Origin of the sequence: Arthrobacter sp. B3I9 (assembly GCF_030816935.1) — a bacterium.
GTDB lineage: Bacteria > Actinomycetota > Actinomycetes > Actinomycetales > Micrococcaceae > Arthrobacter.
On the sequence record NZ_JAUSYO010000001.1, the window covers coordinates 221,548 to 336,464 of the forward strand.

At 64.9% G+C, this 114,917-nt stretch carries 106 protein-coding genes, 3 tRNA genes and 2 pseudogenes (1 of these 111 running past the window's edge); 59 read left to right on the forward strand and 52 right to left on the reverse strand.

Annotated features, from left to right (window positions below):
• Positions 1-62: 62 nt before the first annotated feature.
• The 7 genes from QFZ65_RS01140 (at position 63) to QFZ65_RS19075 (ending at position 4,193) form a co-directional block, all read left to right on the forward strand.
• A complete protein-coding gene (locus QFZ65_RS01140) occupies positions 63-557 on the forward strand; it encodes a flagellar protein FlgN (protein WP_306907596.1) in 495 nt (164 codons plus the stop codon).
• Positions 558-569: 12 nt separating this feature from the next.
• On the forward strand, positions 570-1,994 hold the full coding sequence (flgK, locus tag QFZ65_RS01145; RefSeq protein WP_306907599.1) for a flagellar hook-associated protein FlgK: 1,425 nt from the start codon (positions 570-572) through the stop codon (positions 1,992-1,994).
• 2 nt (positions 1,995-1,996) lie between these two features.
• Entirely contained in the window at positions 1,997-2,881 is an 885-nt protein-coding gene (gene flgL, locus QFZ65_RS01150; RefSeq protein ID WP_306907600.1) for a flagellar hook-associated protein FlgL, read from the forward strand.
• Entirely contained in the window at positions 2,878-3,252 is a 375-nt protein-coding gene (locus tag QFZ65_RS01155) for a flagellar assembly protein FliW (RefSeq protein WP_306907602.1), read from the forward strand. The genes flgL and QFZ65_RS01155 overlap by 4 nt, the downstream gene beginning before the upstream one ends.
• Before the next feature lie 64 nt (positions 3,253-3,316).
• The gene (locus QFZ65_RS01160) at positions 3,317-3,748 is read left to right on the forward strand and encodes a hypothetical protein (protein WP_306907603.1); all 432 of its coding nucleotides are present in this window, start codon (positions 3,317-3,319) and stop codon (positions 3,746-3,748) included.
• Positions 3,745-3,999, forward strand: a complete 255-nt coding sequence (locus QFZ65_RS01165) for a hypothetical protein (RefSeq protein ID WP_306907604.1) — start codon at positions 3,745-3,747, stop codon at positions 3,997-3,999. Before QFZ65_RS01160 ends, QFZ65_RS01165 begins: the two co-directional genes overlap by 4 nt.
• On the forward strand, positions 3,951-4,193 hold the full coding sequence (locus QFZ65_RS19075; RefSeq protein WP_373427549.1) for a Clp protease N-terminal domain-containing protein: 243 nt from the start codon (positions 3,951-3,953) through the stop codon (positions 4,191-4,193). The genes QFZ65_RS01165 and QFZ65_RS19075 overlap by 49 nt, the downstream gene beginning before the upstream one ends.
• Positions 4,194-4,199: 6 nt before the next feature.
• Here the strand turns inward: QFZ65_RS19075 and QFZ65_RS01170 are convergent, their stop codons facing one another.
• A complete protein-coding gene (locus QFZ65_RS01170; protein WP_306907605.1) occupies positions 4,200-5,042 on the reverse strand; it encodes an EAL domain-containing protein in 843 nt (280 codons plus the stop codon).
• 409 nt (positions 5,043-5,451) lie between these two features.
• Here QFZ65_RS01170 and QFZ65_RS01175 point away from each other — a divergent pair, with 409 nt between their 5' ends.
• Positions 5,452-5,784 (forward strand): hypothetical protein, encoded by a 333-nt coding sequence (locus QFZ65_RS01175; RefSeq protein WP_306907606.1) that lies wholly within the window; start codon positions 5,452-5,454, stop codon positions 5,782-5,784.
• 12 nt (positions 5,785-5,796) lie between these two features.
• Here the strand turns inward: QFZ65_RS01175 and QFZ65_RS01180 are convergent, their stop codons facing one another.
• Positions 5,797-6,414, reverse strand: coding sequence for a TetR/AcrR family transcriptional regulator (locus QFZ65_RS01180; protein ID WP_306907607.1), 618 nt, complete (start codon positions 6,412-6,414; stop codon positions 5,797-5,799).
• A 474-nt stretch (positions 6,415-6,888) separates the two neighbouring features.
• On the opposite strand from QFZ65_RS01180, the gene QFZ65_RS01185 reads away from it, so the two are divergent.
• From QFZ65_RS01185 to QFZ65_RS01210, 6 genes are all read left to right on the forward strand, one after another.
• A complete protein-coding gene (locus QFZ65_RS01185; protein ID WP_306907609.1) occupies positions 6,889-7,257 on the forward strand; it encodes a helix-turn-helix transcriptional regulator in 369 nt (122 codons plus the stop codon).
• A gap of 130 nt (positions 7,258-7,387) precedes the next feature.
• Positions 7,388-7,609 carry a hypothetical protein gene (locus tag QFZ65_RS01190; RefSeq protein ID WP_306907611.1) on the forward strand — a complete coding sequence of 74 codons (222 nt, stop codon included), beginning with the start codon at positions 7,388-7,390 and terminating at the stop codon, positions 7,607-7,609.
• Between the two features lie 337 nt (positions 7,610-7,946).
• Positions 7,947-8,681 (forward strand): hypothetical protein, encoded by a 735-nt coding sequence (locus QFZ65_RS01195; protein ID WP_306907612.1) that lies wholly within the window; start codon positions 7,947-7,949, stop codon positions 8,679-8,681.
• A gap of 253 nt (positions 8,682-8,934) precedes the next feature.
• On the forward strand, positions 8,935-9,117 hold the full coding sequence (locus QFZ65_RS01200; protein WP_306907614.1) for a hypothetical protein: 183 nt from the start codon (positions 8,935-8,937) through the stop codon (positions 9,115-9,117).
• 73 nt (positions 9,118-9,190) lie between these two features.
• The gene (locus QFZ65_RS01205) at positions 9,191-9,796 is read left to right on the forward strand and encodes a hypothetical protein (RefSeq protein WP_306907616.1); all 606 of its coding nucleotides are present in this window, start codon (positions 9,191-9,193) and stop codon (positions 9,794-9,796) included.
• A gap of 108 nt (positions 9,797-9,904) precedes the next feature.
• Positions 9,905-10,630, forward strand: a complete 726-nt coding sequence (locus QFZ65_RS01210) for a YcnI family protein (protein WP_306907617.1) — start codon at positions 9,905-9,907, stop codon at positions 10,628-10,630.
• Positions 10,631-10,660: 30 nt separating this feature from the next.
• On the opposite strand, the gene QFZ65_RS01215 is transcribed toward QFZ65_RS01210, so the two are convergent.
• The 3 genes from QFZ65_RS01215 to QFZ65_RS01225 form a co-directional block, all read right to left on the reverse strand.
• Entirely contained in the window at positions 10,661-12,286 is a 1,626-nt protein-coding gene (locus tag QFZ65_RS01215) for a 5-oxoprolinase/urea amidolyase family protein (protein ID WP_306912464.1), read from the reverse strand.
• Positions 12,287-12,412: 126 nt separating this feature from the next.
• Positions 12,413-13,750: an MFS transporter gene (locus QFZ65_RS01220; RefSeq protein ID WP_306907619.1), complete on the reverse strand. Its 1,338-nt coding sequence runs from the start codon at positions 13,748-13,750 to the stop codon at positions 12,413-12,415.
• Between the two features lie 58 nt (positions 13,751-13,808).
• Complete coding sequence (locus QFZ65_RS01225; RefSeq protein ID WP_306907621.1) at positions 13,809-14,567, reverse strand: LamB/YcsF family protein; 759 nt, start codon at positions 14,565-14,567, stop codon at positions 13,809-13,811.
• 275 nt (positions 14,568-14,842) lie between these two features.
• Here QFZ65_RS01225 and QFZ65_RS01230 point away from each other — a divergent pair, with 275 nt between their 5' ends.
• The 5 genes from QFZ65_RS01230 (at position 14,843) to QFZ65_RS01250 (ending at position 18,804) form a co-directional block, all read left to right on the forward strand.
• A complete protein-coding gene (locus tag QFZ65_RS01230) occupies positions 14,843-15,868 on the forward strand; it encodes a LacI family DNA-binding transcriptional regulator (protein WP_306907624.1) in 1,026 nt (341 codons plus the stop codon).
• A gap of 79 nt (positions 15,869-15,947) precedes the next feature.
• Complete coding sequence (locus tag QFZ65_RS01235) at positions 15,948-16,883, forward strand: ribokinase (protein WP_306907626.1); 936 nt, start codon at positions 15,948-15,950, stop codon at positions 16,881-16,883.
• Between the two features lie 8 nt (positions 16,884-16,891).
• A complete protein-coding gene (locus tag QFZ65_RS01240; protein ID WP_306907629.1) occupies positions 16,892-17,362 on the forward strand; it encodes an RpiB/LacA/LacB family sugar-phosphate isomerase in 471 nt (156 codons plus the stop codon).
• Positions 17,363-17,441: 79 nt separating this feature from the next.
• On the forward strand, positions 17,442-18,095 hold the full coding sequence (locus tag QFZ65_RS01245; protein ID WP_306907631.1) for an MFS transporter: 654 nt from the start codon (positions 17,442-17,444) through the stop codon (positions 18,093-18,095).
• Positions 18,022-18,804, forward strand: coding sequence for an MFS transporter (locus tag QFZ65_RS01250; protein ID WP_306907632.1), 783 nt, complete (start codon positions 18,022-18,024; stop codon positions 18,802-18,804). The genes QFZ65_RS01245 and QFZ65_RS01250 overlap by 74 nt, the downstream gene beginning before the upstream one ends.
• Before the next feature lie 119 nt (positions 18,805-18,923).
• Here the strand turns inward: QFZ65_RS01250 and mmsB are convergent, their stop codons facing one another.
• The 7 genes from mmsB to araB form a co-directional block, all read right to left on the reverse strand.
• Positions 18,924-20,213, reverse strand: a complete 1,290-nt coding sequence (mmsB, locus tag QFZ65_RS01255) for a multiple monosaccharide ABC transporter permease (RefSeq protein ID WP_306907634.1) — start codon at positions 20,211-20,213, stop codon at positions 18,924-18,926.
• A gap of 5 nt (positions 20,214-20,218) precedes the next feature.
• Complete coding sequence (mmsA, locus tag QFZ65_RS01260; RefSeq protein WP_306907636.1) at positions 20,219-21,748, reverse strand: multiple monosaccharide ABC transporter ATP-binding protein; 1,530 nt, start codon at positions 21,746-21,748, stop codon at positions 20,219-20,221.
• A 107-nt stretch (positions 21,749-21,855) separates the two neighbouring features.
• Entirely contained in the window at positions 21,856-22,980 is a 1,125-nt protein-coding gene (gene chvE / locus QFZ65_RS01265) for a multiple monosaccharide ABC transporter substrate-binding protein (RefSeq protein ID WP_306907638.1), read from the reverse strand.
• 266 nt (positions 22,981-23,246) lie between these two features.
• Entirely contained in the window at positions 23,247-24,146 is a 900-nt protein-coding gene (locus QFZ65_RS01270; protein WP_306907639.1) for an aldose 1-epimerase family protein, read from the reverse strand.
• Positions 24,143-25,663 carry an L-arabinose isomerase gene (gene araA / locus QFZ65_RS01275; protein ID WP_306907641.1) on the reverse strand — a complete coding sequence of 507 codons (1,521 nt, stop codon included), beginning with the start codon at positions 25,661-25,663 and terminating at the stop codon, positions 24,143-24,145. Before araA ends, QFZ65_RS01270 begins: the two co-directional genes overlap by 4 nt.
• Positions 25,664-25,707: 44 nt before the next feature.
• Positions 25,708-26,418: an L-ribulose-5-phosphate 4-epimerase gene (locus QFZ65_RS01280; RefSeq protein ID WP_306907642.1), complete on the reverse strand. Its 711-nt coding sequence runs from the start codon at positions 26,416-26,418 to the stop codon at positions 25,708-25,710.
• Positions 26,415-28,130 carry a ribulokinase gene (araB, locus tag QFZ65_RS01285; protein ID WP_306907644.1) on the reverse strand — a complete coding sequence of 572 codons (1,716 nt, stop codon included), beginning with the start codon at positions 28,128-28,130 and terminating at the stop codon, positions 26,415-26,417. The genes QFZ65_RS01280 and araB overlap by 4 nt, the downstream gene beginning before the upstream one ends.
• 164 nt (positions 28,131-28,294) lie before the next feature.
• Here araB and QFZ65_RS01290 point away from each other — a divergent pair, with 164 nt between their 5' ends.
• Both QFZ65_RS01290 and QFZ65_RS01295 read left to right on the forward strand, forming a co-directional pair.
• Positions 28,295-28,735, forward strand: coding sequence for a helix-turn-helix transcriptional regulator (locus QFZ65_RS01290; RefSeq protein WP_306912465.1), 441 nt, complete (start codon positions 28,295-28,297; stop codon positions 28,733-28,735).
• Positions 28,736-28,745: 10 nt separating this feature from the next.
• Complete coding sequence (locus tag QFZ65_RS01295) at positions 28,746-29,156, forward strand: VOC family protein (protein WP_306907646.1); 411 nt, start codon at positions 28,746-28,748, stop codon at positions 29,154-29,156.
• A gap of 53 nt (positions 29,157-29,209) precedes the next feature.
• Here the strand turns inward: QFZ65_RS01295 and QFZ65_RS01300 are convergent, their stop codons facing one another.
• From QFZ65_RS01300 to QFZ65_RS01335, 8 genes are all read right to left on the reverse strand, one after another.
• The gene (locus QFZ65_RS01300) at positions 29,210-30,232 is read right to left on the reverse strand and encodes a LacI family DNA-binding transcriptional regulator (protein ID WP_306907648.1); all 1,023 of its coding nucleotides are present in this window, start codon (positions 30,230-30,232) and stop codon (positions 29,210-29,212) included.
• Positions 30,233-30,384: 152 nt separating this feature from the next.
• Positions 30,385-30,618, reverse strand: a complete 234-nt coding sequence (locus QFZ65_RS01305; protein ID WP_306907650.1) for a zinc-ribbon domain-containing protein — start codon at positions 30,616-30,618, stop codon at positions 30,385-30,387.
• A gap of 99 nt (positions 30,619-30,717) precedes the next feature.
• Entirely contained in the window at positions 30,718-31,065 is a 348-nt protein-coding gene (locus QFZ65_RS01310; protein WP_306907652.1) for a hypothetical protein, read from the reverse strand.
• A 40-nt stretch (positions 31,066-31,105) separates the two neighbouring features.
• Complete coding sequence (locus QFZ65_RS01315; protein ID WP_306907653.1) at positions 31,106-31,828, reverse strand: SDR family NAD(P)-dependent oxidoreductase; 723 nt, start codon at positions 31,826-31,828, stop codon at positions 31,106-31,108.
• Positions 31,829-31,844: 16 nt separating this feature from the next.
• Positions 31,845-32,612, reverse strand: coding sequence for an SDR family NAD(P)-dependent oxidoreductase (locus tag QFZ65_RS01320; RefSeq protein WP_306907656.1), 768 nt, complete (start codon positions 32,610-32,612; stop codon positions 31,845-31,847).
• Entirely contained in the window at positions 32,599-33,990 is a 1,392-nt protein-coding gene (locus QFZ65_RS01325) for an MFS transporter (RefSeq protein WP_306907658.1), read from the reverse strand. The genes QFZ65_RS01320 and QFZ65_RS01325 overlap by 14 nt, the downstream gene beginning before the upstream one ends.
• Positions 33,990-34,877 (reverse strand): polysaccharide deacetylase, encoded by an 888-nt coding sequence (locus QFZ65_RS01330; RefSeq protein WP_306907660.1) that lies wholly within the window; start codon positions 34,875-34,877, stop codon positions 33,990-33,992. Before QFZ65_RS01330 ends, QFZ65_RS01325 begins: the two co-directional genes overlap by 1 nt.
• A gap of 48 nt (positions 34,878-34,925) precedes the next feature.
• Positions 34,926-35,942, reverse strand: coding sequence for an asparaginase (locus QFZ65_RS01335; protein ID WP_306907662.1), 1,017 nt, complete (start codon positions 35,940-35,942; stop codon positions 34,926-34,928).
• A 281-nt stretch (positions 35,943-36,223) separates the two neighbouring features.
• Here QFZ65_RS01335 and QFZ65_RS01340 point away from each other — a divergent pair, with 281 nt between their 5' ends.
• Positions 36,224-37,267 (forward strand): LacI family DNA-binding transcriptional regulator, encoded by a 1,044-nt coding sequence (locus QFZ65_RS01340; protein WP_306907664.1) that lies wholly within the window; start codon positions 36,224-36,226, stop codon positions 37,265-37,267.
• Between the two features lie 83 nt (positions 37,268-37,350).
• Here the strand turns inward: QFZ65_RS01340 and QFZ65_RS01345 are convergent, their stop codons facing one another.
• Complete coding sequence (locus QFZ65_RS01345) at positions 37,351-38,796, reverse strand: PucR family transcriptional regulator (RefSeq protein ID WP_306907665.1); 1,446 nt, start codon at positions 38,794-38,796, stop codon at positions 37,351-37,353.
• A 164-nt stretch (positions 38,797-38,960) separates the two neighbouring features.
• Between QFZ65_RS01345 and pxpA the strand changes: the two genes are divergently transcribed.
• The 7 genes from pxpA to QFZ65_RS01380 all read left to right on the forward strand — a co-directional run bounded on the left by pxpA (position 38,961) and on the right by QFZ65_RS01380 (position 44,892).
• Positions 38,961-39,680: a 5-oxoprolinase subunit PxpA gene (gene pxpA, locus QFZ65_RS01350; RefSeq protein WP_306907667.1), complete on the forward strand. Its 720-nt coding sequence runs from the start codon at positions 38,961-38,963 to the stop codon at positions 39,678-39,680.
• Positions 39,681-39,720: 40 nt separating this feature from the next.
• On the forward strand, positions 39,721-39,960 hold the full coding sequence (locus QFZ65_RS01355; protein ID WP_306907669.1) for an acetyl-CoA carboxylase: 240 nt from the start codon (positions 39,721-39,723) through the stop codon (positions 39,958-39,960).
• Between the two features lie 2 nt (positions 39,961-39,962).
• The gene (locus tag QFZ65_RS01360) at positions 39,963-41,315 is read left to right on the forward strand and encodes an acetyl/propionyl/methylcrotonyl-CoA carboxylase subunit alpha (protein WP_306907671.1); all 1,353 of its coding nucleotides are present in this window, start codon (positions 39,963-39,965) and stop codon (positions 41,313-41,315) included.
• On the forward strand, positions 41,312-42,217 hold the full coding sequence (locus QFZ65_RS01365; RefSeq protein WP_306907673.1) for an allophanate hydrolase subunit 1: 906 nt from the start codon (positions 41,312-41,314) through the stop codon (positions 42,215-42,217). Before QFZ65_RS01360 ends, QFZ65_RS01365 begins: the two co-directional genes overlap by 4 nt.
• Complete coding sequence (locus QFZ65_RS01370; protein ID WP_306907675.1) at positions 42,207-43,193, forward strand: biotin-dependent carboxyltransferase family protein; 987 nt, start codon at positions 42,207-42,209, stop codon at positions 43,191-43,193. The genes QFZ65_RS01365 and QFZ65_RS01370 overlap by 11 nt, the downstream gene beginning before the upstream one ends.
• Before the next feature lie 147 nt (positions 43,194-43,340).
• Entirely contained in the window at positions 43,341-44,444 is a 1,104-nt protein-coding gene (locus QFZ65_RS01375; protein ID WP_306907676.1) for an NADH:flavin oxidoreductase, read from the forward strand.
• Between the two features lie 112 nt (positions 44,445-44,556).
• Positions 44,557-44,892, forward strand: coding sequence for a hypothetical protein (locus tag QFZ65_RS01380; protein ID WP_306907678.1), 336 nt, complete (start codon positions 44,557-44,559; stop codon positions 44,890-44,892).
• 28 nt (positions 44,893-44,920) lie between these two features.
• Here QFZ65_RS01380 and QFZ65_RS01385 read toward each other — a convergent pair whose 3' ends face one another.
• A complete protein-coding gene (locus QFZ65_RS01385; protein ID WP_373427550.1) occupies positions 44,921-45,691 on the reverse strand; it encodes a LysR substrate-binding domain-containing protein in 771 nt (256 codons plus the stop codon).
• 80 nt (positions 45,692-45,771) lie between these two features.
• Here QFZ65_RS01385 and QFZ65_RS01390 point away from each other — a divergent pair.
• Positions 45,772-46,178, forward strand: a pseudogene (locus tag QFZ65_RS01390) (DUF5997 family protein).
• Between the two features lie 37 nt (positions 46,179-46,215).
• On the opposite strand, the gene QFZ65_RS01395 reads toward QFZ65_RS01390, so the two are convergent.
• On the reverse strand, positions 46,216-46,599 hold the full coding sequence (locus QFZ65_RS01395) for a VOC family protein (RefSeq protein WP_306907680.1): 384 nt from the start codon (positions 46,597-46,599) through the stop codon (positions 46,216-46,218).
• Positions 46,600-46,745: 146 nt separating this feature from the next.
• Between QFZ65_RS01395 and QFZ65_RS01400 the strand changes: the two genes are divergently transcribed.
• Positions 46,746-47,381, forward strand: coding sequence for a hypothetical protein (locus QFZ65_RS01400; protein ID WP_306907682.1), 636 nt, complete (start codon positions 46,746-46,748; stop codon positions 47,379-47,381).
• Positions 47,378-48,019, forward strand: a complete 642-nt coding sequence (locus tag QFZ65_RS01405; RefSeq protein WP_306907684.1) for an NADPH-dependent F420 reductase — start codon at positions 47,378-47,380, stop codon at positions 48,017-48,019. Before QFZ65_RS01400 ends, QFZ65_RS01405 begins: the two co-directional genes overlap by 4 nt.
• Before the next feature lie 24 nt (positions 48,020-48,043).
• On the opposite strand, the gene QFZ65_RS01410 is transcribed toward QFZ65_RS01405, so the two are convergent.
• The 3 genes from QFZ65_RS01410 to QFZ65_RS01420 all read right to left on the reverse strand — a co-directional run bounded on the left by QFZ65_RS01410 (position 48,044) and on the right by QFZ65_RS01420 (position 51,815).
• Positions 48,044-48,526, reverse strand: coding sequence for a pyridoxamine 5'-phosphate oxidase family protein (locus QFZ65_RS01410; RefSeq protein WP_306907686.1), 483 nt, complete (start codon positions 48,524-48,526; stop codon positions 48,044-48,046).
• Between the two features lie 151 nt (positions 48,527-48,677).
• Positions 48,678-50,204, reverse strand: coding sequence for an APC family permease (locus QFZ65_RS01415; protein ID WP_306907687.1), 1,527 nt, complete (start codon positions 50,202-50,204; stop codon positions 48,678-48,680).
• A gap of 120 nt (positions 50,205-50,324) precedes the next feature.
• Positions 50,325-51,815 carry an NAD(P)/FAD-dependent oxidoreductase gene (locus QFZ65_RS01420; RefSeq protein ID WP_306907689.1) on the reverse strand — a complete coding sequence of 497 codons (1,491 nt, stop codon included), beginning with the start codon at positions 51,813-51,815 and terminating at the stop codon, positions 50,325-50,327.
• Positions 51,816-52,002: 187 nt separating this feature from the next.
• On the opposite strand from QFZ65_RS01420, the gene QFZ65_RS01425 reads away from it, so the two are divergent.
• Positions 52,003-52,692 carry a TetR/AcrR family transcriptional regulator gene (locus QFZ65_RS01425; protein WP_306907691.1) on the forward strand — a complete coding sequence of 230 codons (690 nt, stop codon included), beginning with the start codon at positions 52,003-52,005 and terminating at the stop codon, positions 52,690-52,692.
• A gap of 7 nt (positions 52,693-52,699) precedes the next feature.
• On the opposite strand, the gene QFZ65_RS01430 is transcribed toward QFZ65_RS01425, so the two are convergent.
• The 3 genes from QFZ65_RS01430 to QFZ65_RS01440 form a co-directional block, all read right to left on the reverse strand.
• Positions 52,700-53,476, reverse strand: a complete 777-nt coding sequence (locus QFZ65_RS01430; RefSeq protein WP_306907693.1) for an SDR family NAD(P)-dependent oxidoreductase — start codon at positions 53,474-53,476, stop codon at positions 52,700-52,702.
• Between the two features lie 27 nt (positions 53,477-53,503).
• Complete coding sequence (locus tag QFZ65_RS01435) at positions 53,504-54,883, reverse strand: MFS transporter (protein WP_306907694.1); 1,380 nt, start codon at positions 54,881-54,883, stop codon at positions 53,504-53,506.
• A gap of 135 nt (positions 54,884-55,018) precedes the next feature.
• Positions 55,019-55,486, reverse strand: coding sequence for a ribose-5-phosphate isomerase (locus QFZ65_RS01440; RefSeq protein WP_306907695.1), 468 nt, complete (start codon positions 55,484-55,486; stop codon positions 55,019-55,021).
• Positions 55,487-55,782: 296 nt separating this feature from the next.
• On the opposite strand from QFZ65_RS01440, the gene QFZ65_RS01445 reads away from it, so the two are divergent.
• Positions 55,783-57,288 carry a CoA-acylating methylmalonate-semialdehyde dehydrogenase gene (locus QFZ65_RS01445; RefSeq protein ID WP_306907696.1) on the forward strand — a complete coding sequence of 502 codons (1,506 nt, stop codon included), beginning with the start codon at positions 55,783-55,785 and terminating at the stop codon, positions 57,286-57,288.
• A 51-nt stretch (positions 57,289-57,339) separates the two neighbouring features.
• Here QFZ65_RS01445 and QFZ65_RS01450 read toward each other — a convergent pair whose 3' ends face one another.
• The gene (locus QFZ65_RS01450) at positions 57,340-58,920 is read right to left on the reverse strand and encodes a PucR family transcriptional regulator (protein ID WP_306907698.1); all 1,581 of its coding nucleotides are present in this window, start codon (positions 58,918-58,920) and stop codon (positions 57,340-57,342) included.
• 127 nt (positions 58,921-59,047) lie between these two features.
• On the opposite strand from QFZ65_RS01450, the gene QFZ65_RS01455 reads away from it, so the two are divergent.
• Positions 59,048-60,421 carry an aspartate aminotransferase family protein gene (locus QFZ65_RS01455; RefSeq protein WP_306907700.1) on the forward strand — a complete coding sequence of 458 codons (1,374 nt, stop codon included), beginning with the start codon at positions 59,048-59,050 and terminating at the stop codon, positions 60,419-60,421.
• Between the two features lie 221 nt (positions 60,422-60,642).
• Here the strand turns inward: QFZ65_RS01455 and QFZ65_RS01460 are convergent.
• A tRNA-Leu gene (locus tag QFZ65_RS01460) sits at positions 60,643-60,725 on the reverse strand.
• Positions 60,726-61,146: 421 nt separating this feature from the next.
• Between QFZ65_RS01460 and QFZ65_RS01465 the strand changes: the two genes are divergently transcribed.
• The 7 genes from QFZ65_RS01465 to pknB are packed head-to-tail and all read left to right on the forward strand — an operon-like array spanning position 61,147 to position 70,838.
• The gene (locus tag QFZ65_RS01465; RefSeq protein ID WP_306907701.1) at positions 61,147-61,902 is read left to right on the forward strand and encodes a DUF3662 and FHA domain-containing protein; all 756 of its coding nucleotides are present in this window, start codon (positions 61,147-61,149) and stop codon (positions 61,900-61,902) included.
• Entirely contained in the window at positions 61,899-62,381 is a 483-nt protein-coding gene (locus QFZ65_RS01470) for an FHA domain-containing protein (RefSeq protein ID WP_306907703.1), read from the forward strand. Before QFZ65_RS01465 ends, QFZ65_RS01470 begins: the two co-directional genes overlap by 4 nt.
• Before the next feature lie 2 nt (positions 62,382-62,383).
• On the forward strand, positions 62,384-64,129 hold the full coding sequence (locus QFZ65_RS01475) for a PP2C family serine/threonine-protein phosphatase (protein WP_306907704.1): 1,746 nt from the start codon (positions 62,384-62,386) through the stop codon (positions 64,127-64,129).
• Positions 64,126-65,574, forward strand: coding sequence for an FtsW/RodA/SpoVE family cell cycle protein (locus QFZ65_RS01480; RefSeq protein ID WP_306907707.1), 1,449 nt, complete (start codon positions 64,126-64,128; stop codon positions 65,572-65,574). The genes QFZ65_RS01475 and QFZ65_RS01480 overlap by 4 nt, the downstream gene beginning before the upstream one ends.
• Positions 65,571-67,025 carry a penicillin-binding transpeptidase domain-containing protein gene (locus QFZ65_RS01485; protein WP_306907709.1) on the forward strand — a complete coding sequence of 485 codons (1,455 nt, stop codon included), beginning with the start codon at positions 65,571-65,573 and terminating at the stop codon, positions 67,023-67,025. Before QFZ65_RS01480 ends, QFZ65_RS01485 begins: the two co-directional genes overlap by 4 nt.
• A complete protein-coding gene (locus QFZ65_RS01490; protein ID WP_306907711.1) occupies positions 67,022-68,875 on the forward strand; it encodes a protein kinase in 1,854 nt (617 codons plus the stop codon). Before QFZ65_RS01485 ends, QFZ65_RS01490 begins: the two co-directional genes overlap by 4 nt.
• A 7-nt stretch (positions 68,876-68,882) precedes the next feature.
• Complete coding sequence (gene pknB, locus QFZ65_RS01495; protein ID WP_306907712.1) at positions 68,883-70,838, forward strand: Stk1 family PASTA domain-containing Ser/Thr kinase; 1,956 nt, start codon at positions 68,883-68,885, stop codon at positions 70,836-70,838.
• 81 nt (positions 70,839-70,919) lie between these two features.
• Here the strand turns inward: pknB and QFZ65_RS01500 are convergent, their stop codons facing one another.
• Complete coding sequence (locus QFZ65_RS01500) at positions 70,920-71,561, reverse strand: aminodeoxychorismate/anthranilate synthase component II (RefSeq protein ID WP_306907714.1); 642 nt, start codon at positions 71,559-71,561, stop codon at positions 70,920-70,922.
• Positions 71,562-71,731: 170 nt separating this feature from the next.
• Positions 71,732-72,520 (reverse strand): class E sortase, encoded by a 789-nt coding sequence (locus QFZ65_RS01505; protein ID WP_373427623.1) that lies wholly within the window; start codon positions 72,518-72,520, stop codon positions 71,732-71,734.
• Between the two features lie 206 nt (positions 72,521-72,726).
• Between QFZ65_RS01505 and QFZ65_RS01510 the strand changes: the two genes are divergently transcribed.
• Both QFZ65_RS01510 and QFZ65_RS01515 read left to right on the forward strand, forming a co-directional pair.
• Positions 72,727-72,981, forward strand: coding sequence for a cell division protein CrgA (locus QFZ65_RS01510; protein WP_306907716.1), 255 nt, complete (start codon positions 72,727-72,729; stop codon positions 72,979-72,981).
• 163 nt (positions 72,982-73,144) lie between these two features.
• A complete protein-coding gene (locus QFZ65_RS01515) occupies positions 73,145-73,750 on the forward strand; it encodes a DNA-3-methyladenine glycosylase I (RefSeq protein ID WP_306907719.1) in 606 nt (201 codons plus the stop codon).
• A 939-nt stretch (positions 73,751-74,689) separates the two neighbouring features.
• Here QFZ65_RS01515 and QFZ65_RS01520 read toward each other — a convergent pair.
• Positions 74,690-75,571 carry a rhomboid family intramembrane serine protease gene (locus QFZ65_RS01520; protein ID WP_306907721.1) on the reverse strand — a complete coding sequence of 294 codons (882 nt, stop codon included), beginning with the start codon at positions 75,569-75,571 and terminating at the stop codon, positions 74,690-74,692.
• Positions 75,572-75,580: 9 nt separating this feature from the next.
• Positions 75,581-76,126, reverse strand: coding sequence for a peptidylprolyl isomerase (locus QFZ65_RS01525; RefSeq protein WP_306907724.1), 546 nt, complete (start codon positions 76,124-76,126; stop codon positions 75,581-75,583).
• 154 nt (positions 76,127-76,280) lie between these two features.
• On the opposite strand from QFZ65_RS01525, the gene QFZ65_RS01530 reads away from it, so the two are divergent.
• Together QFZ65_RS01530 and QFZ65_RS01535 are read left to right on the forward strand one after the other, a co-directional pair.
• A complete protein-coding gene (locus tag QFZ65_RS01530; protein WP_306907725.1) occupies positions 76,281-77,249 on the forward strand; it encodes a hypothetical protein in 969 nt (322 codons plus the stop codon).
• 183 nt (positions 77,250-77,432) lie between these two features.
• Positions 77,433-78,308, forward strand: coding sequence for a glycosyltransferase family 2 protein (locus tag QFZ65_RS01535; RefSeq protein ID WP_306907727.1), 876 nt, complete (start codon positions 77,433-77,435; stop codon positions 78,306-78,308).
• A gap of 18 nt (positions 78,309-78,326) precedes the next feature.
• On the opposite strand, the gene QFZ65_RS01540 is transcribed toward QFZ65_RS01535, so the two are convergent.
• Positions 78,327-79,241, reverse strand: a complete 915-nt coding sequence (locus QFZ65_RS01540) for a DMT family transporter (protein WP_306907729.1) — start codon at positions 79,239-79,241, stop codon at positions 78,327-78,329.
• A gap of 117 nt (positions 79,242-79,358) precedes the next feature.
• Between QFZ65_RS01540 and QFZ65_RS01545 the strand changes: the two genes are divergently transcribed.
• Positions 79,359-79,727, forward strand: coding sequence for a cupin domain-containing protein (locus QFZ65_RS01545; protein WP_306907732.1), 369 nt, complete (start codon positions 79,359-79,361; stop codon positions 79,725-79,727).
• Between the two features lie 76 nt (positions 79,728-79,803).
• Here QFZ65_RS01545 and QFZ65_RS01550 read toward each other — a convergent pair.
• From QFZ65_RS01550 to dnaA, 11 genes and pseudogenes are all read right to left on the reverse strand, one after another.
• Positions 79,804-79,879 (reverse strand) — tRNA-Ala (locus QFZ65_RS01550).
• A 72-nt stretch (positions 79,880-79,951) separates the two neighbouring features.
• Entirely contained in the window at positions 79,952-80,074 is a 123-nt protein-coding gene (locus QFZ65_RS01555; RefSeq protein WP_306907734.1) for a DLW-39 family protein, read from the reverse strand.
• Positions 80,075-80,139: 65 nt separating this feature from the next.
• Positions 80,140-80,213 (reverse strand) — tRNA-Ile (locus tag QFZ65_RS01560).
• 98 nt (positions 80,214-80,311) lie between these two features.
• The gene (locus QFZ65_RS01565; protein WP_306907736.1) at positions 80,312-80,896 is read right to left on the reverse strand and encodes a DUF3566 domain-containing protein; all 585 of its coding nucleotides are present in this window, start codon (positions 80,894-80,896) and stop codon (positions 80,312-80,314) included.
• A pseudogene (gyrA, locus tag QFZ65_RS01585) lies at positions 80,889-83,584 on the reverse strand (DNA gyrase subunit A). Before gyrA ends, QFZ65_RS01565 begins: the two are co-directional and overlap by 8 nt.
• Positions 83,585-83,643: 59 nt before the next feature.
• Positions 83,644-85,728, reverse strand: a complete 2,085-nt coding sequence (gyrB, locus tag QFZ65_RS01590; protein WP_373427551.1) for a DNA topoisomerase (ATP-hydrolyzing) subunit B — start codon at positions 85,726-85,728, stop codon at positions 83,644-83,646.
• A gap of 411 nt (positions 85,729-86,139) precedes the next feature.
• Positions 86,140-86,703 carry a DUF721 domain-containing protein gene (locus QFZ65_RS01595; RefSeq protein WP_306907738.1) on the reverse strand — a complete coding sequence of 188 codons (564 nt, stop codon included), beginning with the start codon at positions 86,701-86,703 and terminating at the stop codon, positions 86,140-86,142.
• Entirely contained in the window at positions 86,700-87,902 is a 1,203-nt protein-coding gene (recF, locus tag QFZ65_RS01600) for a DNA replication/repair protein RecF (protein ID WP_306907740.1), read from the reverse strand. The genes QFZ65_RS01595 and recF overlap by 4 nt, the downstream gene beginning before the upstream one ends.
• Before the next feature lie 26 nt (positions 87,903-87,928).
• Positions 87,929-88,861: a phosphogluconate dehydrogenase (NAD(+)-dependent, decarboxylating) gene (gene gnd / locus QFZ65_RS01605; RefSeq protein ID WP_306912471.1), complete on the reverse strand. Its 933-nt coding sequence runs from the start codon at positions 88,859-88,861 to the stop codon at positions 87,929-87,931.
• A gap of 56 nt (positions 88,862-88,917) precedes the next feature.
• Positions 88,918-90,042, reverse strand: coding sequence for a DNA polymerase III subunit beta (gene dnaN, locus QFZ65_RS01610; protein WP_306907741.1), 1,125 nt, complete (start codon positions 90,040-90,042; stop codon positions 88,918-88,920).
• Between the two features lie 580 nt (positions 90,043-90,622).
• A complete protein-coding gene (gene dnaA / locus QFZ65_RS01615; protein WP_306907742.1) occupies positions 90,623-92,044 on the reverse strand; it encodes a chromosomal replication initiator protein DnaA in 1,422 nt (473 codons plus the stop codon).
• A gap of 464 nt (positions 92,045-92,508) precedes the next feature.
• On the opposite strand from dnaA, the gene rpmH reads away from it, so the two are divergent.
• The 8 genes from rpmH (at position 92,509) to QFZ65_RS01655 (ending at position 98,239) form a co-directional block, all read left to right on the forward strand.
• Positions 92,509-92,646: a 50S ribosomal protein L34 gene (gene rpmH, locus QFZ65_RS01620; RefSeq protein WP_003800212.1), complete on the forward strand. Its 138-nt coding sequence runs from the start codon at positions 92,509-92,511 to the stop codon at positions 92,644-92,646.
• A gap of 41 nt (positions 92,647-92,687) precedes the next feature.
• Positions 92,688-93,098, forward strand: coding sequence for a ribonuclease P protein component (gene rnpA / locus QFZ65_RS01625; protein WP_306907743.1), 411 nt, complete (start codon positions 92,688-92,690; stop codon positions 93,096-93,098).
• Positions 93,091-93,498 carry a membrane protein insertion efficiency factor YidD gene (gene yidD / locus QFZ65_RS01630; protein WP_306907744.1) on the forward strand — a complete coding sequence of 136 codons (408 nt, stop codon included), beginning with the start codon at positions 93,091-93,093 and terminating at the stop codon, positions 93,496-93,498. The genes rnpA and yidD overlap by 8 nt, the downstream gene beginning before the upstream one ends.
• Positions 93,499-93,514: 16 nt before the next feature.
• A complete protein-coding gene (yidC, locus tag QFZ65_RS01635; RefSeq protein WP_306907747.1) occupies positions 93,515-94,498 on the forward strand; it encodes a membrane protein insertase YidC in 984 nt (327 codons plus the stop codon).
• Positions 94,498-95,073, forward strand: a complete 576-nt coding sequence (locus QFZ65_RS01640) for a R3H domain-containing nucleic acid-binding protein (RefSeq protein ID WP_306907749.1) — start codon at positions 94,498-94,500, stop codon at positions 95,071-95,073. The genes yidC and QFZ65_RS01640 overlap by 1 nt, the downstream gene beginning before the upstream one ends.
• Positions 95,074-95,089: 16 nt before the next feature.
• Positions 95,090-95,740 carry a 16S rRNA (guanine(527)-N(7))-methyltransferase RsmG gene (gene rsmG, locus QFZ65_RS01645; protein ID WP_306907751.1) on the forward strand — a complete coding sequence of 217 codons (651 nt, stop codon included), beginning with the start codon at positions 95,090-95,092 and terminating at the stop codon, positions 95,738-95,740.
• A gap of 86 nt (positions 95,741-95,826) precedes the next feature.
• On the forward strand, positions 95,827-96,897 hold the full coding sequence (locus tag QFZ65_RS01650) for a ParA family protein (protein ID WP_306907753.1): 1,071 nt from the start codon (positions 95,827-95,829) through the stop codon (positions 96,895-96,897).
• A gap of 70 nt (positions 96,898-96,967) precedes the next feature.
• Positions 96,968-98,239, forward strand: a complete 1,272-nt coding sequence (locus QFZ65_RS01655) for a ParB/RepB/Spo0J family partition protein (protein WP_306907756.1) — start codon at positions 96,968-96,970, stop codon at positions 98,237-98,239.
• Between the two features lie 5,569 nt (positions 98,240-103,808).
• Here QFZ65_RS01655 and trxA read toward each other — a convergent pair.
• The 5 genes from trxA to QFZ65_RS01680 form a co-directional block, all read right to left on the reverse strand.
• Entirely contained in the window at positions 103,809-104,135 is a 327-nt protein-coding gene (trxA, locus tag QFZ65_RS01660) for a thioredoxin (RefSeq protein ID WP_306907758.1), read from the reverse strand.
• Between the two features lie 36 nt (positions 104,136-104,171).
• Positions 104,172-105,128, reverse strand: a complete 957-nt coding sequence (gene trxB / locus QFZ65_RS01665; protein ID WP_306907760.1) for a thioredoxin-disulfide reductase — start codon at positions 105,126-105,128, stop codon at positions 104,172-104,174.
• A 179-nt stretch (positions 105,129-105,307) separates the two neighbouring features.
• Positions 105,308-106,921, reverse strand: coding sequence for an ABC transporter substrate-binding protein (locus tag QFZ65_RS01670; protein WP_306907762.1), 1,614 nt, complete (start codon positions 106,919-106,921; stop codon positions 105,308-105,310).
• A gap of 171 nt (positions 106,922-107,092) precedes the next feature.
• Positions 107,093-109,231 carry a murein biosynthesis integral membrane protein MurJ gene (gene murJ, locus QFZ65_RS01675; RefSeq protein WP_373427552.1) on the reverse strand — a complete coding sequence of 713 codons (2,139 nt, stop codon included), beginning with the start codon at positions 109,229-109,231 and terminating at the stop codon, positions 107,093-107,095.
• Between the two features lie 60 nt (positions 109,232-109,291).
• Complete coding sequence (locus QFZ65_RS01680) at positions 109,292-109,840, reverse strand: NUDIX hydrolase (RefSeq protein ID WP_373427553.1); 549 nt, start codon at positions 109,838-109,840, stop codon at positions 109,292-109,294.
• Positions 109,841-110,019: 179 nt separating this feature from the next.
• Between QFZ65_RS01680 and QFZ65_RS01685 the strand changes: the two genes are divergently transcribed.
• The 4 genes from QFZ65_RS01685 to QFZ65_RS01700 all read left to right on the forward strand — a co-directional run.
• Positions 110,020-111,528: a CCA tRNA nucleotidyltransferase gene (locus tag QFZ65_RS01685; protein WP_306907766.1), complete on the forward strand. Its 1,509-nt coding sequence runs from the start codon at positions 110,020-110,022 to the stop codon at positions 111,526-111,528.
• An 8-nt stretch (positions 111,529-111,536) separates the two neighbouring features.
• Positions 111,537-112,109, forward strand: coding sequence for a histidine phosphatase family protein (locus QFZ65_RS01690; protein WP_306907767.1), 573 nt, complete (start codon positions 111,537-111,539; stop codon positions 112,107-112,109).
• A 94-nt stretch (positions 112,110-112,203) separates the two neighbouring features.
• A complete protein-coding gene (locus QFZ65_RS01695) occupies positions 112,204-113,673 on the forward strand; it encodes a glycosyltransferase family 87 protein (RefSeq protein WP_306907769.1) in 1,470 nt (489 codons plus the stop codon).
• Positions 113,666-114,917, forward strand: partial view of an NAD(P)/FAD-dependent oxidoreductase gene (locus QFZ65_RS01700; protein WP_306907772.1) — the 5' portion only. It continues 188 nt past the right edge of the window; 1,252 of the gene's 1,440 nt are visible here — the first part of the coding sequence; it begins with the start codon at positions 113,666-113,668; its stop codon lies off the right edge, out of view. The genes QFZ65_RS01695 and QFZ65_RS01700 overlap by 8 nt, the downstream gene beginning before the upstream one ends.

The window sequence follows — 114,917 nt, forward strand, 5'->3', positions numbered from 1 at the left end:
GCTTGCGGTCCCGCCGCATCACGCCATTCGCACGCGTGGAACAAATTAGAGGGACGTGAACCATGAGGGCCAACGAGCTGTCAGCCCTGCTCTGGCAGGAGCGTGAACTTCTGGACCTGCTGATCTTCAAGCTGACGGAGGAACAACTGCTGCTGACCGCGGGGCGGACGCGCTGGCTCCAGCACGCCACCAGCGAAGTGGAGCGGGTCGTCGAGCGGCTTCGCTCTGCAGGCCTGGCGCGAGCCATTGAAGTGGACTCGCTGGCCGAGGAATGGAACGTCAAGGCGGATCTGCCCACCCTCAACGACATTGCCGATGCTGCCCCTCCGGGGCCGTGGAGTGACATTTTCCGTGCCCATCTGGAGGCCATGACAGCCCAGACGGCGCAGATCAAGGAACTCCGGGACCTCAACGAATCCTTCCTGCGGTCCGCGGCGCGCTCCACCCAGGAGACCGCCGCCACCCTGCTGCCCCGCACCGGCACCTACGACGCCCACGGCTCCACGCACCACGCCGGCACGGCCGGTGCCGGCAACCTCTTTGACACGAGACTCTAGAGGACCAGCGACATGAGCACTTTCGGATCCCTGAACACCGCCTTCACCGGGCTAAGTGCCGCCCGCGCGGCCATGGACACTGCAGGACAGAACATTGCCAATGCCAGCACCGAGGGCTACACCCGGCAGCGGGTCACCAGTAGTTCCGTCGGAGCGCCCGCCAACGTAGGCCTCGCCGCGTCACCGCGGCCGGCGGCCGGGCAGGGTGTGAACATCGATGCCATTGCCCGCCTCGGTGACACATTCCTCGACTCGCGGGTCCGGTCCGCCGCCTCACAGGGGGGATACGCCAGCACCCGCGCCGAAGCCCTCGCGGCCATCGAAGGGAACCTCCACGAACCCGGTCCCGACGGCATTTCCGCTCAATTGAACACCTTCTGGGCAAACTGGGGTGATGTCGCCAACCAGCCGGAAAGCCCGGCCACCGGTGCGGTGCTGCTGCAGAACGCCGCGGTGCTGACATCCAAGATTTCCGCAGGCTACACAGCTTTGGACGAGCAGTGGAAATCGGCCCGTGGCACGGTGGACGCGATGGCCTTTGACCTGAACACTTCTGCCGCCCAGGTGGCGGCCCTCAATGGCCAGATCCGCTCCACCCTCGCCGCAGGAGGATCTGCCAACGAGCTCATTGACCAGCGCAGCATGCTCGCCACGGGCATCGCGGGACTCGCCGGCGGAAGCGTCCGCTCCAACGCGGACGGCACACTGGACGTGGTCGTGGGCGGCAACTCGATCGTCTCCGGCACCTCGTCCCGCACCGTCACCGTGACCGGGGCTCCACGGCTCGATGAAGCGGCAACCACCCCTGTGAAACTTGAATGGGCCGACCGGCCCGGCCAAGCGGTCGCCCTGGACGGCGGCAGGATTGCCGGGACGCTCTCCGTCCTGGCACCGGCCAGCGGAGGCAACGGCGGGCCGATCGCCGAGGCGGCAAAAGCCTACGACGGGTTCGCCGCTGACCTCGCCGCTACGGTGAATGCAGCACACCGCGCGGGCTCCACCAGAACCGGAGCCACGGGCACGGACTTCTTCGCCATCGCCCCCGGCACCCACCCTGCGCTGAGCCTCACCGTCAAGCCGGCCGACTCCACCGAGCTCGCCACCGGTGCTCCCGGAGCGGGCGCCTATGACGGGTCCAACGCGGATCTGATCTCCCAGGTGGGCACCGGCACCGCCTCCCCGGACCGCCTCTGGTCGACCATCGTCACCGGCACCGGTGTCAGTGCGAAGTCGGAGCTGCTGCGGAGCGAGCTCGCTGACTCCGTATCAGCGGCCGCGGTACAGTCCCAGCTCTCCGGAGCCGGGGTTGACCTGGACGAGGAGAACGTGAACATTCTGGCCGCCCAGCACGCTTACCAAGCGGCCGCCCGTGTCATGTCCGCCATCGACGAAGCACTGGACATCCTGATCAACCGCACCGGAATCGTAGGAAGATAACCATGCTGACCCGCGTCACCAACCAGACCCTCATGATGTCCGCCCAAAGGAATCTGGGCGCCAACAAGGCAGAGCTGGCCCGCGTGCAGGCCCAGGCCGGAGACCTGAAAGCCATCAACCGGCCCTCCGATAATCCGTCCGGAACGGCGTCCTCGCTGCAAGTCCGGGGCCAACAGGCTGCCGCCGCCCAGTACGGCCGCAACATCGAGAACGGCCGCGGCTGGCTCACCACAGTCGACGCCGCGCTGTCGAACACAACGGACATACTCCGCCAGGTCAAGGACCTGACGCTCCAGGGTTCCAACGGCACCCTGTCCGCCTCGGCCCGTGAAGGCATCGCCGCCGAACTGGACGTGCTGCGCACGGAACTCCTGAACCAGGCAAACACGACATTCATGGGCCGGAACGTTTTTGCCGGCAACACCGACGCCGCAGTGGCTTTCACAAGCACCTCACCGCCGGTGTTCAACGGAACCAACAGTGCCGTGACCCGAAGGGTCGCCGACGGAGTGTCGGTGCGCGTCGACGTCGACGGCGCCGCGGTCTTCGGCGCAGGTCCGGGCAACGTCTTCGATCTCGTTGGGAAGGTTGTCGCGGACCTGCGCTCCGGCGCAGATGCGAGTGCCAGCCTGGGCGCCATCGACAAGCGTATGGAGACCATCATCACCCGGCACTCGGAAGTAGGCAGCCGTGACGCACAAATACAACGCGCGCAGGAAGTGAACATGAAACAGCAAGGAGCCCTGGAAGACCAGCGGGCCACCATCGAAGACGTGGACATGGCCAAGGCATTTCTTGACCTGCAGCTCCAGCAGACGAACTACAGCGCCGCGCTGGCGGTCACGGCGAAGGTTCTCCCCCAGACCCTCATGGACTTCCTGCGGTGACGCACCTGAGCTTTGTGACCCCGCCCCCGGGCCTGGATCCGCTGACCGACTTCACCCTCGAGCAACTGGACGGTACCGGGCTTTATGCCCTGCAGGCCGCCGCTGACCCGGGGAAACGAATGTTCCTGCTTGACCCGGCCGTGTACGTACCGGATTACCGGCCCGAACTGACTGACAGCCAGGCGGCGGTTCTGGAACTGGCGTCACCGGAAGAAGCCGCCATGTTCGTGATAGCCAACCACCGCAACGGTGCCACGACGGTTAACCTGCTTGCCCCGATTATCGTGAACACGGCCACTGACACCTGTGCCCAGTTCATATTGGAAGGTCAGGACTGGCCTATCCAGGCGCCCTTAAGATCCCATGGCTGACGTCCGCCGCCAAGAGGCGGTGCGCGCCGGCGAGCTTGCCGGGCGACGGACAGTACGTGGAGTGATGAGCATTTTTCCCCGTGACGTCGGCCGCGGCGAAGACGGAGAAGACCAGTTCAAGCCCGGAACCCGCGCTCTCGTCTATCCCACAGCGTCTATTGCCCGCAAGTATGGTGACTGGCGCGCGCCCCAGCGTGCCGTTGAATTTGAGGTCGCGCCTGACGAGTTTTTCGCGGTGCAGCGCTATAACGAACGCAACGTGGCGGGTCCGACGGTGGTCAGTGTCGGCAGCTTTACCGACTACAGCGACGCCTACGCCGCGCTGGTTGACAGGGTCCCCGCGGGGAACCGCGCCGAGATCCGGATCATGACACCAACCCGCGCCGAGGTGATTGCCACCGGCAAGGACGGCGAAGACGTGGTCATCGGAGAGTCCCTCACCTGGCAGGCCCGCGCAATCGCTGACCGAGTCCGGTTCGTGGATTCGGGACGATGAGCGGGCAACCGGGAGACGAACCGTACCGCCCCGGGAAGCTCTCCCGGGCGGTGGCCTCGCTTCTCGGCCTGTCACCAGCCAAAAGCCTGGCCCGGTGCAGCAACACCAAAGGGATGAAGTCAGTGCAGGAAGCGAACGCTGACCTCCTCGACCGCCTGACCCCCGCAGGACACCGTGTCCTGGACGTTGCCCGGAACGAGGCGTGGGCCCTTGGCCAGAGCAAAGTCGGCACCGGGCATCAGCACGCATAGGCGTCCCTTCGACAGCACCGGAACACTTGCTGATCGGACTGGCCGCCGAGGCGGAAGGAGTCGCTGCCAAGGCACTGCGCAATTCCGGAATCACGGCCCGGACCGCAGAGAAGCCCGTCACGTCCGATCTTGACGGCCGGACAAAGGCCCGTAGGGGCAAGGGAGCCGTCCGGGAGGAAGCAGGTTGCTGCTGACGCCCCTCAACGCGGCAAGATGAACGCTGGATCGTTCCATGCGGCCCAGTCCCGGGGCCGTAAGGACGGCCTGCCGAGAAAATAACCGTGCCCTGCTGTAATGCCGAGGCCGGAGATCGCTGCCAGTTCGGCTGCGGTCTCGATGCCTTCCGCAATGAGTACCGCTCCGAGCTGGTCGGCAAACGTGGTCAGCGCCTCACCAAGGTGGTGCCGGGACGCGTCGCCATCGATGCCTGCGACAAGATTGCGGTCGAGTTTGACGATGTCAGGTCTTAGTTGCCTGATGTGGCGGATGGAATTGCAGTATGCACCGAGGTGCCCCACCCCTAGGCGGAGCCCGCGCCGGCGGAGCGGGGCCAGCGCCGCAACCAGGGCAGCCGGCTGCTCCGGCGCTAAGGGGCGGGTCAGTTCGAGGACCACACGGCCCAGGGCAGGCGCCGCTTCATCAAGTAGCGCCGGCAAAAGCGGGTGCAGGCACGTGGCCGGGGACAGTTTCAGTGCAACGTACAGTGGGGCGGGCAGGTTCTCGGTGGCAGCGAGGGCGGCCTCCAGCGCCGCGAATTCCAACTCGCCGTCAAGCCGTGCCTCGGTCGCTGCCGCGAACCAGGCCCCCGCCGGCTCGCCCGTATGGCTGACGAACCGCGTCAGCGCTTCGGCGCCAACAACCATACCGGTGGAAAGCTGCCGGATCGGCTGGAGGGCGGTCACCAGCATCCGGTCTTTCAGAACCTCCTCGACCCGCGTACCCATGATTGCGGGAGGTTCCGATTCCGACCGGGCGGGCAACTGCTCCGCGAGCCAGGCTTCCTGCCGGCGTATCCCCGCCAGCCCGCCGGCAGCCGGCGGCACGGGTCCTTGGCGCGAAGGTCCTCTGCCCTGAGGACGCTCTGGAATGGACGGCGGCTCCATCAGCATTGGCTATTCCTTTGTTCCGGGTCACGGCTGAGTCCGGTACCCGCATACGGCCACCCGTCCTACTGGGTCTGGCTTCCCGGACCAGACCCGCGGTCGACCGTGAAGCAACAGTACAGCCAGACCGACTAGTCTGTCCCTGGATGAGATGAACTTGTTAGCAGGCAGGGCGTCCGAGGGAACCATGAGCTGGCGGTGCCTATTTCGCCGCCCTCTCGACTTCGCTTCTGACCGGCTGCTCTGTATCGTTCTATGTCAGTAGGAAGACTGATCGGTCTCCTCCGTCGCCAGAGGCCTGCCTTCGCTTAGCGGAGCACTGCTTCGTCAATTGAAGAAGGCACTCTCCATGGAACCGTTCGCCGATACAAACACCCTCCCGCTCTCGATCGCCCAGATTGATGTGAGCCTCTACGCGGAACCAGAGCCGGCGCTCGACACCGCGGAAGGCGCATGCCCCGACGAGCACGAGCAGCTGCTCGTAGCCCTGGTTACGCGGACCGGGGAACTCGAAGCCGCCGAATGGGTCCTCGACCAGGCGAAAGCCGCGTTCGACGCGCAGATCGCCGCCGCCCTCTCGGCAGGCGTGCCCGTGGAAAGAGTGGCGGAGGCGGCAGGCGTACCGGTCGAATCCTTGGCCCGGTTCGGCGCGGCACAGGAACCGGCGACGCCGGAAAACTGAGGCGCCCGCCTCTTACAGGTTCCGGTGGTGCTCGATCAGCCAGCGGGCCATCTGGTGGGCGCGCTTTGATGCCAGGAAGTCTCCTTCAGTGGCGGAAATAATCGAGCCTTTCATGAGAATGTGCCAGGACCGGGCGAACTCCTGGGGACGGTTGAGCCCTGCCTCCTCAGCCAGAGCCTGAATGTGGCCCCTGATCCCGCTGAGGTATCCGATGCTGGCTTTACCCAAGGGATGTCCGGGCCCCATCTCCAGCAGGACGTTGATGAACGTACAGGCTTCAAAGTCCTTACGCAGGAACCAATCCCCGAAAACATCAAACACGGCAAGCAGCTGATCCTCGGCAGTGTTCCCACGACGCCTCGCCTCGGCCACGATGAGGTCCACGGTCCACACCTGGTCCCGGAGCTCCAGTACTGCAAGCACCAGTGCGTCCTTGGAGGGGAAATGCCGGTAGAAGGTGGCCTTGGAGACGCCTGAACTGTTGATCAGCTCGTTGACACCGACGCCGCGGATACCTCGGCGGGTGAACAGGTCATAGGCGGTGGCGAGAATGCGGTCCGCAGGATCGTTCCGTCCGGCCATCGCCGCGGCGGGCAACAACGTGGGACCGGCGGCGTCGTTGGCAGTCATTGTGGAAAAAGTTTACACCCGGGCCCAAGCGACGGACTTGCCCGTCCCCCGGAAGTGCCTATGATGCTCCGGATGTCACGGCCCGCGCAAGGGCGGTGCGGCCTACAGATTCCGTGAGACTTTGTTCGGCGGACATGCCCGTCATTGGACCTCTTGGACGTGAGAGCACTGTTCCCGGTGACGCCCTTGTCACCGGGCCCAGCGTGAATTCGTGGACCGGGTGCGAACCCGACAGAGGAGGCACCCGAATTCACGAATTCATGAAAGTCTGAACTATCCAGCGCATCTGCGCAAGAGGGGTCCGGCAACTGCCACTCATGCGACATGACCTGCGGGCCGACGCTACGATATACGTACGGCGCGCACGTGTTACGTCCGTCGCCAGACAGACTTTTCTGTCCGTGTTTGCTGATTTTCCGTCAAGGGCTTCGCAGGGCACGGCTCTCCGTAGTGGAATGTGAGGAGGAACGTCCGGTGCCGAATGATCCTCACGCAGGCCTGATCCTGACTGATCTGAAAGCCGAACTTTTCAAGTCGATGGGACACCCCTCCCGGATCCAGCTCCTGGAAATGCTGGCCGACGGGGCCGTCGCCGTGAGTCAGTTGCGTGACAGCACAGGACTTGAGCCGTCGAACCTGTCCCAGCACCTGGGCGTTCTTCGCCGCCAGCGCTTGATCGTGCCGCTCCGGCGCAACGGACGGCTGTTCTACGAACTCGCCAGCCCTGAGGTGAATGTCCTGCTCGCGGCCGCCCGAGCCCTGCTGGGCGCACTCCTGAACGCCCCCAGGATAGCCACCGTGGACCCTCTGGACGGAGTACCACGCGAGGCGGCCCTCCGCTAGCAGCCACGGCCACGGGACAGACCTGTCTGCCTTGCGATAGTGTGTGACGACGGCTTGCAGCGCGTCACCCAAATGACCGCGCCGCTGCTACTGACCGCAATGAAGCAGCGACTCGACTGGAGGACGACCGGTGAACGATGAGGAAATCCTGGCCATAGAAGAGGCTGCGGCACGGCTCGAAACAGCAACTCCGAGCGCGGACTTCGCCAATCTCCATTCCGCCGTGGCCGCGGCTGTCACCAACGGCAAGTCCATCAGGGAAGTGGCTGAGGCGGCACATTTGACAGTCCTGGAGGTTCTGGACGCGGCCGACGCTGTCACGTACCGCGGGCCCGTAGCAGCCCTCGACTGACGGCTCACGGTCTAGCACGCAAGGCTGGCCCCATGGGCTCGAGACCATGGGGCCAGCGTTCAGGGCGCCGGCATTCAGGGGGTGAATGCCCATGGCCCGCCCCGCGCTGGGCTGATGGCCGCGTCCTGAGGCAAAAGATAGACCGCCGGCCTCTACTTTTCCTTGCACGCAGCGGGGCGCCGGACCAATGGCGGGCCGGGGCGTTGCCGCCGGGGAGTGGCTGGAGGAAGATGGGCTACCGGGACGCGTTTGTGTCCCGCCTGTGCAGGACAGTCGGCAATGATGCCCTCTGCATCCCTCCTCCGATGAAGGGGCGCCGCGGGCGGGGAGGAGCGCCATGAAGAGAGCCTTGCGGCTGGGCCTCGCGGCGGTCCTTATCGGCGGAATGACCGGCCTGTTCTCCCTTGGCTCCACAGCGGGTTCAGCGGCTCCGGTCTGCGTCCCATCAGCGGCCATGCACTATGGCCCGCACCCCGGCGTCACCATAGTCCAAACCTCGTTCGAGGACGGGACTCTGGACAACTTCGTTCCGGCCACCGCCGGCACCGGAAGCGTCACCCTCTCCTCAGACCAGCACCGCTCGGGGGGCTGCAGCGCCCACCTGCACGTCACCGCCGACGCGGGCTCCCTCGCGAAGATGTCCTCCGCCGCGCTGCCCCCCGGATCCAAAGAGGTTTATGCGGACGGCTGGTTCAAGGTGGCCACAGCCGGCCTCTTCCACAACGACGTGCCGTACTTCCGTTTCTTCAATGGGCCCGTCCGCGTGATGGATGTACTCCGCGACAACATAGACGGCCAGATGTGGCTACGCATTGCCGCCCCCGACGACACCTTCACCTACACCAGGCTTGGCAGGGTGGCCGGGCTGGGGGCCTGGCACCACCTGGAGCTGCATGCCGTGGCGGGCGGCCCTGCTTCAACGATCGACGTCAGGTTCGACGACCAGCTTCTGTACTCCAGCAGCACCGTGAATACGTCCGCGAGGGCCCTGACCGGTGTCCAGGTCGGAGCTGAACATGCCCGTCAGATGGGCGACACCTATCTCGATGACGTTTCCATCACCGCGAGCTAGACGGCTAAAGCGCTCGGAAGCCCTGGAATCCCACATCAGAATCCCCGTACCCGGGCCCAGCGAGCGCACCTGTACAGGCACGCGACGCATCCTGCCTGTCGCGCAGGTCAAAGAACTCCTCGGCGGCCCTTCGGGAACGGCCGCGGCACCCGAGTGACGCCATGGCAGGACCGCGCCATGGCCCAGCTACCCCTATTCAGCTGCCGGCGGCGGATACTCGACACACGGCCGGGCCAGGCCTAGCGTGGTCATCATGAGCAACGCCCCGGTAGACGAAGGCCCCGAAGAGGGCCAGAAGGAAAGCATGCCGGACGTTCTTGCGGACGCGCTTTCGCCAGTGGTGGACCCCGCCTATGACTCGGGGTCCCCGGCAGGCGCCGACAGCGATGGCGGGAGCGAGGATTCCGGCCAAGGCACCGGAACCGGTGACATGTAGGGACGCCCGTAGCCGGACCGTAGACTTGATTCGGCCTTGCCACGAATTGTTGATCTCCCGGAAAGGAACGCCGATGATGCCCCGTGCCTCCTTCCGGCTGTTCCGCACCGGCCTGATCGGATCGGTTATTCTCGGCCTCGCGGCGGGCGGCCACCTGGCCGGCGATGGCAGGCTGCCGCAACCGGCCGTTATGGCCGCCCTGTGCGCCATAACCCTTGTCCCGATAGCCGCCCTCACCCGGTTCCGCCTGTCGTTTCCCGTGCTGGCCGGGCTGCTCGGCCTCGAACAGCTTTGGCTGCACTGGGCATTCAACACCCTTTCCGCAGGAACCTCCGCCACGGGAGTACTCGGGCCCGGCCATGCCGGACATGAGGGATCATTCCCGTCGCACGCGGCATCCGCGATGCTAGCGCCGCTCCACTCCGCACCGGAGGGGCTCATGTTCGCCGCCCACTCCTTGGCAACGCTGGCCACCGCGTTGCTGCTGGCGCGGGGCGAACAGGCACTCGGAGTCCTGGCGTCGTGGTTTCGTCCTCTCCTGCGGCAGCCCGAACGGGCCGTCGTCGTACCGGCCCGCCTACCCGGCCCCTGCGCGGGAGCCGCCATTGATCCTCCAGCCCATCCGGGGCTGCGGCTGCCCTCACGACGGGGGCCACCGGCGGTCGCCTCCGCCGCCTGACCGAACCTTCCGACGAGAGGGGGAGGCAGGAAGGCGACGCTGCTTTCACCGCACGGCAACCGCGCCGTCCGGTTCCTACCCCGTTTTCTCCTGCGAAAGGCCTCTGCCATGAAATCCTCCCTCCACCGCGCCCTGAAGGCCGCTGCCGCCGCCACGATGACGGCGGGCATGCTCGCCGCCGGTGCCGCAGCAGCCTCGGCCCACGTGCATGTCAATCCGGACGACACCGCCGCGGGCGGCTACACGCACCTGACCTTCAACGTGCCCAACGAGTCCGCTACCGCCAAGACCACCAAACTCGCTGTCACCCTGCCCACCGATACCCCGCTGACCTCGGTATCCGTGAAGCCGGTCGAGGGCTGGAAAGCCGAGATCACCACCAGTGATCTGCCCCAGCCGGTCACCATTGCCGGGGCCACCATCACCAAGGCACCCAGTTCCGTGGTGTGGACGGCGGATGCCGCCCACCAGATCGGGCAGAACGAATACCAGTCGTTCTCCCTCTCGGTCGGCGTCCTCCCCGAGGCCGGGACCACCGTGACACTGCCTACGACCCAGACCTACACGGACGGGACCGAGGTGAAGTGGGATGAAAAGACCGTTGAAGGCCAGGGCGAACCCGAACACCCCGCTCCTTCGTTTGTGACCACGGCCGGGGAAGCCGAGCACACCGCCAGCCATGCGTCCGCCTCCGCCCAGGCAATGCCGGCCCCGGCTGCGCCCCAGTCCGCCGCGGGCGATACGGCGGGCTGGTTCGGTCTAGGCGCCGGACTGCTCGGTCTGGCCGCCGGCGTGACGGCACTCGTACGCACCCGCGCGATCCGGGGCAAGTAGGCCCAGGACCCGCCCCGACCGCAGCCCGGTTCACGCCTCCTGAGGGACAGTCCCCGTCGGGGAGCCCTTCACGACTTCTGTTCCGGCGGGCGCCCAGCGGAAACGGATTCTGCCGCCGATCGGAACCTGGGCGGCAAGATCCAGCTGGGAGTCGACGACGACGGCGATCACCGGGTACCCGCCGGTGATCGGATGATCGGCGAGGAAGAGCACCGGCAGGCCTTCCGGAGGAACCTGCAGGGCGCCGGCAACGGTGCCCTCGCTGGGCAGTTCTCCGGCGCGGGTGCGCTGCAACGCGGCGCCGTCCAGACGCATGCCCACCCGGTTGGACTGCGGTCTCACGGACCATTCCTGGTTCGTGAGGGAGTCCAGCGCCGACTGGTCAAACCAGTCGGCGCGTGGGCCCGGGACGACGTCGAGGACGGTCACGCCGGTGCCGGGGAACTCCGGCTGCAGTTCGGGATTTCCGACCGCGGCAGAGGCGGTTTCCGCCCCGGCGGCAAGGAGCCGCCCCGCGGCCAGCGGCGGCGGGCCGATGCCGGACATGGTGTCGGTGGACCGGCTGCCGAGCACCGGAGCGACGTCCACGCCGCCGCGCACAGCCAGATAGCTGCGGAAGCCGGCCAGGGGCCGGCCGATGGTCAGCGTCTCGCCGTCCAGCAAGGCGAACGGGGCAGCCATCGGCACGGTACGCTGGCGGACCTCCTCGGCGCCGCCGTCCGTGTCGGCGTCGGTGTCGGCGTCGGCGTACGGGAGTGCTTCGATGGTCAGTTCCGACGGCGCCCCGGCCACCGCGAGGACCCGGTCGCCGACGGCCTGGACCCTGAGGCCGCCGGCCACGGTTTCTATCGCCGCAGCCGACGCCGCGTTCCCGACGAGGCGGTTGGCCCGGCGCAGCGAGGCCCTGTCCAACGCGCCGGCGGCAGAAACGCCCAAGCCGGAGTGGCCGTGCCGGCCCAGGTCCTGGATCAGGGACTGCACCCCGGGGGCGATGATCCGGAGCCCTGCATCCACCGGGGCGGCAGCAGAAACGGAGGGGTGCTCGGGCGCCATTTTTACGACATCCCGGACCGCACGGAACTGGACACGGTGCCCCGGGCCGGCCAGCGCGGGCTGTTCCCGGTCCAGGTCCCACATCACGGCGCCGGTGCGGCCGATCAGCTGCCAGCCGCCCGGTGAAGGGCGCGGGTAAACGGCCGAGTAAGTGCCGGCCAGCGCCACCGAGCCGCCCGGGACGGCCGTGCGTGGCGAGGCGCGGCGGGGCACGTTCAGCGCCTGGTTCTCCCCCACCATGTACCCGAATCCCGGGGCGAAGCCGGCGAAGGCCACAGTCCAGACCTGGCCGGAGTGGGCTGCGATGACGCCATCCGTTCCGAGGCCGGTCAGCTCCCCCACTTCGGCGAGATCTTCGCCGTCGTAAACGGTGTCGATGACCACCAGTTCGCCCTCATGCTGCACCCCGCCTTCGAGGTCGAGCTGGAGCAGCTGCTCCGCGATCCGCCGGGCGGACACGGACGAGTCCGCGGTGACCAGGACTGTCTCCGCCGCTGGCAGCACGTCCAGCTGGCCCGGAAGCGGCTTCTCGAGGAGCAGCGCCTGCAGGGCAAGAACACTCTGGGTTCCGGACAATTCGGCGAGCACCGCGCGGGTGCCCACCGCCCGCACGGAACGCACTCTGTGTACCGCCTCCTGCTGTCCTGCCAACGTTTCCCCCGCTTCCGTTGTTGCCTCAATCACCGACTGCTTCCATCATGCCGGTGCCTGCCCGGATTGGACCGCCCATCAGAGCCGCGATTCCGCCAGGAGCCTCTCCTCTTCCTCGGTCTGCGGGTTCCGGCCGAGGGCCAGGCCGACGACGGTGACGGCCGATGCGACGGCCAAGTACGCCGCGATGGTGAACCAGTTGCCGGAGGCAGCGTAAAGTGCGGTGAAGACAAGCGGAGCGATCGCTCCGCCGATCACGCCGGCGAGCGTGTAGGCCAGCGAACTGCCCGCGTAGCGCAGCCGGGCCGGGAACTGTTCGGTGATGTAGGCGGCCTGCGGGCCGTACATGAATGCATGGAACGCCAGGCCGATCACGACGCCCACCGTGAGCATGGCCACGGACCTGCCTTGGATCATCAGGAAAAACAGCGGGATGTAGACGGCAGTGCCGACGGCGGCGACGCCGTAGACCAAGCGGCGGTTGATGCGGTCCGTGAGGGCGCCGGCCGCCGGTATCAGCACCAGCTGGAAGGCGGAGCCGATCAGGATGGCCGCCAGCACATTGCTCGTGGTCATGCCCAGTTCCTTGGTGGCGTAGACAGCCACGAAGACTGTAAGCAGCGAATAGAGCACGTCCGGGCCGACCCGCGACAGGGCTGCCGCGACGAGGGCGCGAGGTTCCTGTCGGAAGACGTCCGTGATGGGCGCCTTCGGAGCCTCACCATGCCCCTTTATCGCCTTGAAGATCGGGGTCTCCTCAAGCTTGAGCCGGATCACCAGGCCGAAGACCACCAGCAGCGCGGAGGCGAGGAAGGCAATACGCCAGCCCCAGGACAGGAAGTCCTGGGCGCTGAGGGCAGCGGCAAGAACTGCCAAGACGCCGTTGGCCATCAGGTTGCCGGCGGGCGGTCCGATCTGCGCAGCCGAGGACCAGAAGCCGCGCTTGTGGGCGTCGCCGAACTCGCTGGACAGCAGGACGGCACCGCCCCATTCGCCGCCGACGCCGATGCCCTGGGCCAGTCGAAGCAACACCAGGATCGTGGGGGCGGCCACGCCGATCACCGAGTAATCAGGCAGCACGCCGATCAGCACTGTCGCTACGCCGATCAACAGGAGCGTGATGACGAGGACGTGCTTGCGGCCGATCTTGTCGCCCAGCCGGCCGAAGACGATGCCGCCGATGGGGCGGGCGAGGTAGCCTACCGCGAACGTCGAGAAGGACAGGAGGAGTCCGACGAACTCGTCGTTGCCTGGGAAGAAAATCTTGGGGAACACCAGGGCTGAGGCCACGGAGTAGATTGCAAAGTCGTAGTACTCCAGCGAGGTCCCGGTCAGGCTTGCGATGTAAGCCTTGAGGGCGCCCGGTGGCAGCTTCCCTTTGGATGCAGCCGGTGTGGCCTGGTGAGGTGTGGCCATGGTTTTCCTCCGGTGTGCGGGTGCTGTCTGTGCTCGGATAATGGTGCGGAACTCCGGTTCAGATAAAGGCGGCCGTGGTAATACCCGCCGCGGTGAGCGCTTCCCGGACCGCGGCTGCCATGCTGACGGCTCCCGGCGAGTCGCCGTGGACGCAGACGCTTTCCGCGCGGATCTTCAGGATGGAGCCGTCGATTGTCCTGACGGCGGAATCGGAGGCCATTCGGAGCACGTGCTCCGTCACCTCGGCGGTGTCGTGCAATACGGCACCGGGGAGGGTGCGGGACACGAGCGTGCCGTCCGGGTTGTAGGCACGGTCCGCAAAGGCTTCGGGAACGGCGCGGAGCCCGGCGGCCTCGGCCAGGCGCAGCACTTCGGAACCGGGCAGGCCCAGGACCGGAAGGTTCGGGTCAACGGACCTTACTGCGTCGACGACGGCCTGCGCCTGGGCTGTGTGCGAAACGATGGCGTTGTAGAGACCGCCGTGCGGCTTGACGTACTTGACGGTCCCGCCCTCGACGGCGGCCAGCGCCTGCAGCGCTCCGATCTGGTACACGACGTCGTCCGCCAGTTCGCCCGGGTCTATGTCCAGGAAGCGGCGGCCGAACCCGGCGAGGTCGCGGTAGCCGACGTGCGCGCCGATCACGACTCCGGCAGCGACAGCCTCGCGGCACGTCTGCCGTATGACGCGGGGGTCCCCCGCATGGAAACCGCAGGCCACGTTCGCACTGGAAACGGAGCGGAACATCGCTGTGTCGTCGCCCAGTGTCCAGCGGCCGAATGACTCACCGACGTCGCTGTTCAGGTCAATGGTTCCCATTTCTGATCCTCATCTCATGATATCCACGCCTAAGGATGCTCCTCGGAAGCGGGTTTGTTCAACCGCGTAGCCGACCCCCGACTAACTCGCAGTTGTGGTCCATTCGACGCGCATAACGGCGACTACTGTGAGTCAGTCGGGAGGCGTGGAGGTTTCCGAGCTGTTGACACCCTGTTAGGTGGGCCACATACTTGTGGAAACGATTTCATGGAATCGATTCCATAACGGAAAGATGAGCCGGCAGACCAAGCGCCGGCGCAGCGAAAGGCACAGCAGTGACGGGACCTTCCATCACCATCAAGGACGTGGCGGCGCTGGCCGGTGTCTCCGCCGCCACGGCCTCCCGGGTGCTGTCCGGAAACCCCGCCACATCGGCCGCCTCACGCCAGAAGGTGGCCGCCGCCGTGGCCGAACTGGACTTCCATCCCAATGCCCAGGCGCGGGCGCTCCGCTCCACCCGGACCAACGTCATCGGGCTCCTTGTCTCGGATGTCCGAAACCCCTTCTTCGCCGACCTCGCGCACGCCGCCGAGCAGGCAGCCCTGGCCGAAGGACTTGTCACTCTGCTGGGCAACGCCAACGAGAGCATCCCCCAGCAGGACCGGTACCTGGATACCTTCATCTCGCAGCGGGTTGACGGGGTCATTGCCGCGCCGCAGGGCCAGGGAAGTTCCAGCCTGCACGCGCTGTTGGAACGCGACATCGCCACGGTCTTCGTCGACCGCACCGTGGACGGCATCGACGTGCCCAGCGTGACAACGGACAGCGACTCCGGCATCCGCGAGGCCGTGGAGCATCTCGTCCGCCAGGGCCACGAACGCGTCGGTTACATCGCCGGGCCCCAGTCCACCTCCACCGGACGGGACCGGCTCAGGTCTTTTGCACGTGCCGCCGCGGACTTCGGACTCAGCACCGATCCGGCCCTGACGTATTTCGGCGACTTCCAGTCTGCCAGCGGTTCGGCGGGAGCCCACCACCTGCTGGGTCTTGCGCAGCCGCCGACGGCGCTGCTGGCCGCGGACAGCCCGATGGCCGTCGGAGCGCTGGCCACCCTCAACCGGAAGGGCCTGCGGATCGGCCGGGACATGGCGCTGGTTGCCTTCGACGATATCGAGTGGTTTTCACTGCTGGACCCACCGCTTACGGTCATCGCCCACGATGTGGAGGCCATGGGCCGGACTGCGGTCCGGCTTCTGCTCGAGGTCATTGACGGACAGAAGCCCGAATCAGTGGTCCTGCCGAGCCAGCTGATTGTCCGGGCCTCCTCCGGCACGCCGGATCCCATTCTGGAGCGACCATGAGCGTCCCTTTCCCCCTCGCACCATTCCCCGTGCCCCGCAAATCAGGAACCGCGCAGACACCACAAAAGGAGCAGGTCCAATGAACACGGTTTTTGTGGTCGGAAGCCTCAATATTGACCAGACAATCCGCGTCCGCTCCCTTCCCCGGCCCGGCGAGACTGTCCGCGGCTCGGACGCCACGTTCAGTCCGGGCGGCAAGGGCGGCAACCAGGGGATCGCTGCGGCCCGCGCCGGAGCCCCCGTGAAGTTCACGGGCGCCCTCGGGGACGACGCCCACGGGCGACAGATTCTCGAGACTCTGTCCGAGGCCCACATCGACGTCGGCCACGTGCGGGTCCTCGGCACCGCCGCCACCGGAACGGCGGTCATCGCGGTTGACGACTCCGGGGAAAACCAGATCATCGTCAGCCCGGGGGCGAACGCCGGCCTTACCCTCGACGACGTAGTAACCGGACTCGCCGCGCTCACGGCCGGCGATGTCCTGGTCCTCCAACTTGAGATCCCGGCCGAGCTGGTCCGGCAGGCCGCGCGGATTGCGAAGCAGGCCGGAGCATTCGTCATCCTCAATGCGGCCCCCGCCCCCCGCCACCTCGACGGCCTGCTGGAGAACGTCGATCTTCTCGTGGTCAACGAACAGGAAATCCGGGCCCTTTCAGGTCTCGCGGGGACTGACGGCGACCACCGGGAGTTGGCCGCAACCCTGCCCGCTGTCCTCGGCGCGGCCATCGTCGGCACTGCCGGCGCGGAGGGCTCCTTCACCGTCCTCGACGGCCATCTGGTGCACGTGCCCGCGGTTAAGGTCGCCACCGCGGACACCACCGGGGCCGGAGACACCTTCGTGGGCTACCTCGCTGCCTCCCTGGTGGCCGCTCCAGGCGACCTGCCTGCCGCGATGGCCCTGGCCAGCCGCGCCTCGGCCCTTGCTGTTACACGCAGCGGCGCCATGGAATCGATTCCATGGGCGCACGAGTTGCCCGCTCATCTCCCTTGCCCAGCCCTCGACGTCCCGAACTAAGGAGATCCATGAAAATCGCACTCGGCAACGACCATGCCGGCTTCCCCCTGAAAGAATTCGTCCGGTCCGTCCTTGAGGACCTCGGCCATGACGTCATTGACTGCGGCGCGCCAAGCGAGGCCCCGGTGGACTTCCCGGACATCACCAAGGCCACCTGTGACCTCGTGAAAACCGGCCAGGCCCAGCGCGCAGTCCTCGTCTGCGGAACCGGTGTCGGAGCCGTCATGGCCGCCAACAAGATTCCCGGCATCCGCTGCGCGCTGGGTCACGACGTGTACTCCGCCCACCAGAGCGTGGAGCACGACGACGCAAACGTCATCGCCATGGGCGCCTGGCTGGTGGGCCGGGCGACGGCCAAGGAAGTCCTGCAGTCCTTCCTCGACGCGAAGTTCGACAACGACGAGGACACCATTCGGCGCGTCCGCAAACTCCACGACATGGAGCTCGAGGCAGCCCGGGAACTCGCCGACCAAGTTTAGAACGCAGCAAAACCAGCAAGTCCAACCGGCCTGCGGCACCAGCCCGAGCCGCCCAGCAATATCAAAGGAGATATACGACATGAGCGCAGAAGTCACCGAGCGGCAGCGGCAGGCCGCCCACGGCTCCCCCGGCAAGATCAAAACGGCCATCGCCTCGGCAGCCGGCACATGTGTTGAAAACTATGACTTCGTCGCGTACGGCACGGCGGCAGCCCTGTACTTCGGCAAAGTCTTCTTTCCCAACACCGATCCCGTCGTCGGAACATTGTTGGCTTTCGCCACCCTGGCGGTGGGCTTCCTCATGCGCCCAATCGGCGGAGCTGTCGGCGGCTATCTGGGTGACAAGTACGGCCGGAAGCCGGTACTCGTCGGCGCCCTGCTGACCATGGGCATCGCAACCGTGCTGATCGGCTGCCTTCCCACGTATGGCCAGGTGGGAATCCTCGCACCCATCCTGCTCGTCATCATCCGGATGATCCAGGGGTTGGCCTTCGGAGCGGAATGGGGCGGCGCCGTAATGATGACGTTCGAGCACGCGCCTTGGAAGCAGCGCGGCCGCTTTGCCGCCATCCCCCAGGCCGGCAAACCCGCTGGGCATCACCCTGGCCAACGCCGCCTTCCTGCTCTCCGCCTCCCTACAGACGGACTGGGCCTGGCGGTTGCCGTTCCTCGCCAGCTCGGTCCTGATCGTCGTCGGGCTCGTGGTGCGGATGAAGCTCGAGGAATCACCTGAGTTCGAACACACCAAGGCAGCCGGCAGGATCGTCAAGAACCCGCTCGCCACCGTCATCAAAAATGACTGGCGCAACATCCTGCGGGTGATTTCCCTGCGCATTGTGGAAAGCTGCGCCTACTACGTGACGGCCACCTATCTGCTCTCCTACATCACCACGAACAACCCCGCAGACCGGGCCGTGGGCCTGACGGGCATTGTGATCGCCAGCCTCCTCGCGATCCCGGTGACGATGCTCGCCGGCGCCCTCACCGACCGTATCGGCCGCCGCAAGCTCTACCTCGGCGGAACGGTCGCCGTCATCGTCTTCGGCTTCCCGATGTTCCTGCTCAGCAACACCGGCAACCCCATCCTGATCGTGCTCGCCTTCGTGATCGGCATCGGCGTCATCCATGCAACGTTCACGGGCGCGCAGGCCGCCTGGTTCGCGGAGCTGTTCCGGACCAACACCCGGACCTCCGGAGCTTCCATCGGTTACCAGGTTGCCGCCTCCATCTCCGGATTCGCGCCCTTCCTCGCGGTGCTTTTGGCCTCAGTCTTCGGCTGGGCCGGCGGCGCCTCGCTCTACGTCCTGGTCGGTGTCATTGGCCTGGTCGGTGTCCTGAACACGCGGGAAACCTGGGGCGCGAAGGAACAGGCTGAAGTCGACGCCGTCATAGCCGGCGGCACTCCTGTCGTCACCCAGACCGCATCGCCGTCCGGACGATAGCACCGGGCAACAAAAAGCAGCCCGGGCTGGCCCGTTCTGGACCAACCCGGGCCGCTGGCGTTTTAGGACACCCGTGGCTTTCAGGAGTGGAGGCCTGCTCCGCCGCTCCCCTGTCCGCGCTAGCTGGCCGCCGTTACCGAGACTGGACGTTCCTCCGCCGGCTTCCCGGCCTCCGAGGCCGCCGGCGGGGTCGTCTTCCGCTTGAAGCGCCCGCCGAGAGTAGATCCTCCGCCGGTCCCGCTGCGGTTCTTGTTGAAGATGTCGAAACCGACGGCCAGGAGCAGCACCAGGCCCTTGATGAGCTGCTGGTAGTCGGTGCCGAGGCCGAGGATGGACATGCCGTTGTTGAGCACGCCCATGATCAGGCCGCCGATCAGGGCTCCTGCCACGGTACCGATGCCGCCCTGGACAGCGGCGCCGCCGATAAAGGCCGCCGCGATGGCGTCCAGTTCGAACCCGGTGCCGCCGGCGGGCTGGGCTGAGTTGAGCCGGGCGGTGAACACGAGGCCGGCCAGGGCAGCGAGGACGCCCATGTTCACGAAGAGCCGGAACGTGACCGCCTTGGTCTTGATCCCGGAGAGCTCGGCAGCGTGGAGGTTCCCGCCGATGGCGTAGGTGTGACGGCCGAAGACGCTGTTGTTCATCAGGGCCGTGTAGACGATTACGAGGACCGCGAGCACGATCAGCACGATCGGGGTGCCCCGGTAGCTTGCGAGCAGGAAGGTGATGGTCAGCATGAGCAGCGCGATGAAGGTCGTCTTGATCGCGAACCAGACCATCGGCTCGTTCTCGAGTTCAAACTTCTTGCGGATCCGGCGTTCCTTGAGTGCCTGTATCACCAGCGCCAGCGTGGCGCCGACGCCCAGGATGACGGTCAGCCATTCCAGCGCGGAGTTTCCGCCGGAAATGTCCGGCAGGAAGCCGCCGCCCAGCGCCCGCAGCTCGGACGGGAAGGGGGTGATCTGCTGGTTCTTGAGGGTGATCAGGGTCAAGCCCCGGAAAATCAGCATCCCGGCAAGGGTCACGATGAAGGCAGGGATTCCGATGTACGCGATCCAGTACCCCTGCCAGGCACCCACCAGCGCTCCGACCAGCAGGCAGGCCGGGATGGCCAGCCACCAGGCCCAGCCCCAATGCACGATCATGACACCGGCCACGGCGCCGATGAAGCCGGCGATCGATCCCACGGACAGGTCGATGTGGCCGGCGATGATCACCATCACCATGCCGATGGCCAGGATGAGGATGTAACTGTTCTGGACCACCAGGTTGGTGACGTTCTGGGGCTCCAGGAGGATGCCGTCGGTCAGGATCTGGAACAGCAGGACGATCAGGATCAGGGCGACAAAGATGCCGACCTGGCGGAGGCGGCTTGTCAGGAAACCCAGGGATTCTCGGAGGGCGGACATGTTCGCTATTCCTTCTCTTTGGTCATGTAATGCATGAGGGTTTCCTGGGATGCTTCCGCGATCGGGACCTCCCCGGTGATGTGCCCGGCGGACAGTGTGTAGATCCTGTCGCAGATACCCAGCAGCTCGGGCAATTCCGAGGAGATCACGATGACTGCCTTTCCTTCGGCCGCCAGCCTCGCGATGATCGTGTAGATCTCGAATTTCGCGCCGACGTCGATCCCGCGGGTGGGTTCGTCGAGGATAAGCACGTCCGGGTCGGAGAACATCCACTTGCTCAGCACGACTTTCTGCTGGTTGCCGCCGGAGAGCTTGCCCGTGACGGCGGCAACCGACGGGGCCTTGATGTTCATGCTTTTCCGGTAGCCGTTGGCCACGATGGTTTCTTCGTTCTTGTCCACCCAGCCGCCCTTGACGAGCTTGCGGAGCGCCGCCATGGAGATGTTCCTCTTGATGTCCTCGATGAGGTTCAGTCCGTAGCGCTTGCGGTCTTCGGTGGCGTACGCGATGCCGTGCTTGATCGCGGCCGCAACGGTGGAGGTGTTGATTTCTTCACCGTCCTTGAAGACTCTCCCCGAGGTCGCGGTGCCGTAGGTCCGGCCGAAGACGCTCATGGCGAGCTCCGTCCTGCCGGCACCCATCAGACCGGCCAAGCCCACCACCTCGCCCTTGCGGACGTTGAGGGTTGCGTTGTGGACGACCATCCGGCTGTGGTCCTGGGGGTGCCGGACGGACCAGTCCTCGATCCGCAGAACCTCCTCGCCGATCCGCGGGGTCCGGTCCGGGTACAGGCTTCCCAAGTCCCTGCCCACCATTCCGCGGATGATGCGCTCCTGGGTGATCTCACCGTCGCCCAGGCGTAGGGTCTCGATGGTCTTGCCGTCGCGGATGATGGTGACAGCGTCCGCGACCTTGCGGATTTCGTTGAGCTTGTGGCTGATGATGATGCTGGTGACGCCCTGGCCCTTAAGGTGCAGGATCAGATCCAGCAGGTGGCCCGAGTCCTCGTCGTTGAGGGCGGCCGTCGGCTCGTCGAGGATGAGGAGCTTGACCTCCTTCGAGAGCGCCTTGGCGATCTCCACCAGCTGCTGTTTGCCCACGCTGATGTGCTGGACTGGGGTCACCGGGTTTTCACTCAGGCCCACTCGTGCCAGTAGTTTTGAAGCCTCCAAGTTGGTTTTCCGCCAGTCCACCCAGCCGCGCGTGGCCTGCTCGTTGCCGAGGTAGATGTTCTCGGCGATGGACAGGTAGGGGCTTAGCGCCAGCTCCTGGTGGATGATCACGATGCCGCGCTTCTCGCTGTCATTGATGCTGGCGAAGTTGCAGGGTTCGTTTTCGAAGAGGATCTCGCCCTCGAAGGAGCTGTGCGGGTAGACGCCGGACAGCACCTTCATCAGGGTGGATTTTCCGGCGCCGTTTTCGCCGCAGATCGCATGGACTTCGCCGCGGTTCACATCCAGGGTGACATCCTGGAGGGCCTTCACGCCGGGGAAGGTCTTGGTGATGCCCCGCATTTGAAGAATGGGTGTGTTCATCGTCAATTCCCACTGACTGGTAGTGCCTGGGACCGCCTGCGGGTGCAGGGGTCCACGGGAGGGGTGGCGGCCGGCCTGGACGGCGGGCCCCCACCCCTACACCGCAACTACTTGACGTCGGCTTCGGTGTAGTACCCGGAGTCGAGCAGTTCCTTCTTGTAGTTGTCTTTGGTGATGATGACGGACTTGAGCAGGTAGGCGGGGACCACCTTGACCTTGTTGTTGTAGGTCTTGGTGTCGTTGACCTCGGGCTCCTGGCCCTTCAGCAGCGCGTCGACCATCTTCACGGCCTGGGATCCGAGCTGGCGGGTGTCCTTGAAGATGGTGGAGTACTGCTCGCCGGCGATGATGGACTTCACCGAACCCTTTTCAGCGTCCTGGCCGGTAACGATCGGGAGGCTTCCCTTGGCGTAGCCGCCGGTGCTGGTCAGGGCCGAGATGATGCCGATGGACAGACCGTCGTAGGGGGAGAGCACGCCGTCGAGCTTGGTTCCCGAGCTGTAGGCCGCCGTGAGGATGTCCTCCATGCGCTTCTGGGCCACGGGGGCCTGCCAGCGCAGGATGGCTGCCTGCTCGAACTTGGTCTGGCCGCTGGGGACCTTGAGGGTTCCGGCGTCCAGGTACGGCTTGAGCGTGTCCAGTGCTCCGGTCCAGAAGAAGTTGGCGTTGTTGTCGTCCGGGCTGCCGGCGAAGAGCTCAACGTTAAACGGGCCCTTGCCTTCGACCTTCTTGCCGGTGGCGTCAACGAGGCCCAGTCCGGTCAGCAACGACGTGGCCTGCTGGACGCCCACCGTGTAGTTGTCGAAGGTGGTGTAGAAGTCCACGTTCGGGGTGCCGTTGATGAGGCGGTCATAGGCGATGACCTTGACGTTCTGCTCCTTCGCCTTGGCGAGGACGTCCGTCAGGGTGGTCCCGTCGATGGCGGCGATGATGAGGGCCTTGGCGCCCTTGGTGAGCATATTCTCGATCTGCGCCACCTGGGTGGGGATGTCGTCATTGGCAAACTGCAGGTCGGTCTTGTAGCCGAGCTTCGTCACGGAATCCGAGACGTTCTTGCCGTCGGCGATCCACCGTTCGGAGGTCTGGGTCGGCATCGAGATTCCGACGAGGGATCCGGCGGCATCGGCGGAGGAGGACGGCGAGGATGCGCCGCCCCGGGTGCCGCAGCCGGTGGCTCCGACGGTGACTGCGAGGACGACCGCAACGGCGCCCAGGAGTTTCCTGATCTTCACTATTTTCTCCTTCCGCGGACCCGGGTCCGCGAAGTTGCTCCTGATCGCAGTTCTTCACGTCATTGTGTCCCCACAGGGGCGGTAATAGCGGGAGGAATGCGGGGGTCTGAGTCGAACGGTGGTTCAGCCGACAGTGGACGGCTGCTGATTGTTATCGCTAACAATATGGTCAAAGATAGCTTCTTGTAACATGTGAGTCAACGCACATTCCGGCTTTATTCCGCCGAACTGGCCGACGCTGATATCGCCGTGACCCGCCCGCTGCTTCACGCGGCAAAAATGGACCAGCCCACTTCATGCACAGCCCCTGGTTCGAGCCGCACGAGGTCGGTGCCGGTGTTGAAGGCGCCCGGCGGGCAGGTCATCGGTTCCGCGGCCAAACCAAGCCGGCTGGGCAGCGGTGGCTCCCTGTCGTGCGTATAGAGCTGAAGCCAGGACAGGCCTTTGCCCCAGGACATCCCTACGCCCGTTCCGCCCGGGTCGCGGGCCAGCAGCCGGCCGCGGCCGCCGTCGAACGCGAGCCCGGTGAAAGCGTTGTCGATTTCAGTGCCGCCGATGGCGCGCGGACCACGGAAGTCATACTGGCTGCCGGCCACCGCCCTGGCGGCCAGGGGTTGGCGCCCGTCCGGCGTCATTTCCAGGAAGGAGCCCGCGCCGAACTCCAGGCTCCACTCGTCCAGCGGGGCGGGCCCGGCCAGCAGGTAGGGGTGGGGGCAGACACCATAGGGCGCGGTCCGCTCCCCGGTGTTGCACGCGCTCACCCTGGCGTGCAGGCCGTCCCCGTCCAGCGAGTACGTCACGGTGAGCGCCAGCCCGAACGGGTATCCCGGCGTCGGCCCGATCCTGCAAGAGAGGACCAAGATTGACTCCAATCGAGAGTCCAGCTGCCAGTCCAGCTCCGGGGTGAAGCCGTGCAGGGCGCAGTTCCGGTCCGGTTCGTTCACGGGCAGCTGGTAGTCAACCCCGTCAAACCTGTACCTGCCGTCGGGGATCCGGTTGGGCCAGGGCGCCACGATGACGCCGCGGAAGTCCTCATTAGGGCCTCCCGTCGGGAACGGAACAACAAGGTCCCGCCCCCGGTGCCGCAGCTCGCGCACCGCGGCGCCGCGGGCGGTGATGATGGCACTGTACTCCCCGTTCCGGATCCCATATTCGGGGCCGGTCACAGGCCGCCGGCCAGCTTGTAGTACGCGGCGTTCCAGGCGAGTTCCTTTTTGAACCCCTTGAGAGTGGTGCCCTCGTCGATGGTGAGCAGTTCGGTGCGGGCGATTTCCGCGAAGTCCTCGAACACGTCCATGCCGACGGCCGTGGTCAGGACGGTGTGGTGGGCGGCGCCGGCGGTGAGCCAGGCGGCAGCGGAGGTGCTGAAGTCGGGCTTGGGTGACCAGAGCGCACGTGCCACCGGCAGGTTGGGCAGCGGCTCGTCGAGGTCCACGACATCGACGGCGTTTGCCACCAAGCGGAAGCGGTCGCGCATGTCAGACAGGGCGACGACCACACCGGGGCCGGCGTCGGTGTCGAAGACCATCCGGACCGGGTCTTCCTTGCCCCCGATGCCCAGCGGGTGGATCTCCACGCGCGGCTTGCCGGCGGTCAGCGAGGGACAGACCTCGAGCATGTGCGCGCCGAGGATCTTTTCCTGACCCGGCACGAGGTGGTAGGTGTAGTCCTCCATCAGCGAGGCGCCGCCGGGGAGCCCGGCGCCCATGACCTTGGCCGCGCGGACCAGGATGGCGGTCTTCCAGTCCCCCTCGGCGCCGAAGCCGTAGCCGTCGGCCATGAGGCGCTGGACCGCCATGCCCGGCAGCTGGCGGAGGGTGCCGAGGTCCTCGAAGGAGGTGGTGAACGCGGCGGAGCCGTTGGCTTCCAGGAAGCTGCGCAGGCCCAGTTCAATCCGTGCGCTGTAGCGCAGCGACTCGTGGCGGTCTCCGCCGGCCTGCAGCTCGGCGGCGACGTCGTAGAGCCGTTCGTATTCCGCGACGAGGGAGTCGACGTCGGAATCGGGCGCGCCGTGCACGGCGGCGGCGAGTTCGTTCACGGACCAGGTGTTCACCGAGACGCCGAAGCGCAGTTCAGCCTCGGTCTTGTCACCTTCGGTGACGGCGACATTGCGCATGTTGTCGCCGAACCGTGTGAGCCTGAGGGTGCGGACGGCGGCCCAGCCTGCGGAGGCGCGCTGCCACGATCCCACCTGGCGGGACACCTCGGGGTTGGACACGTGGCCCACGACGGTCTTGCGCGGGATGCCCAGGCGTGACTGGATGTAGCCGAACTCGCGGTCGCCGTGCGCGGCCTGGTTCAGGTTCATGAAGTCGAAGTCGATGTCCGCCCAGGGCAGCTCGACATTCGCCTGGGTGTGCAGGTGCAGCAGGGGTTTGCGCAGCAGGTCCAGGCCCTGGATCCACATCTTCGCAGGCGAAAAGGTGTGCATCCACGCGGTCACGCCGATCACGGCGTCATTCGAATTCGCCTCCAGCGCGGTGCGGCGGATCGCGTCAGAGTCCGTCAGCACCGGTTTCCAGACCAGCTTGACGGGGACCTCGGCGGAGGCGTTGAGGGCGGCGGCGATCTCCTGTGACTGCCCGGCCACCTGTTTGAGGACGTCCTCGCCGTAGAGGTGCTGGCTGCCGGTAAGGAACCAGACCTCGTACTTTTCGAGGGAGGTGTTGTTGGCGTTGGTCATGTTTTCTCCTGCTGAAGGTATGGGGCGACGGCGGTTATCGCGGCCTAGCGGCCGTAGACGTTCTGGTAGCGGTCGTAGAGCGACTCGATTTTGGCCGGGTCAATGGGAATCGGTTCGCCCAGCTGCCGGGAAACATGGACGGTGCGTGCCACTTCCTCGCACATGACCGCGGCCTTGACCGCCGAGCGGGCGTCCTTGCCGATGGTGAACGGGCCGTGGTTCTGCATCAGGACGGCCGGGGAGTTGGAAGACCGGAGCGTTTCCACGATGCCGATGCCGATGGAATCGTCCCCGATCAGCGCGAACGGGCCCACCGGGATGGGACCGCCGAACTCGTCGCCCATCATGGTGAGCACGCACGGGATGGCTTCTCCCCTGGCGGCCCAGGCGGTGGCGTAGGTCGAGTGCGTGTGGACCACCCCGCCGACGTCGGGCATGTTGCGGTAGACGTAGCCGTGCGCCGCCGTGTCCGAGGACGGCGAGAGGCCCGGGTTTGCCCATTCGGCCACGCCGCCGTCGGCTCCGGAGGCCGGGGCGTTGACGGGGGTTCCGTAGAGATCGGTGACCACCATCAGCTCGGGCGTCAGGTCGTCATAGGAGACGCCGGACGGTTTAATCACCATGAGCTCATGTCCGGGGACCCGCGCCGATACGTTTCCCGCCGTCCAGACGACCAGCTGGTAGCGCGTGAGTTCGGCGTGAAGATCGCAGACTTCCCTGCGTAGCCGGGCGATGGTTTCGAGCAGGGCGCTCATGCGGACACCCCGGCGGTGAACAGCGGGCGGACGGCGTTACGCTGGATCGCCTTGAGCCGGTGCATGACCTCGTTGGTTCCCCTGCCGAAATAGTCATGCAGCGTCCGGTACTCGCGGAACAATTCCTCATAGGCGGCGACGTTCTCGGGGACGGGCGTAAAGACTGCTCCGGGCTCGGAGCCCATCGCCGCGGCGGCGGCCCTGATGTCCGGGTACCGGCCGGCTGCTACGGCGGCGTGGATGGCCGATCCCAGCGCCGGCCCCTGGCTGGAGCCGATGGTGGAAAGCTGCAGACCTGTGACGTCGGCGTAGATTTGCATCAGGAGCCGGTTTTTCACCAGCCCGCCGGCGACGATGAATTCCTTCACGGGCACTCCGGCGTCGCGGAAGGCGTCCACGATGGTGCGCGTGCCGAAGGCGGTGGCTTCCAGCAGCGCCCGGTAGGTATCCTCCGGGCGCGTGGCAAGGGTTTGACCCACCACCACGCCGGAGAGCTCATGGTCCACCAAGACGGATCGGTTGCCGGAGTGCCAGTCCAGAGCAAGGAGTCCGTGTTCGCCAATTGCCTGGCCGGAGGCGAGCCCGGTCAGGTACTCGTGGATGTCCACGCCGCGGGTGGCTGCGGCCTGGTGGTATTCCGGCGGGACGCCGTACTTGGTGAACCAGCCGAAGATGTCGCCCACGCCGCTCTGGCCCGCCTCGTAACCCCAGAGCCCGTCCACGATGCCACCGTCAACCACACCGCACATGCCGGGGACCTCGTGCAGTTCGGCGCCGTTCATCACGTGGCAGGTGGAGGTGCCCATGATGGCCACGAGCTGTCCGGGTTCCACCGCCTTCGCCGCCGGGGCCGTGACGTGGGCGTCCACGTTGCCCACCGCGACGGCGATGCCCTCGGGCAGTCCGGTCCAGGCGGCGGCCTCGGCGGTGAGATGGCCCGCCGCGTCGCCCAGCCGGCCGATGGTGTGCTCCAGCTTGGAGCTCACAAAGTCCCCGAACTTGGGATTCAGGGCGGTCAGGAACTCCTCGGACGGGTAGCGGCCGTCCTGGTAGATCCCCTTGTAGCCGGCCGTGCAGGCATTGCGGACGTAGTTGCCGCACAGCTGCCAGACGATCCAGTCAGCCGCCTCCACCCAGCGGTCCATCGCCGCGTAGACTTCCGGAGCTTCCTCGAGGAGCTGGAGTCCCTTAGCAAACTCCCACTCGGAGGAGATCAGCCCGCCATAGCGCGGGAGCCAGGACTCGCCCCGTTCTGCGGCCAGCGCATTGATGCGGTCCGCCTGCGCCTGTGCGGCGTGGTGCCGCCACAGCTTCACGTATGCGTGCGGCGCATCGGCGAAGCGAGGCAGTTCATTCAGGGGGGTGCCGTCGGCAGTGACGGGAACCATCGTGCATGCGGTGAAGTCTGTGGCAATCCCCACGACGGCGGCGGGGTCGATCCCGGCGTCCGCGATCGCGGCAGGGACAGCGTGCCGGAGGACGTCGCGGTAGTCGTTGGGCACCTGGAGCGCCCACTCCCCCGGAAGCCGGAAACCGGCCGTGCCGGCCGTATCCTCCGGCAACTCGTCGGTCACAACTGCATGGGGGTAGGCGAAGACCCCGCTCCCGAGCTCCTTGCCGTCCCGTACACGGACCACGACGGCGCGGCCGGAGAGGGTGCCGTAGTCGACGCCAATGACAAAGCTTTCGGTTCCGTCCATCGAGACGTCCATCAATCCTCCAATAGGTTCCGCGGCGTTGCGAACCCCTTTATTGTTAGCGCTAACAAACAGGGTGTCAAGAAAAATCTGGGGGGACCAGGTTCCAGCCACCCAGAATGGCCCTGCCACTAAAAGTGGCCGTCCACTTCCGGGGCCCTGCGTGCTACCGTCGAATCATGACCCCGCAGGAGCTCGAAAACCTTGCTCACCTGCGACGTGCGCGGGACCTGATGGATCGTGACTACGCGAGGCCGCTCGACGTTCCGACGATGGCCCGCAAGGCGCTCATGTCACCCGCACACTTCTCGCGCCGCTTCCGCGCGACGTACGGCGAGACGCCGTACAGCTACCTGATGACGCGCAGGATCGAGCGCGCGATGGCGTTGCTGCGGGCGGGCGTAAGCGTTACGGATGCGTGCATGGCAGTCGGCTGCACGTCCCTCGGCTCGTTCAGCTCCCGGTTCAGAGAGATCGCCGGGGAGACACCAAGCGCCTACCGGAGTCGGCAGCACCGGGCGGTCAAAGTCATGCCTTCCTGCGTCGCAAAGACACAGACTCGCCCGGTCCGGAGCACATCGAGCAGGATCGGAGAAGCGGTGGGGGAAGCCGCGGCATAGAGTTCCGGTTATGACCATCGCACTCCAGTACTGCAACATCACAGTCAACGACGTGGACGAGTCCATCGCCTTCTATGGCGACGCCCTCGGCCTCAAGGTCCGCAACGACGTGCCCTCGGGCGGATTCCGCTGGGTAACACTGGGCAGCGACTCGCAGCCCGGACTCGAGATCGTGCTGTCCGTGCCTCATGCCGGCCGCTCCCAGACCGACGGCGACGCGCTGCAGGAACTCCTCACCAAGGGCGTTCTGCCGATTATCGTGTTCAGCTCCGACGATGTCGACGCGACCTTCGAGACCGTGCGCGCATCCGGCGCCGAGGTCCTCCAGGAGCCGACCGACCAGCCCTGGGGCCCGCGCGACTGTGCCTTCCGCGACCCCTCAGGCAACACCGTCCGGATTGCGCAGGCGCCGGCGATCTGACTTGCCGCCACTCCTGAAGCCGCGGCACCCGACTCGAGGCAGGGCCGCGGCAATTAGGGGCGCTGACCGCGGCGCAAGGTGCTGGCCCGCACCACAAGCTCAGGTTCGACCACCCCTGTGCTGCCACCGGCGCCGCCCTCGATCTGTGCCCGCATCAGGTCCATGCACCGCTTCCCGAGTTCCTCGAAGTCCTGCCGCACAGTAGTCAGCGGCGGCATGAAGTAGGCGGCTTCAGGCTGGTCGTCAAAGCCGACCAGTGAGACGTCCTCGGGCACACGGACACCGTTTTCCCCGAATGCCCGGAGCAACCCCAGCGCCATCTGGTCGTTACTGACGAACACCGCGGTGGCGGAGCGCTGTTCGGCCAGCTGTTGCCCGATCCGGTAGCCGCTGCCCGCGCTCCAGTCACCCTCCACCAGGAGATCGTCGGTGAGGCCCGCTTCCGTCAGCTCCTCCCGCCAGCCGTCGACGCGGGCCTGGCCGTCGATCCAGTCCAGCGGCCCGGAAACATGGCCGATCCGTTGGTGGCCAAGGCTGATCAGATGCGCGACGGCCAGCCGCGCCCCGAGCTTCTGGTCAACCATCGCCCCGCTCAGGCGCCCTTCCCCTGCTCCCCCTACAACGACCACCGGCATGTCCAAATTCAGTTCTTCCAGCGCCAGAAGCGTTCCGCCATGCGGCACGATGACAATCAGTCCGTCCACACCCTGGTCCGTCAGGTGGCGTACCGCATCGGAAACGGCTTCGGCTCCGGCGCCCTTGATGGCGGCGATGCTCACGAAATAGCCCGCCTCCCGCGCGGCCTGCTGGACTCCCAGCAACGTGTTCGCCGGGCCGTACTGCCCCAGTTCCGAAGCGAGGACGCCGATGGTCTGGGTGCGCCGGGTGACCAGGCTCCGGGCTGCCGTGTTGCGCCGATAGCCGAGCTCGGCAATTGCCGCCTCAACTCGCTCTCGCGTGGCCTTACTGACATTTGGGTGCTTGTTGATCACCCGCGAAACCGTCTGGTGGGAAACCTTGGAGCGGACTGCGACATCTTCCAGGCGTGGCAGCCGCCGTTCATCATTGCTTCCCATGCGAGGCACCGTTCCTGTCAGTATGCAGCCGGTCCGCGCGTGACATGGAGTGACCGGAACGAGTTCGACGCTCCACACTTCGCGCCATCGTGTTAGCGCTAACGTTAGCGCATAGAAGGCTTGAAGGATCGGTCGACCGGCAGAATAGGCGACTACCCGCGGGCCAAGGCGTTCTTCTGGCGTGCACTGATGCTGGACATGCGGCCACAGTTGGAGCACGTGATCCGGTAGGAGCGCGACGTGGTGAGTACCGGGATGAAAAAGACCGTGAGCCGGGTGGACCGCTCCTCAAGGTGGTGGTGCGCGAAGGAGTGGCAGTACTGGCAGCTCGCCGGCCGCCCCGGCAACTCCCTAGCCATGGTCTTGAGTCCGAAGAGTAGGAACATTTTGAATGCCTTTCAGGGCCGAGCCGGGAGCAGTAAGTAAGCCTGCTTATCATTTTAGCGTAGCTTGCATCCCGGTACTCAACGCTCGCAGCCTCCTGCCTATGGTGCGGTCGAAGTTGCCGTTGCCGTTGAGGCGAGCGTCCGGCCGATACCCGCAACCCGGGAAGGGAGGCCGGAGTTTTCCGGATCGTCCGCGAATGCCCCCTGGCGCCCCCGAAGGCGTTCCAACTGTGGCGTGCCGCCAAAACGCTCGATAACGGCGCGCCACAGTTCCTCGACGGTACGGCACTGCCGCGTAGCCCCCGAGGGGCCGGAGATCATCCAGCCATCTTTGAGCGCCGTAACTTTGGGGGCTCCCGGCAGGCCCTCGCACAAACTGTTGATCGTGCCCGCCACTATCAGGTGTTGACGCAGGGTGCGCACCGCGCCGAGGACCGGATCGGCCACGGTCGTCCGCCCGCAGGCACCACACATACAGTCTCCTTTCTTAGGGCATAACGTCGCCGGAGTTCGGGCCAAGGGTTTGGCCCAGAAAGAGATTTCCACCCGGGTCGCTGGCAAGGAGGAGGGCGACGGGGGCCACCTCCACCGGCGTTCCGAAGCGTCCGAGCGGAAGTTCCGCACGTTTGGCGGCTTTCCAGTCTTCCGAGATGCCCTCAACCAGAGGCGTCTCGATCGGCCCAGGTGCAATGCAGTTGACCAGGACGTTGTCAGGTGCGACTTCGAGGGCCAGCGCCTTGGACAACCCGACGACGCCGGCCTTCGCGGCACTGTAGTGGCTCAGTCCCACACCACCTTTGATGGCAAGCTGGGAGGCAATGTTGATGATCCGCCCCCACTTTCGCTCGCGCATCTCGGCCACTACCTCCCGGCAGCAGAGGAAGACGCCGGTCAGGTCCACGGTGATCGTTTCGTTCCACATCGCGAGGGACATCTTTTCAAGAGGTGACTCCGTAAGGAGGCCGGCACTGTTGACAAGGATGTCGATGGGACCGACGCGTTGCCGGGCCTCGGCAAAAGCTGCCTTGACGCTGGCTTCGTCGGCGACATCCACGTGGATCGAACCGTTGCCCCCGGCACGGTCGAGAACGGCCACGGTGTCTCCGTTATCCCTGAAGGCGTCCGCGATCGCCAGGCCGATCCCGCTCGCGCCTCCCGTGACGACAACCGCACGGCCCGATGGCGCCCCCGCATAGTTCGGAATGCTCATTTTGTCCTTTCCGGCATCAGGATCGCATCTTGACCGTCAGGCCGCCGTCCACAATCAGGGCTTGTCCGGTGATGTACCCGGCATCATCTGAGGTGAGGAAGGCGATCGCGCTGGCGACTTCCTCGGGCCGGCCGACACGGCCCCAGGGAATGTCGTTTCCGGCCCGCTGAAGTCCGTCAGGTCCCAGTGAGTTGACGGGGTCGAGGGACTGCGGGGTTTCGATCAGCCCGGGGATGACCGCGTTGGCGCGGATCTGGCGGGGCCCGAGCTCCACGGCGACGCTGCGGATCAGGCCCAGCACCCCGGCTTTGGCCGCGGCGTAATGGGCGTGCTCTTCCCACCCGTAGACGCCTCCGGCGATGGAAGACACCGCCACCATGGCGCCGCCGTCGACCATCCTGGCAGCGCCTGCGCGCAGGGTCCGCAGGACTCCGGTGAGGTCGACGTTCAGCATGTCCTCCCAGCGCTCGTCCGTCATCTCACCGAGGGGCGAGTTGCGAAGGATTCCGGCGTTTGCCACCGCGTAGTCCAGCCGTCCGTACTCCCGCACGGCCCGTTCGGCAAATGCGTCCACGGACGGTGTGCTGCGAACGTCCACTTCGTGGATGATCCCTTGGCCGCCTGCCTCTTTGACTTTCCGCAGGGTTTCTTCCGGATCATGCGGGTCACCGGGGAAGGTCCCGATGATCGACCGGACACCTTGGCGGGCATAATGGACCGCGAGCGCGCGTCCGATTCCGCTGGCTGCACCGGTGATGACAGCGACCTTGTTATGCGACGTCATGGGGGTGGTCCTCCAGCAAGGCCTCAACGGGCGGCTTGGCGGCTATCATCAGGACGCCGGAGAGCAGGGTTCCCAGCGCGCCGACCCACACGGCTGCGGTGCCGGTGTCGCTTCCGGCGGCGATTGCGGTGAAGATGGCCCCGCCAATGATGGTGCCCGGCTGGCTCATCGCACCGATGAAGGCTGTTCCGGTTGCGCGGCAGCTCACCGGGTAGCACTCTGCCATGAAGTACTGGATCGCGGCGTAAGGTCCCACCAGGAAGAACAAGCCGGCGCCGTAGGTGAGGATGATCATGAACGGGCTGGTAGCGATCGGGCTGAGCATGATCGCAAAGGAGATGCCCGAGAGGATCCAGCCGCCGATGATAGTCCGCTTGCGGCCTATCCTGTCGCCGAGCCACCCGTGGAAGACGTAGCCGAAGTACGCGAGCAGGTTGATGACGATCAGCATCCAGAAAGCGTCCGAGAGTTCCACACCCTTCGCATTTTTCAGGACTGAACTACCAAGGACGCTGAAGATGGTGATGCCGAAGAAGTTCACGATCCAGGCCAGGGAGAACACAATGGTGTTCCGGCGCAGGTGGGGTTCCCAGATGCGCTTCAACGGAGCTGCCGAAGAGTGCTCGACGCCGTACGCGTGCGCCAGGGCATGGGCTTCGTCTGACTGTCCGCCCTTTTCGAGTTCGGTCAGCTTGTGGTGCAGTTCGAACTGCGGCGTCTCCTTGAGCTTCTTGGCAATGACCCAGACGATAACGGCCGCCGGAAGGGTCGCCATCAGATACAGGGCGCGCCAGCCCAGGGACGGCAGGAAGGCCAGGGCGAGTGCGCTGGCCAACAGGAAGCCCAGCGGCCATCCGCCCTGGATGAAGGAGTAGTGAAAGCCGGGACGCTTGCGCTTGTCGGCCACTTCGGTGACCTGATAGACCTCGTTCATGTAGGTGGCGTTCACGGCCTGTTCGGAGAATCCGAGTCCGCCGAAGGAACGGATCACCACCAGCAGGGCGTTGCTGACGAACGGGATGCCTGTGGGAATCAGCGCCGTGAGGCCGGAGACGACAGCCGTGCCGCCAATCGTGGTCATCATCCCTTTGCGGCGGCCAAGCCTGTCGATGACGGGGCCGATTCCGAAGCAGACGATCGCGGTGCCGACGGCGATCCAGGTGTTAATGGCGTAGGCCTCGGTCGCTGTCCAGCCGAACTCTTCCTGCATGGCCGGCAGGAGGGTGCCGAAAAGTCCATAGTCAAAGACTGCGACCGTCCAGGCCAGCAAGGCCAGGACAGTGGAGATGCTGGTGTTTCGTTTGGAGAAGACCGGGAAGCGGCGCTTCTCGTCCGGCCGGGGTTGCGTCAGGTCGACGGCGGGTTCCTGGATAGTCATTACTGGTTTTCCTTTCGCGGGCTGCGGCTGAGGAAGGAATCAGCGATCTGGTCGAAGGTCAGCCAGCTGACGCCCTCATGGGAGTTGATGTGCTCGATCAGGCGTTCGAGCATGAGGAGCACCTGGGGCCGGCCGGAGACATCGGGGTGGATCGTCATGGTGAAGACGGCCTGGTCCATCTCCCGGTAAACCCAGTCGAACTGATCGCGCCACAGCTGTTCGATGTCCCTCGGGCTGACGAAGCCATGAGAGTTTGGCGCGGCCTTGATGAACATCATCGGAGGCAGGTCGTCGAGGTACCAGTTGGCAGGAATTTCGACCAGGTCTGTTTCCTGCCCGCGGACCAGCGGCTCCATCCAGGTTTCGGCGTCCTTGGTGTAGTCGATCTTTTTCCAACTGTCGCCCACGCGGACGTAGTAGGGCTCAAAGTCCCGGTGCATTAGGGAGTGGTCATATTTGATCCCGCGTTCCAGCAGGATCTCGTTGGTGACGGGCGAGAATTCCCACCATGGTGCCACGTAGCCGGTGGGCCGGCGCCCTGAGACCTTTTCGATCAGCTCGATCGAGCGGTCGAGGATGGCGGTTTCCTGCTCGCGGGTCATCGCGATGGGGTTCTCATGCGAGTAGCCGTGGACGCCGATCTCGTGGCCGGCATCCACGATCATCCGAGTCAGCTCAGGGAAGGTTTCAATGGAGTGTCCGGGGACGAACCAGGTGGCCGGCAGCCCGTACTTCTGGAAGAGCCGGATGAGGCGCGGGCCGCCGACTTCACCGCTGAAAAGTCCCCGGGAGATGTCACACGGGGAGTCCTCGCCTCCGTAGGAGCCCAGCATTCCGGCAACTGCGTCCACGTCGACGCCGAACGCGACTTGGATGTCCTTAGTCATGAGATCAACCTTTCACTTGGTGGTATTTTGCTTTCGTCATGGGAACTCTCAAAGGGGTTTGCCGTGCCGGGCAAAAACCTCCGCGATGCGGTCTCCAGGGGCTCCCAGCCTGAGCAGGAGGCTGAGAAGGATCAGGGACTGGGATGGTCTGAGTAGCCCGGAGGGTATGGCGCCGGCGGCGCGCAGGTCCGCACCGCCGCCGTCGCCGTATACGGGCACCACGGGGCCTGCCTCCACCCGCGTACTGGTGACGACGACGACGCCGGCAGCGACGGCCTCTGCGACCGCCGCGCAGATTTCCTTGTTGGCGTTGCCGGTTCCCGTCCCCTGAAGCACGATCCCGTCTGCCCCTGCCTGGAGTGAAGCCCGCAGGAGGGCTGAGTCGGCACCCGGGTGCACAGCAACAAGATCCACGCGGGGCGAACCGGCTCCGCCATCCGGGAGGGGCAGGGCTTCGTAACCGGAGGGCCCCTCCTGCAGCCGGATGTCTCCGGTACCGGAAACACTCCCGGCCGTTCCGAAATCGGGATTCGCGAACGCGTCGAGCCTTGTCGTGTGGCCCTTCCGTACGCCGGCAGCCCGGAAGATTCTGCCAGCGAATACCACCAGCACTCCTCGGCCCCGCACCTCAGCGGAACCGGCGACGGCGATTGCCCGGGAAAGGTTGTCCGGCCCGTCCGGTGACTCCGCGTCTGCAGCCTGCTGCGCTCCGGTAAAAACGACAGGGCGGGGGTCATCATGCGTCAGATCGACCAGGTAGGCCGTCTCCTCCATCGTGTCCGTGCCGTGTGAAACAACAACGCCAAGGACTTGCGGGTCGGCCAGGGCCTCCTTGATCCTGGCGCAGATCACGACCATGTCATCGACCGTCAGCAGGTACGAGCCCTTCCGGAAGACATCCACGACGCGGACGGGATGAGAGGCTGGAGTCACCATGCTGGCGACAACTTGGTCTCCCGTGTCCGATGCCACCGCCCCTCCCCCGGCCTGCGACGCCCGGGAAGAAATGGTTCCTCCCGTGGCCAGAAGCACTACGTGGGGGCCTCGCAGATCTGTGACCGTCATATCCGCTCCATCTGTCTCGGACGCCATGCGTCCTACCCAATCGATTGGGTTCGTGGGTAAAAGCTATCCATCCGATGTTTCAGGCAGCTTCCGCAGCCTGTTTCTAAGAGGTAAATAAAATTCCGTCCCAGCGGAGACCAGTTCTACCCAATCGATTGGGTAGGACTAACAAACGACTATAGAATGTGACTTACAACACGTCAAGGGTCGGGAGCGGGATGATCTGCGGGTTTTCCGGCACGCTGGGTCAGAACGCTGTTTAATCTAGGTAGGGGAGCGCATTGGAAGAACGCAGGGCCGCCGGCCGTACCGTCACACTGAAGGATCTTGCCAGTGAGCTCGGCATCCACCCCTCGACCATTTCCCGGATCCTGCACTCGGACTCCGACGTCGCCCGGGGTGCGGCTTCCGCGGCGACCGCCGAGCGCGTCCGCGACTTAGCGCGGAAGCGCGGCTACTCCCCGGATCCGCAGGCCACAGGCCTGCGGACCAGACGGACCCGGCTCCTGGGGGTCATAGTTCCCCGGCTTTCGGATTTGGTCCTCGCCACCATGTACGAGGGCATCGAAGAATCGGCCGCCGAGCTGGGCTATTCCACCTTCGTGATGAATTCCCTCGATGACCCGGCCCAGCAGCGTCGGAAAATCGACATCATGCTGGCCCGCCGGGTGGACGGTCTGATTATCGGAGACGCCCACTCGGGCACCAGCCTCCTGCCGGAGCTGACCGCCCGCAAAGTGCCGTTCGTCCTCATGAATCGCCGGGTTCCCGGCTATCCTTCGGCCACCTGTGACGATGTCCTCGGCGGCCAGCTTGTGGCGCAACACCTGTGGGACAGGGGCCACCGCAAGGTTTCGGTCATTGCCGGTGAACCCTATGCCAGCACTGCGGTGGATCGTACAGCCGGGTTTGTGGAGCGATGGCGGTCCTTGGGGGGCGATATTTCCGACGACGCCGTTGTCTGGTCCCGTTTCGACACGGCGGGGGGCCGCGAAGCAGCGGAAACGATCCTGATGAACGGCACCCCGACCGCCATCTTCGCCGTCAACGATTTCGCCGCCATCGGCGCGATGGGGGCACTCCGGTCCCATGGCCTCACGGTAGGCCTGGACGTTGCGGTCGTGGGCTTTAATGACACTTCCCTCGCCGCGGAGCTTCCGATTCCGCTCTCCTCCGTGCGCTCACCAATGCACGACATCGGCAGGACAGCGGTGCATCTGTTTCAGCGCGTTCTCGACGGCGACCGCGTCGAACCGGTGGCCTTGAAGCCCACCCTGAGCGTCCGCGAAAGCAGCGCCATGGTGGCTCCTTTGCTTGCGCTGTAACGCGCTGCAACCCTACGGGCTCGCCGCACCCATCCCCTTGCCTTGCGTTCCCCTTGCCTTGCGTTGCCCTGCACGGATGGCTGTTAGGAGTGCGCCGCTACGATGGCCAGGGCGAGCAGGCAGGTGGCACGGACGTAACCGTCGGACAGATCCAGCTGAAGGAGATCTTCGATCTTCCGGATCCTGTAACTGAGGGTGTTTCGATGGATGAATAGCTCATCGCAGATTTCCCGGGAGTTACCGCTGAGGCGCAGGTAGGCCTCGAGTGTCTCGCGCAGCGATCCGCCGTCGTCGAAGGCCAATGGTGCGAGCAGCCTCCGCGACATCGCGACCAGTCCCAGGCTGGGCAACCCTTGCACCACGCCGGCCAGATCGGCCGGCGGAGCCCGGCGAATGCCAGGCGGCCCTACGTGGCGGCGCGCCAATTGCATGGCCAGAGGTAGTTCACTGAGGCTTCCCGATTCGGCAACAACAACGGACAATTCCGGAGCGTCGGTGAGATACTCCTGCACGGCGTCCGGCAGGTCAACGGCGCCGTTACGGTTTTGCACCAGCAAAGTTGTGAGCCCGGCTTCCTCCATGAACCTCACCGTGCCGAAACGGGCTTGGAGGCCCACCCGCGCACGCCAGGCGATGGCCCGCAGCTTTGCCGGCGCAACGCGCTCCGAACCTCCGATGAGTACCGCTCCCCAGTCCTCGTCCGGGTTGAACCCGGCCTCGACCGCATAGCGGCGCAACGGTGTGGAGGATGCTCCTCTTTCCTCATAAAGCGCTTCCACAAAGCGGGCGGCCTCAGGCGAATGCAGCGGTGAACTCGACCCCAGCGTGTAGCTCAGCTGCATGGCGATGACCGCCGCTACCGGGCCCAGGGTGGGCTGCAGCACCACGCTGCTCTTGATGCCCTCGATGACCAGTTGAAAGCGGTGCGATTCGCCGCTGGGGAGGCGCAGGGTTGTCCGGGCAGTGCCGGTGCGGCCGGCCCCCGCTGAGATCAGCTCGAACGAGTCGGAATCAATCACGGCCACCCGCGCTTCGATGGCGTGCGCCACCCGCCCCAAAACCTCGGAAAGCGAATGGCCGTCGGCCGCAAGCCGGGTACATTCGTCTGCCAGTTCCCAGCCTTTCCGCAGCTCCGCATTCCGCTCGGAGGCGATCACCAGTTCCACATGCCTCATCACCAGGACGAAGGGCACCTCCGGCGGCAGCTCCAGCAGCGGCAGGCCATGGGCCTCGCAGGCCTGCACCAAGCCGGCAGGCAGCTCGTGGTGGGCGGCACCAAGACCGAACGCTAGACCCGCAACGGGAACGGAAATCAACCGCTCCACGTAGGCGTCCCAGATCCTGAAGTCCTTGACGTTAAGGCCCATGCCGTTCGTCAACACAAGGGCGTTGACGCCCAGGAAGGGTGTCGGATCCATATGTTCCGTCGGAGCGCACCACATGATGGGACGCCCCAACCGGCCGTCCTGACCGGCGACCCGCAGCCGGATTTTGAGGTCGGGATCGGCTACGAGATCTGAGATGCGCACGGGGCCTCCCAAGGGGGCGGGTTTACCGCCTCATAGTGCAAATAAGAAAATGGATGCTCAAGATTCAGCGAATTGCACAATATCGCGGCTCGGAAGAGTTGGGTAGCGTTGCCTGCATGCAAATGAATGTGACCCCGGGCACTTCCCTTCCCGTTTCAGGACGTGTGCTTTTGAACTCCGACATGGGCGAGGGTCTGGGCCTGCACGCATTCGGCAACGACGAGGAACTCCTGCGCATCATCGATGTGGCGAACGTTGCCTGCGGCTACCACGCGGGCGACCCGGACGTCATGAACCGGACCGTGGCCCTTGCGGCAGAGCACGGGGTGGCAGTAGGCGCCCATCCCGGGCTGCCGGACGTAGTTGGCTTCGGTCGCCGCCGGATGGTGCTCACCCCGGAGGAGGTTGAATCCATCATCCTGTATCAAACCGGGGCCCTCACGGCATTCCTTGGCAAACACGGACTTGAGCTCAACCACATCAAGCCCCATGGCGCTCTCTACGGCATGCTGGCTGGCGACGAAGACCTGATGCAGGCCGCCGCCGGAGCGGCACGGCAGTACGGGGTCCCCTTCTACGGCCTGGCCGGTACGGCACATGAGTCAGTATGCCGGGCCATGGGTGTCGATTTCGTAGCGGAACTCTATGTCGACCTCAACTACGGACCCTCGGGTGAGCTGCTTATCCAGCGACGCCCGGCCCCGACGGACCCGGCGGCGGCTGCCGAGCGCGTCAGCCGGGCCATCGCCGGACAACCCGTCCTCGCCGTGGACGGCACGGAACTGGACATTCCCTTCCAAAGCATCTGCGTCCACTCAGACGCGCCCAACGCACCCGCCGTGGCTTCCGCGGTCCGTGCCGCGCTGGGTTCAGCCCCTGCTTAACCACCCGTTCTTAACCACCCGTCAGAAAGCGAGAACACCCGTGGCAACCATCGTCTCCCCGCTCCCCGGAATCTTCTACCGCAAGCCCGGTCCGGGCAAACCGCCGTTCGCCAATGAAGGCGACACCATAGAGGTCGGACAGACCCTGGGCATCGTCGAAATCATGAAGCAATTCACCGAAATCCAGTCGGACGTGGCCGGGGTCCTAGAGTCGTTTGAGGTCAACGAGGGTGACATGGTCAATCCCGGCGACGCCATCAGCGTTATCCGCGAAGGATAACCATGAAGAAACTTCTCATCGCCAACCGAGGCGAGATTGCCGTGCGCATCGCCAGGACCGCCCGGGAGATGGGCATTGAAACGGTCCTGGTCGTCAGCGAACCAGACGCCGACTCGCTGGCTGCCCGGTCAGCTGACGCCTTCGTCGTGGTGGGCCCCGCGCCTGCCCCGGCTAGCTACCTGAATTCCGACGCCATCATTTCTGCGGCCTTGGACAGCGGCTGCGACGCCGTCCACCCCGGGTACGGGTTTCTGTCCGAGAACTCCGATTTTGCCCGCAAGGTCACCGACGCCGGCCTCATCTGGGTGGGGCCGGACGCAGATGCGATTGAAATGATGGGCAACAAGTCCCTGGCACGGGAGTCCGCCCGGCAGGCCGGAGTCCCCGTGCTCTCTGGCTCGGACGGGCCCCTCGACCCCGAGGCAGACGCCATTGAGATCGCCCGAGGGATCGGCTACCCGCTTGTAGTCAAGGCCTCGGCCGGAGGCGGCGGAAGGGGCATCCGCTTTGTGCGCAGTGAAGGCGAACTGCTCGACACCATCGACCTGGCGCGCGGTGAAGCGGCAGCAGTCTTCGGTGATCCGACCATCTACCTGGAACGGTTCGTTGAGCACGCACGCCACGTGGAGGTGCAGGTCCTGGGCGACGGAAGCAACTTCATCCATCTTGGCGACCGGGACTGCTCCATGCAGCGACGCTCGCAAAAAGTCATCGAAGAAGCCCCGGCACCGGACCTTCCCGACGCGGTCCGTCAAAAGATTCGGAATTCCTCCGTTGAACTTGCCCGGGAATGCGGCTACAGCGGTGCCGGCACGGTTGAATTCCTGTATGACCCCGTCAACCATGTGGCGGCTTTCATCGAAATGAACACGCGGATCCAGGTCGAACATCCGATCACCGAGCAGATCACGGGTATCGACCTGATCCGCGAGCAACTCCTGATAGCCGGCACGGGATCAATGTCCATCGGGCAGGACGACGTCCGTTTCAGTGGCCACGCCATCGAATGCCGCATCAATGCTGAAGACCCTGACCACAACTTCTTTCCCAGTCCCGGCCGCATCAAGGCCCTCGAATGGCCCACCGGCGAGGGCATCCGGGTCGACACGGGCGTGGAGGCTGGATCCGTGGTCAGCCCCTACTACGACTCTCTGGTGGCCAAGCTGATTGTCCACGCGGACACACGCGAAGCAGCCATCGAGGCTATGCTTACCGCTCTGGGCGAGACCCACATTGAAGGAATCAAAACCACCATTCCCGTGCATAAAAAGTTGTTGGCGCGACCTGAATTCGCCGCCGTCACCCACCACTCGAAATTCATTGAAGCGGCCTCGGATCTTCTGGAGGCAAAGTGAGCAGCAACGCCACCACGCTGCCCGAGGCGCGCTACACCTGGGGCGGGGATGAATTTCTTTTCGTGGAAGTCTCCGAAGCCATGAGCCTCGCCGCTAACTTCAAAGTGATGTCGATCGCTTCCAAACTTGCGGCGGACGGCCTACCCGGCGTCGTGGACATCTGCCCTGCCAATGCGTCACTGCTGGTGAGGTTCGATCCCGATGTAATGCCACCGTCCGAACTGGAGGAGGCCGTCCGCGGGATTGAACGGGACCTGGCGCATCATTCCGAGCATGAGCTTGAAACGCGGATCATCGAGGTCCCGGTCTGGTACGAGGACCCCTTCACCGCTGAAGTAGCACAGCGTTTCCGGGAAGGCTTCCACCAGGAGCCCGACGGCACCGACATCGACTTCGCGGCCAAGGTGAACAACCTCAGGGACGCCGCCGCATTCATCCAGCGGCACCACGAACAGCCGTGGCTTGTTTCCATGGTTGGCTTCGTGGCCGGTCTGCCTTTCCTCTTCCAGCTGGTGGAACAGGAGAAGCAACTGCAAGTTCCGAAGTACCTGAGCCCCCGCACCGACACCCCGAAACTGACAGTCGGCCACGGCGGATGCTTCGGCTGCATCTACTCCGTGCGCGGCGCCGGCGGCTACCAGATGTTCGGCGTCGCCGCCGCCCCCATCTTCGATCCGGCCCAGGCCCTGGCCGATTTCAAGGACTTCATGGTGTTCTTCAAGCCGGGCGACATTGTGAAGTTCAAACCGGTCAGCGAGGACGAATACAACGCCATCCAGGCTGAGATTTCCGACGGATCCTTCCGTTACCGGCAGGTTCCCGTCACCTTCGACCTGTCCAAGGCCCTGGCCGACCCTGAGCGGTACAACGGGAAACTGATGGAGGCACTCGATGGCATTTGAAATCAAAAGCCCGGGACTGGCCACGACGGTCCAGGACCGGGGCCGTACCGGCCACTACAACGTGGGCATCCCCCAGAGCGGGTCGATGGACCAGTACTCCGCGGAACTCGGCAATGCGCTCGTCGGAAATTCCCCCAGCGAGGCCGCCCTCGAATGCACGTATCTCGGTCCGGTGCTGGCCACGGACCGGGACGCGGTCGTTGCAATCACCGGAGCCCCCGTAGAGGTTAAGGTCAACGGCGAGTCCCGGCCACAGTGGACCCGACTGCAACTCCGGGCCGGCGACCAACTCAGCTTTGGAGTCATCCAGGGCGGTACCCGCTACTACATCGCGGTCCAGGGCGGAATCGACGTACCCGAAGTGCTCGGTAGCCGATCCACGTACAGCTTGGGCGCGATTGGTGGCTTCCAGGGCCGGAAGCTTGAGCCGGGTGACCTGGTTCCGGTCGGCAGCCCGCCGTCCGGCCGGGACCTCCCCGCGGGGGATACCATTCCGGAGGACTTCCGCCCCGCCTATCGGAAGGAACAAAACGTTCGGATCGTCCTGGGCCTGTACGATCACCGCCTTACCGGGGAAGGGCTGGACAATCTTCTCACCCGGGAATGGCAGCTGACGCCCGTGGCCGACCGGATGGGGCTGCGTTACTCAGGTCCCGGCGTCACATGGAAGGAGCGGGAGCAGCCTTTCGGCGCCGGATCCGATCCATCCAACATTGTGGATGCCGGTTACGCGGTGGGCTCCATCCAGATTCCAGGCGGTACGCAGCCCATCATCCTGCACCGCGACGCCGTCTCCGGAGGCGGCTACGCCATGGTAGGCACGGTGATCAGCGCCGACATGGACCTGGTGGGCCGCGCGGCCCCGGGCACCGTCACCAGCTTCGTCGCCGTCAGTCTGGACGAGGCCCTCGTGGCGCGCAAGGAACTCGCCGAACGCAAAGAAAGGGCCTGGGCAGCTCTCGGCGTCAGCCGCTGACCTCCGGAGTATCGGCAGGGGCCCGGAGAGTATTCCGGGCCCCACAACGCTGTGTGGAATTTAACGCAAACGTTTGCCCTTAACCCCTGTAACGAGCACGCCCCGCGCTGTTTGCCCCTACCCCCAACCAACCCCTGTAGGAGATTCATGCCTGACTTCACTCCCCTCTGGTCACCCGCCCGAATCGGCTCCACCCAGCTAACCAACCGCGTCGCCCTGGCACCAATGACACGGATCAGCGCCACGGAAGACGGACATGCGACCGAGAAAATGGCCTCGTACTACGAAGCTTTCGCCCGCGGGGGATTCGGGCTGCTGATTACGGAAGGAATCTATCCGGACACAGCGTTCAGCCAGGGCTATCTGTTCCAGCCGGGCCTTGCCACTACGGAACAGGCACAGTGCTGGGCCAAGGTAGTTGACCGTGTCCACGCTGCCGGTGCCAAAATTTTCGCGCAGCTGATGCATGCCGGGGCGCAGGCCCAGGGCAACCGCTTTGTGGAGTCTTCAGTCGGTCCGTCCGCGGTCGCACCCAGGGGCGAACAGTTGGGGTTCTACCGCGGGGAAGGCCCATTCCCCGTGCCTTCGGAGATCACCGCCGACCAAATGGATGAGGTCCGGCAAGGGTTCGTGGCGGCGGCGCTGCGCGCCAAGGAGGCCGGCTTCGACGGCATTGAGATCCACGGCGCCAACGGGTACCTCCTCGACCAGTTCCTCACGGACTACCTGAACAAGCGCACTGACAGCTATGGCGGTTCGCCGGAAAACAGGGTGCGTTTCGCCGCCGAGATCTGCCACGCGGTCCGCGAGGCCGTCGGCACCGAGATGACGGTGGGAATCCGGATTTCACAGTCCAAGGTCAGCGACAACCACCACAGGTGGAGTGGCGGTACCGAGGAGGCGAAGGAGATCTTCGCTGCACTGGGCGCGACCGGAATCGACTTTGTCCACACCACCGAATACCGCGCTACTGCACCGGCGTTCGGAGATGGCACGCAGTCCTTGGCCGCCCTGGCCAAGGAACATTCCGGTGTGACCGTGATCGCCAACGGCAGCCTGGATGATCCGGAAACCGCCGTTTCCCTGTTGCAGGACGGCGCCGCGGACATTGTGGCCCTCGGCAAGGCGGCTTTGGCCAACCGGAACTGGCCGCACCGCGTCCGCGACAATCGGGCCTTCGATGAACTCGATACCAGGCTGTTTGCGCCGGTGGCAGACGTTAAGGACTGGGAGCTCGAGCTGCCGGTTTAGCTTGTATTGCACGGGCGGGACAGGCGGAAGCCGGTCCCGCCCGCTGCGACCTCCGGCCGCTGCCAAGCAGATAGCCAGACGGGGCCGGACCGGCACTTGCTAGGCTGAATGGATGAAACGCGCCCTCACCGCCCTGTCCGCCGCAACCCTTGTGCTGATGCTGACCGGTTGCGGCCAGGTGCAGGACGCCGCCAACAAGGCGGTCAGCGACGGCGCTTCCGCCGTCGCCACCGCAGCCGCGGGGGAAGTCCAGAAGCAGGCCTGTGCGCTCGTGGAGGACGGGCTTGTCAGCATCAAGGACAAGGAACTCCTGGGCGGGCTGGTCGCCGGGGCAGAGACCGCCGGCGTCCCCTCGGACATCACCACGCCGCTGCGGCAGATCGCGGCGTCCGGCGATCAGGTGCCGGCCGAGTCCGTGCAGGCCCTCCGGACTGCCTGCGCCGCATAACCGCGCCAGCTCCCCAAGGCAGGGGCCTTTAGCGCTTGCCCCTCTTCCGTGATCCCTTGCCGCGGCCCTTATCCGGGTTCGGCGCGTACCGCTGCGCCACTTTCGGCTTCTTGACGGCAGGCCCGCGCCGGTCCGGCTTGGGTTCCCGCTTCGGTTTCTCCTGCTGCGCCGAGGGTTGCCGGGAGCTCGCCGCCGTCCGGCCGCGCACAATCCCGATGAACTCCTCGATGACCGCATCCGTGGTGTCGCTGGGCCAGGCCAGGGCGATTTCCGTACCGGGTGCACCCGTGAGCTTCCGGGCCACAGTGTCCTTGACGTTGAAATGCCGCGCCACGGACATCGGCAGGATCACCAGTCCGGCACCGGAGGCCACCACCTGCAGGGCCAATTCCGGCCCGCCCAGTTCCCGTACATCAAGGAGGGTCTCCGCGGACAGGTCCGCCAGCGCCACTTCCTCAAACACCGAAATTTCATGGCCCTTCGGAGCGACCACCACCGGTTGTTCCTCATACAGCGCGATGACGCTCAGGCCTTCGCGCTCCACCGGCAGCCGGACGAAGCTCAGGTCAGCGGATCCGTCGAGCAGCACGGCAAGCTGGGCGCCGTCGTCGGACATGAAGGACCGCAGCGGAACCTCCGGCATCCGCTCTTCCCACCGCCGGATCCATTTGCCCGGCGTGACGCCGGGGACATAGGCGAAACGGAGCTCCCGCGCGGCCTCCCCAGCCGGAGCGGAGTCGGTTTCGGCGGTTTCGGCGGTTTCGTCGGGAGTTTGGGCGTATTCATCGTCTGCGGACACAAGTTCACAGTACCGCCAGAGCAGGGGTAGGGTTCCGCCGCTTGGTGTTCCGCATCCGCAGCGCCGGATACCCTTGAACCATGACCTCTGCAAACTCCCAGTCCATGAAGCCGGCCACCGTTGCCAAGAAGCTTGGCATCTACCTGCCCGCAACACCCCAGGAGTTCCAGGATTCGGTCATCACCCGCGCCGATTTCGCCGAACTCCAGGCCAACCCGCCGGAGTGGCTGGCGGAATTGCGTCGTACCGGCCCCCACACCCCCGCCCGGTGGTCGCGCAGAAGCTGAACGTGTCCATCGCAGGCCTCGCCCGCGGGGGCGTCGAGGAAGCACTGACGACGGCGGAGATCACCGCACTGCTGCAGGCTCCCCCCGCGTGGCTGGTGACCGAGCGCGCCACCCATGCCGCCGTCCGCGCCGAGGCCCAGCGGGTCAAGGACGAGGCCGCGAAGAAGGACGCCAAGAAGGCCCGCGCGAAGGCCGAGTAGCTGCTTCAGGCGCTCTGGCCTGCCGCGCCGGGCGTGGTCAGTCCTGGTGCAGCTGGAGGAAGTTGCCGCAGCCGTCGTCCAACACAACGGACGTGCCGCCGGGACCCTCGCTCGGTTCGCCCTGGAAGATCACGCCCTGGCCGCTGAGGCGCTTGTGTTCGGCCCGGACATCCGGAACCCCGAAAACGATCGCGGGTATTCCGGCGTCATGAAGGCTGTTCATGTAGGCGGCCCCGATCGGATTGTCGCTGGGTTCCAGCAGCAGCCCCGCGGAGCCGCTCCCGGTTCCCGGCGGGTCCTTGACGATGAACAGGTTGTGCTCCGGCAGCGCCATGAGGGTCTCGAAGCCAAGGATCCCCGTGTAGAACTCGTGGGCCGCCGCGGGATCCTTCACATGGATACTGCACATTTTCAGTCGCATGGGCCCAAGGCTACGCCGGGGACCACCCGGTGTGAACCAGCCGGGGAGGCGGCACCCGTGGACCATTGACGCCCTGCGCGCCAGGTATTCCAATGGAATCAGCGGAATGCGCCCGCCCCGGGCAGCTTCCCTGGAGGTGTTTGGACATGCCGGGTCTCGTTGAAGCCGCACCCCTGGCGGCTTCGCAACTGCTTGTGCTGGCCGTCGTCGTGGTAGCTGCGGCGGCGGGCTCGGTTTACCTGGCGCGGAAGCATCTGGCGGCCGACGCCGGACTGCCGGACGCGGTGTTCTGGGACAGCTTCGCGGGGTTCGCCGTCGTGGCGCCTGCCGTCATTCTTCCGTCGCTGGTCTCGCCGTGGGCCGGACTGATGCTCGGGCTTCTCGCTGCGGGCACCGCCGGGGCAGCCTACCGGTGGACTCCGCGCCTGATCGGCTGGCAGGGTGCGCGCCGCACAGTTCGGGAGACCCACGCAGCAAATGGCGTCGCAGCCGTCCGGCACCGCGAGGCGTTGGCCAGGTGGCGGCGCTATGAGCTGGACCCCGGGTACTGCATGGATTTTCCCGCCATGAGCGATCCCGCCCGGCCGGAGACGGCGTCACTCATCCGGGCGATGAAAGCGGCCGAGCAGCTGCGCGGTGCAGCCGACGCCGGTTACGGCGCGGCGGTCGACCGGCTCGAATGCGCCCTGGCCGAGGCGGAACGCGCCGCGGGGGCCCCGGCCTTCCCCAGCCCTGACGTGCACCGGCGGACTGCTGGCCTGACTGCGGAGGCACCACGATGACAGACATCACCATCATCGGCTGCGGGAACATGGCGCGCGCTATCGGCACCCGCGCCGTCGCCGCCGGACGTGCGGTCCAGGTTCTGGACCGCACGCCGGAGAACGCCGCCAAGCTCGCTGCTGAACTTGGCGGCGGTACTACCTCCGGCGGGCTCAACGAAATACCAGCCGGAGATCTTGTGGTGCTGGCCCTCTACTTCGGGCCGGCAAAGGAGGTGGCGACCCATTATGGCGACACCCTCAGCGGTAAAACCGTGGTTGAAATCAGCAATCCGGTCAATGCCGAGACCTTCGACTCGCTCGACGTGGCCGCCGGCTCGTCCGCCGCGGAGGAGATCGCCGCCCTGCTGCCCGGCTCCGTCGTCGTGAAGGCCTTCAACACCACCTTCGCCGGTCCGCTGACGGAGGGCAGGAGCTCCGGAGGCGAACCCCTGGATGTTTTCATCGCGTCCGATTCCGCGAAAGCCAGGGCCGACGTCGCAGCCTTCGCCGCTGCGGCGGGTCTGCGGCCGCTCCAGGTCGGAGGGCTCCACCATGCCAGGGAACTCGAAGGCTTCCAGCTTCTCGTGATTGGACTCCAGCTCAACCCTGAGTATGAGGCTCTCAACTGGGCCACCTCCTTGAAGATCATCGACTGAGCCGCCCGAGCGCCCAGGGTCGGCCTAAAGTTCCACGGTGCCGCTCTCGCCCACGCTCATCCTGCTGTGGGTGACCTTCGATTTGATCCATTGCAGCACCGTTGCCGCGGTTCCGCCCGGGCTGGTCCAGTACTCGGCGGAATCCGAGTCCACGTGGAGCAGGACGACTTCGGGGGTGTCGGGTCCGTCCGGGAACCAGGCCTCCACCGTCTGGTTCCACATGTCGTGGATCAACTGCCGGTCGGTGACCACCTCGGCGGTCCCGGCCACGGAAACCCACTCTGTGCGCTGGCCGAAGGATACGTTCACCGCGGGGTTCGCCTTGATGTGGGCCACCTGTGAGGTGTTGGCCGACGTGAAGAACCACATGTCGCCGTCGTCCTTGACGTCCTGGACGGCCAGCGGCCGGCTGACGAGTGCGCCTTGCTCGTTGATGGTGGTGAACATACCGATATGAGAATCGTTGATGATGTCCGTTACTTTGCTGATGCTTTCGGTGTCCGACATGCTGTCACCTCATTCGTCTCAACGGAGGAAGGTCCCCCTCCTGCCAGCCTATTGGTAAGTGTGCTTAGTTTCCAGTGCACATTTATCTCGGCTGACGGGAGGGGGACCTTCGCCGGGAAACGGACGGGGCCGCTCCTGCGCTCCGCCGGACTCAATTTCCTTTCGCGAGAACCTGTCCCTTGAAGAATTCGGGCCTGATCCGGTACATCACCAGCATGAGCACTACCCCCAGCAGGATCACGCCCATGCCGAGGATGAAGACAAGGCCCAGTCCGCCGACGGACGATCCGGAGCCGTACTCCGGGTCCATCGAGTCGTAGGCCGTCTTGAAGAACATCACCAGGAGGATGATCCCGCCCAGCAGGGGTGCCAGAAACTTGAAGAAGAACGCCCGTGCGCCTCTGAATGCTTCCGCCTTGAAGAACCACACACAGGCCAGCGCCGTGATGCCGTAATAGAAACAGATCATCATTCCGAGGGCGGTGATGGTGTCCCAGAGTGCGTTTTCGGAGGTGGTCCGGGTGATCACGTAGAACGCCGCAGCGGCAACGGCAGCAGCGACCGTGGCATATCCCGGCGACTTGAACCTCGGGCTGATCGTGCCGAATTTGTGCGGCAGGGCCTTGTAGTGGCCCATGGCGAGCAGCGTCCGCGCGGGAGAAACAAAGGTCGATTGCAGGGAAGCAGCGGAGCTGCTGAGGATCGCCAGGGACATCAGGATGGCAAAGGGGCCCATGACCGGGCCGGCAAGGACGGCGAAGATACTGCCCTGGTTCTCCGGGTTGCCGACCCCCAGCCCTTCTTCACCGATGCCGGCGAAGGCCACGGTGGAAAGGGCAACGGTCATGTAGATGACCACAATGACCAGCACGGTGACGGTGGCGGCGCGGCCCGGCGTCTTCTCCGGGTTCCGGGTTTCCTCGTTCATGGTCAGCGTGACGTCCCATCCCCAGTAGATGAAGATGGAAAGCGAGACGCCGGCGGCGAAAGCGGAGAACGAACCCACGGCGAACGGGTTGAACCAGTCCGGTGAGATGGCGGTTGCGTCGAAGGCGGTGCCGTTCGCGACGTGGCTGAAAGCGGCCACGGCGAACCAGCCGAGCACCACGAGCTGGAAGGCCACCAGAACGTACTGCACGCCCTTGGTGGTCTCCATTCCACGGTAGGAAACCCAGCAGGCCAGAGCGATAAACACCAGCGTCGTGGCGATATTCAGCGGCAGGTTGGTGGACAGCTCCGCCAGTTCCGGGTTCCCGAACAGCTGGGCCAGCATGAGGTAGAAGAAGTCCACCGCCACTGCCGCCAGGTTGGACAGCACGATGATGGTCGCGGCTATCAGCCCCCAGCCGCCCATCCAGCCGATCCACGGCCCAAAGGCGCGCGAGGCCCAGGTGAAGGAAGTCCCCGCGTCGGGCATGGCATTGTTCAGTTCACGGTAACCGAAGGCCACCAGCAGCATGGGGATAAAACCGACAAGGAAGATCGCCGGCAGCTGGACCCCGACCTCGGACACGGTGGGACCCAGGGCCGCGGTCAGCGTGTAGGCGGGAGCGATGCAGGACACCCCGATGACGACGGCGCCGATCAGCCCCACCGATCCGGCCTTGAGCCCCTTGGCACTGAGCCCTTTGTGCTCCTCGTGGTGCGAAGTCTGGGACGTCGCGTGGTGGATGGTCATGTTTGTGCCTCTCCGCAGGTTTCAGGTGACGCTGAATGGGTGGGGTGCTTCGATTCAAAGACGCTGGCTGCAAAAACCAGGGGCACCGGCAGGCACCCCACAGGGCGGACTGCCGGACTCTTAGGGGGTGACAGAGGCACGGTCGGCCGCCCACGCGATGCGGGCAGCGGTCTGGCGCCCCATCCGGATCGCTCCGTCAACGTGCTGGTAACCCTCGGCGGCCAGGTCTGAGGAGGACCAATAGATCGGGCCCACGGGCGCGTGCTGGTCCTTGCCGTAACGGTGCAGGCCGCCCAGGTCATAGCTGGAGGCGTAGGCGCCCCGGGTCCATTCCTCGGATCCCCAGTCGGATTCGTAGTAGACCTCCGGCTCGAGGGCCTTCGGGCCGAGGAAGGCCGCGATCGACTCGAGGATGGCGCGGCGCCGGTCCTCGGCGCTGAGCTCGAACACGGCGTCGGCCTTTTCATCCGATACGAACCCCACCAGCGTGCCCCGCGGGTCCTCGTGGTTGGTGTTGTCGTAAACCTCCTGGACCAGGGCGCCGGCACCGAAACAGGTTCCGGAGAGGCCGTCCGCCCGCCAGAAGGGCGGGCTGTAGACCGCGTGCACCTTGATGACCAGGCCGAGCGACTGGTGCTGGTGCATCTGGTGCTGGCGGCGCGGCAGCGGCGGGTCAAAGGAAACGCGGGAGTACAGGTTGGGCGGGACGGCCATGATGACGAACCGGGCATGCACGGTGGCGCGGTCGGACACCGCAGTAACCCGGTATTCCGCATCGCTTCCGCTCGGATCCGGGGCGCCGTTGCCGGCATCGTTTCCTCCGCCGTTTCCTCCTGTGTGTCCTCCTGCCCCGTTCTCTCCTTCCTCGTTCTCTCCTTCGGAGGCCGCCTCCCAGGTGATCGTGCGGACCGGGCTGTCGAGGACGACGTCGTCGCCCAGTTTGGCGGCCATGAGCTGCGAAACCTGCTGCATCCCGCCGACGACGCGCTTGTCCAGGATGAAGTCCTCGTCGGTGAGGTGCGTGAAGGATCCCGCCGATGCCGCCATCAGCACGGCCTGCAGGGCCGAGAAGGCGTGGGCGGGCTTGGTCAGCATGCCGCCGGCGATGAAGAGGCCGATGTTGTTGCAGGCTTCCTCGTCGGCGGAGTTCTGCCGCAGCCAATGGTGGAAGGAGATGGTGTCCAGCTCGCGCGCCTTCGGGTGCGCCCAAGGCTCCCGGGGTCCGATCTCCGCTGCGAGCGCATCCAGCAGGCCGGTGAGCCGGTCCATTTCCGCGGCCGTGCTTTCGCTGACCGGGAACGTGTCCCCCGCGTACAGCTTCCGCTTGCCATCGGCACCGATGTAGACGGACTTCCCGTCGCGGTAGCGCGAATACGTCTGCAGGCCCAGTTCCTGAAGCAGGGCGAGCAGCTCGGTCTGGTCCGGGGAAACCCACTGGCCCCCGATCTCCAGGATGGCCCCGTCGACGGTGTCCGTCCAGGTCCGGCCCCCTACGCGGTCCCGGGCCTCCAGTACGGCCACGCTCAGGCCTGCCTTCTTCAGTTCCCGGGCCGCGGTAAGCCCGGCGGGCCCCGCTCCGACGATCACGACGTCGCGGTCTATTTCCAGCATAATGTCCTCTCCGTGGCCGCCGTAGTGATGGGGACCACTAAATGAATGGCATTCATTTAGGAATGACTATAGACGCGATGCGCCGGGCGCGGAAGAGGCCAGCGGGGACTATTTGTGTCTGGGGGGAATGAGTCGGGAAGGGGGCACAATGGAGTCACCGAGCGCACCGCGAGCAGAAAGGCCACGAATGCCGGCAGCCACGAGCACGAACGCGGACCCGCAACGCCCAGAGGCGCCTCCCCGGCGTCGGGCAGGCAGGCCGGCTGCCGCCGTGCTGGACCAGGACGGCATCACTTCGGCGGCCCTGCAGCTCATCGGGAAGAGCGGCTACGACGGATTCACCATGGCCGCCCTTGCGCGGACGCTGAACGTCGCGCCCTCCGCGCTCTACAACCACGTCTCCTCAAAGCGGGACGTGTTGGTCCTCGTCCAGGACCACCTGACCTCATTCGTGGACGTGGCGTCCTTTGAGTCGGAGCCCTGGGACCAGGCAGTACGCGAGTGGGCCTGGAGCTACCGGGAGGTGTTCTCCAAGCACACCCCGCTGATCCCCGTCATCGCAGTGCTGCCCGTGACGGACGCGCCGAAAACACTTGCCATGTATGAAGCCGTCAGCGCCGGGTTCGGCCGGGCAGGCTTCCCGCCAGAGCGTATCGTCTCGGCGATTGTGGCGCTGGAATCCTTCATTTTCGGCTCCGCCTATGACGTGACGGCGCCGGCGGACATTTTTGATTCCGGCAGCATGGCGGCGGCGACGCCGCACTTCACCGCCGCCGTCGAGAGCCTGGCGGAGCAGGCCTTCGAGAAACCCGCCGACGTCGCCTTCAGCCTGGGACTCGAGGCACTGATCGCCGGCTTCGCCGCGCTGCGGGCGTAGCAAAGCGTCAGGAAAGCTGCAGTCCCCCGTTGATGTCATACGTGGCGCCCGTGATGAAGCCGGCGTCCTCGCCCAGCAAAAACACCATCAGCGCTGCGATGTCCCGCACGGTTCCCACCCGGCCCACCAGGATGTCAGCCGACATGGCCGCCTTGCGCTCATCCGTCAGCGTTCCGCCCATGATGTCGGTATCCACCGGACCTGGCGCCACACAGTTGACGGTGATCCCGTGCTGGCCCATTTCCCGGGCCAAAGCCCGAGTGAAGCCGATGATGGCGGCTTTCGAAGCGCTGTAGGCCACCTTGGAGTAGGTGCCTCCGCCGCGCTGGGCGGAGATGGAGGAGACACTCACGATCCTGCCAAGCTTGCGCTCAATCATGCCCCTGAGCACGCGCTGGGTGACCAGAAACGTGCCGGTCATGTTGATCTTGAACACCCGTTCCCAGGCCTCGAGAGTCTCATCCATGAACTCGGTGGGTGAGCTGATGCCCGCCAGGTTGGCCAGGCCGACGATCGGCGGCAGGGCGGACTCGACCTCGTCGATGGCGGCGTTGACGGTTGCCTGGTCCGAGACGTCCGCGCCCACCCCGGTCGCCTGGACGCCGTAGACGTCGGCGATTTCCTCAGCGGCTTTCCGGGCCGCGTCGCCGTCGATGTCCAGAATTGCCACGGCCCAGCCCTGGCTGGCGAGCATTTCCGCCGTCGCCCGTCCGATGCCGCGCGGGGAGGCTGCGCCGGTCAGTACGGCCGTGCGCTCAGCGGGGAATGTTCCTTGAGGACTCATGTCCGTGTCCCTCTCGTCGGCGGGTTGTCAGTTTTGGATATCGAACTCGTCGGCGGCCACGGCTTCCTCACCGACCGTGGCGTGGGTGCCGGGCCTCACATGTCCCTCCGGGCGCTTGCGTGCGTAGAGGTAGGTAGCGGCGGCCGTGATGGCGAGGCAGGCGGCCAGGAAGATGAGGCCGGAACGGTTGTCCCCCGTGGCGTCGTTGAACAGCCCGACAGCGTATGGGGCAACGAACCCGCCCAGGTTACCGAGCGAATTCACCATGGCCAGCCCGGCTGCGGCGGCAGCGCCCACCAGGGCCGTCGCAGGCATGGCCAGGAACGGGGCGATGGTGGAGTAGATTCCCATCGCGGCGAGCGTCAGGGCGAGCATGGCCAGGATGGCGTTGACCTGCACCAGGAAGCCGGCGGCCAGGAGGCCGACGGCGGCCATCACCATGCTGATGCTGGCATACAAAACCCTGTTGCCGGTGCGGTCGGAGCGGCGTCCCCAGTAGTACACGAAGAAGGCGGCAACGGTGTATGGGACGGCAACAATGAAGCCGACCTGCGTGGTGCTGAACTTGCCGAGCGCGGCAACGATGGTCGGCAGCCAAAGGCCCAGGCCGTAAATGCCGCACACCAGCCCGAAGTACAGTGCCGAGTAGGCGATGGTCCGCGAGTCCTTGAGGCCTGCGAGGAAGTGGTGGGGCTGGCCTTTCTGCCTGTGGGCCAGCTCCGCGTCCATGGTCCGGGTCAGCCATTCGCGCTCGTCGTCGGCCAGCCAGTGCGCATGTTCGGGACGGTCGGTCATCAGGACCGGGGTCAGCAGGCCGAGGAGGATGGCGGGGACGCCTTCAATGATGTAGAGCCACTGCCAGCCCTGCAGACCCAGTATGCCGTCCATCTGCAGCAGCAGGCCGGAAACGGGAGCTCCGAGGGCGTTGGAGACGGGCTGGGCGAGGATGAAGATGCCCAGCACGGTGACGCGCTGGGCGGCCGGGAACCACAGGGTCAGGAAGAACAGGATGGCCGGAAAGAACCCTGCCTCAGCTGCACCCAGGAGGAACCGGACGATGTAAAACGTGGTTTCGCCGTTCACCAGCGCCATGGCGGTGGCGAAGATGCCCCACGAGATGAGGATGCGGGCGATCCATCGGCGGGCGCCGTACTTGTACATCCCGGCGTTGCTCGGGATTTCCAGCAGGGCGTAGCCGATGAAGAACATGCCTGCTCCGAGGCCGTAAGCCGTTGCGCTCAAGCCGATGTCCTCGCTCATGGTCAGCTTCGCGAAGCCGACGTTGTTCCGGTCCAGGTAAGCGACGAAGTAGAGCAGGACGATAAGGGGCATGAGGCGATTGCGCACTTTGCGCAGAGTCCGCTGGCCCAGCTCGTCGAGTTGATTGGCAGGATTCATGGACGACATCGTGCACCTCGCTGTGAGTTACGAGCCCGCCGGTTCCGCAGCGGAACAGTTAATGTGTACCACTTCGAAACTTATTAGTCATCATGCTTAGCACCGCCAGGGTGGGCAAGGAACACCCTGCGGGTCCGCTTCGTATCAGTCGGCTTCGTAGGAGTGGATAGCGTCCACTTTTGCCGCGGAGGGGGAGTTTTCGTCGAAGCGGTAATTCAGCCATTCGCCGACGAGCTTCTTGGCGAGTTCGAGTCCGATGACGCGCTGGCCCAGGGTGAGGACCTGGGCGTTGTTGCTCAGAACGGAGCGTTCCACGGAGTAGCTGTCGTGCGCGGTGACGGCCCGGATGCCGGGAACCTTGTTGGCGGCGATGGCAACACCAAGGCCCGTTCCGCAGACCAGGAGCGCGCGGTCGGCTTCTCCCTCGGCCACTTTCCGGGCGGCGGTGACAGCGAGGTGCGGGTACGCGGTGGAGTCGTTGGAGGCGACGCCGATGTCCACCACCGAGGCGACCCGGGGATCCGCCTCGAGGAGTGCTTTCAGAGCGTTCTTGTATTCAACTCCGGCCTCGTCGTTGCCGATGACGATGCGCCAGCCTTCCGGGTTAGTCATTTTGTGCTCCCTTTCCGGCCGTTGGGGCCTTCTCTGAGGCGGTCGGTTCTGGCCCGGCCGATTCCGTTCCGACGTGTTGGGCGATCCCGGAACACTCAAAACCTATCGGGGCGGGGCCCGGTTTGTAAGGGGTCCGGTTTCCGACTTCCGCGACTGCCTGCGCCCTTGGTCCTGTACATATGTCGAAGCGAGGCCACCTATCTAGCCAAACGTAGGCCACACCCGTGTCCATCGCGCCACTACCGTTGCTGGCAAGCCGCTCCCGGCAGACCTCAGCACTGAAAGCGAGAAGAAGCGTGTCCGTCAACCAAGAACTTCCCGTACTGTCCCACTGGATCAACGGAACCGAGGCACTCTCCTCCGGAGACCGCACAGCTCCCGTCTTCGACCCCGCGCGCGGCATCGAGACCAAGCGCGTGGCCCTTGCCAACGCCGGTGACATCGAAGCCGCCATCTCCTCGGCCCACAAGGCATTCCCGGCGTGGCGCGACCTCTCCATCAGCAGGCGCCAGCAAATCATCTTCCGCTTCCGCGAACTGCTGAACGAGCGCAAGGGCGAACTTGCGCAGATCATCACCGCCGAACACGGCAAGGTGGTCTCCGACGCACTCGGTGAAATCACCCGAGGCCTGGAGGTCGTGGAACTCGCCACGGGCTTCCCGCACCTGATCAAGGGCGAGCATTCGGAAAACGTCTCCACCGGAGTTGACGTCTATTCCACGAAGGCGCCCCTCGGTGTCGTCGGCATCATCAGCCCGTTCAACTTCCCGGCCATGGTCCCGCTCTGGTTCCTGCCGATCGCGATTGCCGCCGGTAACGCGGTGGTTCTCAAGCCGAGCGAAAAGGACCCGACGGCGGCGAACTGGCTCGCCGCGCTGTTTTCCGAAGCGGGCCTGCCGGACGGCGTCTTCAACGTCCTGCACGGTGACAAGGAAGCCGTGGACGGTCTCCTGGAACACCCGGACGTAAAGGCCATCTCCTTCGTCGGGTCCACACCGATCGCGCGGTACATCTATGAGACTGCGGCCCGCAACGGCAAACGCGTCCAGGCCCTCGGCGGTGCCAAGAACCACATGCTGGTCCTTCCCGACGCCGACCTCGAGCTCACGGCTGACGCCGCCATCAATGCCGGGTTTGGTTCCGCCGGTGAACGCTGCATGGCCATCAGTGTGGTGGTCGCCGTCGAGCCCGTTGCCGACGAACTGATCGAGAAGATTGCCTCCCGGATGGCAACGCTGAAGATCGGCGACGGACGCCGCAATTGTGACATGGGCCCCCTCGTCACCGAGCAGCACCGCGACAAGGTTGCCTCGTACATCGACGTTGCCGCCGAGGACGGTGCGAAGGTGGTGGTCGACGGCCGCGGCATCAAAGTCGACGGCGACGAGAACGGTTTCTGGCTCGGCCCCACCCTGATCGACGACCTCCCCGTCACCTCCCGTGCCTACACCGAGGAGATCTTCGGCCCGGTGCTGTCAGTGGTCCGCGTGGGCAGCTACGAGGAAGGCCTGGACCTTATCAACTCCGGCGCCTTCGGCAACGGAACGGCCATTTTCACGAACGACGGCGGTGCGGCCCGCCGCTTCCAGACCGAGGTTGAGGTGGGCATGGTGGGCATCAACGTGCCGATCCCGGTGCCCGTGGCGTACTACTCCTTCGGCGGGTTCAAGGACTCGATCTTCGGCAGCTCCAAGGCCTACGGCCTGCAAGGCTTCGAGTTCTACACACGGGAAAAGGCCATCACCTCCCGCTGGCTGGACCCGAGCCACGGCGGCATCAACCTGGGCTTCCCGCAGAACTAGGTAGCCCTTAATACGACAGCGGCCTCCGACACTATGCCGGAGGCCGCTGGCCTATTCGTCCATGAACTGGACGGCAGCGAACAGCTCCAGCCGGTCCCGCATGCTGTCCAGGTTCAGCCCCAGGATCCTTCCGGCGGCGTCGATCCTGTTCCGCAACGTATGGCGGTGCACCCCCAGCCGGCGGGCGGTCAGGTCCCACACGCAGTTGTTGGCGAACCACTCCCGGACGGTGCCCAGCAGCTCGGTGTGCTCCGCCTCATCGTGGGCGATCAGCGGCTGCAACAATCCCCGGGCCACCGGCCCGGCCTTTTCCTCCCGAAGCAGGCCCAGCATGCCGCCGTCGGACAATTCGGAAAATACGACGACGACGCTCCCCACTTCCGCAGCGCGCCTCAGGGCGCGGGTGGCTTCCTCCACGGCGCCGGCGAGGCCCTCCATATTCACTTCGCTTGAAACACCGGCAACTGCGCCATGGCGTTGAAGCAGCTCCAGAACCTTGTCCTGATGGACCTTCCCAGCCAGGATCACCAGCAGCTCGTCGCGGAGGGCGTAAAACACGGCACCGCGGTAGTCGTCGGCGAGCAGTTCCAGCGCCTCGAGCAGGTTCGGCGCCGGACTCTCCTGCCGTGACGCCGTCACGACCAGCGGTTCACGCGGGAGTTGGCCCCAAACCTGGCGCGCCGTTCGAAGTGCGACGTCTGTGCTGCCGGCCAGCAACTGCTCGAAGACGCCTGCGCGGAGGTGACGGCGGGCGGTATCGAGGGTGCGGGCCTGCTCCAGCGCCAGGCTTGCCAGACCGATCACAGTGTTGACAATGTCTGCTCTGGCGGGGTCCAGCGGCTCGATGGCACCGAGCACCAGGGCGCCCCGCAGGCTGCCTTTGCGGCCGAGCGTCTGCAGCGTCACCGACTGGCCTTTGATATTCAGGTGGGATGCAGAACGGGTTCCCAGGTCTAAGGCACTGCGCACCCTTTCGGCCATCTCGGCAGCAATATCCGAGGGAACCGGACGGTTCCTGGGCATGCGGACGTAGTTGCCCGCGGCGTCATAGAGCGCCACCCAGGTGTGCAGCTGACGTTCCAGCTCACCGAGGATCGAGGTCAGTCCGTCGGGGCGGAGTGCAGCGCGCGAAATGGCCCGCTGCGCCTGCAGCGACCACTCGGCCCGGGCGTGCTCCTCCTTGGCCAGGTAGTCCGCCACCATGCGGATAATCGCGATAAAGGGTGTCCGGTCCGGCACCTCCAGCAGCGGCAGCCCATGGTTGCGGCAGGCTTCCTCCAGACCCGGCGGCAGCGTTCCGTGGATCACCTGGGTTGCGAAGCCCAGGCCCACTATGCCGCGGTCCACCAGCCGGCGCACATACTCCTCATACCTCCGGCCGTACGGCACCTCCGGTGACCGCTGCCCTGCGTCCGCTTGCGTCGCCGTCGTGCCTCCTGCCGCGTCCACAGGGAACTGCGTGCCGTCAGTGAGCAGCAGCTGGCCGGCGTCCAAGAACGGCGTGGGGTCCTCAAGGTCGGAGCTGTGTACCCAGCTGACGGGCTCCTCCAGCTGGGATGCGCCCAGATCGGGCACAACGAGCCGCAGCTTGAGCGACCGGCTGCGGAGGAGGACATTCAGGCTTGGCGGCATAGCGGACCCTTGTGATGTGAAAACGTCGAACGGGATAGCACCGATTGTACAAACGTATACGCGGCAAAAGATCAGTTAGACCGGAAGATGAAGGAACGTCCCAATTCATCCCTCGAGAGGAACCGTCATGGTCGCCAGCCCGGCAACCCTGCCTGTGGCAGACATCAGTGCCGCAGCAACTACCGCAGCCGACGACGTAGCCGTCACCAATGCCGACGTCGTCGCCCTGGACCACGCAAATGTCTTCCATTCCTGGTCTGCGCAGAAGTCCCTGAATCCGATGGCGATCGCCGGCGGCTCCGGCAGCACCGTATGGGACCATGACGGCAACACGTACCTGGACTTCTCCAGCCAGCTGGTCAATACCAACATCGGCCACCAGCACCCGAAGGTCATCGCGGCCATCGCGCAGCAGGCAACGAGCCTGGCCACGGTGGCACCCGCGCACGCCAACCACATCCGGGCCACGGCTGCCGCCAAGATCCTCTCCCACGCTCCGGCCAACATGGAGAAGATCTTCTTCACCAACGGCGGAGCAGACGCCAATGAAAACGCCATCAGGATGGCGCGCCTTCACACGGGCCGGGACAAAGTGCTTTCCCGCTACCGCTCGTACCATGGCAACACCGGCTCGGCCATCGCGGCCACGGGCGACTGGCGCCGCATCCCCAACGAATATTCGCGGGGCCACGTCCACTTCTTCGGCCCGTACCCTTACCGCTCGGAATTTTGGGCCCAGAGCCCGGAACAGGAAACCGAGCGGGCACTGCACCACCTGCGGCGCGTGATCCAGGCCGAAGGACCGCAGTCCATCGCGGCCATCCTGCTGGAAACCGTCCCTGGAACCGCAGGAGTCCTCGTCCCCACGCCGGGCTACCTGGAAGGCGTCCGGGCCCTGTGTGATGAGTACGGCATCGTGATGATCCTCGACGAGGTCATGGCCGGCTTCGGCCGCACCGGCGACTGGTTTGCCTTCGACGCTTTCAACGTAACCCCGGACCTGATCACTTTCGCCAAGGGCGTCAACTCCGGCTACGTCCCGGTGGGCGGTGTGATCATCTCCGGTGCGATTGCAGCAACCTTTGATGAGCGCGTTTTCCCCGGCGGGCTCACCTACTCAGGGCACCCGCTGGCCGCAGCCTCGATCGTGGCCTCGATTGAAGCCTTTGAAGAAGAGGACATCGTGGGAAACGCCGCCCGCATCGGCCGGGACCACCTCCAGCCGGGCCTCGCCGCCCTGGCCGAGAAGCATGCCGTCATCGGCGAAGTCCGCGGTCGAGGCGTCTTCTGGGCACTCGAACTCGTACAGGACCGGGAGACGCGCATGCCCGTCACCACCGAATTCATGGGCCGGATCAAGGCAGAACTCCTGCGCCTGGGCCTGTTGCCGTTCCTCGCGGACAACCGCATCCACGTGGTGCCGCCCGCCGTCGTCACTGCTGAAGAGGTAGCGCAGGCACTGGCCATCTACGACCGGGCCCTCACTGCCGTCCAGGTGTGACCCTGGTCGCTCGCCCGTCCGGGGGCGCTTTGGAGCCAGTTCCGGCTCAACGGGCTCGCTGCTGCGGCGCGTCCGTGTCATAGTGCCCCGGGACGGCCGGCCGTGGTCACGGTCGGGACGCGCCGCCCCGCAAAAGGCCGCACTCCGGAAACGGACCGGGCCACCGTTCCAGACAAAGAAAAACACCCCCGGTCCGAAGACCGGGGGTGTTTCTGATTGCGTGCGCGAGGGGGGATTTGAACCCCCACGCCCTTTCGGACACTGGCACCTGAAGCCAGCGCGTCTGCCGTTCCGCCACTCGCGCGCAACTTCTTTCACCCGGATGGAGGACCCGCGTCGCGGACCGCCAACCTCGTAAAAGCAGCGAGATCAAGCATAACGGACAACCGCGGGAAAACACCAATCGAGCTCCACACGGCCCCTCGGACCACGGAAACCCACGGGCGTGAGCGTCTCTCTTCGGCCTCCAAATTGGTATCTGGCAATGTCCGCCGGCCATACCAGAGCCCGTCCCAGCAGTTCCGCCGCCATGCACATCTGCGCACGTCAGAGCGCGCAGGGAGAAAGATTATGGCAGGCAGTGGCGGGGCCGCTTAAGGCCATTCCCAGCCTCGCCCAGTAGTATCTGGTGTAGGAGTGCCCGGCTACGGAGGGCTTCCGCAAATGTTGTAAACCGAGTTTCGGAACGAACACGGCCCTGCAGTCGTAAGGAAAGGAGAAGGACCATGGGATTGCTGGACAAAGTCGAGCGCGGCATCGAAAAGGCCGTCCGTGGAGTCTTCTCCACCGGTTCTCGTGCCCAGGTTGAGCCCGTCGAGATCGCCAGCCACCTCCGCCGAGAGGTCGACAACAAGGCCCTGACCATCGCCGCGGGCCGCACCCTCGCCCCCAACGTCTTTGACGTCCTCTTGAGCGAGGAAGACTTCCAGCGGGCGCAGGAATGGGGTACCCCCCTCGCAGAAGAGCTGTGCGACGTCGTCATCAACCACGTGCGCAGCCAGGGCTACACCCTCCAAGGCCCGGTCCGCATCAGCTTCCGCCGCGACGACGAACGCCGCGCCGGGGATTTCGAGATCAAGTCCCGGACCGAGAAGACCGCCGATCCCTCCGCCCCGGCCCCGGCGGCACCGGGGGTCTACAGCGATATGCCTGCGGCGCCCACGCGCCAGCCATCACGGCTCCAGCCGGTACTGGACATTGACGGCCAGCGGTACTCGCTCAATGCACCGTCCGTCGTGCTCGGACGTTCAACAGACGCCGACATCCTTATTGACGACACCGGTGTTTCGCGCCGCCATCTCGAAGTCCGGACCGGGCCAGGCACGGCACAAGCGATCGACCTCGGTTCCACAAACGGCAGCTACGTCAACGGCCACAAGGTTGTAGGGAGCTCGGAGCTTATGGACGGCTCCACGATCACTATGGGACGGACAAAAATCACCTTCCGCCTTCTGCCCGCCAACACAGGCGGCCGCGCGTGAGCGAACTGACGATCACCGCCCTGCGTTTCGGATTCCTGTTGCTCCTGTGGGTCCTTATCTTCAGCATCGTGGCCGCAATGCGCCGCGACCTGATGATCGGACGCAAAGCAGCGGCAGGTGCTCCCACCGCACGGCAGGTCCGGAAGAACCCCTCCCTCGCAGAGCCGGCCCCCGCTCCCGTCAAGCAGCAGGCACGCCAGCTGATGGTGACGGAAGGCCCGCTGAAGGGAACCACCATTCCGCTGGGGGCCAGCCCCATCCTGCTTGGCCGTGCACAAGAGGCCACGCTCGTCTTGGAAGATGACTACGCCTCCGGCCGGCACGCCCGCCTGTTCCCGCAGGGCAGCCGTTGGTTCATCGAGGACCTGGGCTCCACAAATGGCACGTATCTGGCAGACCAGCAGCTGACCCGGGCGCTGCCGGTAGAGCTCGGCGTCCCCGTGAGAATCGGCAAGACGGTCATCGAATTGAGGCCGTAGCCATGGCTGCCCCCGATATCCCCGCAGACAGGGCCGAAGGCAAGACACCCACCCCGAAGCGGCCGCTGATCATGCGCTATGCGGCGCGTTCCGACGTCGGCCGCGTTCGCGCCAAGAACGATGACTCCGCCTACGCGGGACGGTACCTCGCCGTCGTCGCCGACGGCATGGGCGGTCATGCCGGTGGTGACGTCGCCTCTGCGGCGACCGTGCTCGACATGATCCATCTGGACCATGACAACTACGACGACGACGACGCCGAGACGGTGCTGGCCGACGAGATCCAGACTGCCAACTCACTGCTGTCGGAACTCGTCCATATCAATCCCAAGCTCGCCGGCATGGGGACCACTGTCACCGCGCTGCTCCTGGCCGAAGGCAAACTTCATTTCGCCCACATCGGTGACTCCCGGGCCTACCGCCTGCGCAACGGCGAATTTGAACAGGTCAGCATCGACCACACCTTTGTCCAGCGCCTCATCGATGAAGGCCGGCTCCGGCCGGAAGAGGCGGAAACCCACCCGCACAAGAACGTCCTCATGCGGGTCCTGGGTGACGTCGATGCCAGCCCCGAACTGGACCTGGCCTCCCTCGACGTCGAACCGGGTGAGCGCTGGCTTCTTTGCTCAGACGGGCTGAATTATGTTGCCGGCCATGTGGTGGAACGCACGGTCCGGGAAACCAAGGATCTGCGCGAGTGCGCAGAAGAACTCGTTGACCTCACCCTCGAAGCCGGTTCCCCGGACAACGTCACGGTTGTGGTCGTGGACATCGAGGAACGGACTCCCGACGACGTCCGGACGGCCGCCGTCGACATCGTGTCCACGCCGGTCGCCGCTGCTGTAGCCGCAGCCGTCTCCCGTTCGGAAAGCGCGCAAGGCGCCGCAGACGCATCCGGGGCCCAGCAGAAAGCCACCGCCGGGAACACATTTGAGAGTCCCGGAGCACAACTTGACGAGGAGGCCGGGGCGGCCGAAGCAATTCTTTCCGGCTCCGCGGACGCGGCGGCAGGCGGCGACGCCTCGAACCCCAGCGGCCTGCGGGACGGGGACGGCAAGGAGCCCGAGTCCAGCACGGATCCTCACCTCGGCGAGCACCTCTCGGCCGAAGTACTGCGGGAGGAACTCTCCACACGGCCGCACGAATTGGTGGGTGCTGCGGCAGCCGCCGCGGAATCAGGATCCATTCCTACCATCGCCGGACGCACCGTTGCGCGCCGGGCCGCGACGGTCCTGACGCACAAGTCCGAGCAGGCCCGCGAGGAGGCGGAGGAGTACCGCGCCGCTCCCCGGGCGCGGCGCTGGGTGACAATTTCCATCGCTGCGGCAATCGTTGCCGTGCTGGCTGTCGGGCTGTGGCTCGGCTATGCGTGGACCCAGACGCGGTACTACATCGGCGAACACGACCAGCATGTGGCTATCTTCAACGGGGTCTCCCAGCGCCTGGGGCCCATCCAGCTTTCCACCCTAGAAACGGTGACCGAAATCAGGATGTCTGACCTGCCCGAATTCTCCCAGCAGCGCGTGCGCCAGACCGTTCCCGCCCGTGACCTGTACGACGCGCAACGGATCGTGAAGAACCTGGAGCTCACCGGAACCACCTCGCCGGCAGACGAGTGCCACACGCCTTCACCGTCGCCGCCGGCCAGTTCCGCCCCGGCAACCCCCAGCCCGGAGGCCGGCGGCACAGTCGCGCCCACCGCTTCGCCCACGCCGACAACTGCTCCGACATGCGAGGCCGGCAAATGACGCAGATCGACCCGACCCCCAGGCCCCGGCGCAACGTGGAACTTGTCCTGCTTGTCCTGGCCCTCGCCGTGGGAATCGGAGCCAATGCCCTTGTCGGCGTGGACCGCGAAAAGGCGTTCGATACCGACTTCTGGTTCCAGTCCGGCCTGCTGACTGCAGCTGCTCTCGCGTTTCACCTCGTGCTGCGCATCCGGGCGAAATATGCCGACCCGGTAATACTTCCCTTGGTCGTTGCCCTCAACGGCCTCGGCCTCGCCATGATCCACCGTCTGGACCGTGTCGGGGAAGACACGGGAAACAACCAGTTGCGCTGGACCCTCGTGGCCATGGCAGTCGCAATCGCCGTCATTTGGTTCCTGAAGGACCATCGGATCCTCCGCCGATTCACGTTCATCTCACTGGCTGTGAGCGCGGCTTTGCTGATCCTGCCCCTCGTGCCAGGCGTCAGTGCCGGTGAGATCCTTGGCGCCCGCGTCTGGATCAGGCTCGGGTCCATGACGTTCCAGCCCGGTGAGATCGCCAAGATCACGCTCGCTATATTCTTTGCGGGGTATCTTTCCTCGAACCGCGATCTCATTCTGCTGGCCGGCCGTAAGGTCGGGCCCCTGCAATTTCCGCGGTTCAAAGACATGGGTCCCATGGTCGCGGCCTGGCTGGTGAGTATCGGCGTCCTGATCTTCCAGCGCGACCTTGGATCCTCAATCCTCTTCTTCGGGCTGTTCCTCGTCATGATCTACGTGGCGACGAGCCGGATCAGCTGGGTCATCATCGGTGTGGTCCTCATGTCCGCCGGAGGGTTTGTCGCCTCCCGCGTCTTTTCGCACGTGGCCCTGAGGATTGACGGCTGGCTCAACGCGTTCACCGAAGAGGTCTACGGCAGGGAATTCGGCGGCAGCCTCCAGATCGTCGAGGGACTATTCGGCATGGCCAACGGCGGGCTGGTGGGCACCGGGCTCGGCCAAGGCAGACCAAACCTCGTTCCCTTCGCGAACAGCGACATGATCATCGCTTCCTTTGGCGAGGAACTGGGACTGATCGGGCTCTTCGCCATTGTCCTGATGTACCTGTTGCTGTTCACCCGCGGATTCCGGGCCGCCCTCGGTACCCGGGACGCCTTCGGGAAGCTGCTGGCCTGCGGGTTATCCTTCGCGATCGCCCTGCAGTGCTTCGTGGTGATCGGTGGCGTCACACGGTTGATTCCGCTGACCGGGCTCACCACGCCCTTCCTCGCCGCAGGTGGATCCTCCCTGCTGGCAAACTGGATCATCGTGGGCCTGTTGCTGATGATTTCGCACACCGCCCGGAGCCCGGTGGACACCACTCCGCTCCCGCCCGGCCAGGAACCGGGAGCCCGGAAGGACGCTCCGGCAAAGCCCTTGCCGGTGCCTTCCTCCGGCCCCCGTACCAGTCCAGAAGCACCCACCGAGGCGGTGAAACAACTGTGAACCAGGCCATCCGCAACTCATGGATCGCTGCGATAGCGATGTTCGTCCTGATCTTCGGCGCGCTCAGCTACGTGCAGGTGGTCGGTGCCGACGAGCTCAAAGCCAACGCCTGGAACAAGCGCACCCTCCTCCAGAACTACTGCAACGACCGCGGTGCGATCATCGTCGGGGGCACCCCGATAGCCGAATCCGTACCGGCCACGGAGAGCTGCAAGTTCCAGCGCACCTACACCCAGCCCGAGCTGTACGCCGGAATCACGGGGTATTTCTCCCGTAGCTACGGCGTGACCGGCCTGGAAAAGACGATGAATGACGTCCTCGCCGGCAGCTCGGACCAGCAGTTCCTCGACAGGGTCGGCCAGCTGTTCCTCGGTAACCAGCCCAAGGGCGCGTCCGTGGAGTTGACGCTGGATCCGGCCATCCAGAAACTCGCATACGACCTGATTCCCGACGGCCAGCGCGGCTCGATCGTGGTGACCAACCCGAAGACCGGCGCAATCCTCGCGATGGTCTCCAAGCCGTCCTACGATCCCAACCTGATCGCTTCGCAGGATCCGGTTGCGGAGCAGGCTAACTTCAATGAGCTCAACAAGGTCCCGGGGATCAATCTCAACCAGAGCGTCAGTGGTCCCACCGGGGCACTGCTGGCCCCGGGATCCGTCTTCAAGCTGGTCGACACCGCCGCCGCCCTCAGCTCGGGGAAGTACAACAAGGACAGCGATCTGCCGAACCCGGCTGAGATGCCCTTCCCCGGGATCCAGTACAAGCTCCCCAATTACGCCGGGGGCAACTGCTACACGCGGAATACGGCGAGTTTCGCCTTTGCCTTGCAGCAGTCCTGCAACACACCGTTTGCGAGCATTGCCCTGGACCTGGGTGAGAAGGCGATCGCGGACCAGGCGGAGAAGTTCGGCTTCGACCAGGGTGTGGGTGACCAGCTCAAGCTGGAGTACGCTCTCAGCAACTTCCCGCGTGACCTTGACCAGGCCGGGCTGGCGCAGTCTGCGATCGGCCAACGAGACGTCCGGGCGACCCCGCTGCAAATCAACTTGATGACTGCCGCTATCGCCAACGGCGGAGTACAGATGCAGCCGAACCTGATCAAGGCGGTGCGTTCCCCGGACCTGCGGGTGCTGGACGAGCCGAAGCCCTCGGCTCTACGAACGTCCACCACGCCTGAGATTTCGCGGCAGATCACCGAGTGGATGACCAGTGTGGTCAGCGACGGCATCGCCCGCGGCGCTGCCGTCCAGGGGGTCCAGGTGGCCGGAAAGACCGGTACTGCCGAGTTGGGCACCGGGCTGAACAACTCATGGTTTACCGGGTTTGCCCCAGCAAACGATCCGCAGGTGGCTGTCACCATCGTCATGCAAGGCGTGGACATCACAAGCGGCGCAAAGCTAACCAGTCCGAACGCGAAGAAGATCTTTGAGGCGGTGTTGAATAAGTGAGGCCTACATCAGGAATCACCCTCGGCGGCAGGTTCCAGCTGACCACGCGTATTGCGATCGGTGGCATGGGAGAAGTCTGGAAAGCCAAAGACCTGGTTCTTGGCCGCATCGTCGCCATCAAGGTGCTCAAGGAGGAATACACCGGTGATCCGGGATTCCTCCAGCGGTTCCGCGCCGAGGCCCGGCACACTGCTCTGTTGAACCACGTCGGCATCGCCAATGTCTTCGACTATGGCGAGGAAGAGGGTTCCGCATACCTGGTGATGGAGCTGGTGCCGGGGCAGCCGCTGAGCAGCATCATTGACCGCGAGCAGGTGCTCTCCCCCGACCGCACCCTGTCCATGATCGCCCAGACCGCCCGCGCGCTCTCCGTGGCCCACGCACAGGGACTGGTGCATCGCGACATCAAGCCCGGCAACCTGCTGATCACTCCGGACGGGCGGGTCAAGGTCACCGACTTCGGCATCGCCCGCCTCGCTGACCAGGTCCCGCTGACCCAGACCGGACAGGTGATGGGCACCGCCCAGTACCTGGCGCCCGAGCAGGCCACCGGCCAAACGGCCACCGGTGCATCGGACATCTACTCACTCGGCGTCATCGGCTATGAATGCCTCACCGGTCACCGTCCGTTCTCTGGTGAATCGCAGATCGCCATCGCCCTCGCGCAGGTCAACGACGCCCCTCCGCCGCTGCCCGAGACACTTCCCAAGCCGGTCCGTGCCCTGCTGATGTCGATGCTCGCCAAGGACCCGAGGAACCGCCCGGCCGACGCCATCAAACTCGCAGAAGCCGCAGAAGCCATCCGCAACGGTGACATCGCCGCAGCCCATGCAGCCGTTCCGGGCATGCTCCTCTTCGAAGCCACCACCGGACCCATCACGGCGCCCACCGATGTCCGCACGGCGGCTACCAGCGTGATCGGTGCGACCGCCGCCGAGGACCGGACGACGTCGGCCACCTCGGCATTGCCGGTAGTCGGCGCGGCCGGTGCCGGTGCCGCCGCCGGGCTGGCCGCCGGTGCCGCCGCCGCCAGCGCCTACGGTGCCCGGAACACTCTGTCCCGTGCCGATGCCCTCGCTGCCGAACGCCAGTGGGTACAGGAAGACGATGACTACGAGGAGCCGATCGATGAGCCGGCCCGGCGAGGCAGGAGCCCATGGACCTGGCCGCTCATTGCGTTGATCCTGCTGGTGCTGTTTGCCCTGGTAGGCGTCGTCCTCACGCAGGCCGGCATCCTGTTCCCGACCCAGGCACCCTCAAGCAGTAACGCCGTGGTCACCAGCTCCAGCGCACCGCCAAGCAGTCCGACCCCGTCCGTGACGTCCACATCCGCCACGCCCACCCCCACCGCCAGCTCGGCCACGCCTACGGAGACGACGCCGGCCGCCGTCAACCTGATCCCGGACGCCTACCGCGGCCGGCAATACAACGACGTGCGGAAAGACCTTATTGACCGTGGATTACAGGTCACCGGTGCCGAGGTCTTCAACGGGGCGGCCCCCGGGACTGTCCTCGACATCGATCCTTCCGGACCGGTACAACCGGGCGAGACCATCACCGTGACCTACTCCAAGGGACCTGAATCCAAGGGCCCGGAGATGGTTTCGGTGCCGGCTATCCCGTCCGGTGCCAGCGAGGCGGCGGTCCAGCAGGCCATCCAGGGCGCGGGGCTGCGCTGGGTCAAGGGTGCGGACGTCAAGGCAAGCAGCAAGGGCGAGGATCCCGGCACGTTCGTCAGTTCCGAGCCTGCCTCGGGCAGCAAGGTTGCAGCCGGCTCCGTGGTGACCTATCACCTCGCGGCTGCCGCGTCCGCCACCCCGACGCCGACCCTCACTCCGAAGCGACAGTAGGCCCCCATTGTCTACTTCACCCCGCACGCCGTCGCACAGGGAGGACAGCGGCCCCCTGAACACCCAGCGCGTCCTCAGCGGACGCTACGAGCTGGGTGAGCTGATCGGACGCGGCGGCATGGCTGACGTCTTCCGGGGCACGGACACGAGACTGGGCCGCACCGTCGCCGTCAAACTGCTGCGCCCGGACCTTGCAAGGGATCCCCAGTTCCAGGCGCGGTTCAAGCGCGAGGCCCAGGCGGTGGCCGCCCTGAACCACCCTTCGATCGTCGCGGTGTACGACACCGGGGACCATGCGGTGCCCGGCGACCATAACGACAGCGTGCGCGTGCCGTATATCGTCATGGAATTCGTGTCCGGAAAAACCATCCGGGACATGGTCCGGGCCGGAGAGGTCAGCATCGACCAGGCGATCGACTTTTCCCTGGGCGTCCTGTCGGCCCTCGAATACAGCCACAAGGCCGGCATCGTGCACCGGGACATCAAACCCGCGAATGTGATGTTCTGCCCCGACACCAACAGCGTCAAAGTCATGGACTTCGGCATCGCCCGGGCGATGGCCGACTCGTCCGCAACAATGACCCAGACCCAGGCAGTGGTGGGCACGGCCCAATACCTGTCGCCGGAGCAGGCGCGCGGCGAGACCGTGGACGCCCGAAGCGACCTCTACTCGGCAGGCTGCCTGCTCTACGAGATGCTGACCGGACGGCCGCCGTTCGTCGGGGACAGCCCCGTTTCCGTGGCCTACCAGCATGTCCGCGAGATCCCGGAACTGGCCAGCAGCCTGAATCCGGAAATTTCCGATGCCCTGGACAGCGTGCTCATGAAGGCGCTCCAGAAGAACCGGGCAGACCGTTTCCAGGATGCAGCCGCGTTCCGCCGTGCCCTGCGCGCGGCCCGCAACGGTGTGGGAGTGGCGCCGCTGCCGGCGAGCGAAGCCCCCACGGATCCGAACGACACAGTGCCCACACCCGAGAACCAGCCAACGGCGGCTTTCCTGATGACCGGCGCCAAGTTCCTCGATGACGTCCCGGGCGGCAGGCTGCGCCCCAGCCAAGGTATTGAGCAGAACGCCCTGACGGCCCAGGCCGCCGATACGTTCGGTTCTCCCGATACCGGCAGCCTTCCACTGGTGCTGCCCCTCGAACGCGAGCACACCACCCAGCAGAAGTCCCGACGTCGCGCCTGGATCGCCACCTTGGTGGTCCTGACACTGCTGGTGCTCTCGGGCGGCGGACTCTGGCTCTACAACATCATGAACCAGGCACCGCCTCCGGTAGTGAAGGTCAACGTGCCCTCTGTGGCATCACTGACGGAATCCGAGGCGCTCCAGAAGCTCTATGACGCGGGCCTTAAGCCGCGGATCAGCCGGGTCCAGCACGACACGGTTGCCAAGGGCACCGCTATCAGTACTACGCCCGCTTCGGGCACTTCCCTGGAGCCCAACGCGGAGATCATCCTCAACGTCTCCGACGGTCCGAGCGCCGTCGCGATCCCCGCCGACCTGCCTGGCCGGACGGAGGCGGCCGCACGCGACGTCCTGCGGCAAAAGGGATTGGTCGGTGCGCCGGCGACCATCATGAACAACAGCTCCACGGTGCCCGCCGGCATCGTCATCACCACCAAGCCGGCTCCCGGTCAGCCGGTCGCGGTAGGAAGCACCGTCGAACTGGTGGTTTCCAACGGCAAGGTCGCTGTACCCCAGCTCATCGGGCTGCCGCTGGCCGAGGCTGACGCCGCCGTAAAGGCGCTCGGGTTGACCCTCAGCGTGACAGAAACCGAGAACTCGCAGGTCCAACCGGGGAAGGTCACATCCCAAGGCGATGCTGCGGAGGCGTTGGTCGAACAGGGCAAGGTCATCGCCGTGACCGTCGCCAAGGCCCCACCGCCCCCGCCCCCGCCGTCTCCGACTCCGACGCCGACGCCAACGCCAACGCCGACCTCCTCGAAGGGGTCGAAGTAGGCACCGGATAACGCCGAGGGAACCCGTCCCAAGGCCGCCCGGCAGGGTCGGCGCGGCCCGGACGGGCGGTCCGTGCGGCCGTTAGTGTTTGATGAGCGGGCTCAGCGATGCTGCCCGCTGGGCGGCACCTGCCATGCCCAGTGACTCCAGCCAGTTGCCCAGCATCTGGTAGCCGCCTTCGGTGAGCACCGACTCCGGATGGAACTGGACACCGCATAGCGGCGCGTCGCGGTGCTGCAGCCCCATGACAATTCCCGTGCCGGTCTCCGCTGTGATCTCCAGAACCTCCGGGATGCTTTCCCGGACGGCAGCCAGGGAATGGTAGCGGGTTGCGGTGAACGGGGACGGGAGCCCGGTAAACACGCTGGAACCGTGGTGTTCCACGAGTGAGGTCTTGCCGTGCATCAGTTCCGGCGCGTGCGTCACCGTTCCGCCGTAGGCTTCGGCCAATGCCTGGTGCCCGAGGCATACGCCCATCATCGGCTTCCCGTGTCCGCCGCACCACTTGATCAGTTCAATGCACACGCCGGCCTCCGCAGGGGTTCCCGGACCCGGCGAGACCAGGACACCGTCTCGCGCCTCGGCCATCTCGATGGCCTCCGCGAGGGTGACGTCATCATTGCGGACGACTGTGGTCTCCGCACCGAGCTCCTGGAGGTATCCCACCAGGGTGTAGACAAAGCTGTCATAGTTGTCGACGACGAGGATCTTGGTTGTGCTCATGGGTGACTTGCCGAACCAATCGTTGAATCAGTGAACTGGGTGAATTGTGCCATCCAGGGAAAAAGGAACTGAACCATCAATACCAGCCCGCCGGTGGCTAGCACCAGCGCAGTGGCAATCCGGAGCCACAAGGGCCCGGGAAGGCGACGGAAAATCCAAGCGTACAAACCTCACTCCTCCCTCATGGCGCGCTGCACCTGTGCTGCTATTTCGGCCGGCGCCCCTGCTGAAACCGGACGCCATTGCTCCAGGAGCGCATAGGCCACGAATCGTTCCTGTGAGCCGAAACGCGGGTTACAGGTGGTCATGGTGAGGTAGCTTTCCGTTGGGGTTGCCGCCGGCTGGAGGGGCACAGGCAGCAACACGTCTGTACGGTCGGGCAGGACGACCTGGCTGTTGCGGAACACGTAGACGTAGAACCCGTTCACGGTCTGGACATAGATCCTGTCCCCGGAAACCAGTGCGTCTATGTTGTCCAGAACGGCGCCATGAGTCTGGCGGTGGCCTGCAACCGCGAAGTTTCCAACTCCCCCTGGCATCGCCGTGCCTGCATAGTGCCCGATTCCCAAAGAGTCCAGGACCGCCGGGCCCGTGCCCTGGACGATTGGCCGGCTGTAGTCCGGACCGAACCTGGGGACATAGAGAAGGCCGATCGTCGTCCCGTCGGCGGGTTCAGGAAAGCTGGGGACGGGGCCGTAGCCCCCTTCCGCCTCCAAGGACGGGGCAGCAGGGCTAACCTGATCCCGGCCGTCCCCCTGGGTTGCGACGTGAACTTCGGCTGACTTCATCTGGCTGGCAAAGTCTTTGACGGCCGCCCGTTGCGTCACCGCGGACTCCAGATTGGTCCACCACAGCTGCCAAGCGATGAAGAGAACAAGGATGACCCCGGCGGTGAGGAACAGCTCTCCCAGAAGCCTGACGGCGCCGGCAGCCCATGCCCCGGATGTCCGGGTGGGGATGACTGCGGCTTTTTCCTCCAGCTGCGGCACCCTGGCTTCCCTCCTGGACGGACGCGGCGGACGCGGGCTCGGCTTGAACTCCGGCTAGAATTGGCTCCGACTAAGAGTTCAAACCCGACCGAGAGCGCACCCACCGCTGGCATATTCCTTCTTGCAGGATATCAAGCCGCGGTTTCGCTCTTGGTCCAGCCCGCCAAGGAGGACCCGTGCCCGAGTCGAAGCCGCGAAAGAGAACCACCCGCGAGCCGCAGCAGGCTTCGGCCGTGGACCAGCACAAGCCCAACGCCGTCTGGTTCAAGCCGGTGATGTTTGGCCTGATGATCATCGGGTTGCTGTGGATCATCACCTTTTACATCAGTGAAGCGGCCTTCCCGGTTGGCGCGTGGGGGTCCTGGAACATTGTGGCGGGCTTCGGCATCGCAATTGCGGGCTTTCTGATGACCACCCGCTGGCGCTCCTGAGCCGTAGAGGGCACACGACAACCGCCTTAGGGGCCGGCACACGCTGAGTGTGCCGGCCCTTTGCCATATCTGCCTTCGCTGACGAATGAAAGCTGGCACGGGGCGGCCGGCAACCGGATGACAGATAATGCTGGAAGCGGCACCACCCTCAGGAAGGACTTGTATGACCCCCGGCAGCACAAGTTTGGTTTTTGGTGACGACGGCCTTGCGCGTCCGCCGTGGGCGGCAGTGGATCCGATGCTGCGCGAATACTATGACACGGAGTGGGGGCTGCCGGTCCGCGATGAGCAGGGACTCTACGAGCGGATCAGCCTGGAGGGCTTCCAGGCGGGGCTGTCGTGGGCCACCATCCTCCGTAAGCGCCCCGCCTTCCGGGCAGCGTTCAAGGATTTTGATCCCGATGCCGTCGCCACCTTCGGTCCGGCGGATGTGGAACGCCTGATGCAGGACGCTGGAATAGTGCGGAATCGGCTCAAGATCCAGGCGGCCATCACCAATGCCAGGGCAACCATCGCGCTCCGGGACGACGGCGGGCTTGTGGACTTCGTGTGGCAGTTCCAGCCCGCATCGACGCCTTCTCCGACCACACACGAGCAGATCCCCACCACGTCCGCGGAGTCCATTGCGTTATCCAAGGCCCTGCGGAAGAAGGGGTTCGCGTTTGTGGGACCGACAACCATGTTCGCCCTAATGGAAGCGATCGGGATGGTGGACACGCACTTAGTCGACAGCCACCGGCGGGGAAGCTCGGGCGTCTGGCCTAGCTGAAGTTGTGCACAGGCCGGATCCAGTTATCCACAGTGTTGATATTGGCCTCCGGCAGGAAGAGTGGCCGAAAAGCCCGGACTGGCCCGGGTTTTAGGCCCTTCGCCATGCTCGAGGCCCAGGAAACACCGCACGACGAGTTATTAACAGTGTGGATTCACTGTGGATAACCCTTGCCGCAGTTTCATTCCGCCCGCCGGCATCGCGACTTGCCGGGCTGCATGGAGCGAAGCCGGGAAAACTCCGCGCCGCACCTCGCTTTCCTGAGTTATCCACTTAACAACAGTCGACTACCCACAAATTATCCACAGGTGGGGATAAGTTGTGGTTTGCAACGGTTGGAAGGCGTTGTGGGCGGGCGAGAGGGTCCGTTGGGGCGGGAAAGGTCGAAGCGCGCCGGGAGCTTCGCTGTGCATAACCTTGTTGAAATCCACGGCGGAGCGCCGTTTTGCCGCGGACGCAGCCTCGTTTCGTCCTCCATTCGCCCCGGCGCTACTGTCCCACTGCCGGATCACGGCGCTGGGACCGCGAGTTGTCCACTTAGCCACAGGCCAACCCACAGGAGTTATCCACAGGTGTGGACACCGTCGCGGCCCGGAGGGGAAAGATCGCCGCCTGGAGCGGTCAGATCGAGGGAAGCGGCCGTGAACTACAGGCTTGTAAGTTACTCACAGTGTGGATAACACCTGTGGATAAGCCGCGGAGGGTTCCGGACGTCCATCCTCCGGACCGCCCGCGTACGGGTGCTTCCTGTGAGGCGCAGGAGCTCAGGACGCGCCCAACTCCGGTATAGGAGGGACATTCATCGGGGGGAGGCGGTGTCGGCACACCAGCCAGCGAGGGGCGGCGCAAGAACCACTCGAAGAGGGCCGGGCCAGCACAAAGTGCGGAGGGCCGGGGCCAGCCCGAGCGCGGGGAGGCGGCGCAAAGACCGCCGAAATATCAGGCGCTGGCGACCCGTAGGGCGCTGAGTCCAACCAGGAGCGCCAGAACCAGCACCAGGCCGGCCGCCTGCAGGAGGCCTCGCCGCGGACCCCGGGGGGCATAGGCAATGGCTGCGGCACAAAGTGCGCCGGTCACCAGGCCGCCGAGGTGGGCCTGCCAGGCAATTTGAGGCACCAGGAATCCGATGACGCCATTGACGGCAATTAATACCCACAGCTGCCGGGTATCGCCGCCGCGGTGGCGCTGGACGACGAGCATGGCTCCGAAAAGCCCGAAAATGGCGCCGGAAGCGCCAACAACCCCGGTCACCTGCTGGCCGGGAACGTAGCCCGGAGTCAGCAGGAGATAGCCCACGGAACCGCCGAAAGCGGAAAGCAGGTAGACCGCAAGGAAACGGATGCGGCCCAAAAGAGGTTCAAGAGCCTGCCCGAACATCCACAGCATGTACATGTTCAGAGCGATGTGAAGGATGAAGCCCTGGGAATGGAGGAAGGCGGAAGTCAGCATCCGCCACGGCTCGAACACTCCGAAGTCCGGGCTGGCATAAACAGTGGCAAAAGCCAGATTCTGGTAGATCCCGTCGTCGGGGACCACCCATTGCAGTACATAGACCAGGGCGCACAGCGCGATAATGAGGAACGTGGCCATCGGACGCCCCGTTGCTATGGCGCCGCCGTAAACAGTCTTGCTGGCCGGCGTCGTACGCCTTGTTTCGTTGACGCAGTCAACACATTGGAATCCGACGGCGGCCGCCCGCTGGCAGTCGGGGCACGCTGGGCGCCCGCAACGCTGGCACCGCACGTAGGCGGGCCGGTCCGGGTGCCGGGGGCACACCGGAATCTGCGCGGACGGCTCGGCCGCCGGAATTCCGTAGCTCATGGCCTGGGCTTAGAGCTTTTCGACGTCAATGCTGTTGATGGTGACGTCCTCGACGGGGCGGTCGCCCATGCCGGTGCGGACACCCTCGATGGCGTCAACAACCTTCTTGGATTCCTCGTCCGCCACCTCACCGAAGATGCTGTGCTTGCCCTGGAGCCAGCCTGTGGGGATGGTGGTGATGAAGAACTGCGAACCGTTGGTGCCCTTGCCCATCTGGATACCGGCGTTGGCCATGGCCAGCTTGTAAGGCTCGTTGAAGGTCAGTTCCGGGTGGATCTCGTCGTCGAACTTGTAGCCGGGGCCGCCGACACCGCGGCCCAAGGGGTCACCGGCCTGGATCATGAAGTCTTTGATGATGCGGTGGAAGATGGTGCCGTTGTACAGCGGCGTACCCGTCTTGTCCTCACCGGTCTCGGGGTGGGTCCAGGCTTTCTCACCGGTGGCCAGCCCGACGAAGTTGTCCACCGTCTTGGGGGCATGGTTGCCGAAGAGGTTTACGACGATGTCGCCGAGGCTTGTGTGGATGGTTGCTTTTGCAGTTGCGATGGCAGTCATGGGGCTATTCTTCCACGGCGGGCCGATACACACAGGGCCGGTCCGGCAGTTCCGCGCTGGGTGAAATCCGGTGGAAATCGGGCCGAAGAATGGCCGGTGAGGGCCGGGCCACGTAGGCTAACTCCAGAACCGTCACATTAATCGGGAGGTAGTTGTGAACAAAGCGGATCGTATTGCCCGTGAGCTGGAGCATTCCGTCAGCACCGGGGTAGAAAACGCCAAGGACTGGGCCGTCCCGCGGGTTGAGGCAGCGGTCAGCTGGGCTGTTCCCCGCCTGCAGCAGGGCCTGGATACTGCTTCTCCCAGGATCCAGGAGGGGCTTAAGTCGGCAGCGCACAACCTGGCCGACGGCGTTGCGACCGTGACGCCCCGCCTCCAGGATGGCCTGGCGCAGCTCGCGCCGAGGATCCACGACGCCGTCGAGGGCGCCACGCCGCGGCTCCACGAGGCGCTGGACAAGGCGACGCCGGTCATCGCCAGCGCCCGCGACCGGGTGGTCGTGGAATACCTGCCGAGGCTGTCTGACCAGATCGGATACGCTTCCGAGGCCGTCCACCGGACCCTCGAAGGCGCCCCGGCCCGGGTGGACGCCGTCGCCCAGAAACTCGGGGACGTGGGAATCATCCATGCCGTCCAGGAACAGGCGAACGCTGCAGGAATTCCGTTCAGGGACGCTGCGACGCAGGCCAGCAAGGCCGTGAGCAACGAGCTTGCCGACCAGCAGAAGCCCAAGCACCGTGGTCTCCTTATCTTCGGTGTCATTGCCGCTGCCGTCGCCGCGGGGGTCGCCGCGTGGAAGGCCTCGCAGCCGGTCGAAGATCCATGGAAGACCCCGGCGCCGGTCACTCCTGCCCCCGTTCCTGCCGCCGCGGTCAACGAGACCCAGGACGCCGCGGACACGGCAGCTGCCGCCGCGGGGGAAGTGCCGGCGGACGCCTCCATCGGGGATCCGACGGCGGCTGCCCCGGGCGCTTCTTCGACGACGGCCAAGCACTCCGCCGTGGACGCGGCCGAGGACAGCAAAGACGCCCCCGGCGAAGTCGCCACGGACGCCAAGACTGCTGTCCAGAATATTGCCGCAGCCAGCATGAACAATGGTGGGGGCAAGGACTCGGGCAAGTAGCCAGAAGTAGCGGCCGCCATTCGGTAGCCGTAAGGGAGGGACTCCGCCACCGGCGGCGTCCCTCCCTTTCCTTTGTCATCTCGGGTGCAGCGGGGGCGAGCAGGGTTGCCCGGGGCTGATTGAGGCCTTGGAGGACCCCCGCACACGGGAGGGAAACCGGGTATGGATGCTAGATTTGAGGGGATGTCACCCGATAGATCCTCCGAGGATGCTTTACACGATGCCGTGCCGCCACCGGCCATCTCCATCGTCATCCCCGCCTACAACGAGGAAAGCGTCATCCGGCAGTGCCTGATCGCGGCGGTGTACCAGTCAGTGCCGGCCCACGAGATCATCGTGGTGGACAACATGTCCAAGGACCGCACAGCCGACATCGTGCGCCAGATGCAGTTGGAGTACCCGGAGAGTCCCATCATCCTGTTGAGCCAGGACCGCGACCAGGGACTGATCCCCACCCGGAACTTCGGCCTTGACCATGCCACGGGCGACATTCTGGGCCGGATCGATGCTGATTCCGTGCTCGAGCCGGACTGGGTGGAGCAGGTCCAGAAGGCCTTTGCCGATGAGTCCGTCCATGCGGCCACGGGGCCGGTGGTGTATTACGACATGCCGATGCGGCGCTTTGGCCTCAAGGCGGACGACAAGATGCGCCAGCTGATGCTCAAGCTCGCCAAGCAGCAGTACCACTTCCTCTTCGGCTCAAACATGGCTCTCCGCCGGTCCGCCTGGGAAGTAATCCGCGGCGAGACCTGCCGGGATGAAAAGGACGAGATGCATGAGGACATCGATCTCTCCCTGCACCTTGCCGATCATGAACTCAGGATCCAGTACTGGCCCCAGATGGTCTCTGGAATGTCCGCGCGGAGGCTCGAGGATTCACCCCGGGACTACCGCTACTACGTGACGCGCTTCGACCGAACGTACAAGGCCCACAACGTCAAGAAAATGGCGCTCAAGGCGCCAATGGTGGTGTTCTTCTCGGTGTACTTCCCGGCGAAGCTGCTGCGCGCCATCCACACGGTCAATACGGCACAGCCGGCGCGCCGCGGGGGCCAGTAGCACCGGGCTCCGAGCAGCTTAATCCGTACCAAGTTCCACTAGGCGTTCGGTGTTGCGCCGCGCGGCCCGTGAACTGCGCTGGCCCAGGACGACGACGGCCAGCCCGACGAGGATCATGCCGAGGCCGGCGTACGTGCCGGCGGGCAGCTTCTCGGCAAGGAAGGCCGCGGCCAGCAAGGCGGCCCCCGGAATCTCCAGCAGGATGATCATGGACACCAACAGCGGGCTCATCGTGGCAAGCAGGTGGTTGAAGGCTGTGTGGCCGATCAGCTGGGCGCAAACAGTGATGGCCAGGATCCCAAGCCAACCGGTGGCATCGAATCCGGCTAGCGGCTGCCCGGACACGAGCGCCATCACGGCGATGAAAGCGGCACACATGCCGTAGCACAGCGTCGTGTACACACCGGTCCCCATTGTCTGGCGGGCCTTGCCGCCGGCAAGGGTGTAGATCCCGGCAAGGGCGCCGCCCGCAACGGCTAGGAGATCGCCCAGGAGGGCATCCGGCGAGGTGCCCATGTCGAACCCGGTGATGGCCACGACGCCGCCGAAGGCGAGCCCCAGGCCCACGAGGACCTGCCAGCGGTGCCGCACACCCCTGAACAGCTGGAAAACGGCGATCCAGCCGGACTGCAGGCAGACTAGGGCGGTGGCCGCGGCCACCGAGGTCAGTTGCAACGAAGTGATGAAGCACGCGAAGTGCAGGGCAAGAGCGGCGGCGGCGGCGAGGGACCAGCGGAAGTCGCGGCCTGTGACCTGTGAGAATTGCCGCGGCTGCCGGACCAGCACGGGTCCCGCCATGACGCCCGCTGCAATGGCATTCCGCCAGAAAGCTATTGCAAGTGCACTGACGCTCGTGGCGCCCAGGGTGGCGGCGATGAGGGGCCCGGACGAGGCCACGCCCAGTACACCCAGGGCGGCAAGGAAGAAGTTCACAGTCCAACCCTAATGCGGCGGCCGTGGTACCAACGGCGGCCGGTCAGCGTCCTTGACGGTGGTGGGCGCCGGTGCCACGCTTAAATCGGTCTCACCCCATCCACAAAGGAGACCACGATGGCGTCAATGATCCGGAAAAGCTTTGATCAACCGGAGGAGACCCGCCCCGTCAAGGACGGGTTGGGGCAGGTTGAACTCGTCCATACCGACGCCGGCCCGGTAGGACGTGCGACGTTCCTGCCGGGATGGAAGTGGTCCCAGCACGTCAAGCCCATCGTCCAGACGGACAGCTGCATGGCCGCCCACGTCGGCTACACCGTCTCCGGGCGCATCAAGGTCGTCATGGACGACGGCGAGGAGATGGAATTTGGCCCTGGCGACTTCGGCGTCATCCCGCCGGGCCACGACGCCTGGGTGGTCGGAGACGAACCGTACGTCTTCATCGACTGGCAGGGCATGGGCGACTACGCCAAACCCAAGCAGTAAGACGGCGGGACCACTTGAGGAACCCCGGACAACGCAAAAGGCCCCGGACCGCTTTCGCGATCCAGGGCCTTCCTTATGGTGGAGGCACGGGGACTCGAACCCCGAACCCCCTGCTTGCAAAGCAGGTGCGCTACCAATTGCGCCATGCCCCCATAAGAAGCAACCCGTCAATCATACCCTAGTTCCGGAGAGCAGCTTTCCCTCTTCCGGACCGGGCATCCGGACTAATCAACCGTGTCGGTCGATTTGCTCCAGACTGTTTTCCGGGCTTCCGAATCCTGCACTTTCCTGTAGAGCAGGACGCCTGCGACCGTAGCTGCAACAACGAGCAACTTCTTCACACGCACCCCGTTCCGGTCCCGGCGAAACCCGGACCATCACCAAACCCCTACGGAAACCTGTACAGGTTCCGTGGGCGTACCAGGACTTGAACCTGGGACCTCTTCGTTATCAGCGAAGCGCTCTAACCGCCTGAGCTATACGCCCCGATGCCTCATCGGGCCGAGATATGACTTTACAGCACATCCCGGCCCGATCTCAAATCGAGGCATTTCCCGGCAGAATCCCCGGGAAACTTGCGGGTTTCAGTCGTCCGTGAGAGTCACACCGATGCCGCCCACCAAGGTGGCAGAGATGTTGTACAGCACGGCTGAGAGCATGGAAAGTGCTGTCAGCAAGACGACGTTGATCACGGCGATGATGACCGCGAAGGAGGCCACCTGGCCCAGCGAGGCCACCTTCTTCAGTTCGAAGCCGCCGCCCTCGGAGCCGGCCAGGGTGCCGAGGAGGCTATCGACCTGGTCGAAAATGCCAGTCAGGTCCAGGACCGTCCACAGCACGATCGCCGCCACAACGGTTACGATGCCGAGGGCCACCGAGAGCAGAAAAGCCATCTTCAGGACGGACCAGGGGTCAACCTTGCTGACCAGCAGCCTGGCGCGGCGCACCTTGGCCCTGGGAGCGGGTTTGACCAGCCCGGGCGGGTTCTGGCCCGGACGCTGCCCAGCCACCCCCTGTCCGGGTCCCTGGGGACGTTGTGCCGCATCCACAGTGCCGGCGGAAGCACCGGGACGCTGCTGCGGGCGGGACGGCGCGCTCACGCGAGGGGCGGATGCGGGCTGCCGCGTTCCGTTGCTGTTGGGCGTGGAATATGAGTCGGGATTACTCACTCGTTACCTCCGGTGTTGTCTTCGTCCAGCTCGGCATCGCCTGATGACTCATCTGACTCCGGGGCCGGTACTGATTCTGCCTCTACGGACCCTTGGTGTGATCCCGTATCTTCAGCCAACGTTACGTCATCCTGCTCGGATGCCAGGCTTTCCTCATCGGTTTCCAGGCCACGTTCGCTGTTGCGAGCGACCTCGATAATGCGGTCGTTCTTGTCCGGCTTGGCAAAAATGACGCCCATCGTGTCGCGTCCCTTGGCGGGAACACCGGAGACGGAGGACCGGACGACCTTGCCGCCTTCCATGACGACCAGAACCTCATCCTCCTCATGGACGATCAAGGCACCGACCAGATGTCCGCGCTCCTCCTGGTACTTTCCGACCTTGATGCCGAGACCGCCGCGTCCCTGGAGCCGGTATTCCTCCACCGCGGTGCGCTTGGCGTAGCCGCCCTCGGTGACGATAAAGACGAACGAGCCGTCCTGGACCACGTCGGCCGCGAGCAGTTCGTCTTCCTCCCGGAACTTCATGCCGGTTACGCCGGACGTTGCCCCGGCCCATCGGGCGCAGGGCCTCATCCGTTGCGGTGAAGCGGATCGACTGCCCCATCCGGGACACCAGCATGAGGTCATCGCTTTCGGATACCAGCTGGGCGGAAACGAGCTCGTCGCCGTCGCGCAGGTTGATGGCGATCACACCGGCGGAGCGGTTCGTGTCGTAGTCCTCGAGCCGCGTCTTCTTGACGAGGCCGCGCTTGGTGGCAAGCACCAGGTACGGCGCCTGCTGGTAGTCCCGCAGGTCCAGCACCTGGGCGATGTGCTCGTCCGGCTGGAATGCAAGCAGGTTGGCCACGTGCTGGCCCTTGGCATCGCGGCCGGCTTCGGCAAGCTCATAGGCCTTGGCCCGGTAAACGCGACCCAGGTTGGTGAAGAACAGGAGCCAGTGGTGGGTGGTGGTGACGAAGAAGTGCTCGACAACGTCGTCGCCGCGCAGCTGCGCTCCCTTGATCCCCTTGCCACCGCGCTGCTGCGAGCGGTAGTTGTCGCTGCGGGTGCGCTTGACGTAGCCGCCCCGGGTGATGGTGACAACCATCTCCTCTTCGGGGATCAGGTCTTCCATCGACATGTCACCATCGAAGCCCAGCAGCACCTTGGTACGCCGGTCGTCCCCGTGCTTGGCGACGATTTCGCCCAGTTCGGTGCTGATGATCTCCCGCTGCCGTTCCTCGGAGGCCAGGATCGCGTTGTATTCGGCGATCAGGGCTTCCAACTCTGCGTGGCGGTCCTGGATCTTTTGGCGTTCCAGGGCTGCGAGCCGGCGCAGCTGCATGTCCAGGATGGCGCGGGCCTGGAGCTCGTCGATGTCGAGCAGCTCCATCAGCCCGTCGCGGGCCGCTTCGGTGGTGTTGGAGGCCCGGATCAAGGCGATGACCTCGTCCAGGGCGTCCAGCGCCTTGAGCAGGGCACGCAGGATGTGCGCTTCCTCCTCGGCCTTCCGGAGTCGGTAACGCGTCCGGCGCGCGATGACGTCCATCTGGTGAGTGACCCAGTGGCGGATGAACGCGTCCAGGCTCAGGGTGCGGGGCACCCCGTCAACGATCGCCAGCATGTTCGCGGCGAAGTTGTCCTGCAGCTGGGTGTGCTTGTAGAGGTTGTTCAGCACCACCTTCGCGACGGCGTCGCGCTTGAGTACGATCACGAGGCGCTGGCCGGTACGGCCGGACGTCTCGTCCCGCAGGTCGGCGATGCCGGAGATCTTGCCGTCCTTGACGAGCTCGGCGATCTTGATGGCCAGGTTGTCCGGGTTGGCCTGGTAGGGCAGTTCGGTGACGACGAGGCAGGTGCGGCCCTGGAGCTCCTCGACGTTGACTACGGCGCGCATGGTGATCGAGCCGCGGCCCGTGCGGTAGGCGTCCTCGATGCCCTTGTGGCCCAGGATCGTGGCACCGGTCGGGAAGTCCGGACCCTTGATCCGCCGGATCAGCTCCTCGAGCAGCTCCTCGCGGCTGGCGGTCGGGTTGGCGAGGTACCACTGGACCCCGTCAGCAACTTCCCGGAGGTTGTGCGGCGGAATGTTGGTGGCCATGCCGACGGCGATGCCGGAGGATCCGTTGACCAGCAGGTTCGGGAACCGCGCCGGGAGAATAGTCGGTTCCTGGTTCTTGCCGTCGTAGTTATCCTGGAAGTCGACGGTTTCCTCGTCGATGTCGCGGACCATCTCCATGGCGAGCGGAGCCATCTTGGTTTCGGTGTACCGCGGAGCGGCGGCGCCGTCGTTGCCGGGTGAACCGAAGTTGCCCTGCCCGAGCGCCAACGGGTAGCGCATGGTCCAGTCCTGAATGAGCCGGACCAGCGCATCGTAGATGGCGGTGTCACCGTGCGGGTGGTACTGGCCCATGACTTCGCCGACCACGCGGGCGCACTTGTTGAACGAGCGGTCGGGGCGGTAGCCGCCGTCGAACATCGCGTAGAGCACGCGCCGGTGCACTGGCTTGAGGCCGTCGCGGACGTCAGGAAGGGCGCGGCCGACGATCACTGCCATGGCGTAGTCGAGGTAGGACCGCTGCATTTCCGTCTGCAGGTCCACCTGCTCGACCCGGTCAGTCAGCACGTCGGTGTCCAGGACAACGCCTTCGAGGACGGGCTCGGTACCGGCCGGACCGGTGGGAACCTCTGGTGTTTCATCGCTCATGGTCTATGTTTTCCGTTTCAGGTATATATCAGTCCAGGAATATAAGGGCCGTTTCGCCGCTAGATATCGAGGAACCGGACGTCCTTGGCGTTCTGCTGGATGAAATTCCGGCGCGATTCAACGTCCTCGCCCATCAGCGTGGAGAAGATCTGGTCCGCTGCCAGGGCGTCGTCCATCGTGACCTGCAGGAGGGTCCGGTGATCGGGGTCCATGGTGGTGTCCCAGAGTTCGGTGTAGTCCATCTCGCCGAGGCCCTTGTAGCGCTGGATCCCGTTGTCCTTCGGGATGCGGCGACCGGCGGCTTGGCCGGAGACCAGCTTGGCGTCGCGTTCCCGGTCGCTGTAGACGTAGTCGTGCGGGGCGTTGGACCACTTGATCCGGTACAGCGGCGGCTGTGCCAGGTAGACGTAGCCGTTTTCGATCAGCGGCCGCATGTAGCGGAACAGCAATGTCATGAGCAGGGTGGTGATGTGCTGGCCGTCGACGTCGGCATCGGCCATCAGGACGATCTTGTGGTAGCGCAGCTTCGCAAGGTCGAAGTCCTCACCGATGCCGGTGCCGAACGCCGTGATCATGGACTGGACCTCGGCGTTGCCGAGGGCCTTATCCAGCCGGGCGCGCTCAACGTTCAGGATCTTTCCGCGCAGCGGCAGGATGGCCTGGGTCTCCGGATTGCGGCCACGCTTGGCGGAACCGCCCGCGGAGTCGCCCTCCACGATGTAAACCTCGCACTTGCCCGGATCCTTGGAGGAGCAGTCGGAGAGCTTTCCGGGCATACCGAACGATTCCAGCGGACTCTTGCGGCGTGCGTTGTCGCGGGCCTTACGGGCAGCCATGCGGGCCTGAGCAGCCGAAATGGCCTTGCGGATGACGTCACGGGCGGGGCCGGGGTTGCGTTCCAGCCAGTCACCGAGCCCGTCGGTGACAACGCGCTGGACGAAGCCCTTAACCTCGGAGTTCCCGAGCTTCGTCTTGGTCTGGCCTTCGAACTGCGGCTCGGCAAGCTTCACGGAAATCACGGCCGTGAGGCCTTCGCGGATGTCATCGCCGGTGAGGTTGTCGTCCTTTTCCTTGATGATGCTCTTCTCGCGCGCGTAGCGGTTGATCAAGGACGTCATCGCGGCACGGAATCCCTCTTCGTGGGTGCCGCCTTCGTGCGTGTTGATGGTGTTGGCGTAGGTATGCACGCTCTCGGAATACGCCGTGGTCCACTGCATGGCCATTTCCAGGGCGATGTGGCGGTCCGTGTCCTCGGTTTCGAAGGCGATCACGTCCTCGTGGACCACATCGACTTTCTTGCCGGAGTTCAGGTGCTTCACGTAGTCCAGCAGGCCCTCGTCGTACTGGTAGACGACGGTGTGGAACTCTGCAGGGACTTCGCCTTCCGTCGGAATGACGTCGAGGTCAAGGTCCTCGTCCGCGGAGTCGGACTCCGCGGCCTGGCGTTCGTCGGTCAGCGTGATGCGCAGGCCCTTGTTGAGGAAGGCCATCTGCTGGAAGCGTGCGCGCAGGGTCTCGAAATCGAATTCCGTGGTTTCGAAGATGCTGGCATCCGGGTAAAACGTCTGGGTGGTACCGGTCTCGTCGGTTTCCTCGCCCTTGACGAGACCGCCCTGCGGCTTGCCGCCGTCGGCGAAGGACATCCGCCAGACGTGGCCCTGGCGGCGGACCTCCGTGTCGACCCGGCTGGAGAGAGCATTCACCACGGAGATGCCGACGCCGTGCAGGCCGCCCGATACCGCGTAGCCGCCGCCACCGAACTTGCCGCCGGCGTGCAGGATGGTCATCACCACCTCGACAGTGGGCTTGTGCTCGGTGGGATGCATGTCCACCGGAATGCCTCGCCCGTTATCGACCACCTTCACGCCGCCGTCGGCCTGCAGAACGATTTCGATGTGCGTGCAGTAGCCGGCCAGGGCCTCATCGACCGAGTTATCCACCACCTCATAGACCAGGTGGTGCAGGCCGCGCGGCCCGGTGGATCCGATATACATGCCCGGCCGCTTCCGGACCGCCTCCAAGCCCTCAAGCACCGTGATGTCGCTGGCACCGTAGCCGTGGCGCGTATCAGCTTCGGCCGGGATATCCGCAGCTTCCGCCACTACTTCTTCCACTTCGGCAATTTCTGTATTGTCGCTAGCCACAGGCGCTTTCGACTCCTCTATGTTCGATGGAGGCCGGCCGTCACCCATCCGGAAGGATGGCGTCTGCCGACAGGCACGTCTCTGATCACACCGTTGAACCCGCTGAGCCGAGGAGCCGCCTGCCGCACGCAGACATTGCGTCGGAAACGGACTCAGTCAACGTTTCACCGGCGCCCAATTATCTACCATGATTCTACCGTGCCCAGTAGCCCAAACCCGCATTCTGGGGCGCCTGCCGGGGACGAAAATACCGCTGGGAGGCCGCAGACTCCGTCTGCAAGCGTCCCGGCGTCCGAGCATGGGGTGCCTATACGGCCCCCGGGCCTTGAAGCGCCCTGCATGCCGTCTGTAGATTTTTCTACGGCTTATGCAGGGAGTGAGGCAAAACCGGAGCTCGATTGACGGCTCGGCCTACCCGTAGGTGTCCCGCGGCCCACGCCCGTTGACCGTCCGTCCGCCCTTCCGCCAGCTGGGCGCCGCCGGCCCGAGCACCTGGATCTTCGTCACCACGCCGTCCCCCAGCTCGGTCCGGAACTTCTCGAGCAGACTGAAGCTCAACAACCGCAGCTGCGTGGCCCACGCGGTGGAATCACAACGGACGTGCAAGGTGGTGTCATCGAAACTCTCAGGAGTGCAGTGCGCCGAAATCTCCGGGCCCACGAGGTTCGCCCATTCCGCCATCACCGACCCGACGGCCACCGGGGAGGACCAGCCGCGTTCGGCAACAAGGCGGCCGACCACCTTGCCCAGGCCGAGGGGGTCCCTGCCGGTGCCGTGGAATTGCCCGAACCCCCGGGTTCCTCCGGCGCTGCGGTCGGACTTGGCCGCCGTGGCACCACTGCGCGGCGGAGCTTTCCGGCGGATTTCACCGCGGGCAGCGGCGGCCTCGCGCATCCTGTTGAGCGCGGACTGGGCAGCGTCGATGTCGTCAGGATCGCGGCCCGGTTGCAGGCCGCCGTCGATATCCTTATTCATCGATCTTCCGGCTCATCGATTCCTCCCGGGATGACTTTCACCCGCCGTCCGGCCAGCTCCGCGGGAATGTCGTCCTCGACGGCGGCCGTCACCAGCACCTGCTCGGCGCCGGATACTATTGCCGCCAGTTTACGCCGTCGCTGGACGTCCAACTCGGCAAACACGTCGTCCAAAATCAGGATGGGAGCGGACCCTCCGGTGCGGGCGTCGTCGAGCATCACGTAGTAGGACGCCAGACGCAGGGACAGACACATCGACCAGGTTTCGCCATGGGAGGCGTATCCCTTTGCGGGGGCCTGTCCGAGGACCAGTTCAAGCTCATCACGGTGCGGCCCCACGAGCGAAATCCCGCGGTCCAACTCCCTGCGGCGCGAGGCCGCGAACGCCTGGACGTAACGGTCGGTGAGTTCCGCTACGGACAACTGGCGCAGATCCTCCACCGCAACGCCCACGGCACCGCCGGCGGCCGCCGGCCCGGCGCCGTCGTCGTCAACAATGCCTTGCAGCGTTGAACGGTAGATGGCACCGGCTTCCTTGGACCCGTCGGTGAGTTGCGCGTAGGCGCTTTTGAGGTGCGGCCGGAGCCGTTCCACCAGTTCCAGCCTCGCGTGCAGCAACTCGGCCCCCGCCCGTGCCATGTGCTGGTCCCACACATCGAGGGTGGCCTCGTGGCCGCTCGTGAATTTGCCGGCCCGGCCGGATTTGAGCAGGGCGTTGCGCTGCTTAAGCACCCGGTCGTAGTCGCTTCGAGTTGCGGCATGGCGGGGCACGAGGCTGACCAGCAGCTCGTCGAGGAAACGCCGGCGGCTGGACGGATCGCCCTTGACCAAGGCTAGGTCTTCCGGCGCGAAGAGCACCGTCTGGCAGATGCCCAGGACGTCACGGGCGCGGACCGGGTTGCTGCGGTTGATCCGCGCACGGTTGGCACGGCCCGCATTGATTTCCAGTTCCAGAACGGTCGACTGCTCGCCGCGGACCAGCCTGGCCCGGATCAGGGCCCGCTCCGTCTCGAAGCGCAGCAGCGGGGCGTCGGAACTGACCCGGTGGGAACTGAGCGTGGCGAGGTAACCGATGGCCTCCATCAGGTTGGTCTTGCCGATGCCGTTGGATCCGACCAGAACGGTCACACCCGGCGTCAGGCTAAGGTCCACCTGGGCGTAACTGCGGAAATCAGTGAGCGAGAGTTGTTCGAGGTACACGCCGGGTTCAGGATTTCAGGGCAGGACTATTTCGCCGGGCGTGTGGCATGCCCGCCGAACTGGTGACGCAAAGCGGAAACCATCTTCATTGCGGGGGAATTGTCTTCGCGGGAGGAGAAGCGGGCAAACAGCGCCGCCGTGATGGCCGGGGCGGGAACGGCGTTGGCGATCGCTTCTTCCACGGTCCACCGTCCTTCGCCGGAATCCTCCACGTAGTCGTCGATGGACACCAGCCCGGGATCCTCTTCCAAGGCTTTGACCATGAGGTCCAGCAGCCAGGAGCGGACAACGGTGCCCTTTTGCCAGGCCCGGAACGTTCCCGGAAGGTCCGTGACGATGTCCTTGGCCGCCAGGAGTTCGTAACCCTCGGCATAAGCCTGCATCAGACCGTATTCGATGCCGTTGTGGACCATTTTGGCGTAATGGCCCGCCCCGACGCCGCCCACGTGGACGAAGCTGTCGGCCCGGTCACCTTCGGGGCGCAGCGCGTCGAAGACCGGCAGGGCGCGTTCGATGTCGGCCGGATCGCCGCCGGCCATCAGCCCGTAGCCGTTCTGGAGGCCCCAGACGCCGCCGGAAACGCCGCAATCCGCAAAGTGGATGCCTTTTTCGGCCAGGGCCGCGGCGTGTTTCTGGTCCTCGGTGAACCGGGAGTTCCCGCCATCGATTACCAGATCGCCGGCGTCGAGCTTGGTACCGAGCTCGGTGATGACGGCATCCGTGATTTCACCGGACGGGACCATCACCCAGATCAGGCGCGGCGCGGGAACCGCGGCAATGAGCTCATCCACGCTGGCGACGTCGGCCACGTCCGGGTTCCGGTCAAAGCCCGTGACGTCGATTCCGCCTGCGCGCAGCCGGTCGCGCATGTTGAAACCCATCTTGCCAAGGCCGATCAGTCCGATGTGCAAGGTATGAACTCTTTTCTTCGCTGTCTGCTTCGAGTGGCCCGTTGTCACCCAACTGGCTCGCAATTGGGGTCGTTATGAGGGGTCAAAACGACATGTGCTGCGAGTTAGTTGGGCAGCCGGACCGGCATGACGAGGTAGCGGTAATCGCCCTGATCCTCGCCGTCGGCGTCGTGCTGGGCGGTAATCATTGCGGGCTTGGGCGCCGACGTGAAGGAGAACCGGACGTACTTGGTTTCGATCACGCTCAGGCCCTCGACCAGGTAGTGCGGGTTGAAGGCCACCGTGATGTCGTCCCCGCTGAGCTGCGCCTCCAGCTCTTCGGAGGCCTGGGCGTCCTCGCCGGTGCCCGCGTCCAGGTGCAGCTGGCCCTGGGTGAATGCTAGGCGGACCGGGGTGTTGCGTTCTGCCACCAGCGAGACGCGCCGGACCGCTTCGACGAGTTCCTGGGTCTGCACGGTCGCGTGGATCGGAGTGGACTCCGGGAAGAGGGAACGGATCTTGGGGTAGTCGCCGTCGACGAGGAGCGAGGTTGTGGTGCGTCCGCCGCTTTCGAAACCGATGAGCCTGCTGTCATCGTCGGCGAGGGCGAGGTTGATCTCGCCGCTGCCGCCAAGGGTCTTGGCCACTTCGTTGAGGGTTTTGGCCTTGACCAGGGCGCTCGTGGAGATTCCTGGGGTGACCGGCTTCCAGGGAACCTCGCGCATGGCAAGCCGGTAGCGGTCCGTGGCGAGCAGGGTGATGAGATCGTCCTCGATCTCCATGCGCACGCCGGTGAGGATGGGCAGGGTGTCGTCCTTGCTGGCTGCAATGATCACCTGGGAAACGGCCTGGGCGAAGGAATCACCGGGGACCGTGCCGCTGAGCGCAGGCAAAGCCGGTAGCGGCGGGTACTCGGCCTCGGGCATCGTCGCAAGGTGGAAGCTGCTCCGGCGGCAGGTGAGGGTGACTTTGTTGCCGTCCGTCTCCACGTCCACGGGTGCGGAGGGCAGGCTCCGGCAGATGTCCGCGAGGAGCCGCCCCGAGACGAGGATGGTGCCTTCGGTGGCAATGTCAGCGCCGATTTCCAGCCTGGCGGAGGTCTCGTAGTCGAAGCTCGAAAGGCTTACGGTGCCGGCTTCGGCTTTGAGGAGCAGGCCGGAAAGTACGGGTACAGGCGGCCGCGGAGACAACGACCGGGCGGTCCATGTCACGGCTTCTGCCAGGACGTCCCGTTCGACTCTGAACTTCACGGAAGGGTGCCGCCTTTCATTACTGCTGTCATTGCTAAATCGCCGGGCTGCCGCCGTGTTCAGCGGCGAAGCCGAACGTCGTCAACAAGTTGCATGCGGGCCACCGGGCCCCGTGGCCCAAAGGGGAACCACAAAAGAAGTCCGGGACGGACGCACTGCAGACAGCTTAGCCCCACGAACCGGTTTCTCCCATCCCCGGGTTACATCCCTGTGGTTCGGCCGGCGGCCCGCTGCTTGGTTTCCGGGCCGGGGCCGGAACGGACCTGGGCTGGACGGGGAGGGCGGAGAAACTGTTGTTTGAGGGAATTTCATTTTTTTGGGATTAGTAGTGTTAATAACTGCTGTGGATACTGTGGATAACCCCGATTCCCGGTACGGTTCCGCGGTTCAGCCCTGTTCATGGACTGTGGGTGGAGCACGTTTTAAACAGGCTGTGGATGGGGATAACATTTTTGGCCGTTCGGACGATCCACAGCTGGCTTAAGGGTTTTAAGCCCATCAACCGCGGTTGTCCCCTTAACTGTCCACAGGCTTGTCCACAGGCCCCTGTTAATAAGGTATGAGTGCGGCGCGGGACGCGTCAGGAATTGCGCTGCTGTTGCTTGATCCTGTTGGTCAGCTCGGTCACCTGGTTGTAGATCACGCGCCGCTCGGCCATCAGTTCGCGGATCTTCCGGTCCGCGTGGATGACGGTGGTGTGGTCCCGGCCGCCAAGCTCCTGGCCGATCTTGGGTAGGGACATGTCCGTGAGCTCGCGGCACAGGTACATGGCGATCTGCCGCGCGGTCACGAGGGTCCTGGTCCGCGACTTGCTGCAGAGTTCCTCCATGCTGAGCTTGAAGTACTCCGCCGTCTGCGTCAGGATCTGCCCTGAAGTTATTTCCTGGGCTCCGTCGTCGGTGATCAGGTCCTTCAGCACCATCTCGGCCAGGGCCACATCTACGGACTGGCGGTTCAGGCTGGCGAACGCCGTGACGCGGATCAGCGCCCCCTCCAGTTCGCGGATGTTGCTGGAGATCTTGGACGCGATGTATTCCAGGGCGTCGTCCGGGGCGGAGAGCCCCTCGCTGAGGGCCTTCTTGCGGAGAATGGCGATGCGGGTTTCCAGTTCCGGCGGCTGGATGTCGGTCAGCAGGCCCCATTCGAAACGTGACTTCATCCGGTCTTCGAAGCCCGCAAGCAGTTTCGGCGGCTGGTCCGAGGTGATCACGACCTGCTTGTTGTTGTTGTGCAGGGCGTTGAACGTGTGGAAGAACTCCTCCAGCGTGCGGTCCTTGCCGGCCAGGAACTGGATGTCATCAATCAGCAGCACGTCGACGTTGCGGTAGGTGGTCTTGAAACTGGTGCCCTCATCGTCCCGGATGGAGTTGATGAAGTCGTTGGTGAATTCCTCGGAGTTCACGTACCGGACCCGGATGCCGCTGTAGAGCCTGCGGGCGTAGTGGCCGATCGCGTGCAGCAGGTGCGTTTTGCCAAGCCCGGAGTCGCCGTAGATGAACAGCGGGTTGTACGCCTTGGCGGGAGCTTCAGCCACGGCCACGGCGGCGGCGTGGGCAAACCGGTTGGAGGATCCGATGACGAATGTGTCGAAGACATACTTGGGATTGAGCCGGCCGAATTCGTGGGAAGTGCTCGGCAGCATCGGCTGCGGCTTCAGCTCGACGGCCGGATCAGTCGCAAGGGACAGTTCGACGGCGGGCTCCGGTTCGCTGTGCAGCGGCACCAAATCAGTGTCGACGTCGATTGCGCAGCGGATCTCATCGGAGAAAACGCTGCGGAGGGCGTCGTCGAGGGCTTCCTTGACCTGGGTCTGCAGAACTTCACGGGTGAGTTCATTGGGAACGGCCACCAGGAGGGTCGAACCGATGAGTCCTTGCGCCTGGGCGAGGATGACGAAGCCGCGCTGCCTCGGTGTCACACGGTGGTCGTTCTCGAGAAGGCTCACTACCCGCCGCCAGGAACTTCCGACAGTATTGGCTTGGTTGGCTTCGTCTACTGTCATCAATCAGTTCCTCATACTTGCTTGTCGGCATTACCTGCAGCCATGAGGCCCGAACCAGTGCGCTGGCGCCGGCTGAAATCCACAGGGTTATGCACAGTCCGTGGATAATTGGCTACTGAGACACTCTAGGGGATGAAAAACCTAGAAGATAGCTGGGGTGTGTCCTGTGGATAATCACACGGTTGTAGTTCGAAACCGGGCACCGTGACCTACTTCATCCACAGGCAGCGGCCCGAGTTAGCCACAGTTGGGGAAAGGCTGGGAAGCGCCCCTCGGTTTGACTCCGGTGCCGGTTTAGCCCTAACGTTGTGAAGTCCTTTGTGCACGCTTTTCGCCCTCTGTCTTTATCTCCCCGACGCCCCGCGTCTTGCGAGTCGAGGGAAGCGGCACATACAAAACTTAGCGTCGGCCAGTTCTTCCCCTTGATCGGGTGGGCGCACCTTTGATCCACTGGAGTAACTAACGTGAGCAAGCGGACTTTTCAGCCGAATAACCGCCGTCGAGCCAAGAAGCACGGCTTCCGCCTTCGTATGCGTACCCGTGCCGGCCGCGCCATCCTGGCAGCCCGTCGTGGCAAGGGTCGCACCGAGCTGTCGGCCTAAATAACTGACTCGTCGGTCCACCTCCCTATGCGAGTTCAGCGGTGCTAGCCACCAGAAACCGTCTACGGACATCAACCGATTTTTCAACCACTGTACGTTCCGGTGTCCGCAATGGACGCCGGAACGTAGTGTTATATGCGGCAGTCCTCGCTGCCGACGAGCCGAGCCGGATCGGATTCATCGTTTCCAAGAGTGTCGGGAACGCTGTTGTCAGGAATCTCGTTAAGAGGAGACTGAGAGAAGCAGGCGCTTTGTCGTTGCAGAAATACGGTTGCGGGTTCGCCATCGTGGTCAGGGCCCTGCCCGCCGCGGCCGGTGCCAGCTGGGACCAACTGCGTAGCGACTATGACGCCGCTCTGGAGACAACGATGAAACGGCTGGGCAGCCGCCTTCCGCAGGCTGCTTCTTCAGTTTCTGATGAGACAACACAGGAAGGGACACCGCGTGCATAACTCGACTGCCGCCGTCGTCCCTGTTCCTACTTCCCGCCTGGAATCCGCCGTAACGTGGCTGGGCCGGGCGGTGTGGAACTTGCCCCGCAACATCCTGATCTTGCTCCTGTTGGCCTACCGCAGGCTCATCTCACCCCTGTACGGCCAGGTATGCCGCTTCTTTCCCAGCTGTTCGGCCTACGCCCTTGAGGCGATCACGGTCCACGGTGCGGTCAAGGGAAGCTGGCTCGCCGCGCGGCGCCTTCTGCGCTGCCATCCCTGGAATGCCGGCGGTGTGGACCACGTCCCCGCCGGGAAGCGCGCCTGGCCCAAGGGCCGCACCCCCACAATTGTTGTACTGAACAACCCGGATACGTACTTGGCTGCTCAGTCTGATGGAGAAGGCCGCACTGCGGCCTGACGAATAGGGATAACGTATGGACATCTTCGAAACAATTCTGGCCCCGTTCAAATGGCTGGTCTCAATCATCATGGTGGGATTCCATGACGGTCTAAGCGCCATTGGCATGCCTGCTGCGAACGGCTGGACGTGGACCCTGTCCATCATCGGGCTAGTGCTGGTGATCCGTGCGGCCCTGATTCCCGTATTCGTCAAGCAGATCAAGGCCCAGCGCGGCATGCAGCTCCTGCAGCCGGACCTGAAGAAGCTGCAGGACAAGTACAAGGGCAAGACCGACCAGCTGTCCCGCCAGGCTATGGCGCAAGAACAGATGGCCATGTACAAGAAGCACGGCACCAACCCGTTCTCGGCGTGCCTGCCCATGCTGATCCAGATGCCGTTCTTCTTTGCCCTCTTCCAGGTGTTGTCCGGCATCACCTCCGCCGCCACCAAGGGGCAAGGCATCGGGGCGATGAGCCACGACCAGGTGGTTCAGTTCGACGAATCCAGCATCTTCGGCGCGCCGCTGTCCGCTTCACTGCTGCACGGCCTCCCCAACGGGACCGGCAACCAGGTATCCGTCATTGTCCTGACGATCGTGATGATCCTCGCCATGACGGCATCGCAGTTCATCACGCAGAAACAGATCATGGCAAAGAACATGTCTGAAGAAGCCATGGCCAGCCCGTTCATGCGCCAGCAGAAAATGATGCTCTACATCCTGCCCATTGTCTTCGGCGTGGGTGGCATCAACTTCCCCATCGGTGTACTCATCTACTGGACCACCACCAACCTGTGGACCATGGCACAGCAGTTCTTCGTGATCCGCCGCATGCCGACCCCCGGATCCCCCGCCGCCAAGGCTCTGGCCGAGCGCCGTGCCGCCAAGGGCCTGCCTTCCCTGCCGCTGACCGGGGCGAAAAAGGCCGATGCCGAGGCCGCCGAGGCCGCTGCGCTGGTCGCGATGCAGGCGAAGGCCCAGCGCGTCCAGCCACAACGTAAGAACAGGAAGAGGAAGTAATGTCTGCCGAGAGCACCGAGCAAGCTATTTCCGCCGAGGTTATCGAAGAACAGGACGACGCCGGCCAGGAAGTTCTGGGCGACGCTGACCCCGAGAAGGGTTCTTCCGCCGGCCGCCTGGAAGAAGAGGGCGACGTCGCCGCGGACTACCTCGAGGAACTGCTGGACATCGCCGACATCGACGGCGACATCGACATTGAGGTCCGCAACGGCCGGACCTACATCTCCATCGTTACCGAGGAAGAGTCGGCCGGTCTGGAGAACCTGGTGGGCCGCGACGGTGAGGTCCTCGAGGCGCTTCAGGAACTGACCCGGTTGGCGGTCCTTTCAGCCACCGAGAACCGGTCCCGCCTGGTGCTGGACATCAACGGGTACCGCTCGGACCGTGCAGGGGATCTGCAGAAGATCGCTGAGGACGCCGTCGCGTCCGTCAAGGAGTCGGGTGAAGCCGTTGCACTGGCCCCGATGAGTGCCTATGAGCGCAAGATCGTGCACGACGCCGTCGCAGAGCTGGGCCTCGTCAGCGAGTCCGAGGGCGAAGGTGCCGACCGGCACATTGTCGTCTCTGCCGACTGAAACCTCCGGATAGCACATGGTTGAAATTACCCCCGCCGAGCTGAAGGCCGCCGAGGCCATCTTCGGTGGCCGCTTGGACCTGGCGAAGCGTTACGTTGAACACCTTGCGACCTCCGGCACCGAACGTGGCCTGATCGGGCCGCGTGAGGTGCCGCGGTTGTGGAGCCGGCACGTGCTGAACTGTGCCGTCATCGAAAGCCAGATCGCCCATGGCAGCCACGTGGCCGACGTCGGAAGTGGAGCCGGATTGCCGGGCCTGTGCCTCGCCATTGCCCGCCCGGATCTTGAGCTGACGTTGATCGAGCCGCTCGAGCGGCGCGTCATCTGGCTCCAGGAAGTCGTTGACGACCTGGGCCTCGAGAATGTCACTGTCATGCGCACCCGTGCCGAGCTTGCCGTCGGCATGGTGGATGCCGATGTGGTCACAGCCCGGGCGGTCTCTGCGCTGGCCAACCTGGCCGGACTCACCATTCCGCTACTGGCCGGTAAGGGTGAAGTCGTCGCGATTAAGGGGCGCAGCGCCGGTGAGGAAATTGAAAAGGCCACCAAAGTGATCCGCAAGCTCGGTGGCACGCAGACGTCCGTCGTAGTGGTGGGCGAGGGCGTCCTCGAGGAGCCCACGACCGTAGTCCGTATCGTCGTGAATAAGCCTCAAAAGATTGCCTAGCAACCGCCCCGTCTCCAAGGAGTTGTAGGGGAAGAGGTTAGGCTAGTAACCGGCAGCAGACGCCGAATGAGAGTGAGAGTGTCACAGTGGCAAGCAGCGAAACCTCCACGCAGCGGATCCCCCCGTTTGTGTCCCTGGGGTCAGCCCGGTCCTTTGTGGCACCCACCATCGCCCACACCAAGTCGGGAAATCAGACGGGACCGGTTGGCAAAAGCGCCGGCAAGGCCGGTGTTTCACGTGAAACTTCAAAGGCGGCGTCGGCCGCGAACGTGCTGGACGCGATAGACGATTCCAGCCCCATTGCCCGGGAGCTCGCGCACGAAAACAAGCGGCGCGAACGTCTGCTGGGCCGGGAGCTGCCAAAGCCGGAGAAGACCAGGATCTTCACGGTGTCGAACCAGAAGGGCGGCGTCGGCAAGACGACCACAACGGTCAACATAGCTGCAGCCCTGGCGGCCGCCGGGCTCAACGTCCTGGTGATTGATATCGATCCGCAGGGGAACGCGTCGACCGCCCTCGGCATCGAGCACCATGCCGACGTCGACAGCATCTACGACGTGCTGATCAACGATCTCCCGCTGGGCGACGTAGTAGCGCCTTGCCCGGACATCGCCAAGCTGATCTGCGCCCCGGCCACCATCCACCTGGCCGGCGCAGAAATCGAACTCGTCAGCCTGGTCGCACGGGAGCAGCGGCTGCGCCGCGCCATCGATGTGTATGCCAAGGAGCGCGCGAACAAGGGCGAAGAGCGGCTCGACTATATCTTCATCGATTGCCCGCCGAGCCTCGGACTGCTGACGGTCAATGCCTTCTGTGCAGCCAGCGAGGTTCTCATCCCGATTCAGTGCGAGTACTACGCGCTGGAAGGCCTGAGCCAGCTTCTGAAGAACATCGAGATGATCCAGAAGCACCTGAATGCGGACCTGGTGGTTTCGACCATCCTGCTCACCATGTATGACGGCCGCACCAATCTGGCCGCCCAGGTGGCCGCCGAAGTGCGCGAACACTTCCCGGAGCAGGTCCTCACGGCCGTGGTTCCCCGCTCCGTCCGCATCTCCGAAGCACCCAGCTACCAGCAGACGGTCATGACGTATGACCCGTCGTCCACCGGCGCGCTGTCCTACCTGGAAGCCGCAGCGGAAATCGCTGAACGTTAGAATCACTTTTCAAGAATTGCAATAACGAGAGCCCGGCGACGCCTGGCTCTTCCAATGGAGGGATGTAGCCATGAGCGATAAGCGACGCGGCCTTGGCCGTGGACTTGGGGCACTCATTCCAAGTTCTTCCTCGACGAACGGTTCCGGAAACGGTTCAACGCCGTCGCGTCCCGTGGATCTCTTCTTTCCCGAACCGCGGAAGCGGAATGCAGCCACAGAGGTTCCCCTGGCGGACGAGCTCGACGCCGGCCCCGAGGCGGAGGCCGCAGAGTCGCCGACTTCGCTGACCGGCACCGAAGCGATGTCAGAGAGTGAGTCACCGACTGCTGCCGGCGTCGCGGCCCAGACAGCAGCACGGCGTAAGACCGCGGCAAACAAGAGTGCATCCCAGCGCGCGGAAATTGAGACCGTGGCGAAGGACGAGAAGCCGGAAGTTGTTCCGGCGGAACCGGTCGCTTCAGCGGCTTCAGCAGCGGACCAGGGCGCTGGCCGTGGCCCTGACGCCGGTCCTGAACTTGTCGAGGTGCCGGGGGTCCGTTTTGCGGAAATCCCCGTCGCGGATATCCATCCGAACCGCAAACAGCCGCGCTCCGTGTTCGATGAGGACGACATGGCGGAGCTCGTCCACTCCGTGCGGGAAATCGGCGTCCTCCAGCCAATTGTGGTGCGCACGTCAACCGAAGAAGGTGGCGAACCTTATGAATTGGTCATGGGTGAGCGCCGGTGGCGGGCCGTGCAGGCTGCGGGACTTGAGACTATCCCCGCAATTGTGCGCGATACTACTGACGATGACCTGCTTCGCGACGCATTGCTGGAAAACCTCCACCGCAGCCAGCTGAACCCGCTCGAAGAAGCTGCAGCCTACCAGCAGCTCCTGGAGGACTTCGGAACGACCCATGAACAGTTGGCAGATCGCATCGGCCGGTCGCGTCCCCAGGTTTCCAACACCCTCCGGCTTCTGAAGCTGCCCCCGCTGGTCCAGCGTCGAGTGGCCGCAAGTGTCATTTCCGCCGGCCATGCACGCGCGCTCCTTGCACTCCCCGATGCGGCTGCAATGGAACGCATGGCGCAGAAGATCGTTTCCGAGGGCATGTCGGTCCGGGCCACGGAGGAGGCCGTTACTCTGTACCAGAGCCCTGCTGCGAGCCCGAAGAACAACATCCCGCGTCCTGGTGCCCGCCACGAGCGCTTGGATTACTTGGCCTCGTCCCTCTCGGATCGGCTGGACACGAACGTGAAGATCTCCTTGGGTGCGCGAAAGGGGCGCGTCAGCATCGAATTTGCCAGCGTTGAGGACCTAAACCGCATCATGGATGTCCTTGCGCCCGGTCCAACGGGCTAGATCGCCTAGTCCTGAGCCAAGGGGTCCTGTTTCACGTGAAACAGGACCCCTTCGCTGTGGCGCGCTAGCGGCATCGTTGTAGGCTGACTTTGGCGCCCTGCTTGTATTGCGTGTGCGAGTTGTCTTCCAACCCTGGCGGCTGGGTGGCCGGAATGCGACAACAGCGCGACATTCCGGTCTGGTCGGCCCCAGTAGGGGCGATGCCTGCCGTCTCCGCAAACAGGTGGCTATTTCTGTGCTTCAGCTGCTTCGTTGGCTGCCCCAACTGCCGTGTTTCACGTGAAACGTGCACGCTGCACTTCGCATTATCTGTCGGGTGCCCCTTTTTCGTGGGTGCGGCCCCTGCCTGCCTGCGGTTTCACCTGAAACACGAGCGTTCCCACGCGAACGAGCAGCCCTGCAGATCCTTGGAAAACGTTCTGGGGAGGCTTACGTCTACATATCCGGCGGCGTCACGCCCGCCCGCTGCCAGGGCGGCCCCCGCCTGTACGCACGAGTATTTCAAGACCCTGTCGCGGCATCAGCAGAAGCACCTGGGAGGTGCAGTGAGCTAAGAGCAGGACCCTGTGCCGCACCCCCTGCCTATGCGCATTGTGTCGTTTTTAGGGATGCCCTGATTCGGGGCAAGCCCGCATTTCTTGGCTCGTCGGGCGACCAATGGCGTGTCAGCTACGGCAACTGGGCGAAGGAGGCCGTCGTCGGTTGCATAACACTATGACGCGTCACTGCGGTCCCCCGTGAACCCGCTGTCGCATTTGATTCTAGGGGCGCGGCCGTATGTACTGCGTCATCGCCATGAGCTCTCCAACCTCAGTCGGTCGGCCGGGTAGCTGTTGCCCTTCCCCGCACCGGTATCAAGGCGAGGTCGCCAGGGCCCCGATAACGCGCTAGCCGGCCTTCACCCACGCATGACCGCGCTAAAGGCCGTGGAGGGGCCAGGATGGGCTCGCAGCAGCTCTGGTGTAAGTCCTGATTTGGCCGGCGCATCCGTGAGGCGACGTGCCCCCACCACCATTGGCATCCGCCCAGCGGCGCCGATGGTGCTCGTCCGCCCGTCGAGTCCACTGACCCCCTTGAACCGTCGGAAGCGTGCCAATATGGTGGTTGCGGCGGGGAAGTCTGGTAGCGGCGCAACTGCCGGGTGGGGTGCAGTCGCATTGGGCAGGGCATGCTTAGCCGGCGCGATGTACTAGGCGCCTGAGGGCGCATATGCGCTGGTTTCCCGTGGTCGATCGTCAGCCAGGACGGTTCGCTTTCGGGATGCCGATTTTCCGGGGGGTTCCCATGGAGAGCGACTCCCCCAATTGCCCATGCTCGTTTCCGACATCAGATGGTTGGCATGCAGGAGGTGCGCCGGTTGCGGTGCTGAAGGATGCAATGCGATTGTCCCCGGGGCGCGGGAAGCGACATGGATGGCGACTTTCGGCCCGCAGAATGGATGGCCAAGTCGGACCCAAGGGGCAATCAGCCAGTCCTAGTTACGGTGGCACTGGGTTGCGTGCGGAATGGGCCCCAGTGTGCAGCTTGCGCTGCCGAAAAAGCCGTGTTCGGGGCGTAGGGCGAGAACACGGCCGAAGGAGCCACAGAGGGGGCAGGGGGAGCTCCCTGGGCCTCCCCCTCCCCTCTGAATGGCGTTCGTGGTCAACTACGAAAGGATCCTAAGCGGCGGGCATGCTGACCGGGGTCGCGTCACTACACCGCAGGTGCATGTGCCTTTTGGCATCGCTTATTCCATGAGGATCGCATCGCGCGGCTGTGAACCTCGTCACCTCGTTGCCCAAATAGTGTCAGCTGGCAAGGGGGACGGAGTGTCGGCCGCCTACGTGCTGAATCAGACGAGACGACTGAATAAGCCAGTTCGGGCGGCTCCGTCGGTGGTGGAGAACCGCAGTTCAAGGGGCGGCCTCGGCGGTGGAGCAAGGTGGAAAACGCTGTGGATAACTTTGTGCATGATCGCGCCAACAGTGCGCACAAGATGTGTCCGGACACTGCGCTATTTGCGTCTACGACACGATCTCCGACGGACGCTCAGTTCCTGCGGTGCCGTTTCACGTGAAACATTTTGAAACCGTTGCTTCCCCGGCAAGGGTGCTTGCCGGCGCGTATCTTGCCTTTTTTGGTTTATAACGCAAGGCTGGCAACCCAGGCAGGCCTAGTCATCGCACCGCCCGTCCTGCTCCGGTGCGCCACAGACGTACACCATCCCAGGCGAAGTCGACAGCCCCTCCCGACCCCCAGCCTGGAAGATTCAAGAGCAGCCGCTGTGCTGTAAGGAATCACTCAGCCCTTGTGGACAACGGTGTGCATAACTTCTGTGGAGAACATCACCAACCGTGCCCCTCTCTACGCCAAGGCCTTTCCCTTTCACCCAAAGGTCGACGCTGATGGCTCCAGCCGCCCGGCCTTCACCTGCCCAGCTGTAAGCGATCTACCGCAGTCGTCGGTTTCATGTGTTCTACCAGGGTGGACCGGTTAGACACTGGTTTAGTGACAGCTCTGGTCTGGTGACGTCGCTTCGCGATTTTGTGGGGCCACTATCGGCCGGCACGAAGCAACGCTGAGCGCGCTTCGCCGGTAGCGACGTCGCCGCGGGCGATTGTCCAGTAATTCTGTCCCGCTGGCGGTGCCGTCGACGCAGGCTCGCAAGCGCGCTGCACCAGGCCCAACTGAAGAGGCTAGCTAGACGGCACTGCCGCAGGGGCTGGAACGGTACATGTGGTCAATCGCTGAAGGGACGCTTGGCTTGTTCTTAGGCTTCATGCGGTTCGTTCCCGGTCAGACGTACGAGTTCGCCCCGTACAGGCAAGCCGTGAGCTCCTGGAGGAACTAGAGCAATGCCCAATGGCGTGCAGGGTTAAGGATCCCTCCGACATTCAAACTGCGCCGACTTCATGCCCTTGCTGGGTGCGCGCAGGAGTTGTCCTGTTCCCCTGGCATCGTTTGCACGACTCCAGGGGAACCTCAGTCCCAAGCAGCAGAGCAGGAGTGACATGGGACCTTCGGTGGTGTGTGCCTTGATGCCCCGAGGGACGTGTAGCTCATCGCCAAGATGTCGAAGTCTTGGCCAATCCGCAACGGCATTCATTTCCGGGTGGTTTCTACCGGTGGCACCAGGCGGGAGGGTGACGCCGAAAGGGGGCTTTAGCACTAGGAACACGTGACTGGCGTGCCACTGTTGGCGTGCTGCGGGGTCGGGGGTGAGCTTGCGGCCATTGATAGCGGTCCTGTCGTGTTTCACGTGAAACAACCCAGGCTAAAGGCCGTTTCTCGGGGCACCCGTTGGCGCCGGACGTTCACCGCGATCTGAGGTACGTAGGCGCTATGCCCCACCTGCTCCGTCACCCACTGCACCCGCATGCCACCGTGCCGGGGGGACGGACCACGCCCAGCTCGCATGCCGACGGACCCCAGCCCTGCTCTAATGCGCTGCCCGCGCACGCAGCGCGGACGGAGCCGCATGCCCTCCAGTGTAAGGCGGCGCTCTTAACATGCTGATCCTCAAGCGTCGAAGGAAACGGGAAGGGGTTGTTACGGCCGTAGCCACATCGAGCAACGCCCCTCTCGGTGCCCGCCCAGGGGGTGCGCCGAGTGTTTCACGTGAAACTGGAGTCCAACATCGTCCGCCAAGCGTACGCCGTGACTCCGTTGGGCCGGTGAAGTTGAAAGTGGTCGAGCAGGCGCGCAATCCCCTGCTTCGTGCCTATGTTTCATGTGAAACACCCCGCCGCTAGGTGGGTCTCAAAGCGGCTCCAGACCGACCAACCCGGCACCATGCTTCGTGAGCTGCGACGTTGGTCCCCCCTCGTGTTCCTTCCTGCACGCCTGTCATTTTGGTTCAGCCCTGAAGAAGGCGCGCTAGACGGGGGGGGCTAGGGACAGTGAAGAGGTTCACGGAACTTGCTGTTTTCCCCCGTGTGGGCCTTGCCTGCGCCCGATCAGAACGTTTTTTGGCGTTGCCCGTGCAACCAACACCTGGGCATACGTTCGCCGCTTGGTGCTCCCCAGTAGGTGCATCCTTGGCCGAAAAGACGGACCTGCGGACAGCAGGCAGGCTGCCCAGGACCCCTTTTCCAAGGTGCGTTTCACGTGAAACAACGCCGCGCTTACGGCAAAGCAGATGTTCCCAATGGGCCGTAGTCCGCATGTTCGCGCCGCAAATCCGAGCTGGCTTCGTGGGTGACGAGCGTACAGAGCCGCGCTGTTTCGTCCGGCAGCGGCCAGGGGTGGACTTGCGCCGAATTGGGTGGATCAGCTCGAAAAACAAACCCTCAACAAGAAGAAGCGCGGCGGGCGTCTGCGTCGGTTGTATCTCCGCGACCGCATGCGGGCGTTTCACGTGAAACGTAATAGCAAGAGCGACCGATGGGAAGTCAGATAGCCCCGTCGGCCTGGTGATGACACAAACGGATGGGTACAGCGAGGATTCGCCTCCGTGGGTAGCCGAGAAATCGCTCGCGTATCGCTCGGCATTCCGGCTTGCTTCTGTAGACGGAGCCTCCGTGGGCCGTGTCCCTACTCGCAGAGACTCCGGACTGCATCTGACGTGATCGCCGGTGCTTCTGGGAGCGGACGACCTGAAGAGCCGGCGGGAGAAGCTCACGCCAGAGGAGCAGCGAAAGCGCTAGCACCATGGCAAAAAGAAAGGCCCCACTTCCATGAAGTAGGGCCTTCACGCCCGCCAGTCAGTCTGGACGGCCCTAAAAGATTGGGCGCTACGCGAGAGACGCCAGGAATTGCCAAGTGGCTCGCAGAACCTGTTGCCTCTCCCACGTAGGCCTTGCCTGCGCCCCAACAGAACGCTTTTAGCGATCCCCCGGAACCAGCACTTGGGCGTAGGCCCGCCGCTAGACGCGCACGAGCTGTTTGCTCCCTGGCGGAAAAATCGGGCGTGCAGACAGCATGCACGGTGCGCCCAGGCATATCTGTGACGAGCGTTTCACGTGAAACAAGCCGTGTCTACAGCAAAGCGGGTGTTCCCAACGGGCCGGGGTCCGGGTGTTCACCCCGCAAATGCGAGCTGGTTTCGTGGGGTCGCTACCATACAGCGCCGTGTGGTTGCCTCCAGCAGCGACCTGTGGTGGAACATGGCCAAGATTGGTGGAGCTGCTCCAAGCACCAACCCTTCATCGAGAAGCAGCGCGGGCCCGGGTCTTTCGGTTGTTCCTCCCACCAGCGCATGCGGGCGTTTCACGTGAAACGTGTCGAGCAAGAGGGATCCGATAAGCGGTCAGATCGCACCGTGTGTCTAGTGAGAACACAAACGGATGGGACGGCGAGGATTCGCCTCCCTAGCTGCGGCAAAATGACCAATGCACAGCATCGGCTCGGCGCCCGGCTTCCTTCTGCCGACTGATTCTCCGTGGGCGGTCCCCCTACCCGCCAGAAAGTCCGGACGGCATCAGGAAGTGATTGCCGGGTGCCCACGTGGAGCGAGGGCTGCAAAGAGCCCGGAGGGAGAGCGTACGCTTGAGGCGCAGAGAAGCGCTGGCACCATGGCAAAAAGAAAGGCCCCACTTCCATGAAGTAGGGCCTCCCGTACCGCGTTTTATACGGCGCAATCTCTGTTGGGCTAGGACAGTACGTCCGCAAATTCCTTTTCAAAGAACTGCTTGGGCCGCGCGCCAATTACGGTGCCCTTAACCTCTCCGCCCTGGAACAGATAAACGGCAGGGATGGAGGTGATGCCATACTCAGCAGCGATGGCCGGGTTGTCGTCGACGTTGACCTTGACGACGTTAACCTTCTCGCTGTACTCCACGGAGATTTCGTCGAGGATCGGTCCGAGCTTACGGCAGGGCCCGCACCACTCCGCCCAGAAATCCACAATTACGGGCTTGTCTGCGGACAAAACGTCGCTGCTGAAACTTGCGTCGGTTACTTCTTTTGCGTTGCTCATAATTTTGTCTTTCTCTTCGATGGGTCGATGCGCCGTTTAGGCGCTGAAGTCGGCGAGGTAGTGCTCGACGTCGAGGGCGGCCACACAGCCGGACCCGGACGCCGTGATGGCCTGGCGGTAGGTCGGGTCGATGACGTCGCCGGCGGCAAACACACCCTTGAGGCTGGTTTTAGAAGTACGCCCTTCAACGGCGATGGTTCCTTCGGGGGTGAGATCCAGTTTGCCCTTGACGAGGTCGGTGCGGGGATCGTTGCCGATCGCCACGAAAACGCCTGTCACTGCCAGCTCGGTCTCGGTCCCGTCCACGAGGTTCTTCAACTTCAGGCCAGTGACTTTGTCCTGGCCGAGGACATCCTCCACGCCGCTGTTCCAGACGAACTTGATCTTGTCGTGGGCCAGGGCGCGGTCAGCCATGATTTTCGAGGCCCGCAGCGTATCCCGGCGGTGGACCACGGTGACCGTCTTTGCGAACTTGGTCAGGAAGAGGGCTTCCTCCATGGCGGAGTCGCCGCCGCCGATGACCGCAATGTCCTGATCTTTGAAGAAGAAACCATCGCAGGTTGCACACCAGCTGACGCCGTGGCCGGAGAGGCGCTTTTCGTTCGGCAAACCCAGCTCACGGTAGGCCGAGCCGGTAGAGAGAATGATGGAGCGCGCCCGGAAGTTCTCGCCCGTGCCGATGGTTACGGTCTTGATGTCGCCGTCGAGGTTCAGATCGGTCACGTCCTCGAATTGGATTTCAGTGCCGAAACGGGCGGCCTGCTTCTCGAAGTTCTCCATGAGGTCCGGGCCCATGATGCCGTCCGGGAAGCCCGGGTAGTTCTCCACATCGGTGGTGTTCATCAGCTCGCCGCCGGCGGTGACGGATCCTGCCAGGAGCAGCGGCTTCAGGTTTGCCCGTGCCGTGTAGACCGCGGCGGTGTAGCCCGCGGGTCCTGAGCCGACGATGATGACATCACGTACTTCGGACGCGGTGTTTTCTGCGTTGCTCACTGAACGGTGAACCTCTTCCTTTGTCGATGCGCCCGCCTGCGTGGCTGGCCACATGGCACAACTATTAGTGGGTGCTGAATATTCCGGTGAAACCGGGCATCACAGAATGACGCTACGGTTCAGGCTACCGCTTAGGACTGGCAGTCGGCCGTGTGGAGGAAGCCGGATGACGCGCGGAGTTACTGGACCTTGATCTCGGCCAGACGCAGTCCAAAGCTGTAGCGCGTCTTCGGCGCTGCGAGCTTGGGAAGTGTCTTGATGGAGACGATCACGTACTGCGCGGTGACCGGCTCCTGCAGGGAGATGGTCAGATCAGGCGACGTGAAGCTGTTGCTTCCGACTGGCTTGGCACCGTCCAGCGAAGGCCGGTCATTGGTGAGGACGTTGATGTTTCCACCGGATGCCCCGAGCTGGCTCAGCGTTACCGAGGAGACCGCTGATGGACTCTTCAGTTTCACCACCAACGGCACTTCAGTGGCGAGGCCGCCCCAGTTGTCTGTGGCGAACTCCATGTCCGACCAGTAGCTGGCTCCGTTCCCGTCAACGGTCTTGCTCAGGTCATCGTCATACGTTCCGGCGAAATCGAAGTTGCCGGTTCGGGTAACGCTCTCGATCGCTGGCGGTCCGGCCGCCGGGGCCGAACTGGCCGTCGTCGTCGGCTTCCCGGAACCGGCGGCCGGAGTGTCCGCGGAAGAAGTACCGGCCGCGGGCGGTGGTGAGCTCTTGAAGAGGCTCCCAAGGTTGGTCACGGCGAAGATCAGACCCGCAACCAGGACGGCTGCGAGCAATCCTCCGACAAGCCAGCGCTTGGACCGCGGTTCACGGGGCTCTTGGTCGTCCTTGTATTCGTCCTCATCCGCTTCGGCATCCCGTGCAGCGGCGGGGAAGCTGCGCGGCGTGCGGTCCTGTTCCGGAGACAGCAGTCCTCCAGCGGCGGCGCCGGCGGCTACGGGGCGCTCCTGGCGGGGCGAGTGGTTCTGTTCAGCCGGAGCGTCATGGGCGTAATCAGCTTCGGACCACAGGGAAACCTTCGGCTTCTCAGCGGGCGCCGGCTTGGCGGGTGCCGGCTCTGCGGGCGCCGACGACCTGGGCACACCGGGCTGCATCGCCGTCGGCTGAGATGCGGCCGCATCCTGCACGGGCTGGGGCGCGGTCTGGTGGGGCGTCGCCTTCTGGGGCGCAGTTTTCGGCGACTTCCCACTCCGGACGGCCTTGGCGGCCTTGCCTCCTGCGAGCCCTCCTGCAGCGGCTGCGGTTGCACCTGTTGACGGTGTCGACGCCGGACGGGAAGGTTCGGGCGACGGCGCAACCGGCAAATTAGACTGCTCAGCGGCCGCGCGCGGCTGCTGGCTGTAGTCGATGTAGCCGGCTTCGACTTCCTCGTCGTCGTAGAGGCCGTCGTAGGTTTCAGGTTCCTTGGAGCGGGGCTGTCCGAAGATCTCACTGCCCAGCGTGTCCGTGAAGAAAGGTTCAATGTACGGCGGGTTGGAGGAGACCACGAGGTCCAGCAGGTCCGCTGCCGAGGTGTGGTTTGTAATCAGGTACGTGGTGAGGTCACTGACGCCGAGGTCGAGGATCTGCACGTGCCCGGGCCGCTCTCCCGTTGCTACCTCACGGGCACTCTGGGCCACCTGGTCGCCGTTTTCCGGGCCGGCCACGAGGATGCTTACGGCACGGTTGAGCACCTGGTCAACACCGTCCAGCACCAGATCCTGGTCATGCGAAGTCAGTACGGTGGCGGTCACCTTGTAGCGGCCGCCCAGTACTGATCCGACATCGATCGGGTGGGACACGGGTTCCTCCTAGACTGTCCGGGAACTGCCGGCCTGGCCACTTCATCAGTGACCTCGGGCCCACCGTTAAAGCCGGTGGCCCATGGTCTGCAACTCCCCTTGTTAGTCTCCGATCCTAGCCGATTCAGTGTCCGGGCCGCGGAAGCACGGCGTCGGAACACCGCAGGGGCGCTATTTTTTCTTCTTCGGACCGAACGGGAAATACGGATTGTGTCCGGGGGCGCCCTGGTACGTCCGACGGCCCGGCAACGGGACATCACCTCGGCCCAGACCGCCCTCGGCCGAACTGGGTACGTCTTCGGCGGGCAGGTAACCGCCCTCGGGCCCGGCACGCCAGCCGGCGCGTTCCTCGGGTTCACGGATGTCCGGCCCGGCTCGGAAGGACGATGCATCGAACTCCCCGGAGATTCTCGGAATCAGGCCTGTGTCCACCGAGACGGTGGCCCGTTCCGGCCGGGTGGGGCCCCCTCCCGTCCCCGGAGCAGGACGCGGGGCGGCACCGGCGGGGCCTGCGGGAACGGGGCCTGTGGGAACGGGGCCTGCGGGAACAGGGCCTGTGGGGGCGGAATCTGTGGGGGCGGAATCGTCGTCGGCGTTCGAGCCGCGGCGCAGGCGGCCCAGCAAGGGCTGGAGCAGGTCGCGCAGTTCGGTGACGCGGAAGAGCTTCAGCAGGACGAGATAGGCAGCCAGCATGATGGGGCCGACGACGACGATCGTCACCAGGGCGGCAACGGGGGTGCTCCAGGCGAACCCGTCGGGGCTGTAGCTGCCCAGCAGCCACAGGGCCAGGGTTCCGGCGAGAGCGGAGCCGAGCGCCGCGTAGCCCATTCTGATGTAGGAGCTGGCAATCCGGGGGCCGTCCAGGTGGCCCAGGAACCGGCGCAGGAAGGTGGCACTGACGATCACGGAGAGGATGTTCCCGCAGGTATAGAGGATGGCGATCGCGAAGATGATCTGGTCAAACGGCAGGAACTGGATCAGGAAGGCAGCCACCACGTTGACCAGAGCCAGAACCAGCTGGATGAAGAATGGCGTACGGGCGTCCTCGTTGGCATAGAACACCCGGGACATCATGAAATTGGCGCTCATGAAGGGAGTGCTGAGGGCCAGGATGGTGAGCGTCTGGGCCAGCATGACACCGTCCTGGCGGTCCCCGCCTGAGAAGAACATGCCCAGCGGTCCGGCGAGGGCAAACAGCGCCAGCGCGCCGAAGACCGTCGCCACGGCCATGGTCCTCAGTCCGTGTGAGAGAGCATTGCGCAGCTCGGTGTGGTTGCCGTCCTGGGAGGCCCGGGTCATCCGGTTGAAGAGCACGGTGGCAAGGGAAAGCGCGATGATCGAGTGCGGCAGCAAGTACAGCTGGCTGGCCACCTCCAGCACGGCGTTGCCGGGCAGCGTGTTCGCCGCCGGGTCGCCGGCCCGTTCCAGGCGGAGGCGTTCGGCACCCGGGATAGTGGCGATGCGCATGACGTAAAGGAAGGCCAGCTGCCCGACGGCGGCAGTCGCCAGAGTCCAGACGCTCAGTTTGGCGGCCTGTCCCAGGCCCACGCCGCGCCAGCCGAAGCGCGGCCGGAGCCCCAGCTTAAGCCGGAACACCGGGACCAGCAGGATGGCGGTCTGGGACACTACGCCGATCGTCGAGAACCCGGCCACCAGAATGGTCTGGAAGGAGTCCCAGTTGTCGATGGTGTGGGGGTTGGCGGCGTTCGTCCCCATGATGCCGATGAACATGCCCAGTCCGGCGATCGCAACGATATTGTTCAGGATCGGCGCCCACATGGCCGGCCCGAAGGCGCCGTTGGCGTTGAGGACCTGGGTGAGCAGGGCGTACAGGCCGTAGAAGAAGATCTGCGGGAGGCACCAGAAGGCAAAGGTAACGGCGAGAGCCTTCTGCTGCGGCGAATAGTCCTGGGTGGTCAGATCGATGACCCAGGGCGCCAGCAGGGTGACGAGCAGCGTGAGGGAGAGCAGCACCAGCACGGCCAGGGTCAGCAGCCGGCTCACGTAGTCGGCTCCGCGGTCGGGCGCCTTGCTGGCCTTGATGATCTGCGGCACCAGGACGGCATTGAACACCCCGCCTGCCACCAGCAGGAAGATCAGGTTCGGCAGGTTGTTCGCGTTGATGAAGGTGTCATTCACCGTGGACCCGAGGCCCAGGGCGGCAGCCAGCATCCAGGTTTTACCGAACCCAAGGACGCGCGAGACCAGGGTGCCCGCGGCCATGACGGCGCTGGAACGGGCTTCTCGGGCGTGGACGGCTGTGGAATCGGCGGGACCGGACGGCGAGGGTGTGGATTTGGCGGGTGACATCGTCTTCATCGTCTCACCCGCTCATGGCTTTGTGCGCCATCGACGGCCTGTCCCGGCCGTCTACCGCTGTTCCGGCAGGACTTCCTTGGCGAGATCTGCGATGCGCCGCTCGTTCGGAAAGGAGAGCCTGCGGGCCAGCTCCTGGATGGGCACCCAGGCGACGTCCACGGCTTCCTTATCCGGATCGTTTTCGATCGTGAGCTCCCCGCCGGTGGCCTGCAGCAGGTAGTGGTGGACCGTTTTGTGCACGCGGTGCCCGCTGACGGTGAACCAGTAGTCGATGCTGCCCAGCGGTGCGAGGATCTTGCCCTCTATCCCGGTTTCCTCGGCGATCTCGCGGACGGCGGCTTCCTCGTTGCTCTCCTGGCCTTCGGGATGGCCCTTCGGCAGGCACCATTCCAGCCGGCCGCCCCGGTTAAGGCGGGCGATGATGGCCACGCGCAGTGCGGCGTCGGACGTGTCCACAACGACGCCACCGGCGGAAATCTCCTCCACGGTCGGCAGGGAAGCCTGTCCCGAATGCTGGACCGGCGCGACGTTGGCCCCGATTGCCGATGGCAACGGGGCGTTTGTCCTCCTGCCGGGAGCACTGGGTACGGGATGGGCCATGAGGTCCACTCTAACGACTCTTGTCCGATGTTGATGACCTCAACATGACAGGAAAGTGGATGGCTGGATAAGTGGTCGCTGGCGGCCCCATACCTACACCCCGCGCGGGCATTGGGGACGGTACCGGGATCGTGTACGGCGGTTTTCTGGCAGGCCCGAGAAACTATGCTTAAGAAACTATGGCGCATGCACATCACAAGACCAGCTCACAGACTGTCGACTTCCAGGTGGACCCTGTGGTTCTGGAGCTGGGACAGCGTTTCGTTGACGCTGGCCACGAACTCTCCCTCGTCGGCGGTCCCGTACGTGACCTGTTCCTGGGACGTGTCTCCCCCGACCTGGATTTCACCACCGACGCCACGCCGGACCAGACCGTTGCGCTGATCAAGAAGTGGGCCGATAACTACTGGGAGATCGGCCGGGCTTTCGGCACGATCGGAATGCGCAAGGCAGGCTTCCAGATCGAGATCACCACCTACCGCGCCGAGGCCTACGATCCGGACTCCCGCAAACCGGTGGTGGCCTTCGGACATTCACTCACCGACGACCTGCTGCGGCGGGACTTCACGATCAACGCCATGGCACTGCGGCTGCCCGAGCTGGAGCTGGTGGACCCTTTCGGCGGTGTCCGTGACCTGCACGGTTCCGTCCTCGCGACGCCCGGAACCCCGGAAACCTCATTCTCCGATGACCCGCTGCGCATGATGCGCGCGGCCCGGTTTGCGGCCCAGCTCGGCGTGGCCGTCCATGACGACGTCCGCCAGGCCATGACGCGGATGGCTGAACGAATCACCATGATTTCCGCCGAACGGGTGCGGGAGGAACTGGTCAAGCTCATCTGCGCTGCCCATCCCAGGGCCGGCGTTGACCTGCTGGTCGATACCGGGCTGGCCGAGTTTGTGCTGCCCGAGGTCGCCGCTCTCCGTTTGGAGGCCGATGAACACCACCGCCACAAGGACGTCTACCAGCATTCGCTTCAGGTCCTCGAACAAGCCGCCGGCCTGGAGACCGGTGCCGACGGCGCCGTTCCCGGCCCCGACTTCGTACTCCGGTTCGCCGCGCTGATGCACGACGTCGGAAAGCCGGCCACCCGCCGCTTCGAGCCGGGCGGCGCGGTGAGCTTCCGGCACCACGACATGGTGGGCTCCAAGCTGACGGCGAAGCGCATGAAGGCGCTCCGCTTCGACAACGACACAATCAAGGCTGTGGCCCGTCTGGTCGAGTTGCACATGAGGTTTTACGGTTACGGAGACGCCGGCTGGACCGACTCGGCCGTCCGCCGCTACGTCACCGACGCCGGGCCCCTCCTGGAACGCCTGCACCGGCTCACCCGCTCGGACGTGACCACCCGCAACCAGCGCAAGGCGGAGCGGCTGTCCTTTGCCTATGACGACCTGGAGTCCAGGATCGAGGCACTGCGCGAGCAGGAATCGCTCGAGGCCGTCCGTCCCGATCTGGACGGCGGACAAATCATGGCCCTGCTGGGCCTCAAGCCCGGTCCCGTCGTCGGCCGTGCCTACAAGTTCCTCTTAGAGGAGCGCATGGAACACGGCCCGCTGGATCGGGACGTTGCTGAGGCTAAGCTGCACGAATGGTGGGCCGCACAGCCGGAGTCTTCCCCTGACCCTGACCCTGACCTTGTCGCCAGCACCGCCGTCGAACCGTCCAGATCTGAGGAGTCCAAGTGATTGCACCGATGAACGCTCCGCGACCGCAGTTGTGGATCCTGCGGCACGGCGAAACCGAGTGGTCAAAGAGCGGGCAGTACACCGGCCTGACCGACCTTCCCCTCACGGTGGAAGGTGAGCAGCAGGCGGTCGAGGCCCGGAAGGTGCTCGACGCCGTCGACTTCGATCTTGTGCTGACCTCTCCGCTCCGGCGCGCGCGCCGCACCGCTGAGCTGGCCGGATATCCGGGCGCCCAGCTGGAGCCGCTCGCCGTCGAGTGGGACTACGGCGATTACGAGGGCATCAGCTCCGACCTCATCCGGAAGGACAATCCGGAGTACCTGATCTGGACGCACGGCGTGCCGAACGGTGAATCGCTCGACGACGTCGCTGCACGTGCCGACAAGATCGTTGGCCGCGTGCTTGAGTCCGGTCTGGACAATGTCCTCATTGTGGCCCACGGCCACTTCTCCCGGATCCTCACTGCGCGGTGGCTTGGCCTGGATCCCCGCGAGGGCCGGCACTTCATCCTGGGCACCGCCAAGGTCTGCACCTTGGGCTGGGACAAGAAGACACCGGCCGTGGTGCGCTGGGGCCTGTAGAAAACCGCCGGGAACCAGCTTCAGTGCGTGGCCCCCTGCCTGGTGTGTAGCCGCGCCGCGGCCCGCCCGTGGTTGCCCCGGTAAGCTCAAAGACATGCAGGAGACAAAGCCGCCGGAGCACCGCAAGCGCGCCCGACTGGTCATTCCAAGCCGCAGTGATCTGTTCCTACGGAACTTCACCGAACTTGTCGGCGGGCCAATGGGCCACCGCGCGGCGCCCGGCGTCGTCTCCCCCGGCTTCTTCACCGTGGAACGCGTCCTGATTCTGCTCACGGTGCTGGCCGCCCTGCTCGGAATCGTCCTGAAGTCGTACTGCCGGACCAACGGGTGGGAAACGCCGGGGCAGTTCTATTCGACCTGCTACTCGGACTTCCCCGAACTGTTCCGGAACCGCGGACTCGGCGACGGTGCCTTCCCGTTCCTTGCCAAGGAAACGTTCTTCGAGTATCCGGTGCTCATGGGCCTGATCGCCGGCGCAACGGCCCTACTGGTCCCGGGTGATGGAACCGCAAGGGACCGCGTCCTGGCGTACTTCGACGTCAATGCCGCCCTGGTCGCTGCCGTCTGGATCGTCACCGTGCTGGCCACGGCGCGGATGGCCCGCCGGCGGACGTGGGATGCGGCGATGGTGGCCGTCGCGCCCGGCATCGTGCTGGCCGGCACCATCAACTGGGACATGTGGGCCGTCGGCCTGCTGGCCCTGGGCATGTACTACTTCTCTCGCGACAAACTGGTGCTGGCGGGGATCTTCATCGGCCTCGGCACCGCCACCAAGCTCTACCCCATGCTGATCGTCGGCGCTCTGCTGCTGCTGGCGCTCCGCACGGGCCGGTTCCGCCCCTTGCTGGTCACGGTGGCCTCCGCTGCCGCCGCCTGGCTCGCCGTCAACCTGCCGGTGGCGGCGCTGAATCCGGCGGGCTGGAAGTATTTCTACGAATTCACCCAGGACCGGCCTGCCGGCTACAGCTCGCCCTGGTTTGCCTACAACCTCGTGGCCGGACGCCTCGGCTGGTTGCCCCTGCAGGCCGAGGCAATCAACGCACTCGCCCTGGACATCTTCGTCCTGGCCTGCGTCCTGATCGGCGTACTGGCGCTGACCGCGCCGCGGCGTCCCCGGCTCGCCCAGCTGGCCTTCCTGATCGTGGGAGCGTTCATCCTGACCAACAAGGTGTATTCGCCGCAGTTCGTTCTCTGGCTCATTCCCCTGCTGGCCCTGGCCCGTCCGCGCTGGCGCGACTTCCTCATCTGGCAAGTCATCGAAGGCCTGCACTGGGCTGCCATCTGGATGTATCTTGGGCAGGTGACCAGCGGCGGCGTCTCCCAGCACAATATCGACATGCCGTACTACGTTCTGGCGGTGGTGTTCCACATGATCGCGACGGGGTACCTGATGGCGCGCGTGGCCTGGGATGTCTGGGACCCGGACTACGACATCATCCGGCGCCATGACCTGGACGACCCGCAGGGCGGGCCCTTCGACCGTGCCCCGGACTGGCTTCGGATCGATCCCGTCAGGCCCTCGGCATCACTGTTGCCCTGGCGGAAGGCCACGGTCGATGCCTGACGTCGCCGTGGTCGGTTCCGGCCCCAATGGTCTTGCCGCAGCGGTGACGCTGGCCCGGGCCGGGCTCAAGGTGCATGTCTACGAGGCAGCCGCCGCGCCCGGCGGTGGTGTGCGCACCTCGGAACTGATGGAACCGGGCCATGTGCACGACGTCTGCTCCGCGGTGCATCCGATGGTCCTGGCCTCCCCGTTCTTCCGGGATTTCGGACTGTCGCGGCGGATCGAGCTGGCGGTGCCCGAGGTGTCCTACGGTTCACCGCTCGACGGCGGCCGTGCGGCTCTGGCGTACCGGTCGCTCGAACGGACCGCGGACGGACTGGGACGGGACGGCCGAGCGTTCCGCCGCCTCATGGCCCCGCTCGTGGACCGTGTGGACGGCATCGCGGATCTGACCCTCAACCAGCTGCTCCGCGTGCCGAAGGACCCAGTAGCGGCCGGGCTTTTCGGCCTCCGCACGCTCGAACAGGGATCCCGGCTCTGGGGGCTGAGGTTCCGGGAAGACCGGGCACCGGCCCTCCTGACCGGCGTCGCGGCACACGCCGTCTCCTCGTTGCCCTCGCTGGCCGCCGCGGGGGCGGGACTCATGCTCGGGGCGCTGGCGCACGCCGAGGGCTGGCCGGTCCCGCTCGGCGGTTCGGCGGCGATCGCCGAGGCTCTGATTGCCGATCTGGAGGCCCACGGCGGCGTGGTGGAAACCGACGCGCGGATCGACTCCCTGGCCGAGCTTCCTCCGGTCCGGGCCACGCTGCTCGATGTCGCCCCGCCCGGACTGCTCCGCCTGGCGGAGGGAAGGCTGCCGGACCGGTACCGGCGCGCCCTTGAGGCATTCCGCTTCGGGAATGGAGCCTGCAAGGTCGATTTCATCCTGTCGGCCCCCGTGCCGTGGGCTGCCCCGGGGCTCGGTGACGCAGGCACCGTGCACGTCGGCGGCAGCAGGGAGGAGATGGCCGAGGCCGAGAACCAGGTTGCCGCGGGCCGGCATCCGGAGCGGCCGTACGTGCTGGTTTCCCAGCCGTCCCGCTTCGACGCAAGCCGCGCCCCCGAGGGACGCCACATCCTGTGGAGCTACTGCCATGTACCCGCCGGTTCCACCGTCGACATGGGAGAAGCGGTGATTGCCCAGCTGGAGCGCTTCGCGCCGGGATTCCGTGACGTCATCGTGGGTTACAAGGTAACGACGGCGGCCGGGCTGGCGGACTACAACGCGAACTACATCGGCGGTGATTTCAGCGCGGGTCTGATGG

Coding starts and splice junctions, on each gene's coding strand:
- QFZ65_RS01140 (WP_306907596.1), top strand. CDS start 63: ATGAGGGCCAACGAGCTGTCAGCCCTGCTCTGGCAGGAGCGTGAACTT.
- flgK (WP_306907599.1), top strand. CDS start 570: ATGAGCACTTTCGGATCCCTGAACACCGCCTTCACCGGGCTAAGTGCC.
- flgL (WP_306907600.1), top strand. CDS start 1,997: ATGCTGACCCGCGTCACCAACCAGACCCTCATGATGTCCGCCCAAAGG.
- QFZ65_RS01160 (WP_306907603.1), top strand. CDS start 3,317: ATGAGCATTTTTCCCCGTGACGTCGGCCGCGGCGAAGACGGAGAAGAC.
- QFZ65_RS01165 (WP_306907604.1), top strand. CDS start 3,745: ATGAGCGGGCAACCGGGAGACGAACCGTACCGCCCCGGGAAGCTCTCC.
- QFZ65_RS01175 (WP_306907606.1), top strand. CDS start 5,452: ATGGAACCGTTCGCCGATACAAACACCCTCCCGCTCTCGATCGCCCAG.
- QFZ65_RS01180 (WP_306907607.1), bottom strand. CDS start 6,414: ATGACTGCCAACGACGCCGCCGGTCCCACGTTGTTGCCCGCCGCGGCG.
- QFZ65_RS01195 (WP_306907612.1), top strand. CDS start 7,947: ATGAAGAGAGCCTTGCGGCTGGGCCTCGCGGCGGTCCTTATCGGCGGA.
- QFZ65_RS01200 (WP_306907614.1), top strand. CDS start 8,935: ATGAGCAACGCCCCGGTAGACGAAGGCCCCGAAGAGGGCCAGAAGGAA.
- QFZ65_RS01205 (WP_306907616.1), top strand. CDS start 9,191: ATGATGCCCCGTGCCTCCTTCCGGCTGTTCCGCACCGGCCTGATCGGA.
- QFZ65_RS01210 (WP_306907617.1), top strand. CDS start 9,905: ATGAAATCCTCCCTCCACCGCGCCCTGAAGGCCGCTGCCGCCGCCACG.
- QFZ65_RS01220 (WP_306907619.1), bottom strand. CDS start 13,750: ATGGCCACACCTCACCAGGCCACACCGGCTGCATCCAAAGGGAAGCTG.
- QFZ65_RS01225 (WP_306907621.1), bottom strand. CDS start 14,567: ATGGGAACCATTGACCTGAACAGCGACGTCGGTGAGTCATTCGGCCGC.
- QFZ65_RS01235 (WP_306907626.1), top strand. CDS start 15,948: ATGAACACGGTTTTTGTGGTCGGAAGCCTCAATATTGACCAGACAATC.
- QFZ65_RS01240 (WP_306907629.1), top strand. CDS start 16,892: ATGAAAATCGCACTCGGCAACGACCATGCCGGCTTCCCCCTGAAAGAA.
- QFZ65_RS01245 (WP_306907631.1), top strand. CDS start 17,442: ATGAGCGCAGAAGTCACCGAGCGGCAGCGGCAGGCCGCCCACGGCTCC.
- mmsB (WP_306907634.1), bottom strand. CDS start 20,213: ATGTCCGCCCTCCGAGAATCCCTGGGTTTCCTGACAAGCCGCCTCCGC.
- mmsA (WP_306907636.1), bottom strand. CDS start 21,748: ATGAACACACCCATTCTTCAAATGCGGGGCATCACCAAGACCTTCCCC.
- araA (WP_306907641.1), bottom strand. CDS start 25,663: ATGACCAACGCCAACAACACCTCCCTCGAAAAGTACGAGGTCTGGTTC.
- QFZ65_RS01280 (WP_306907642.1), bottom strand. CDS start 26,418: ATGAGCGCCCTGCTCGAAACCATCGCCCGGCTACGCAGGGAAGTCTGC.
- araB (WP_306907644.1), bottom strand. CDS start 28,130: ATGGACGTCTCGATGGACGGAACCGAAAGCTTTGTCATTGGCGTCGAC.
- QFZ65_RS01290 (WP_306912465.1), top strand. CDS start 28,295: ATGACCCCGCAGGAGCTCGAAAACCTTGCTCACCTGCGACGTGCGCGG.
- QFZ65_RS01295 (WP_306907646.1), top strand. CDS start 28,746: ATGACCATCGCACTCCAGTACTGCAACATCACAGTCAACGACGTGGAC.
- QFZ65_RS01300 (WP_306907648.1), bottom strand. CDS start 30,232: ATGGGAAGCAATGATGAACGGCGGCTGCCACGCCTGGAAGATGTCGCA.
- QFZ65_RS01305 (WP_306907650.1), bottom strand. CDS start 30,618: ATGTTCCTACTCTTCGGACTCAAGACCATGGCTAGGGAGTTGCCGGGG.
- QFZ65_RS01315 (WP_306907653.1), bottom strand. CDS start 31,828: ATGAGCATTCCGAACTATGCGGGGGCGCCATCGGGCCGTGCGGTTGTC.
- QFZ65_RS01320 (WP_306907656.1), bottom strand. CDS start 32,612: ATGACGTCGCATAACAAGGTCGCTGTCATCACCGGTGCAGCCAGCGGA.
- QFZ65_RS01325 (WP_306907658.1), bottom strand. CDS start 33,990: ATGACTATCCAGGAACCCGCCGTCGACCTGACGCAACCCCGGCCGGAC.
- QFZ65_RS01330 (WP_306907660.1), bottom strand. CDS start 34,877: ATGACTAAGGACATCCAAGTCGCGTTCGGCGTCGACGTGGACGCAGTT.
- QFZ65_RS01335 (WP_306907662.1), bottom strand. CDS start 35,942: ATGACGGTCACAGATCTGCGAGGCCCCCACGTAGTGCTTCTGGCCACG.
- QFZ65_RS01360 (WP_306907671.1), top strand. CDS start 39,963: ATGAAGAAACTTCTCATCGCCAACCGAGGCGAGATTGCCGTGCGCATC.
- QFZ65_RS01370 (WP_306907675.1), top strand. CDS start 42,207: ATGGCATTTGAAATCAAAAGCCCGGGACTGGCCACGACGGTCCAGGAC.
- QFZ65_RS01375 (WP_306907676.1), top strand. CDS start 43,341: ATGCCTGACTTCACTCCCCTCTGGTCACCCGCCCGAATCGGCTCCACC.
- QFZ65_RS01380 (WP_306907678.1), top strand. CDS start 44,557: ATGAAACGCGCCCTCACCGCCCTGTCCGCCGCAACCCTTGTGCTGATG.
- QFZ65_RS01395 (WP_306907680.1), bottom strand. CDS start 46,599: ATGCGACTGAAAATGTGCAGTATCCATGTGAAGGATCCCGCGGCGGCC.
- QFZ65_RS01400 (WP_306907682.1), top strand. CDS start 46,746: ATGCCGGGTCTCGTTGAAGCCGCACCCCTGGCGGCTTCGCAACTGCTT.
- QFZ65_RS01405 (WP_306907684.1), top strand. CDS start 47,378: ATGACAGACATCACCATCATCGGCTGCGGGAACATGGCGCGCGCTATC.
- QFZ65_RS01410 (WP_306907686.1), bottom strand. CDS start 48,526: ATGTCGGACACCGAAAGCATCAGCAAAGTAACGGACATCATCAACGAT.
- QFZ65_RS01415 (WP_306907687.1), bottom strand. CDS start 50,204: ATGACCATCCACCACGCGACGTCCCAGACTTCGCACCACGAGGAGCAC.
- QFZ65_RS01420 (WP_306907689.1), bottom strand. CDS start 51,815: ATGCTGGAAATAGACCGCGACGTCGTGATCGTCGGAGCGGGGCCCGCC.
- QFZ65_RS01425 (WP_306907691.1), top strand. CDS start 52,003: ATGCCGGCAGCCACGAGCACGAACGCGGACCCGCAACGCCCAGAGGCG.
- QFZ65_RS01430 (WP_306907693.1), bottom strand. CDS start 53,476: ATGAGTCCTCAAGGAACATTCCCCGCTGAGCGCACGGCCGTACTGACC.
- QFZ65_RS01435 (WP_306907694.1), bottom strand. CDS start 54,883: ATGTCGTCCATGAATCCTGCCAATCAACTCGACGAGCTGGGCCAGCGG.
- QFZ65_RS01440 (WP_306907695.1), bottom strand. CDS start 55,486: ATGACTAACCCGGAAGGCTGGCGCATCGTCATCGGCAACGACGAGGCC.
- QFZ65_RS01450 (WP_306907698.1), bottom strand. CDS start 58,920: ATGCCGCCAAGCCTGAATGTCCTCCTCCGCAGCCGGTCGCTCAAGCTG.
- QFZ65_RS01455 (WP_306907700.1), top strand. CDS start 59,048: ATGGTCGCCAGCCCGGCAACCCTGCCTGTGGCAGACATCAGTGCCGCA.
- QFZ65_RS01465 (WP_306907701.1), top strand. CDS start 61,147: ATGGGATTGCTGGACAAAGTCGAGCGCGGCATCGAAAAGGCCGTCCGT.
- QFZ65_RS01475 (WP_306907704.1), top strand. CDS start 62,384: ATGGCTGCCCCCGATATCCCCGCAGACAGGGCCGAAGGCAAGACACCC.
- QFZ65_RS01480 (WP_306907707.1), top strand. CDS start 64,126: ATGACGCAGATCGACCCGACCCCCAGGCCCCGGCGCAACGTGGAACTT.
- QFZ65_RS01500 (WP_306907714.1), bottom strand. CDS start 71,561: ATGAGCACAACCAAGATCCTCGTCGTCGACAACTATGACAGCTTTGTC.
- QFZ65_RS01515 (WP_306907719.1), top strand. CDS start 73,145: ATGACCCCCGGCAGCACAAGTTTGGTTTTTGGTGACGACGGCCTTGCG.
- QFZ65_RS01520 (WP_306907721.1), bottom strand. CDS start 75,571: ATGAGCTACGGAATTCCGGCGGCCGAGCCGTCCGCGCAGATTCCGGTG.
- QFZ65_RS01525 (WP_306907724.1), bottom strand. CDS start 76,126: ATGACTGCCATCGCAACTGCAAAAGCAACCATCCACACAAGCCTCGGC.
- QFZ65_RS01535 (WP_306907727.1), top strand. CDS start 77,433: ATGTCACCCGATAGATCCTCCGAGGATGCTTTACACGATGCCGTGCCG.
- QFZ65_RS01545 (WP_306907732.1), top strand. CDS start 79,359: ATGGCGTCAATGATCCGGAAAAGCTTTGATCAACCGGAGGAGACCCGC.
- QFZ65_RS01595 (WP_306907738.1), bottom strand. CDS start 86,703: ATGAATAAGGATATCGACGGCGGCCTGCAACCGGGCCGCGATCCTGAC.
- dnaA (WP_306907742.1), bottom strand. CDS start 92,044: ATGACAGTAGACGAAGCCAACCAAGCCAATACTGTCGGAAGTTCCTGG.
- yidC (WP_306907747.1), top strand. CDS start 93,515: ATGGACATCTTCGAAACAATTCTGGCCCCGTTCAAATGGCTGGTCTCA.
- QFZ65_RS01640 (WP_306907749.1), top strand. CDS start 94,498: ATGTCTGCCGAGAGCACCGAGCAAGCTATTTCCGCCGAGGTTATCGAA.
- rsmG (WP_306907751.1), top strand. CDS start 95,090: ATGGTTGAAATTACCCCCGCCGAGCTGAAGGCCGCCGAGGCCATCTTC.
- QFZ65_RS01655 (WP_306907756.1), top strand. CDS start 96,968: ATGAGCGATAAGCGACGCGGCCTTGGCCGTGGACTTGGGGCACTCATT.
- trxA (WP_306907758.1), bottom strand. CDS start 104,135: ATGAGCAACGCAAAAGAAGTAACCGACGCAAGTTTCAGCAGCGACGTT.
- murJ (WP_373427552.1), bottom strand. CDS start 109,231: ATGTCACCCGCCAAATCCACACCCTCGCCGTCCGGTCCCGCCGATTCC.
- QFZ65_RS01680 (WP_373427553.1), bottom strand. CDS start 109,840: ATGGCCCATCCCGTACCCAGTGCTCCCGGCAGGAGGACAAACGCCCCG.
- QFZ65_RS01685 (WP_306907766.1), top strand. CDS start 110,020: ATGGCGCATGCACATCACAAGACCAGCTCACAGACTGTCGACTTCCAG.
- QFZ65_RS01690 (WP_306907767.1), top strand. CDS start 111,537: ATGAACGCTCCGCGACCGCAGTTGTGGATCCTGCGGCACGGCGAAACC.
- QFZ65_RS01695 (WP_306907769.1), top strand. CDS start 112,204: ATGCAGGAGACAAAGCCGCCGGAGCACCGCAAGCGCGCCCGACTGGTC.